The organism is Bacillus sp. FJAT-27225, assembly GCF_001685025.1.
In the GTDB taxonomy this organism is placed as follows: domain Bacteria; phylum Bacillota; class Bacilli; order Bacillales; family Cytobacillaceae; genus Bacillus_D.
In genome coordinates, this window is sequence record NZ_MAYU01000025.1 from 229,458 (window position 1) to 317,480 (window position 88,023).

An 88,023-nucleotide genomic window follows, 5' to 3' on the forward strand; every position below is an offset into this window, starting at 1 on the left:
GGAGATTGACCCTTCCAATTGCTGATTGTAATCTTCCCACCGAACCGTTGAAGCGTCCTTGTTATTGACTGGGTCAAACTTGAAAGAGACAAGGGCATTGTTGATAACCGTTGTAATCGGTGCGTGGAAATGCTCCTTTGCTTTCTTAAATAAGGCAGAAACTTGCTGGGCATTCCTGACATCAGCCTGGATGGCAATTGCTCCGTCTCCAAGCTCTGTTTCAAGGGCAACAGCCTGTTCCCCGCTTCTGAAATAATTGATGATAACCTTGGCTCCTTCGCGTGCGAAAGATCTGGCAATCTCCTTTCCAAGACCTCGGCTGGCGCCTGTTACTAGGACAATTTGATTTTTGATTTGCATCGAGATTCCCCCTTAGTAGTGTGTGATTGCAAATACGAAGCTTTCGGGCCGGAGTAAAGGGAATACAAAAAGGCCAGGTTCAAAAACGAACCTGGCCAAATAGCTAAAGTTAGCGGAAAATGTTTATCCTCTACTTTCCTACGCTGGTATTGTCCAGATCAGGTCCGAAGGGTTAAAAAACTTAGCGTTTTTCTCTCAGCCCGAAACAGGGCACCCCTAGTAGTCTTCAAATATGCAATTATTATAATAGTAAAACTATTTTTGAAATAAGTAAAGCATTTCGGGTCAGCATTGGAAAAGGAGCTGGGAGGGGGAATGTGTTGTTTCTGCAACAATGATGGGTTCAAGTAGCTTTATTTTTCAAGGAAACCAAGTTGGGAAAATTATTAATGGGAATATATGTCCGTATTTATATGCACGAGGTGGTATAATAGAAGAACAATAGGCATTGGTCCGTCCAAGGGTGGCCCGGTTACTCCGTGTTGAAAGGGGTGATGCCGGTGACAGTATACGAATCGTTAACGCTAATGATTACATTCGCGGGATTCGTTGTCACAATATTGGCTTTTTCACAAAAAAAATAATCCACCTTGAGTTTGCAGCTCAGGTGGATTAACTGCCCCAAAGCCGGCCCCTTGCCGGAACCGCCTATTGGAGACCGAACATGGTACCAGCATGTTCGGTCTTTTTTATTTATGTGTAGACAGGTACTATTATACCATATCTAAGAGAATTTCAAACTTCTACAAATTGTTCAGGCTTCTATATGTACTTATCCTAATTTTAAAAAATAAAACATGAATAACCCACTAATTAATCCAAATGCCAATTTTCGTAGTCCGCATTACTGGTTGGTAGAAGAGGTTTAATTCGGCGGCTTGATTGCATAGGCGCAGTTTAATCCGGATTATGTGGGCTATCCAAGTTTACTGCGCAGTTTCACGGATATATGCGCACATTCAGGTTTTACGCGCAGTTTAAAAATTTTATGAGAACTTTCATAGATTCAAGCTTTGATTAGACGCAAATTTAAAAAGCAATTTCCCAATCTCTAATTTTAAAATAACGCGAATATATGTTCGTGTTTTTGGTAGAGATTTGATATAATAAAAGTACAATAGAATAGGTTTTTCTCAAGGGTGGCCGGTTTACTCCGATCGAAAGGGGGGATGCCGGTGACAGTATACGAATCGTTAACGCTGATGATTACGTTTGCGGGGCTTATAATCGCGATTCTGTCTTCTTCACAAAAAAAATAATCCACCCTTGAGTTAGCGGCTCCAGGTGGATTATCTTCTCAACGCCGGCCCCTAAGGGGGAACCGTCTATTGGAGGCCGGCCCATGTTCCCAGCATGGTCCGGCTTTTTTAGTATATGTTCTATTGGAATTATTATACCATATATCAACAGAAAGGAAACTCAATTTAACCACGGGGCGCTTGATAAGAGCCAGGGCTTCAATTTCGAACGGAAGGTTTCCGTTGAGATAAACCGCAGTTGTCAGACCATGATAAAATCAATTAAAAAACCTAAACCAATAAGTGCGAGTCCTTCTGAAATATGAACGTTCATTTCATTGATTTTGGTTTTCTCAAACAGCATAAAGAGGATTGTGAGTATCCCGATAAAAACCACACTTCTAATAAAGTATGTGGTATTGGCTAAAAGGATGTTCGGGAACATCTGGACGATTCCGGAAAGAGTCCCTAACACGAAGATGAATAACGGAATCCGCATTTTCCAAACCATATCATCACCGCCAGTTATATTTTTCCAATAGGTACTTAAATTATGCCATACAGCCATATAAAAATACTAGTGACTATTTATAAAGAGGGGAGGGATAGTATGGCCCCGGGCATCGTGCTTCTTATTCTTGGTGTGCTCTTTATTTCGAAGCCATCTTGGATTTGGCTTGTTACCGAAAGCTGGAAATCGGAGTATGCGGCGGAACCTTCGGATTTATATTTGCTGTCCATCAGAATCGGAGGGACGATACTTAGCATTATTGGTGCAGTCTCAATTATAGTTTCCTTTTTTTAAAACGATTCGTCTGGTATAGGATTGCTTTATTATTCTATTTCATGGTCCTCATATGAAATCCAGTCGCTGAAGCTTCCGAGATAAAGCTTTACATCATCGAAGCCAGCTTCCTTTAAGGCTAGGAAGTTTGGAGCAGCGGTGACACCTGAACCACAATAGACAACGAGCTGTTTGTAACGGTCGATATCTGAAAAACGCTGACTTTGTTCGTCGGCAGTCTTGTAGCGCCCATCTGCGAGACCTTCCATCCAAGGCTTGTTGACAGCCTTTGGAATATGGCCTTTCTTTTTATCAACGGGCTCCTCAATTCCCAAGTATCGTTTTTGCTCCCGAGAATCGATTAATAGTGCGTTAGTGTTGGCTCCTGAAGCAATTTCCCTCACTTCATTTACATCGGCGAGAAGATGGTGCTGGATTGTTTTGTTAAAAGGAGTCTTTTCAAAGGCGGGTACTTCAGTCGTTGTCGGGTAGTTGGAAGAAGTCCATTCTTTGTATCCGCCATTCAGTACATATACTTTTTCATGGCCTAGATAGGAAAGCATCCACCAAAATCTGGCCGCAAACGCACCTTCACCATTGTCATAGGCTACGATCGTAACTTTCTCATTAATTCCGGCTTTACCGAGTTTGTCAATAAACTCCTCCATATCCGGCAGCGGATGCCTCCCGCCATGTTCGCGAACACAACCGGAAAGATCCTTTTCCAAATCAAAATAAACAGCACCCGGGATGTGGCTCGTATTGTATTCGTGTTGTCCTTTTTCCGGATTTCCGAGTGCAAAGCGGCAGTCGGCAATCCTCACATCGTGTCTGTTCAAAAGTTTAAGAAGCCATTCTTTATCAACCATATAGTTCATCTTTTTTCCTCCTCTACTTCCCTGGATGAAACAAGCAGCAAGTCCTCGCCTTCCTTATGGCAGGGGAAAATCTCTGGATGAAGGATGTGGGCAATTTGAGCCAACCCGTTTAGGAGCAGGGGAGATGGCCGGCAAAATAACGGCTCATCAAGGATGTGGAGCTGGCCATTTTTAATCGCATCCAATTGTTCCCAGCCAGGCCGTTTCAGAATAACAGTAGGGTTTACCTTCCTTTTATGTACTCCCACCCATACTATACAAATCACATCTGGATTCCTCAGTTTCACGTCGTCCCAATCGGTCTGGACGCTCGGCTCCGGCCTATCCCCAAAGACGTTCCAGCCTCCAGCAAGCCTGCTCATTTCCGTCAGCCAGTTGGCGGCGCCTGGTGTAAATACCGGTTTTGCCCACCATTCCCAATAGATCGATTTCGGAGTGGTAACAGTTTTGCTTAATGAGGCGTATTCCTCCAGGATACGAATGTACTTTTCAGCCAATTTTCTCGCTCTGGTTTCGGTATCCGTGACTTTCCCGACAAACAAAAGGCAGTCTGCGACGTCCCGGAGAGTTTTCGGATTGGGCACAATCACATTAGGCAGCCCACGGCGTTCCAGTTCCTGAATATTGCGTTCCAGCCAGGAACCGACAAAGAAGCCAAAACAAGGTCTGGTTTCAAGGCTTCCACTTTCTCCATATCGATATGCAAGTCGGGGCCGAGGCGCGGCAAGCGAAGGATCTCTTCGGGCCAGTCAGAAAAATCATCAACCCCAACCAAAGATTGAGTTAATCCCAAATAGTTCACGAGTTCGGTGTTGCTCGGGCAAAGTGTTACCAGCTTCAATTAAGTTCCTCCTTAATATTGGGGTATTTCTTATGATGACTTAGGTTGAGGGAAGAAACAAAGGTGTTGTCGATGAGTTCCGTCCCATAAGCAAGTTTTAATGGACGGATCCCATGTACAGACGGTAAGTTCCGTCCTATAATTATGATTTATTGGACGGATTACAGTTGCTGCCGACCAGTTCCGTCTCATAACCAGGTTATAAAGGACGGATTGCATGTACAGACGGTCAATTCCATCCAAAAGAAAGTAAGCCTTTTGCGCGAATCATAGAGTGACCAGCCCCAGTTTCGTGGATATTTCTCATCCGTTCAACACGCTATTAATCTACTAAATACCGTTTCGTGGACATTCCTCATCTGTCTTCTTCCCAATTATTCCATAAAGTACTGTTTCGCAGAAATTTCGTATCCAACCGTCCCAAAATATTGATAGTATCAACCCAATTAGAATTAAAAATCAAGCAGTTACAAATACGAAATCGCAGGGATTTATTTGACTTCTATTGGGCACATCAGAAGGAGAAAAATAGCCCGAGGTGATTACAGTGCGTAAAATGAAAAAGCGGCATTTCCTATTCAATTTAGCTATTATCATTTTCCCATGGTTATCTGTGCTGTTACTAGGCAAGCGAAGCTTCAAAAGGTTCTGGTTCAGCGGCTTGTTTATTGTTGTGTTTGAAATAATCAATCACTTATACGGGCATCGACGAAATTGGTGGAAGTTTTATGATGGCTATAAATCCTTTTTCAAAGATGAATTTCCTTTCAGCATTGGTCCGTATATGCCATTATCGATGTGGATATTGAAATTTTCATATGGCAATTTTAGAAGGTTTGTACTCTTAAATGCGGTAGCAGACGGACTGTTCGCCTTTGTCTTAATCAATGTCCTGAAAAAGCTGAAAATCATTGGCCTGAATGGATTAACACACCTTCAGTTTTTTGTATACTTAAATTATAAAGCATACCTTTTATACGGAGTCCAATATTTATATGAAAAAATGACTGGGCATAGCAGCCAATCATACCAATAAAAGCCCCACTAATTCAGTGGGACCAGTGAGCATAAATTAATTAACAAATCGTCCTGTTTTTCCGGATTGTTCCCAGTATTGATTTCGCAGATGGACCTTTTGGATTTTTCCTGAAGCTGTTTTCGGAAGTTCCTCGACAAATGTAACCCCCGTTATGGCTTTAAAATGGGCGAGTTTTTCGCGTGAAAACGAGATGATTTCTGCATCTGTGACGAGTTGCCCTTCCCGGACAACTACAAAAGCATGTGGCGTTTCACCCCATTTTTCATGGGGAACGGCAACCACTGCGGCTTCAAGAACAGCTGGATGCTCATAAAGGGCGCCTTCTACTTCGATTGATGAAATATTCTCCCCGCCACTAATAATAATGTCCTTTTTTCGATCGACAATATCAATATAGCCATTTGCATCGACAGTACCCATATCCCCGGTGTGAAGCCAGCCATTGCGGATCGTCTCCATAGTGGCCTCCTCATTTTTCCAATAACCAAGCATCACGCCATGGCTTCTAGTAACAACTTCACCGATTTCCTTCCCGTTATGGGCAACCTCATCGCCATGTTCATTTACAACTCGAACATCACAGCCAATCATTGGATAGCCGGCCTTGGCCTTAATTCTGGTTTTATCCTCGAGTGAAAGGCGGCCATGCTGGGGACGGATTGTTGAAATTAAGCTTAGCGGAGTTGATTCCGTCATGCCATACACCTGGATAAACTCCCAGCCAAGTTCGTTTTCGACGCGGGATACAAACGCCGGGGGAGGGGCAGAGCCAGCGATTACAACCCGGACAGCCTGTTCAATTTTTGGCTTATGGCTCTCATGATATTGAAGCAAGGAATTAAGTACGGTAGGGGCCATGTGCAGGACCGTAACATTATGGTCCTGGATTGCTTTAAAAATTGACTCAGGAGTTGCTTTTTTTAAACAAACATGGGTAGCACCATTGGCAGTGTAGTAAAATGGAGAACCCCAGCCATTCACATGGAACATCGGAAGAACATGAAGATAAACATCCTCGTCCCGGACGCGCAAATGGTGCATCGTGCTTAAAGCATGGAGGTAATTGTTACGGTGGGTAAGCATGACGCCTTTCGGATTGCCGGTCGTGCCGCTTGTATAGAGCAAACTGCACACATCATTTTCATCCAGCTCCTCACGATGAAAAGCGGTAGCAGGGAAGCTTTCGAGCCAGTTATCGTAATCAATCTCATCTGTTTCCGGGGATTTGTAGTGGACAATTATATGCTCGACCGTTGCCAATCGCTGCTTAATCGGCTGGATAAGGTGATACAAGTCTTCATCGACAAGCAGCACCTTCGATTCGCTATGGTTTAAGATGAATAAATAATCTTCCGGCTTTAACCGAGTGTTCAGCGGCACCATAATCGCACCTAGCTGAAACACTCCATAAAAACCTTCCAGCATTTCTACCGTATTGGGAGCAAGAAACGCAACACGGTCTCCTTTCGAAACACCAAGATCCCTCAATCCATGTGACAGCTGATTGACACGACCCTGCAGATCCTCGTATGTAAAACTCCGTCCTTCACAAACGACTCCTTGTTTGTCCCCGTATAAGTTCGCCGCACGGTCCAGGAACTCGTTCAATACTAATGGTACATTCATTGCTTTACCCCCTCCAAGTTTGAATTTTCAGACAAGAATATCTTACCATAACAAGCAAAACGGTGGAAAATGAAAGGAGTTCTTTCATTACTTATGGACAGAAAATATTGTCCTATATCTAATATTCTTGCCAGGCCAGCAGAGATGTCTATACATATTCAAATAGCGAGGATTGCACCGAGGGAATCTCAGTCTCAGTGTTGGTGGGTGAATCAATGTGGATACGGGGTACCCGCTTGCCAATCATACAAACAACTTCATAATTGATCGTTCCTATCAGATGCGCGATACTGTCAATCTCCTGAAAAGAATCGCCGCTTTGGCCAAACAGGATCGCTTCGTCCCCTAATTGGCAAGAGGGGATAGTTGATACATCAATCATTGTCTGATCCATGCACACACGGCCGACAATCGGTGCCTTTAGTCCGTTGACAAAGAACTGGCCGCGGTTTGAAAGCATCCGAGAAAGACCGTCAGCATACCCGATAGGCAAGGTGGCAACGACGCTTTCCTTTGAGGGCAAATAGGTACCCCCATAGCTTATTGGCCGGCCGGCGGGGACAATTTTGAGAGAAGCGATTTTCGTTTTAAGGGTCATCGCTTGTTTTAGAGTAAGAGAATGGTTTTTCAATAAAGAATCTGGATACAACCCATACAATCCGATGCCGACACGGACCATATTAAGGTGCATGTTGGGAAAATTCATCGTTGCTGCAGTATTGCAGCAATGCTTTAAAGGGACGTGAATCTTGTTCTCTTCTAAATGTGAAATAACCGTCTGAAACAGTGAAAACTGTTTAAAGGTATAGGCAGGGTTTTCGCTATCCGCGCTCGCGAAATGGGTGAAGATGCCTTTTAGGAAGACATTTTCTGCGGATGAGGCCATTTTTGCCAACGAGAGGGCATCCTCTTTTGTTTGGACTCCAATTCTGGTCATCCCTGTATCAATTTTTAAATGAATCGAAGCCGTTCTTTTCATATCGCTCGTTTTATTTATTAGTTCCAGGAGAGTTTCCTCTGAAAAAACCGTTAGTTCAATGTTGGCCGAGATGGCTTTTTCTATAGAGCGGGGTGGTGTATACCCAAGTACAAGGATGGGCTTGTTTATGCCAGCCTGTCTAAGTGCTAGCGCCTCATCAAGAAGGGCGACTGCCAAATAGTCCGCACCCGCCTGGAGGGCTGCCGTAGCGGTCCGGACTGCACCGTGACCGTAACCATCTGCTTTTACAACTGCCATTAATTTTACGTTTTCTCCAATGTGAGTTTTAAATTGTTCTGTATTCTGCCGAATGGCAATCATTGAAATTTCGGCCCAAGTATCCCGATAGCTATGCTGAATCACATCGATCACCCCAACATCTTTTAGATGGAAAATCCCTCAAGAGAAAAACCTTGAGGGATGTATTCACTATTATTTTGATAGTGTCACTTTACCGAATGCTTCATCAACCGGTACGTAGTCATATTGCAGATCGCGGGCAACAGCCTCGTACGTGATTTCACCGTTTGCCACATTGACTCCCAATTTGAGCCCAGAGTTTTCAGAGATTGCTTTTTCAACACCTTTGTTGGCAATTTGGAGCGCATAAGGGACGGTTACATTTGTAAGAGCCATTGTGGATGTTCTAGGAACAGCACCTGGCATATTCGCAACAGAGTAGTGGACAACTCCATGCTTGATGTAAGTAGGGTTATCATGGGTTGTAACATGGTCAATCGTCTCTACGCTTCCACCCTGGTCAATCGCGACATCGACAATGACAGAGCCTGGCTTCATGGACTTAACCATTTCTTCTGTGACCAATTTAGGAGCTTTTGCACCTGGTATCAGGACTGCACCGATAACAAGGTCGGCATCCTTGACAGCATCGGCAATATTGTATGGGTTGGACATTAACGTCTTGACGTTTGTACCAAAAATGTCATCCAAGTAGCGGAGACGTTCAGCGTTCAGATCGATAATCGTCACATCCGCGCCTAGTCCAATCGCCATTTTTGCTGCATTTGTACCGACGATTCCGCCGCCGACAATTGTCACTTTACCTCTGCTTACACCCGGAACTCCTGAAAGAAGGATACCTTGCCCGCCATTCACTTTTTGCAAATATTGAGCACCAATTTGCGCGGACATCCGTCCAGCTACCTCACTCATTGGCTGAAGGAGGGGAAGTGTGCGGTTTACGGAAACTGTTTCGTATGCTATTGCGGTCACGCCATACTCTTTTAATGCCTTGGCTAGGAATGGCTCAGCCGCAAGGTGAAGGTAAGTAAACAGGATCAAACCCTTACGGAAGTACTTGTATTCACTTTCAAGAGGTTCCTTAACCTTCATGACCATTTCGGCCTGCCATACTGTTTCAGCAGTTTCGATGATTTCTGCACCGGCTTGGATATAATCTTCATTCGAAAAGCCGCTGCCTACACCAGCTTCTTTTTCAATTCGTACCTTGTGGCCAGCCTGGACAAGAGTGAGGACCCCTGCTGGAGTGAGCGCTACACGGTTTTCGTTGTTTTTAATCTCTTTCGGTACACCAATTATCATACGAAAAGCCTCCTAGTAAAAAATGGGTTTGTCTTTCTTTGTTTTAAGCATAATCCATGGAAAAGGGAATTTAAATTGTTCAAAGAAGAGAAAGTAAGCGCTTTCTTTTGTGTATCTCTCACAAATCGTTCATGTGTTCACAATAATGAAACCGTCGCTATTGGAATTTTTCCAGTTTAATGTCAACAAATAAACTCACCTTCTGATTCGGGTCTTTCAGATTAATGTCTCCTATTTCGGAAAGTCGCTTTAAGCGGTAATTCAACGTGTTGATATGGACATTGAGGGCTTTGGCTGTATCCTGTATATTGCAATCTTTATTCAAATACATCTCCAAAGTTTGAGCCAGGTCGGTATGATTCTTTCTGTCATATTCATGAAGCTTTTTAAGAGCAGGATTTCCAAGCTCGCTCTTTGTTGTTTTTTCCAAAAGAAAGTCTAGGTATTTATAAATCCCCAAGTTTTGGTAGCAATGTATTTCTTCCGTTTCAGCAGGGAATTTGTGCTTGATGGCCAATACCTTGCTTGCCTCACGAAACGCCTTTTCGATTTGTAAATAATCACTGTATATTCCGCTAAATCCTTGAACAAGGTGGGGAATATCATACCTGTCCATCATTTTGTAGATAAACTGCTCACTGAAAACATTCAATGTATCAATAGGGTTCTTATCTCCTTCAAGAGAAATGAACATCACTAACTGCTGCTGATCAAAGGTATGAACGAGAACGGCTGGTTTTTGAATTGTACGTAATTGATAGGCAACCTGTCTTTCGTTTTCCCTGGTGATGTCATTTGAAAACATGAACACCATTACCGCATAAGACGATGGAGGTGTCATTTTCAGCGACTGAAAATGTTTGCGTACTTCTTCGTTTGAATGGTAATGTCCTGTCAACAGCTTCCAAAAAAATTCGTGAGATTGTTCGTCCCGTTTGTGTTTGCGGGCTTGAACTTGAACCAATTTATTTTTTGTCGCTTCTGCAGCCCGCTTAAGCAAGTTCATTCCTTCCTCACCAAGCGTCTCCCCAATTTCAAGAGCCCAAATAAACCCGAGCAGCTCATCATTTTTCCAAACTGAAATGGCAACGCGGTCACCAAGGCCAATTTCACCAACCGTTTTAATCCTTACAGGATCCCGGCTATTCAAAAGCTGTGGAATCACACCATTTTTCCATAAAGAATTAATGACCTTTTCGGGAACGCGGCGGCCCATTATGGTGGCAACCCGTGCTGGGTCTGTTCTGTCATCATGTGTACTATAGGCAAGCAGCCTGTGGTTAACGTCTTCGATTGTAATCGGGCAATGTAAAACCTCACTAATCCTATCCGCTATTTCATCAAGACTATCAAAATTTTCACTAAAAGGATCTAGTTTACTCGCAGCCATGCCTTACACCCTTTTTAAATAATATGATTTTTGTATAACATTTGTTATAATTACACAATACATTAATAATAGATTTGTGTGAATACCACAAGTGATATTTTCTTCGAAAAAATGAGAATTGTCAATGATTTGACACTTTTTAGAATAAAGTGGTAATGTAAGCGCTATCAATACCATGTATAATAAACTTCAATTGGGAGGTTTACTAGAATAATGGTTTGGGTTAATGTAGGGTATCTAGAAGAAATTGGGGCCACGGGAAATTAAAACTTGGGGGTAGAATGTATGGAGCAAGCCAAACAGCCAAATCAGCTTCAGAGGGGACTTGAAGAACGGCACATTACACTTATGTCATTGGGGGCAGCAATAGGGGTCGGCCTGTTCCTTGGTTCGGCTTCGGCCATTAAGCTTGCAGGGCCGGGTATCATTGTAGCTTATGCGTTTGCCGGCATGATTATTTTCTTCATCATGCGGGCGCTAGGGGAGATGGCGATTCAAAAACCGGTGGCCGGATCTTTCGGCCAGTATGCGCGGGATTATTTAGGTCCCCTGCCAGGATTTCTGACAGGCTGGAATTATTGGTTATTATGGGTTGTCACGTGTATGGCTGAGATAACCGCTGCAGGAATTTATATGGAGTACTGGTTCCCAGACATACCGCGGTGGATATGGGCGCTTCTCGCATTGGGAATCATGGTGGCTGTAAACTTTTTGGCAGTCAAAGCGTTTGGTGAACTCGAATTTTGGTTTGCACTCATTAAGATCCTGACAATAATTTTTATGATTGTCAGCGGACTTGGCATCATCATTTTCGGAATTGGAAACGGCGGCATTGCAACCGGTATCAGTAACCTGTGGGAAAATGGCGGATTATTTCCAAACGGCTTAACAGGGGTTCTTCTTTCCCTGCAAATGGTTATGTTTGCGTTTCTCGGGGTTGAAATGATTGGGATTACCGCAGGGGAAGTAAAAAATCCGAAGAAAACACTAAGAAGGGCGATCGACACTGTCTTTTGGCGAATTCTCCTGTTTTATGTTGGTACCATGTTTGTCATGATGTCGATTTACCCATGGCAGGAAATTGGTGTAAAAGGCAGCCCGTTCGTATTGGTGTTTGACCAGCTCGGCATACCGGCGGCTGCGGGCATTATCAACTTTGTCGTCTTGACTGCGGCACTATCTTCCTGTAACGGAGGGATTTTCAGTACCGCACGGATGCTTTATAACCTCGCTGAAAACGGCGATGCACCAAAGAAACTTGGGATTGTAAATAAAAATGGGGTTCCAAGCAAAGCAGTCGTCCTTACAGGAACCGTGTTATTATTAGGTGTCGTTCTAAATTATATTGTGCCGGAAAAAGTCTTTATTTGGTTAACTGCAGTTTCTACTTTTGGCGCAATCTGGACATGGTCTATGATTCTATTATCTCAAATAAAATACCGTAAAAGTTTGTCAAAGAAGCATGCTTCTTCACTTACTTATAAAATGCCGCTATTCCCGTTAACATCTTACTTTTCGCTCGCTTTCCTGGCGATGGTAGTTGGAATGATGGCATACTCGCCAGATACAAGGATAGCCGTTATTGTAGGACCATTGTTCCTTGTAATTCTGGTAGCCTTCTATTATGGCAAAGGATATCATAGAAAAACTCGAATTGCTGACGAGCAGCCAGTAATCGCACTAGACACGAAATCTATCAATAGAGCATAAATGCGGACAGGTCCTTCCTGAGGGGAGGGCCTGTTTTTTTTTGAGGCATGCCTTGTTATTGCACAACTTACTATTTAAGAAAATTGTAACTTTTAATGTCACTACTAGCGGTTCAATTAAAAAAAGGGGATAAATTTTAAAGTTCAGGTTATTGCAGAACGTTATAAGTGACTTTGTCACAAAATTATTAATGCCAAGGTCATTAAGAAACGTTATAAGTGACTTTGTCACAATATTTTTAACCGTAAAGTCTTTAAGAAACGCAATAAGTGACTCTATCACAAAATTTTTAACGCTAAAGTCATTAACAGGTTATAAGCGACTTTTCCAGAAAAATCGAACGCTAATGTCATCAAGGAAGCCATAAGTGTAAGAAACGGCCAGCACCTGTACTCCCTTTTGTTAAAACCATACGGAATTTATTGGGGATATACACTCATTTTTGTGTAAATCGACCATAGTTATAGAAAAGAAAAACCGATAAATTTAAATCGTAGATTGAACTTTCTGAATTGACATAAGGAAAGCGGGTGAATACATGAATTTCCAATCGATTCGGATGTCACAAATTCCACCTTACCTTTTTGCCGAAATCAATAAGAAGAAAGCAGCCATGGCTGAGACGGGCATTGATATTATCGATTTAGGAATTGGCGACCCAGATTTACCTACACCTCCTCATATTATTGAAAAATTAGTAACGGAATCGAAAGACCCAAAAAATTTGAAATATCCAAGTTTCATAGGGATCGACGAATTCAAACAGGCGGTTGCGGATTTTTATAGCCGCCACTTTGGGGTAACCCTCGATCCAAAAACAGAAGTGCTGGCATTGATTGGCTCAAAAGAAGGGATTGCCCATATCGTGCCAACTCTTGTTGATCCAGGGGAGTATGTCCTTATTCCGGATCCAAGTTATCCGGTTTATCGAATGGCAACCTTGTTGGCAAACGCGAAATGCCACAATATGCCGCTTTTGAAGGAAAACAATTTTGAACCTGTGTTCGACGATATTCCTAAAGAAATTCTTGGCCGTTCCAGGTTAATGTTTCTCAATTATCCCGGCAATCCAACAGCAGCAACCGTCGATATCGATTTTTTTAAAAACGCCGTTGAATTTGGGAAAAAGAACGAAATTGCAATTGCTCACGATTCTGCTTATAACATGGTTACCTTTGACGGGTACAAAGCACCAAGCATCCTCCAGGTTGAAGGAGCAAAGGACATTGCCGTTGAGTTTGGTTCATTGTCAAAAACGTACTGCATGACTGGTTTCCGGATTGGCTATGTTGTCGGAAACAAGAAAATAATCAACGCTTTATCTATTTATAAAGGCAATACGGACACAGGGCAATTCACACCAATCCAAAAGGCAGCGACGTTAGCGCTGAATGGAGATCAAAGCAGTGTTGGCGCATACAATCAAGTTTATGAGAAGCGAATGACAGCCATGCTGGAAGGGCTAAGATCGATTGGAGTCAAGGCTGAACCCTCAAAAGGAAGTTTATTTATTTGGGCACCAGTGCCAAAAGGGTATACCTCCGCAGAATTTGTCACTAATGTACTGGAGCAAACCGGCGTCATCCTCACACCAGGCACCGCGTTCGGCCCAACTGGAGAAGGATATTTCCGGGTTTCACTTTCAGTGCCAACGGATCAATTACTAGAAGCAGTTAATAGAATACAGCAAAAATTAAAATCGGCAAAAGTGGAGGGATAGGACATGAGAAAAATTATTAATTATATTAACGGAGAATGGTGTGAACCATCAACAAGCAAATTTGTACCGGTTACCAATCCGGCAAATGGTGAGGTACTGTCCGAAGTTGCCCAGTCTTCAAAGGAAGATGTTGACCATGCAGTCCGGGCGGCGAAAGCGGCTCAGCGTTTATGGCGCCTCGTTCCCGCACCTGAACGGGCTAACTATTTATATAAAGTTGCATTTCTTTTAAAAGATAGAAAAGAACAGCTCTCCCAAACACTTACCCGCGAAATGGGAAAAGTAATTGAAGAGGCAAGGGGAGAGGTACAGGAAGCAATTGACATGGCTTATTACATGGCCGGCGAGGGTCGCAGGCTGTTTGGTGATACGGTGCCTTCCGAACTGCAGAATAAATTTGCGATGAGTGTTCGTGTTCCCGTTGGGGTAGCGGGCTTGATTACACCTTGGAATTTTCCGATTGCGATCGCTTCTTGGAAGTCACTTCCAGCCCTTGTGTCAGGTAATGCCGTAGTGTGGAAACCAGCAACAGAAACGCCAATGGTCGCCGAAGAGTTTGTTCGCATTTATGAAGAAGCCGGGTTGCCAAAAGGGCTTATTAATCTTGTTAACGGGTCCGGAAGCGAAGTCGGGAATGCAATGGTTGAGCATCCTGGAATTGATTTAATTTCCTTCACAGGCTCAAATGAAGTGGGAAAAGCGATTAATGGCCGCGCCGGGGAATTGCTGAAAAGGACGTCACTCGAAATGGGCGGGAAAAATGCAATTACCGTTTTGGAAGATGCCGATCTTGACCTGGCAATTGAAGGAATCTTATGGGGAGCATTTGGTACGAGCGGACAAAGATGCACTGCTACAAGCCGTGTGCTCGTCCATGAATCAGTAAAAGCCGAAATTGAGAAAAAATTGCTGGCCCGGATTGGTGAATTAAAGATGGGTGATGGACTGGACGAGAAAGTAAAGGTTGGGCCAGTTATTAACCGTTCCTCATTGGAGAGGATTGATGAATACGTTAAAATCGGGCAGCAGGAAGGAGCCAAGCTTTTAGCTGGCGGCAAAATTGCCGATGAAGAGGGTCTGGATAAAGGAAACTTCTACTTGCCTACCATTTTTACCGATGTAACAAAAGATATGAGAATCGCACAGGAGGAAATTTTTGGACCGGTCGTGTCAATTATTCCTGTCAAGAGTCTGGAAGAAGCGATTGAAGTCAACAACAGCGTCGAATTCGGGCTATCGAGTTCAATATATACGGCGAATATTAACAGAGCATTTCAGGCAATGAGAGACCTTGATACCGGAATTGTTTACGTAAATGCAGGCACAACCGGTGCAGAGATTCACCTGCCATTTGGCGGAACGAAAGGAACGGGGAATGGCCACAGGGATTCTGGTGTAGCGGCGCTTGATGTGTATACAGAGTGGAAATCAATCTATGTTGACTACAGCGGCAAACTGCAGCGAGCCCAGATTGATAATAATTGATTTTAGTAGAAGTAAAAGAATCAGCAGTCGGTCTCTGCTGATTCTTTTACTTCATACGGCTATGGTTTATCTGCATCTTGGATGGCTGCAATATGATGGTACCTGACAAATTGTTCAATCTCGATCTGGTTTTTACCGGCTGATAGCAGAGAGATGATTTCCTCATGCTCTTGGATTGCATCCACGGCCCGGGTTGGGAAATACATAGGCTTTAGCCTTCGGATTGTATCAAGTTTTTCCCACATTTGTTGGATTAGAGCCACGAGCGATTGATTAGGGCAGCCGCGAATGGTTTGCAAATGGAATTCTTTATTCCGTTGAATATACCCATTAAAGTCAAAACGCTGAAGCGAATCTTTAATTTGGTTATTTAGTTCTTGGAGTTTCTCCAACTGATCCGTTGTTATTGAAGAAGCACTTAAAGATACAGCATAGCCTTCAAGGACTGCTAAAGTCGACAAAACCTCGTAGTACTCATTTTCATCAATATGCGAGACGATTGCTCCGCTGTAAGCTTTCATTGTAACCAATCCTTCAGCCTCCAAACGCCGGATTGCCTCACGGATCGGTATTGGACTTAACGAGAGCTCCTTTCCTAAAGTATCGATAACTAACCGCTGGCCTGGGACGTATACCCCATTCAAAATCCTTGTACGAATAAATTGATACGCTTGTTCCTGCTTATTATCCTTTTTCATATATAAAATTATATATGATTTAAGCGATGAACTTCAATATATAAAGAGGTTCAATGTAGAGACGAAGTGTTTGAGGATTACTGCTCACTAAAATTGGTTTTTTAATAACCTGGCTTTTCTCACTTGACAGTGGTGACATGTTGCGGGTTGTGTCTGAATTGTGAATAAGGGCGATATATTGTTCGTTCAGGGGGATAAATTAGTGATTAAGGGATAAAAAAAGTTCATTCAGGGCGAAAAAGATGTGAAAGCGGTCGATAAAAGTTTGGTACTAACTTCTTACTGTAAATCCGATTACAAGAACATAGGAGTTTTAGTATGGGAAACAAACAAATATGGCATACAATTCAGAATATAATTGAAATCATATATGATTTGGTATATTATAATCGCAAATGAGCATGAAAGAGAGGGGAATACTTTTGGATACGTTAACAGTTGTCGGTTCCGGAGTGATGGGAAGGGGCATCGCTTATGTTGCTGCCCTCGGCGGGTTCCAGGTTTTTGTCAATGACGTCAGCCAGGCCAATCTCGATAAAGCTAAATCGTATATTGAAGCGGAAATGTCGAAAAGTGCCGACAGGGGTTTTTTAAGGAATGGGGATGTTGATAGAGCTATTAAAAACATAAACTATACAACAAGCCTCGAAGAAGCTGCCGGGAATGCCGATATTGTCATCGAAGCCGTTTTTGAATTAATCGAAGTGAAAGCCGAAATTTTTAAAAAACTGGACACCATATGCCCGGACCACACCATCCTTGCCACAAATACTTCTACGATGAGTCCTACAGAAATCGCCGCACAGACCTCCAGACCAGAAAAATGTATCGCCATGCATTTCTTTAATCCCGTCCACAAAATGAAGTTGATTGAAATCGTCAGAGGGCTGCAAACATCTGATGAAACGATGAATAAAGCAAGAGAAGTAAGCCGGAAATTAGGCAAAGAAACAGTGGAAGTGAATGAATTTCCCGGATTTGTTACCAGCCGCATGAATTGCCTGATTGGAAACGAGGCCATGAACATGCTGATGGAAGGAGTAGCCTCGGCTGAAGATATTGATAAAGCCATGAAACTCGGACTGAATCATCCAATGGGGCCGCTTGAGCTTGCAGACCTGGTTGGATTGGATACAAGGCTCCGCAACATGGAATACCTTTATAAAACGCTCGGTGAAAAGTACCGGCCATGTCCGCTTCTCATTAAATATGTCAAAGCCGGCAGACTTGGACGCAAATCAGGCCAGGGTTTCTATACGTATGAAAAATAATTTCCAGTAATTATCTAAATGCTCATATCGGTGCGGAATAGGCTCATATCTGCAGTAAATTGGCTCATAAGTTTTTCAAATTGGAGGGCAAATGATGAGCAATACGCTTTTTTGTGAAAAATTACGAACTACGGAAGATGCGATTCAATGGATTAAACATGGTGACCGGGTACTGGTCGGCGGCTTTGGTTTATGCGGCACACCCTTTACGCTGATCGATACAATTGCAGAATCTGACCATGCTAGGGAACTGACCATCATTAGCAATAACCTTGGTGAGGCCGGCAAAGGGCTTGGAAAACTATTAATCTCAAAGCATATCAAAAAAGCAGTCGGGTCGTATTTTACTTCAAACCGGGATGCCGTGAAAGCCTGGAAAAGCGGAGATTTGGAGATAGAGTTGATTCCCCAGGGAACGCTGGCCGAGGCGATCAGGGCAGGCGGTGCTGGGATTGCCGGTTTCTATACAAAGACCGCCGTTGGTACAAAGCTTGCTGAAGGGAAGGAAGAAAGAGTTTTTGATGGGGAGCGGTTTATTTTTGTCAGAGGGATAAAAGCAGATGTAGCTTTAATTAAAGCATTTAAAGCTGATACGCTTGGCAACCTGATTTATTCAAAAACAGCCCGGAACTTCAATCCGATGATGGCTACTGCCGCAAACCTGGTCATTGCAGAAGTCGATGAAATTGTAGAGGCGGGTACACTTGAACCCGAACAAATTGTCACTCCTCATGCCTATATTGACTTCATTGTCCTGAATGAACGATACAAAAAAGTGGGAGGGGTGTATGTTGAACGCAACCGATAAAAAGCAGGCTCAAAACCACCGAATTAGAATTGCAAAACGGATCGCCCGGGAACTCAATGAAGGGACAGTAGTGAATCTTGGCGTTGGCATCCCAACGCTTATCCAAAATTATTTAAATCCAGATAGTGGTATTTACCTTCAGTCAGAAAACGGATTATTGGGGATGGGGCCAACCCCGCCAAAAGAAGACACTGACATGGATCTGATTAGTGCAAGCAAGCACCCGATTACAATGGGGCTCGGGGCTTCAATTTTTTCGAGCTCGGATTCATTTGTGATGATCCGCGGCGGCCATGTTGATACAGCTGTTATGGGAGCACTTCAGGTCAGTGAAACCGGTGAGATAGCCAATTGGGCTGTGCCGGGAGAGGATATATTAGGAGTCGGTGGAGCGATGGATCTTGTGGCGAGTACGAAACGGATTATTATTGCGATTACCCATGTTACCAAAGACAATACTCCGAAAATAGTAAAAAAGCTTACGTATCCTACCAGTGGCATCCAAAGCGCCGAGATGATCGTAACAGAAAAAGCCGTGTTCCGCATCGAGTCAGGCAAACTGATTTTAACCGAAATTGCTTCAGATTCAAGCCTCGAAGAAATAAGAGCTTTAACCGAAGCCGAGTTTGCGGTTTCAGAACACCTGCAAACTATGAGTGAGTGACACTTGGAGGTGCAAAACGGTATGGAATTTACGAACATCCTCACCAGGACCGAAGAACACATCGGCTGGATCATCATTAATCGGCCCGAACAAAGAAATGCCTTAAATCTTGATACTCTCCTTGAAATAGAAAGAGCCTTGAATTTGTGGCGCACTAACGACGACATTCGGGTTGTGATCATAACCGGAGCAGGAGAGAAGTCATTTGCCGCAGGGGCGGATATTTCCCAATTAAACAAGCGGACGATGATCGAGGCTCTGCAACCGAATATGACAGCTACTTATCGAAAAATCGAAGACTATGAAAAGCCGACGATAGCAGCGATAAACGGATTTGCCCTCGGCGGAGGGCTGGAGCTCGCGCTTGCCTGTGATATACGGGTGGCTTCATTAAATGCGAAGCTGGGTCTGCCTGAAGTTGGTTTGGGAATCATCCCTGGTGCGGGAGGTACACAGAGACTTACACGAATCATCGGAAAAGGAAAAGCAATGGAGCTGATTTTAACCGGTGACATTATCACAGCAGAAGAAGCAGAGAAACTCGGGATTGTCAGCAAGGCTGTACCAAAGGAAGAGTTGCTTGAAACGGCAACGCTATATGCAAACAAACTAACCAAAAAAGCGCCGCTCGCTTTACGGCTGGCTAAAGCTGCCGTGAACCGCGGTGCGGATATCGAAATGGAAACGGCGCTTTACATTGAAAAGCTGTCACAGACAATTTTAATGGGATCGGACGATAAACGGGAAGGGACCGAGGCGTTCCTTGAGAAAAGGCAGCCAAACTTTAAGGGCAAGTAAGGCGATCCTTTGTCAGGAAAGACTGTCCGCTATACGAAGGCAAAGATAGGGGGAGCAAACATGGATTTTACTTTTTCGGAGGATATTCAGCTTTTAAAAAAGGCTGTCCACGATTTTGTCCAGGGGGAAGTAGAGAAGGTTGCAATGGAGATTGAGGAAAACGATGAAATTCCTGAGTATATTGTTGAGGCATCGAAGGAGATGGGTTTATTTGGGCTAAGCATCCCCGAAGAGTACGGCGGCCTCGGGCTCGATATGGTGGGCAAATGTGCGATATATGAAGAATTGGGAATGACCCATAACGGCTATACCACATTGATTGGAGCCCACACTGGAATTGGTTCAGTAGGGATTGTCGAGCTTGGCACGAAGGAGCAAAAAGAAAAGTACCTGCCGAAAATGGCGACCGGTGATTGGATTGGCGCCTTTGCCCTGACGGAGCCTAGTGCCGGTTCGAATGCAGCCAATTTAAAAACAAGAGCTGTCAGGAGAGGCGATAAATATATCCTGAATGGCTCAAAACACTATATTACCAATGCCGTATGCGGCCATGTGTTCACGGTAATGGCAGTGACAGACCCATCCAAGGGCGCAAAGGGGATTACTTCTTTTATAGTAGAAAAAGATTTTCCTGGTTTCATAGTTGGAAATGTTGAAAAAAAGATGGGGCTGCGCGGCTCTCATTCCGCCGAGCTCTTTTTTGAAGATTGCGAGGTACCCGCAGAAAACGTCCTCGGAGAAGAAGGAAAAGGATATGTGAACGCTTTGAAAATCCTTGCGAACGGGCGGGCCGGCCTTGCGGCGAGAAATCTCGGCTCCTGCGAAAAATTGCTGGAGCTCAGTACCGACTATGCGATGCAGCGGATTCAATTTGACAAACCGATTTTTGAACAGCAAGCAGTCCAGCACATGCTCGCTGACATGGCAATGGAAATTGAGCTGCTCCGTTCCATAACGTACCGGGTCGCCTGGATGGCGGATAAAGGAATGCGGGTAGTAAAAGAGGCGGCAATGGCAAAGCTGTATGGATCTGAAGTCTATAACCGCGTCGCTGACCTTGCAGTCCAGATTCATGGAGGCATTGGCTATATGAGAGATTATCCGATTGAGAGATTTTACCGGGATGCCCGGATTACAAAAATTTATGAAGGAACAAGCCAAATTCAAAGGAACATTATCGCCAACGAACTAAAACGCGAGTTCTTGAGATAAGAAGGGAGCCTATGATGAGAAATGTCGTTATCATTGCTGGTGTACGCACGGCAATTGGCAGAATGGGTGGAACGTTAAAAGATGTCGACGTTGATTTTTTATCAGAAAAAGTCATGCGTGAAGCAATAAGGAGAAGCACTATTGATGGAGGGGCTATCGATGAAGTGGTTTGGGGCCATGCAAAACAAAGCTCGGACGTTCCAAACCTTGCCCGCCTGGCACTGCTCCGGGCAGGACTTCCAATTGATGTTCCCGGCTATACTGTCCACCGCCAGTGCGGGTCAGGCCTTCAGGCAATCAATAATGCCGCACAGCAGATAATGTGCAGTTTATCAGATATAATTTTAGCAGGCGGTGCAGAAAGCATGAGTACCGCACCCTATTATTTAAGGAAAGCCCGTTACGGATATGGGGCGGGCAATGCAGAACTAGTCGACCCTAATACAGAAAGCCAGCCACGGGCACAGCCGATTGAGGTATATGGTAATTTGACGATGGGGCTGACTGCCGAGAATCTTGCCGAGAAATATGGAATCAGCCGCGAGGAGCAGGATGAATTTGCATTTTCAAGCCAGCAAAAGGCAGCTGAGGCCATCACTAAAGGCAAGTTTAAAGACGAGATTGTCCCGTATGAACTCAAACAAAGAAAAGAAACGATTGTTTTTGACACGGACGAACACCCAAGGATGACAAGCCTGGAAAAATTAGCTTCCTTAAAGCCTGTATTTAAACAGGGTGGCACCGTTACTGCCGGAAATGCTAGCGGTCGCAATGATGGTGCGGCAGCCCTTATTGTCATGGCTGAGGAAGAGGCTGAGAAACGCGGACTAAAAGCCCGTCTCCGGATTGTCTCACAAGCGGCGGTGGGTGTTGCTCCGGAAATAATGGGAATTGGGCCGGCACCTGCAACACTTAAAGCTCTTAAACTTGCAGGCTTATCGCTAAAAGATATTGATTTAATAGAGCTTAACGAGGCGTTTGCAGCACAGGCACTTGCATGTGTAAAAGAGCTTGGAATTGATCAAAAGAAATTGAATGTCAATGGCGGGGCGATTGCGCTCGGCCACCCGATTGGCGGTACAGGCGCAATCCTGACGGTCAAAATCATGAATGAGCTGGAACGGCGTGGTGCGAGGTACGGGTTAATCACTGCTTGTATAGGGGGCGGCCAGGGAATCGCCACGATTGTAGAAAATCTTCGTGTTTAAGGATCGGGAGGAAATAGGATGAGTAAGCCTAGAGTATTACAAATTTTGTCCATGTATCACCCTGACGGGGAGAGAGTGCTGAAAGCGGGTGCTGAGGTCATCCGCACTGACCAGTACGACATTCCCCATCTTTGCAATGCAGTAAAAAATGTTGACGCCATTGTCCTTAGGGCGCCGGCTAAAATAACACCGGATGTTATTGATGCTGCTGGCCCCGGCTTGAAAGTTATCTCCGGGGCAGGTGTCGGCCTTGACAATATCGACGTCGCATACGCAACTGAGAAAGGAATACCTGTACTTCATGCGCCATCCGTGAATAAGGTTTCAACTGCGGAACATGCAGTCATGCTGATTATGGCGCTCGCAAAATCCGTGATTCCGTTCCATGAACAAATGAAAATCGGCAACTATGGATCGAGGATGGAAATTCCTTCGTTTGAACTGAAAGGGAAAAAGGCAGGACTAATCGGGTTTGGCAACATTGCGCAGCAAGTGGCCAAACGCCTGAAACTGGGCTTTGATATGGACGTAACCGCCTGGGTGCGGGAATATAAACCGGAAAAACACAGATATGCAGATGAAATAGGCATTAAAATTTCTACAGATATGGAAGATGTTTTTCGGGAGTCCGATTTTGTTTCACTGCATATTCCATTAAATCAGTATACAAAGCATTCAATTGACAGCAAGCTGTTCTCGATAATGAAGCCGACAGCCTATTTAATTAATACAGCCCGCGGTGCGGTTGTAAATCAAACCGATTTGTATGATGCGTTGAAGGACGGAAAGTTGGCTGGAGCCGGATTGGATGTGTTCGATCCAGAGCCACCGCCAAAAAATCTGCCATTATTATCGCTTGCCAATGTAGTTGTCACTCCGCATGTCGGGGGAACGACTGTGGAAGCAAATCAAATCATGGCGACAACCGTAGCCGAGAATGTCATCAATGTCCTTCATGGAAAAAAGCCGGCGCATATTGGCAATCCCGAAGTACTAGCTACAAAACTATTCGACTAGGAGAAATGATATGGAACATTACTCTATAGCCCTGCTTCCAGGTGATGGAATCGGGGTGGATGTTGTCAGGGAAGGAAAGAAAGTATTGGATACTGTCTCGGCGCTCCACGGCGGCCTATCATTCAACTATCAGGAGTTTGACTGGAGCTGTGAGTATTATGCCAGGCATGGAAAAATGATGCCACACGATGGGTTGGACATCTTAAAAGCATTCGACACGATTTTCCTTGGTGCTGTTGGTTACCCAGGTGTACCGGACCATGTCTCCCTATGGGGGCTGCTATTGCCAATCAGGCGCCAGTTTGAACAATATATAAATATACGCCCGATTAAACTGCTAAAAGGAATCCAGTCTCCACTGGCCGGGAAAACCAGTGAGGATCTCGATTTTATTGTAATCCGCGAAAACAATGAAGGGGAATATTCCAGCATTGGCGGGCGGATGTATCAGGGAACAGACATGGATATGGCCATCCAGAACAGTGTTTTTACCAAAAAAGGGGTAGAAAGGGTTTTACGATACGCCTTTGACGTTTCACAAAAGCGAAATGGAAAAAAACATATTACGGCTGCCACGAAATCGAACGGAATCAATCACACGATGCCGTTCTGGGATGAGTATGTCGAGAAAATTGGCCGGGAGTTTCCTGACATTGGAAGGAGTACTGTGCATATCGATGCCCTTGCTGCGTTTTTTGTCAGCAAGCCGGAAACATTTGATGTTGTCGTCGCTTCCAACCTCTTCGGCGATATTCTGACCGATTTAGGGGCAGCCATCGTTGGCGGGCTCGGAATTGCACCGTCGGCGAATATTAACCCAGAAAAGAAATACCCTTCGATGTTTGAGCCTGTCCACGGTTCCGCACCCGATATCGCGGGGAAAGGAATCGCCAATCCGATTGCTTCTATTTGGTGCACGAGTATGATGCTCGACCATTTTGGCCAAACCGAAGCAGCAAGTGCAATCATTAACGCAATGGAGGATGTCCTTCAGGAAAAGCACATGCTTACTCCTGACCTGGGAGGGAAAGCTACCACAGAACAGGTTGGAGATTATATATGCGAAAAACTTACAGCCCGTTTAGGGTGAGTATTTTTATTAAAAAGAGGCAGCATGTAATGGATTTCGTTTCCAATCGAAAACATTAAAAATGTAACTTACAATGAGTCAAAGCGTTATTCCACATGGAGTAACGCTTTTGACTACTTTACGATTCAGTATTAATAATTAAATAGACAAACTTGCATCTTCCAAATGCTCTTCTGGTGATATACTGCTGTGGTTGCTTGGAATGATGGAAGCTCTGTGTATCATTGTTAACTTATCATTACTTTTAATAGTGGAAACGGTGCGTTGATTGTTTCAGAATAGGATTAACTGTCATTTTGCTTGGATGCCTAATTATGTATAGTGAGGTTATTGCACTGGAAATTAAGGGGAATTTACATAACTATTATTCAAGGTTATGCTTATAATGGTTAAAAGTATATGTGATTGTTGAGAGGGATGTTTTCAATGACAGTTCATTATTTTATCGCTACATTAAAACCTATTCCTCAATATCACTCAAGTGAAAATAATGCTCCATTTCTAAATGGTGAAGCATATAAGGAAAGTTTGCCGTTTACCCTTCCTTATGTTTATGAACTAGGAGGAGAAGACATTGAATTTATTACATTTGTGGATGCATTTATGGATTTAGGGGACGTACTAGAATTATATATATTTGAGGAAGGGCGACAAGGTTATCCCTTATCGCATAATTATCCAGAAGAGGCTAGAACAATTAATCTCTTTAAAAAAACATACAAGGATCAATATGGTGAATATCAATTAGACTCAAAGAAATGGAAAGAAGAGCTTTCCAGACGGACTATTGCATCAAAACGAAGTGTGACTACATTCGTTAAATACTAGTAACCTGCTGCTTTCAAACAAGCGGGTGTTTTAATTTAGGAGTGGCGATGTTTTGAAAAGATTATATACCGTTTTTTATATTGCTAAGAAACCTCGTCAAATTTTAGGTGGATTCGAGGTATTATCATTTGTGGGAACAAAAGAAGAATTTCTGAAAGTAATAACCTCGATTATCCTTTCTAAATATGGATGTTATAAAGTAAAAGTTCTCCAAGAAACACCTATAAATATGTATATTGTCGGGATAAAGAGGAGAGGGAGAATGAAAGAATTTAGAGTTTTTATAAAAGATGTCCCTAACACACATCTCAACATTCCTCAACTATCATTCCGTCGGTTTTGCGATTCATGAATGGACAGGTGATGGGGATAGAAATAAATGCTTGGAGAAATTTTTAATGTCAATCCGCCCATTGAGATAAGGATAAAGAATACGAAAGTGGCTGTTACGTTTCCGTTTCACAGCGAAAAAAATTAGCGGAAGAATTCCGCTAAAATTGGGAAATACCGATATTTCTTTAAAAATAAGAGGAGTTACTCCGTTTATTTTATCCAAATCTTTGGATTTTGCTTTATTTAGAGTAGTTATCCGGAATATCTCCGCTTATGAATTCTCTTATCTCCACAAATCTCAATACTGAGAAAGCGCAAACAGTTCTACATGTGATACTGCAATTATAGTTTGCATTTTCCTGCATAAATTCTCCTTTTGAAATAGGAAACAGAACCTGTCAGCACCCCCGTTTTACAATAGGCTTTGTTTTTCAATAGGTAAGGTAAATTTGTTTCTCTGCTCCTCATAACAGTGAATGGCGGAATAAAGCAGCATGCACTGTTCAAAATTGTTTGTTTGCAGGGACGTAATTTCACTTATTCTTTCCAATCTGTAGATAATCGTATTTCGGTGTATGTACATATTTCTGGAAGCTTCACTAAGATTCATATTGTATTTGCAAAAACCGAGGAAGGTGGAGGCTAAAATTTCATAATTGTCTTGCCTGATCAGTGGGCTAATAAAATTCAAAAGTTTCGTTTGGTAGTCTTGGCTCAACTCTTTAGGAAGCATTCGGATCAAGGTTTCCCGCTCATTGAATAAATGGACAGCTGATTCACGATTCAACTGAGTCCCGATGCTCATCGCATGAATTGCATTTTGGTAGGATTGGGCGACCCCACCCAGGCCGGTATGGACATCTCCTATAGAGATACAGGCCGCAGCCTTATATTTCGATTCAAGGAACCGGCTGATTTTTACAAGTTTTTCATCAAGGCTCTCCAACAGGGCAGAATATGAACCAGGAAAGGGCAGGGATTTAATGACGATAATACGTTCCAGGCTCAAAAATGAAATCATATCATCCTTTTGTTCATGGAAAATGATTCGCAAGAAGCTCAAAACCTCTTGTTGGAAAAATTGGAGGGGGAAGCTGCCATAATACTCGTCCGACGTCTTCCTAAGCGAAATTTCTTCCGATAAGTTCTTAATATCAATAAGCAGGCAAATCCGGCTTTTTTCCATATTGAACTCTAGCAATTTAGCGGACTGGAGCAGTTGTTCAGAAACCTCACTTTCTTCCTCTCTATAATGGATGAGCTGATGGACGAACATCTCAATCATTTTCCCTTTAAGTTCGATCATCTCTTTTCGAAACGCTTCCTGGCACATCATTTCTACCTGGTTTTTTACAAGCTGGACGTATTTTTCAACTTCGCGCGGTTCGCCCACGATTCCAAGAACTCCAATAATTTTATGGTTAAACTTTAACGGAGCTGAAACGCCAGGGAGGATTTGCTTTTCTATTTCATTTTTACACTCTATCATTTCATTCTTTTTGATAACTTCGAGAGAGGGCTGATGAAAGATGCCGATCCGGCTTTTATCGGTGGAACCAATGATGATGCCCTGATTATCCGTAATACTAATCGGAAACTCCAAAATCGCACTCGTTCTCTCAACGATATCTTGGGCAATATACTCCAGTATTTTCATGCGGTCTCTCCTTTCTTTTATAAAATGGCTTACAAATGGAAAATAGATGAATAGAGGAGGCAAGTCTATCATTTTAGTAAAAAGAAACAAAAATGATAAGCTGCCATTTTTGTTTTTTGGTTGAATTATACATACTATTCAGAATATTTATACCATATAATAATCTCATTATCAACAAGTTGAAAAAAGGAGGGAAAATCATGGATGGAAAGGATTTCAGAGTAAGTGAAAAACTGAGTGAAGCCCATACACTGCCTTCGTGGCTGTATACAAATCCGGAAGTTCTGAAAGTGGAAAAGGAAGCAATTTTTGGCAGGACATGGCAGTATGTAGCACACTTAAGCCAGTTGGATAAACCCGGGGATTTTATAACAGCGGAAATAGCAGGAAAACCAATTATTGTAAATCGGGGTTCGGATGGGGTTATCCGGGCATTTTATAATGTTTGCTCACATCGGGCCGCAAAACTCGTGGAAGGGGAAGGTAATAAAGCTGTATTTACATGTCCATATCATGCCTGGTCCTACCGCAATGACGGTTCTCTTCTTAGGGCACCAAATATGGGTGGCTGCGAGAACTTCCACCATGAAGATTTTTGTTTAAAAACAATTAAAACAGAAATCGTCCACTCATTCGTCTTTATAAATCTAGATCCAAACGCCCCATCTATGAAAAGCCAATTCCCAAACCTATTCAAGCATACTGAGAAATTCGGCCTTGGCAACTTAAAGCGCACCCGTGTGAAGGAAACAATATGTCGGTCCAACTGGAAAGTAGGCATTGATAACTATCTGGAATGCGACCATTGCTCACTTGTCCATAAGACACTCGTTTCCAAACTTGATATGAAACAATACGAAATGGAGATGTACGACTATTATTCCTATCAAGGCACACCGCTAAAAGGGAAGGGGTCAGACTTTGGAATGGGAGAAGGGGGCAGGTATTATTGGCTTTATCCGAATACATGGTTTTCGTTTGATCCTGGCCCGGCCAATTTATCCATTCATCAATCGATTCCAATTGACCATAAAACAACCAAGTATGTCTATACAACTTTTTTCATGCAGGATGAAATGACAGAGGAAGAAGAAGAGCTGCTTAAAATGGATGACCTTGTGAGAAAAGAGGACCTGGATATTTGCGAGGTGGTTCAAAAGGGCTTGGAAACGGGCGCCTATACGCAGGGAAGATTCTCTTTAACTGAAAATCTCGTTCATCACTTCCATTTAATCTTGCAAAAAGACCTTGAAACCATCCTTCCGCTGGCAAAAGACCCATCAGCTGCGATTTAATCCAAAAGAGAATATCACTTTTTTAAACAATATGTAAGCGATTCCAAAACAAAACCATTTATTTAAAGAGGAAGCTAGGTGATAGGATGTCAACGAATCAACCAAGCCAGCCATCATTAAAGCGGGCAATGAAAAGCAGACACCTCTTTATGATGTCACTGGGTGGAATTATCGGTACAGGACTGTTTCTCGGCTCAGGCTATGCGATTGGCGAGGCAGGGCCGCTTGGTGCGATCCTTGCTTATTTGGTTGGCGGGCTGCTGATGTATTTGGCGATGGTCTGTCTTGGAGAACTTTCTGTATTCATGCCGGTTTCAGGATCGTTCCAGGCTCACGCAACAAAATTTATTGGCCCGGCAACAGGCTTTGTGATCGGCTGGGTGTATTGGCTTAGCTGGGCGATGTATGTCGGGCTTGAGTTTGTTGCCGCAGCAGTTTTGATGAAACGATGGTTTCCAGACGTTTCAACATGGATTTGGAGCGCAATTTTTGTTGTTTTATTGTTCGGAATTAATGCTCTGGCTACAAAAGCGTTTGCCGAGACGGAATACTGGTTTGCCGGCATCAAAGTTTTTGCAGTCATTTTATTCATTATTATTGGTTTGTCTGCAGTATTCGGATTGATTAGTCTCGACAGCGAACCTACTCCATACTTGAGTAACTTTGTTGGTGATGGATTGCTCCCTGCCGGTATGATAGGGGTATTTATCTCGATGATGTCAGTCATTTATGCGTTTCAGGGTGCCGAAATTATGGGTGTTGCTGCAGGAGAAACGGAAGAGCCCGAAAAAAATATCCCCCGAGCCATCCGGACAATTGTAATCAGGATTCTTTTATTCTATATTCTGGCGATATTTGTCCTGTCCGCCCTGGTTCCGTATAAAGAAGCAGGGGTTCTCGAAAGCCCATTTGTAACTGTATTTGATATGGTGGGGATTCCTTATGCCGCTGATATCATGAATTTTGTAATTTTGACAGCGATTCTTTCAGTTGGGAATACCGGATTATTTGCTTGCACAAGGATTTTGTATTCCTTGTCTGAAACTGGAATGGCACCAAAGCTTTTTGGCAAATTGGATAAACGAGGAGTTCCTTTATATTCCTTGGCAGTTACCCTTGGCTTTGCCCTGCTTTCTTTGCTCACAAGCGTGGTTGCGGCGGATACACTGTTTGTAATTCTACTGGCTGTTAGCGGGATAGGCGGGACACTGACTTGGCTGGTAATTGCTGTGGCTCAAATTGGTTTTCGCAGGCAGTTCATTAAAAATGGCGGCAAACTGGAAGATTTGAAATTTAGGGTTCGGCTCTACCCATTTGTTCCGATCCTTTGTATTGTTATTTGCCTGTTCATTTTCGGCTTTATGGCGTTTGATGCAACACAGCGAACTTCGCTTTATTGGGGATTTGGCTTTATTGCTGCATGTTATGGCTATTATTATCTTAAATTTAAACGAAAACAGGTTACACTTCCGATGGATACTGCAAAAGTAGAGACGGAAGAAATTTAACTCATATACAGGAGGCTATCGATGAATCATTCCGGTCATTACGATGTCATTATAATCGGCGGCGGCTTTTCAGGAGTTACCGCTGCCAGAGAACTGAAATCACTGGGATACTCGGTCCTGATCCTCGAAGCCCGGGACCGTCTTGGAGGGAGGACATGGGTTGATTATCGCCTCGGTACGGAACTGGAGATGGGTGGAACCTATGTGCATTGGCATCAGCCATTTGTTTGGTCGGAAATCACCCGTTACGGTTTGGAACTCGTAACAGGCCCAACACCTGAAAAAATGTACTATATTACCAATGGTAAAGTAAACTCAGCCTTACATGGCGAATTTAAAGCAAAACTTAGAAACACGGTTGAACGGTTAATGAGCGAGAGTAATAAGCATATGCCTCTGCCATTTCAGCCATTAGCATTGGATAGTTTTAAAGAGTTGGATAAAGTTACTGCAGCCCAGTTTATGAAGGATTTCGGCCTAAGCAAGGAGGAATACGAGATTTTGCATGGCTGGATTGCCTCGGATTATTGTGGCGCTCCTGAAGAAGGGGCAATCACACAAATTTTCCGCTGGTGGGCTTTCTCTCAAGGGAAGTGGGATACACATAGTGCGATGGTTTCAAGTTACAGGCTAAAGCGTGGAACAAAAGAGCTGATTGAAGCAATCGCCGGGGATGCAAATGCAGATATCCAACTCTCAGCGGCCGTAGAAAAGGTTGAACAGGATGCTGGCCAAGTAACGGTTTATACCGCGGAGGGTTCCAGCTATCACGGAAATGCTCTCATTGCAACTGTCCCATTATCGACATTGAAGGATATCGAATTTATGCCGGCCCTTTCTCCTGAAAAACTGGCCTCCTCAAGGGAAGGCCAGACTTCTAAAGGCGTGAAGGTTTGGGCACGGATCAAGGGAGTACTTGAGCCATTTGATGCACTGGCACCGGGATGGTACCCGTTAAATTCTGTTCATTTGGACCGGTATGTGGACGATGACAGCATTGTAGTTGGATTCGGTCCAGATGCGTCAATCCTGAAACCTGAAGACAGGGCGTCAGTTGAAAAAGCCTTGCAGCTTTGGCTGCCCGACATAGAGGTTGTTGAAAGCACAGGACATGACTGGGTGAATGATCAATTTTCGAAGGAAACATGGCCAATGCTAAAGCTAAATCAATTAACTGCGTACCATCAGGAATGGAATACCCCTGAAAATGCAGTGTTTTTGGCAGGATCAACATACGCAACCGGGTGGGCAGGCTTTATTGATGGTGCAATCGAATCGGGTATTACGACTGGCAGGAAGGTTCATAAGTATTTGTGCAGTCGTCAATCTGCTAAAATGGATCTTTCCGTTGAATCGGTTTTATAATTGGATTCGAACAAAAAAACACCTTCCCTGTTTTTGGAACGGGTTCGGTTTTCGTACAAAAACGTAATTCGCATACAAATTAGCAGTCTGACAATAACCTTGGAGAAGAATTGGACATTTATGGGCAGAAATTCACCAAGGGGGAACTATTATTTTTTTTAATACAACATCAAATTCATCATAGAGGACAAATGACTATTCTTATGCGTCAAGCTGGTTTATCAGTTCCAGGTCTTTATGGTCCATCAAAAGAGGAATGGGCTGAGATGGGTATGGAAGCTCCTAAAATTTGATTGTAATTATTGTATATTGGTAATAAGAACAGGGCTATTATACATTCCTGTTCTTATTTAATTTAAATGGGGTCGCGTATATAAAAATAAGATTGTGAAGAATTACACTTAAATAAACGGGTGCGTTATCCCAGCAGGATTAACCGCCTTTTTGTTAATTTTCTGGTTGAACAAACGATGGCAGGATAGTTTAATAAGGATTTTGGGAAAAAACGAATTAAACGTGATGAAGGACTTGTCAAGGGGGGAGAAATATTTGTATTCAAAAGATAAATAGTTCTTATATCGCGTTGGCTGTCATTTCAATGATCTTAGGACCGCTTACTGTCGGTACTTCCTTTGTTAGGCGAATTAGACCCATTTTGGGCAAAAATTTAAAGGAGCAATCAACATGAAAGTCGGAAGAAGAAAAATGGGTTTGACAGAAGATGATAAATAAAATATTATTTATATATTAAATATCGTTAAATCTCGATATAACGAATCGATTGAAAGGAGGATTAAGTATTGATAAATGGAGAAATCCATCAATTTCTTAGAGCACTTGCAAGTGAAAAGCGACAGGAAATTATGTTTCTGTTTCTGGATAGAAATGAAGTAACAGTAAATGAAGTTGCAGATTTAGTTGGTATAGGTCAATCCACTGCCTCCGAACAATTAGCGATATTAAAAAAAGCAGGTTTACTTTTTTCGCGTAAGCAAGGAAAGGTTGTATATTATTCAACCGATAAAAACAAAATTATGCAGTTATTGCGAGACTTTAATCAATTACTGACTAACTGCTGTAAATAGAACATATAGGAATATCTATATGTTCATCTTTTGATAAAACGTATCGTTGAATTGCGATATATAAAGGGGCAAAATAATTGATGAAATCATATGATTCAATTGTAGTAGGAGCAGGTCAGGCGGGTTTAGCAGCGGCGTATTACTTACACAAAAAGGGTTTAAAGTATCTTGTTCTTGAAGATAGTAATCAAACTGCTGGTTCTTGGACTAAATATTACAATAGTCTAAGATTATTTTCACCTGCACGATACTCATCACTTCCAGGACTCAAATTTCCTGGGAATCCAAATCGATACCCCACTAGAGATGAAGTTATTTCTTATCTTAATCAATATGCTAATCATTACAACTTAAATATTCGAACTGGGGAAAAAGTTATAGAAGTGGGAAAAGAGGGCTCCTCTTTTGTAATATCATCAGAAAATGAAAATGTATATTATTCAAAAACTGTCATCTCAGCTACTGGTGCTTTCTCTTGTCCAAATATACCAAAAATTGATGGAAGTGAAATATACAAAGGGCAAATAATTCACTCTAGCCAATACAAAAACGTAGAGGGGTATAAAAATCAAAATATAATTGTAGTTGGTGGCGGTAACTCAGCTATTCAAATTGCCTATGAATTATCAAAAGTCTCAAACGTATCTATCGCCACTCGAAATCCTATTTCATTTAAACCCCAAAGAATTCTTGGGAAGGACATTCACTTTTGGTTGAAAGTAACAGGGGTAGATATTCTTCCTTATGGTCGAAAATTCTCTACGAATACTTCAATTATGGATACGGGGATTTATAAACAAGCCATTTCAAAGGGCAATCCAGAGGGGAAAATTATGTTTAAAAAGTTTACAGAAGATGGGGTGATATGGGGTGATGGAAGGGAAGAAAAAGTGGATTCAATCATTTATGCAACTGGTTTTCGTCCTAATGTGAACTATCTATCATCTCTAATAAATGCAATTGATCCATTTGGAAAACCATTACACAGTAAAGGTGTAAGTACCACAATCTATGGTCTATATTATATAGGTCTTCCAGGACAACGGTCATTTTCTTCTGCAACCATACGTGGAGTTGGGTTAGATGCAAACTATATAGTTAAGAAAATAACAAAGTTAACGGGGTAGCATTCTTGTAATCATAAATTTGTGAAAAAATGTACTTAAAGGGTGCTTAACAGCTCAGAACAAATTGGCTCTGAGCTATTTCGCGTGCTAATTTTACTCCTAAAGTGTCTGCTAATTCGAATTTTGAACTTCAAAACCAAACCCGTTATGTTTGTTGGCAAGGTGTTTTTTTGTCTATTATAAAGGTTTCGTAGATTAATCCCCTTTGCTCGCCGGTTAATCTCCAAGTAAGTTCGCAGATTCCCTACAACTCCACCTTCCTCGGTAAAAATAACGTCCGTGCCCCTATCCGTTTGCACACTGTAAAGTAATGCAGGAGCGCCTGCAATACTGCCCCGAAGTTGAGCCCGATGATCACACCATCCATACTTAAGGAAGGCATTGAACCAAGCACGAACAATCCGGCAAATGCAAATACATGTGCCCAAATTGTATGGAAAAACGCATCCTTTACGAGTCCTACTCCGATCAGGAAAGCCTGTAGCGGAGTGATGAAAAAGTGGAACAGGAAGTAAGGCCAAAGCAGTTTCAGGTAAAAGGGTGCGGCCGAGTTCGCAAAAAACAGCCTGGTCAACTCGTCAGCAAACATATGCATGAAAAAAACCGATACTGCGCCGTAGAGCATGGTCAGCCACATCGATTGGTACAGGAGAGTATGCAGCCTTGGCTGGTCCATGCGCGAATGGGCATCGGAGACGTTGGGGATTAACGTCACCATCAATGAGTGGGCAATGAAAGCAGGGAAAAAGCCTATGCTCATCGAGACACCCATCAGTACACCGAAATGCTCAGTTGCCGAAACTTCCGTAAAACCTGAACGAATGAGTGCCAACTGAATCAAGAATGGCTGGACAGCATTGGTCAAAGCATGGAAAATCCTAAGCCCCATTGTCGGCACCGACACTGATAACAATTTTTGCCGGGCCTGTGTTCCCGAAAGTTTGGATAGGGAAACAGTTCTCAGCCCCCGAATATGAATCAGAAATAAACTGAACAAATAAAGAAGCACGATAAATTCGCTGCCAATCATAGTTCCAATTGCCAGGAGCAAGGAGGTTTCCTGGTCATAGTCAAAGAGCTGGAAAACGATTAATAACAATAGTAACTGAGCTGTTTTTCTTAAAAAATTGGAAACGGCAATTTTGCCCATTTCCTGAATGCCCATAAAGTAGCCTCGTGCGATTGAAGAAAAAGCTGCAATTGGGATCAGCGCGAACAAAAGCCATTGAATATGGTCGGGAAATCTACTGAAGGCAGCAGGAAACGCAGTTGCCACCGCTGTCAGGACAATTAGGACAATGGTTGTCAGCACCCCAAGCCTCAGGGCATGCCTCAGCAGGCTTAAATGAGTATCTTGTTTATTTTCCGCAATATATTTTGAAATTGAAACCGGCATTTCGAGCGTCGCCAAAATCATTAGGAAAAAGATAATCGGCATTAAGGACATGAAAATTCCCATGCCTTCTTCCTTCAGCTCCCGAGCCAGCTGCATATTAACAAAAAACTCTACGCACTCACCTAAAAAGGCAGCACAAATCAGGATTATGGTTCCCCTTAAGAATGAATTCAAGCCGCTCACCCCCATACAATCAAACATATGAGACAAGCATGCGATATAGTAGTAGTCTATGAAAATCCTACATTATTTTTCAGAAGGGAAGGTAACGGTGAACGTAGTCCCTTTGCCAAGCTTACTAGAAATATCAATATCACCATTCATTTCACGGATAATGCTAAAAGAGACCATCAGGCCGAGGCCAGTCCCTTTCTGTCCTTTCGTAGAGTAGTAGGGTTCACCAAGACGATTTACTTGTTCAGGAGACATGCCAATTCCTGTGTCCGAAATTTTAATGGCAACTTGGCCATGACCGCAATCTGTATGTATGCTTAAAATCCCTCCGAGTGGCATAGCTTCAATGGAATTCTTCATTATATTGAGGAAGCTCTGCCGGAATTTGCTGCGGTCTCCATAAATAAAAGACTCTTCATGGAAAACGGTATTGACTTCAACCGAATTCATATTAGCAAGCGGCTGAAGAGAAGTGATTGAATGGCTGAGTTCGGTGCTCACCCGGAATTTATCGTTTTTATCCAAAGAAGGCTGAGCGAAGGTTAAATAGTTCTTAATAACCCTTTCAGCGGTTTCCAGCTCGCTTAGCGCTATTTTTATGTAGCCTCTGGTAGCATTTTTCATGTCCGAATCCTCGGCTGCAAGCTGCAAAAATCCTCGTACTGCGGTCAGAGGATTACGCACTTCATGTGAAATGGCCGCGCTCATGTGGCTTGCAAGCTCGATCTTTTGAGCCTTTGCCATTTCTTCACGGTAAAAATCATTTTTTCTCAACTCTTCGATAAGAAAAGCAAGCATCCCTATCCCGGCTAATTGGGTCAAAGAAAATTCTATTAAAACCTTCATTTCGGAATAGCTAAAGTTGTCCACTGACAACAAAGCCGCGAGTAAAAACAAGAGGTTCATTGCTAAGGATGTGCCTAACACGGTCATAAGCCGCTTCTTATATGGCTGCCTTTTAAACCAAGAGTAACTATAATGTAAAAAAATACCCGCTATGCTATACAAGGGGATAATCGTCCATAAGCCTTGGTTAACTCCATAAAATAAGGCCCTGAATAGGAGGGAAAGGAGGGATAGGAGCAGGCCATATCCATAATAAAAGCCGCCAATAATGATTGGGATTTGACGTAAATCAATTAAAAAATCATACTGGCGGGTTGAAAATGAGAGGCAGACGAGCAGGGAAATGAATAACCCCAAAAATCCTAGAATTTGAGAGTTTACCCGGGTACGAAGCCGTTCAGCCCAAATGTTAAACACGAACATGATTAGCATGATAAGTGTAAGGTTGAAAAAGAGGTTTTTAACGAATACCACGGGCCCACACCATCCAATTATGTATTTACAAATAGTTTATAATTTTAACGGTTTTCCGACAATAACCTAAGAGGACAAATTATAACAAATTTTTATAAAAACTGGCATTTTACAGCCTTATCGGCAAATAGTGTAGTTTTTCAACTATGTATGAATAGAAATATTCTTCCTTATTAGCTAATGAAACGTTTCTTTTTAGCAGGAAAAAGAAACGTTAAAAAATATTTATGTAAACAAACAATTAAAAATGGAGACACTAGTAGGAAAAACCCCCTAAAAGGAGGATGCAGTATGGGAAATGCTTTACATATTGGAGACCTAGCCCCTGATTTTTCACTATCATCAACAATGAAAGAAACGATATCACTAGGGGATTATCGAGGGAAAAAGAACCTCGTTGTCGCGTTTTATGGAATGGATTTTACTCCTGGCTGACTGAAAGAGTTAACCTCTTGGAAAGAGGAATACAAACGCTTTGAAGACCTAGATGCCGAGGTACTGGCAATCAGTGTTGACCATATCCATTCACACCGGGTTTTTGCGGCTAGCTTGGGAACCCTGCCGTTTCCGCTATTGTCAGACTGGTTTAAAAAAACCACAAAGGAGTACAATGTTTTCAATGAAAAAGGAGAGGTAGCTAAGCGTTCTGTGTTCGTAATCACCAAACAAGGTGTAATCACCTACAAGAACACAGAATTTAAGGCCGGCAAAAAAGAAGACTACGAAGCCGTATTCATTGAGCTCGCTAAATTATAATCACCAACGTGGGCAATTCTAGCCGAAAGGTTCCAAATAGCCTTTACTAAAGAAGTTCGCACAGATAAAATACTCCCGTTAATCCAAGCTATTCATATGTAAGGGCGACAAGGGATGGATGCGGGGTAAGCGAATAACAGCCAAGTTCAGTGATAATATCCCCATGATAATCGGTTGGTTTTAATCAAAAAAGCCTATCTGCAAGTAGGAGATAGGCTTCTCGTTTTTTAGTAAGACATAAAGGAAGCTCCGATAATGATCAAAAGAATGAACAAAACAACTAACAGTGCAAAGCTACCACTGCCGTAACCGCCGCCATAACTCATATTTTTTCACCTCCTATAAATGGAGTAATTTTCACCGCTTAATACCAACATATGGCTCTGTTGCAAAAAAGCTTGGACAAAAGTCTATAAAGATGAAAATTATCGAAAAATTAGGTTAGCCCGACTTGGGAAATTCCCTTATAAGAGTTAAAGAGAGGTAGCCTTTTAAAAAAATGGCGCCGGTGTAAGAATATGGGTTTGGGGTAGGATGTAAGCGGGTATTTTTAAAAATGACTAACATGGGTTCTACAGCGAGGCGAAACTTAATGAAAAGACACGAACACTTTTTAATAAAAAGGGAACTTCACAGGCTTTTAAATGACTATAATAGGTGTCTAGACCCTTTTTATAAAGAACAAATCGTAGAGGAAATTGATTTTTTAAATATGGTTCTGAATGACCATGGAGAAATCCCCTTTTAAGCTGGGGATTTTTTTATAAAAACTATAGTGAATGGTATATCTGTAACACCATTGTCATTTTGCTTTCGATAGTTTGGACCACGTTCATAATAAAGGGATGTAGTTCGAAGTGACTTCCCATTAAAACAAAGACTGCAAAAAAGCAAATCCTGCTCCTAAGGGAGGTTTTGCTTTTGCAGTCTTTTTCCAATAATCCAAAGTATTTAGATATGCTTAGCCTCCTGTATAAACACTTTCACAGGTACCTGCGATTGGTTCATAATAACAATGGTTCTTATATTGGCCAGCAAAAGGCTGATCGTACCAGGTTGGAGGGCAGGGGCCGAATGGATTGAAATACCAAAGGGAGTATTTCGCAGGGTGTTCTCTCCAGTAATCCAAGACTTGTTTTGCTAATCTTCTTTCAACAGGCCGGGCTCTTTGATAAAACATATTCCCCTTCTGGACAGCTTCAAAGGAATAATTCCCACCTTGAATATGAAAAATAACCTGGCGAACGGTTCTTACATCCTTGAAATCTAGACAATCTGCTTTAACACGGTTCACGATGACGTTCCCCACATATAACATTCCCTGTTTTCCTTCGCCTTCAGCTTCCGCTCTCATCATCCTAGCCACCAAATTAACATCCGCATCCTTATAAGCTACTCTTGCCATTTTTTCACCCCCAACATACAGTATGAAAAAAAGCCTAAATTGGTGTGGAATTAATTTTTCGCTCAGCCAACAACGTATCACTAAACTATGGAATTAGCCGCAAGCAGTTGCCTGATTCCACGAGTACAGTTGCCAAGGATCGGCACCGGCCAACAAGTTTTTATATATGGTATTACTGGGAAAAGTGGGAATACTACGTGATACTATCACCTTTAAGGAGCAAACAGATGCCGAAAAAGAGCGACCAAAAAACAGAATCGGTGGATAAGGATAAAATCGTTCAGTTGCCCGAAAAGGGAAACAAGAACGATCAAGGGGAAGAGCTCTCCCGGATGTTGGCTGCAGTATTGGAATACCTGTCAGATGAGACGGTTGAAGTCATTGATATCAACTATTTATTTGATAACACCGAGGGCCTTGAAGCTTGGTGGAATGACTATCAGGAAAACAACCGTAAAAAGATTGAGGCAGAAATAAGAGAATCCCTTAGTAAACTATCCCTGGAGGACCTTCAAAAAATTAGGGGACAAATAAAAGAAAACCAAACTAAAGGCTGATTATAAGTTGAACATAAAAGGGGTCCTAATCCTGCTAATTGTTTCTCAGTTTAAAATTGTCCCACCCAAATTTCCTCCTGCCCCCTTTAACGTAATTGTAAATGGTGAACCTGAGTACAGCATCCTTCCAATCGTACAAATCATCGATAGGTCACCATATGTGAACAATCATTCTATAAGCAAGCAGATTGAAACTTGACGTCGAATATTTGGAGGGACACTTTCTGCGGAATGTCCCTTCATTTTATTTACTTATTCCCGTTCAATATCCATAGAAATAGATACTATTTGTTTAAATTGCAAACCTTTGTCAATTCAAGTATAGTTAACAAATTGACTTAAATACTGAGTTGTTTTTAAGGCATCGATTTGGGCTATACAGTTTTTATATGGACAAGGAAGTTATAAATAAAAAAGAGTATGATTGGGAGACTGTTAAGGAGAATGCAAACATGAAAAACAATAAAATTGCCCTGGGATTGTTACTATTGAATTTATTCATAGCATTTTTGGGGAATGGGCTTATTATTCCTGTTTTACCCACTATAATGAACGAGCTGGGCATTTCGGGGACAACGATAGGTTATTTAACTGCAGCCTTTGCGATTGCCCAGTTAATTGTTTCTCCGTATGCAGGGAAAGCTGTGGATAAAGTCGGCAGGAAAATCATGATCGTAATTGGCCTATTCATTTTCGGTATCTCAGAATTTCTATTCGGGCTCGGTAAAGAAATTGAAGTGCTGTTTGTTTCCCGCATATTGGGAGGAATAAGCGCAGCTTTTATTATGCCGGCGGCTACAGCCTTCATAGCTGATATTACAACACTGGATACTCGCCCGAAAGCATTGGGATATATGTCAGCCGCGATAAGCACCGGCTTTATTATTGGTCCGGGGATAGGAGGATTTTTAGCGGAAATCGGGACACGTGTTCCGTTCTTCTTTGCAGGCGGCCTTGGTACTCTTGCTGCCTTTTTTTCTATTCTATTTTTATCCGAACCCGACCGTAAAAAAGAACGTTTTGGCCATACTGCTAAGCCAAATTCCGGCTTCAAGCTTATTTTTTCACAAAAATATTTTTTTGCATTTATCTTAATTTTTATTACTTCATTTGGACTGGCAGCATTTGACTCGTTTTTCAGCCTGTTTGTCGATCATAAATTTCAATTTACCCCATTTGATATTGCAATTGCGATTACCGGTGGCGCCATTTTCGGCGCTGTGTCACAAGTGATTCTGTTTGATAAGCTGACTCGCCTTTGGGGTGAAATCAAGCTAATTCGATACTGCTTAATCCTTTCAGCGATTCTTGTTTATTTAATGACGGTTGTTCAATCGTATTTTTCAATTTTAGTTGTGACATTCATTGTTTTTGTTGGATTCGATTTGTTCCGGCCTGCGATAACCTCGTATCTCTCAAATCATGCCGGGGATGAGCAAGGATTTGTCGGTGGAATGAACTCGATGTTCACTAGTCTAGCAAATATCAGCGGGCCAATTCTAGGCGGAATATTATTTGATATTGATATTCATTTCCCTTACTATTTTGCCGCTATCGTACTGGCATTAGGGATTGTTGTAACGTGGTTTTGGAAGAAGCCTAAAACGGATTCTGCAAATGTAGTACGCAATGTTTCAGGAAATTAAAATAGGCATTTAAAGCGTTGACCTATATCGGGTTAACGCTTTTTCTTTGTATAGAGGCTGGATGGAAAAACGTGAATAAAAGGGAGGTTTTTCGAACTTAGAAATTGAATAGTACTAATTGACTGATTGGAATGGGGAGAACTAAATGAAAATCATTTATGGTTTTGAGGATTTTAAACATGTTATTCATAACATGAAGCAAAAAGAGGAAAAAGATGCATCATGGCTGGAGTATTATAAAAATTACAAGCATGTATTCGATGCCATTTTTGAAAATCTGTATATGACGGATGCAGAAACCATAAGAAAGACGATTATTCCAAACGTAAATTTTTATGGCTTGGCTAATACTGCTGAAGAAAGTGTTAAAGCTCACGATGAAGCCAAAATAACGAAAATAGTAGAAGCATGTAAGAGATATTTTCATTTCAATACAGAGTTTAATGTGTATGCATTGGTTGGATTTGGCCATATAGACGGGACTGCCATTTCCTCTTCCAACGCGCCCTTTATGTATTTGGGTTTAGAAAGGTTAGTAAATATCGATGTGGAGCAGTTGATTCAACACGAATTTAATCATCTCGTTCGGTTTAGCACGTTAAACGAATTGAATGATGGCCGTTCAATGACGGTAGGGCAACTTGTGATTGCAGAAGGCCTAGCTACTCTTACTCCGTTGGTTATGAATCAGATGGATGTTTCTGAAACCGCTCTTCAAAAAATGCTCTTCCTGGATCCATACCAGTATAGTCACTTGAAAGATAATTTTGATTTGATTGAGCAAGAAATTAAACATGATTTTTATAATGTGTTAACTCCTGAACGAATGGCGAAATATTTTATGATGAACGAGGATAGCAAATACGGAAAAGCCGGTTACTTTTTCGGGATGCATATCATCCTTACTTTATTAAACAGAGGATGGGACTTAAGGGATTTGACCTATTTGGACTCAGAACTAATTTGTGATGAGTTTAATAAATAGGTTTATGTAAATAGCTAGCAAGAAGGATTTTCTTGATCAATATCGAATCTTTTGGTAAGCCGAAATGAAGGAGCTGGTTTATAGATGTGTGGGATTTGTAAGTAGACATGAAGAAAGAGATGTATTATTGCCAAAGCATCGGGAAATTCTTTTGAAAAATGCGCTCGACGATTTAGTCAATGACCCAAATGTTTTGGCAATCTATCAGGGAGGATCGTTGGCAAAAGGGAACTACGACAATTATTCGGATATTGACTTGCATATCATTGTGAAGCCCTCCAAAAAAGAGGAGTTCATCAGACAGAAAAGGGATCGCGCAAGAAACTGGGGTACCGTCTTATTTTTTGAAGACTTTCATCCAAGCTCTCCTGTAGTCGTAACCCATTATGAGTGCTTTGTAAAAATCGATAGCTGGTACCATATACCTAAAGAAGTTGTACCCTCAATATGGTTAAAAGGATATGAAATACTGCATGATCCAAATAATTTAATAAGTGAAGTAATCAATCTGTCCTCACATGAACTGTACGAACCTTCTTCGCAGGAAGTTGAGTTTTGGAGGGGAAAAGTTCTTGCCTTTGTTCATGAAACCTACAGAGCGGCGATGAGGGAAGAACATTATTATGCTCTTTCAAATTTGGATCGAATTCGGTGGCTTATTGTTTCAGGCTGGTATATGGAAATGAACATCCATCTTGATAGCCCTTACGGTGTCTGGTCGAAAATTGAGGGAAACAGAAGCCAATTAAACGATTGGCAGTTATCTTTACTGATAAGTTGGAATTGCGGCCGGACTACCAATGAGATAATGAAGACTATGGTAAGTATGATGCCTGAATTTCTAAGGTTAAATAAATTCCTCAGTAAAAAAGTGAACATACCAGACCAAAGTGAAGAAGTACAAAAAATAATTGAAATGGCTTATTAGAATCTGAAAGAGTGCGTTAATTCAAAAGGATTAGCGCATTTTTACATTTGTGGAAACTTTGGAAAAAAGAATTGGTTAAGCAGTGAGAAGAGTATTTTAGCTCTTTGTTCGTGGTATGGATAACCGATTTGAATATCTTTATCCTTAGAGGGTAAACGCTTTTTTTATGGAATTAATTATTATTAAGGGCTATATAAGTTAAACAAAAGAATTGCGCAATGTAAAAAATTTATTGATTGAAGCGGATGGCGCGAAACTCGTTCGAAAATGCAAAAAACGCATTTTCTCCTGCGATGCTAACTCTGGGAAGATTATTCAACGTCCTACGGGAGAAAAGGTCAGTGGGAGACCCCGCAGGCGCTTGCGCCGAGGAGGCTTCCAGGCCGCCCGTGGAAAGCGAAGCGCCAGTAGCGGAAATCAAAGAAAAACTTAAGTTTAATTTTTATAGTTAAAATTAATTATTGGAGGAGAGATAGGTTTTTGCTATCAAATCTATATTTTGTCCGTCACGCACATTCACTCTATACACCAGATGAAATGGGAAGGCCTTTATCCAAACAAGGTCTCGAAGATGCGGAAAAAGTGACCCAATTCCTTAAAGAAGAAAAAATCGATTTGGTTCTATCAAGCCCCTATCAAAGGGCACATCAAACAGTCTGGGGTATTGCTGAAACATTAGGAAAAGAAGTTATCATAGAGAATGGCTTTAAAGAGCGGCTTTTGTCGATTACCCCAGTCTATGATTTTGAGATAGCAATCCAAAAAGTCTGGGAGGATCCCACATTTTCATGGGAAGGCGGGGAATCGAACGCAACCGCCCAAAAGCGTGGGATCCAGGCAACGTTAAAAGTATTAGAAACGTATCAAGGCAAGAACATTGTCATAGGCACACACGGTAATTTACTCGTTCTTATTATGAATTACTTCAATCAATCCTATGGATATAATTTTTGGATGGAACTTGATATGCCAGATATTTATAAACTAACTTTTGATAATAATGAACTGAAGAAAATAAAAAGAATTTGGTCCAGAACAAAAAGGTAAATAGATTGCTTTTAGCAAGAAAAATCAACTCCATAATCTTTCTAAATCAAGCGGGGAAATGACCTGTCCGTTAATTTTTTTATGGATAATCGGCCTTTTAAAAGGATCATGTTCCGAAACATCCTCAACGAAGCACCGTGATCGAACCCGTATGTCAACACCGAGTATACTTTCAATTTTGTTTTGATAAGTCATAAATGGTTATCTCCTTCAGCATTTGACTATGTGTACTATTATCTATCAAGAGTATGATAAAAATACAAATTTATTAACGGCATAATTTCTCCTCCTTTCGCAAAAAATACTGTATGACTGTAGTTGTGGAGGGGAAAAGGTTGAAGGTTCTATTCAAGAGCATTATGTTGCTTACGGTCTTTTTTTTCTTTCAAAATACATCCATATATGGAAAAAGCCAAAACGACATATACATAAAAATTAGCCTTTGGTCGAATAAGCTTATCGTTATGGAGGGGAATAAAGAAATCAAGCAATACCCCATTGCTTCTGGAAACGACAAAACCCCAACACCAATCGGGACATTTAAAGTTGTTGAAAAATCAAAGGACTGGGGTGGAGGTTTTGGTACAAGGTGGCTAGGCTTAAATGTTCCATGGGGTGATTATGGAATTCACGGGACAAATAAACCTACACTAATAGGAAAAAATGTGAGCAGCGGCTGCATTCGTATGCACAATAACCATGTTGAAGACTTGTATAACTTCATAGCTGTTGGAACGAAGGTTGTAATAGAAGGTTCACTTACCGGTTCAGGTGAAAGAGAGTATAGCAGCATTGCATTTGGTTCTAAAGGAAATTTAGTGCAGCTGGTTCAGAACAGGCTGAAGGCCATGGAGCTTTATCATGGACCGATTGATGGTATATTTGACCACGGCACAGAGCGGGCGGTTAAAAAATTTCAAAAAATCAATGGGCTGCCAGTAACAGGCGGAGTATCTAAGCGAGAGTACCGGCTAATGGGGTTAATGGAATAAGTGAGAAGAATGTGATGCGTTGATCATGGATTAACGCCTTTTTTATTGGAACCTATTAAAGAGGCTCTTCATAAATGTTTATAGAATGAGAAATAAGCCCTGTCCAATAACTCCCTTCTCCATATTATAGAATTAAATCACTTATTAGGAGGGAATAATTACGTGCAAAAAAGGGATAACGTCCATAACCAATTATGCGAAGAGTTTGCTAGAATTTTAAATTCAACTCCATCAATCATTAATGGAGTTTGCACTGCGACTAGATCTAGGACAAACATCCATCCGGTCGTTCTCGGACGGAGAGCCGAGTCATTTATGTTTGTACCCCAGGCCTTTTCATTTGAGAATATGGACAATCAAGGGAGGGCTTTATGTCTTGGGGAAACTGTCATTCTCCAGGAAGAAGTTAATCCATTTATGACCCGTTTACGGGAAAATGGAATTATTGTAACCGCGTTGCATAATCACTTTTTATTTGAAGAACCGCGACTCATGTTTATGCATTTTGAATCGATTGAGGAACCGTTGACATTTGCTCGGAAAGTCAGGTTTGCAATGGAAGTTTTAACTGAAAGAAACGTTGGGGTTCGCCAACTTTTTGGAAGAATGCGGGAACATCATTGCCCAGAAGAGCTTTGTGATGAATTTGGCAGGATACTAGGCGGAATGACTACGTTTACAAACGGTGCTTGTACAGTTATGAAATCACGAACCAATATTCATCCAACTGTATTAGGCAGGAGAGGAAGGTCGTTCCTGCTAATCCCGCAGATGTTCACATTTGAATCCTTAACACCAGATGGAACGGCGCTCTGCAGCGGTGAAACTGTCATTCTTCAGGAGGAACTCAACCGGTTTATAAGCAGGCTGCGAGAGCGCAATATTATTGTTACTGCATTTCATAATCACTGGCTATTTGAAGATCCTCGCTTAATGTACATCCATTGGGAAAAAATAGACGATCCGATTTGTTTTGCAGAAGATACCAGGTACGCGTTACAGGTGCTGACAAATAAAGAAATCAATGTTTCACGAAAATAGAAATTTGCAACTGCACTTCAAATTGTTCATGCAACTGTACTTGCCTATGCTTATTTAAGCAATTGTGCGTTGATCCAAACTGGATTAACGCTTTTTTTAGTTTTTTGAAAAAACGCGCTAGATGACAAATCGACAATGGGAAGCAGGTATGCCTTGCCTTTTTGTCGAATACGTTCCCTTATCAGAAAATGGGGTGAGCAGGGTATGGAATTTGTTATTCAAAATGAAAGTTTTAATCGAGCGATTGCGGATGTGACAAGAGCGGTATCTTCAAGAACACCTTTTCCAATTTTAACGGGTATAAAGCTAGTTGCTACGTCAGATGGACTCATACTGATAGGAAGTAATTCTGATATGATTATTGAAAAAATTGTCCCAGTACATATTGATGGTGAAAATGCAGTAAAGATAGTTGAACCAGGCAGTGTTGTTGTATCTGCCAAATATTTAAATGAAATTATTAAAAAAATGCCGGGTGATGTACACGTAAGGGTTAACGAAAAACAAGTAGTGACCATTAAGTCCGGAGACATTGTTACTCGTCTTAATGGATTCCATTCCGAGGAATATCCAAATCTTCCGCACATCGTTGAGGCAATGAATATGGAAGTTCCCTGTTATGACCTTATCGAAATGATTAAACAAACAGCATTTGCTGCCTCCAAAACGGAGACCAGGCCAATCCTTACTGCAGTAAATATGTCTTTTGCAGAAAATCGCCTGTCCTGTGCAGCCACAAATTCACATCGGCTGGCGATTCGAAGTCTTTCACTAAAGTCGGATGTACGAGGTTCTTTTAATGTTCCCAGTTCAAGCCTAACAGAGTTGATCAAGTTATTTAATAATGAGAGAAATCAAATCACTATCTTTTTAACAGACAATTACATCGTGTTTAAAACAAAAACTGTTTCCCTTTATTCAAGGCTGATTGAAGGGAAGTATCCTGAGGTTTCTGCATTGTTGCCAAAAGAGTGTAAAACAGAAATAATACTGGGAACATCCGATTTTTTGAAGGGAATTGATCGAGCCTGTCTTTTTGCAAGTGAATGGAAAAATAACAATGTTAACTTAGAAATTACCGATGATAGGAAATTAAGAATATCGTCTAACTCAAGTGAAATAGGAAAAATAGAAGAAACACAACGAATTAACGTTCTTCAAGGTGAACCAAATTTAAGCATCTCGCTCGACGGCAGTTTTCTTATGGATGCCCTGAAAGTAATAAAAGAAGATGAAATTAAGGTAAGTTTTAGCGGAACGATGAGACCGGTAGTAATCGAACCTGTGGGAAATCCTGATTACCTCCATCTAATTTCACCGGTAAGATCATATTAATAAATAGATGTAAGGGGGGAAGGAATTGAATGACCAGTGGACTTCCTATTCACCAGAGATAAAAGAATTTGTTTTTCATCTTCTAGGAGAAGTCAAAAAAATTATTAAAAGTAATTTCATTGGCTTTTATATACATGGATCGCTGGCAATGGGGTGCTTCAATCCTAAAAACAGTGATATTGATATTTTGGTTCTGACAGATAGTAGTATTGGAATCGAAGATAAAGGGCTATTAGCGCGCCTATTTTTGGCCATTTCAACAAATCCCTTTCCTGTCGAAGTAAGCTTTTTAAACCAAGGACAGTTGCAGCCATTTGAACACCCTTGCCCGTTTGACTTTCATTACAGCGAGTTTTGGAGAGAACGGTATGAAAAGGATTTAGCTTTGGGGTCTTGTGAATTCATTAACGATGAAATCCTTAAGGATCCTGATTTAGCAGCACATTTAACGATTACGATTCACCGAGGTATTTGCATAGAAGGAACACCGATTAAAGAGATATTTCCTTCAATCCCTCGCGACTATTACATTTCTTCCATCATGGGTGACTTTAAAGAGTGTATAGATAAAGTGCTCGAGAACCCTGTATATTGCACGTTAAATTTAATGAGAGTGTATTGGTATCTAAAAGACGGAATGATTTCATCCAAGCAGGAGGCTGGGAACTGGGCGCTTTCATCCTTACCAAAAGAGATGCATCAAACAGTTAAGAAACTGCTCTATAACTATTCCAACGAGAAAGACTATTATAGCTTTGAAAGCAGTGAACTCTTGTTAATTAGGGATTATATTAATGGAAATGTAGGGCAGCTGCTCAAAAAGCAAAGGAATCAGGAGGCAAAAAAAGAAGGTTGAGATCCGAAAAGCAACCCTTAGTGATTTTGAAAGGCTCTTCTCTCAAAGATTGTTGTTTTTTATAATAATCAAATATAACAATTTTCTGATAGAATTTGAAAGGGAGGCATTGTAAAATATGAGTGTTTATATTGCATTTTCAGTTTTAATAGTTATTTTTACTTTTGTATCCGTGTTGCTTTATAGATTTAGCAAAAATAAATCCAATAAACTTATGAAATATATACCTTCTATTGTTACTGCATTAAGTATTGCTTTGGTTTATGTAAAAATGTTATTTCTTTCACAAGGATATGAACCAATTACTGATATTGTAGTTATCATTATTCTGTCATTTGTATTGGGATTTTCCTTATTAGCAGCAGTTTTTATAGATATTATGAATAGAAGAAAAAGAATTTCAAAATAAAACGCTAAAATCGACCTCTATTTGGGGTCTTTTTTATACACTACGGAACATCTCCACAGTTGTGTAATTAGATTTTTAACACGCTGAAATAAACATTTGTTCGAGACGTATATCAAATGCTAAATCCTTTCCTAATTCGAGCAAACCGAACCAATAGAGATAGTTGTCCAAATAATGAGTTCCCACAATTTGAAAACAGGTTCCAACCATCCTTTTTAGCTATTGGTGAAAGTTATTAACGTGTTGTATATGGAGCATCCCTTTCTTAACACGTTGCTTTTGGCGTTCATTAACTGTTTCGTTCAAGATTCCTTTGAGTTTGGGAAACTTTTATAGTTGCTGTATCAGTGTCACTATTATCTAGTATTATGTATTTCCATACTCGAGTGACATGGAGTTTCCATACACTCGAATTTAGTCATTCTATCAAGGGCATAATCAGAAAGAGTGCAAGTGGTTACTTTAAATCCTATAATAGGGAAAGCGGACATGGCTTAAGCCTGTTTTATTTTCTATAGGCACTGCCGGAGTTTCTGAGTACTTTAATATAAAGAAACAATATCCAAACCTAAGAATGTTGGCAAAATTCGAGGATTAACGGCTTTTGCGCGATAAACAAAGAGTAAGGAGATGGTTAGACTGAGTAAATTTAGAGGTTTTATAGGGACGTATACAAATGGGGATAGTAAAGGGATCTATTCTTTTGTGCTTGATACAGAAGCTGAAGAAATAACAGATGTGAAAGTTGCAGCTGAATTAGGAAATCCAACATATTTAAACATTAGCGAGGATCGCCAATATCTTTATTCCGTCATAAAAGAAGCGGAGAACGGTGGTGTGGCAGCGTTCTCGATAAAATCAGGAGAACTTCAATTGATTAATTCGGAAGTTTCGCCTGGATCTCCGCCTTGTCACGTAAGCATCGATTCTAAGCAGCGTTTCGTTTTCAGTACAAATTATCATAAGGGGACTGTTGATTCATACTTAATTCAGGATGGCGCTATATCATCTCCTGTTTCAGTCATCCAGCATGAAGGATCAGGCCCGGATCCAAGACAAGAAAAAGCCCATACACATTATGCCGGAATGACACCGGATGGGGAATATTTAGCCGTTGTCGAATTAGGCTGTGACCTGTTATTAACATACCGTGTGAATGAAGATGGGACTTTAACGGAAGTGAATCGATTGAAACTACGTCCGGGAAGCGGTCCAAGACATCTTGAGTTTCATCCCTTAAATCCATCTATTGCTTACCTGATGACTGAATTCAGTTCCGAAGTGATTGTATTAACTTATGAAAATGGAACCTTTGATCAGATACAATCCATTTCAACGATCCCATCAGATTTTGTTGAAAATAACCAGGGAAGTGCGATCCACGTCTCATCAGACGGCAAATTCGTGTATGCTGCCAATCGCGGGCACAATAGCATCGCCGTTTTTGCTGTGAATCAGGAAAATGGCCAAATAAAGCTAGTTGAAATCGTATCAACCGAGGGCGACTGGCCAAGGGACTTTGTCCTTGACCCGACAAATCAATTTTTACTTGCCTCAAACCAAAATTCAAGCAATCTTGTTTTGTATAAGAGAGATGCTGAAACAGGGAAGCTAACACCCTTGCAAAAGGATATTTCTGTTCCAAATCCTGTATGTCTAAAGTTTTAAAACACCAATCCTATTCATGAGTATTCGTGAATAGGATTTTTTTAGGTCTCCGAGGCATGAAGGGCAGTTTCTTTTTTCTTTTCAGATCGATTCTGGCGTTTATTATGATGTTAATTTTCATTCTAAACACTCAAGGTAGAATCATCTATGAAAGTCTGGTGGTATTACACTTGGAGAGGATTAAATGTTTAACCAAATAACAGGGTTCATCCTTTTTCCAAAAAGGGTAAATCAAGAATGTGAAGAATTACATTTCAAAGGAAGGAGAACAAACATGAATAACAAACAATATGAACGTATTCAAACAGGAAAAGGTTTTATAGCCGCTTTAGACCAAAGCGGCGGCAGTACCCCAAAGGCATTGTCGATATATGGAATTGCTGAAAGCAGCTATACTACAGAAGAAGAGATGTATAACCTGGTGCACGAGATGAGAACGCGCATTATTAAGAGTCCAGCGTTTGACTCTCAGCATATTTTGGGTGCAATTTTATTTGAAAACACGATGGACCGTATGATTGACGGGCAATACACTGCTGATTTTCTATGGGAGAAGAAAGGCATTGTGCCTTTCCTGAAAGTCGATAAAGGGCTAGCGGACCTTGAGGAAGGAGTACAGCTCATGAAGACAATTGCCGGTTTGGACGATCTTCTGAAAAGAGCAAATGAACGGAACATCTTCGGGACAAAAATGCGTTCAGTTATTAAGGAAGCCAATCCTTCTGGAATAGAGAAAGTTGTTAAGCAACAGTTTGAAATAGCGAACCAGATTGCAGAGGCAGGGCTGGTACCAATTATCGAGCCGGAAGTGGATATCCATAGTACGGATAAGGAAGAGTCGGAGAGACTATTAAAAGAGGCATTAATGGATCATTTATCTACTCTTGGCAAAGGCATTAAAGTTATGTTTAAACTTACCTTGCCTGCAAAAGATAATTTTTATCAAAATTTAACTGAAGACCCGTATGTTGTACGGATGGTGGCGCTCTCGGGAGGTTACACTCAAGCGGAAGCCAATGAAAAGCTATCACGGAATCACGGAATGATTGCGAGTTTCTCACGTGCTCTAACAGAGGGAATTACCGTTGACCAAACTGACGAAGAATTCAACACAATGTTGTCTAAATCCATACAAATTATTTATGAAGCATCAATCAAATAAGGTTGTTTTAGGAAAAAATCGAGTTCATACCTACGTTAAATCTCTACTAATATAGTAATTCAGAAGCTGTTCCCAAACGCCGGTAATTGCGGTCATTTGGGAACAGCTTTTTCGTATAATCTAAAAAAATATTATTAGTTGTACAGTATAATAACTGCATGATAACTCCCCTTGTAACCGTGAGTAGAAATGAACACGTTCTTACTACAAAATGATGAATAAGCCTTAACACTGTTTTCCAGTAGAGACGTGCACTTTATATGTAGAGGGGGCATGATAGACTGGTTCTGCTGAGCCAGATTCATGAATATAGCTGGCTTTGTGGTTCAAGATCCTACCCGCAGAGGCTCCGTTTAAAGTGACTATGTGCATGTTCTAATTTCCAGTAAAGTGTTCACTTGACTTTAGCAAAAAGTGTTCAAAGTCATCTGATGGTTACACCCCTATGATTGAACGGAAAACGCTCAGTTTTTAAATGATAAAAAAATATGTTATTGTAAACTATTAGTCAGAAAAAATTAGTTTAAGAAAGGAAGATAGTATGAAAAAAACAGCATTTATTCTAGCTTTTTTGCTAATAGTGATGCCAACTCTAGCAAGTGCACATACACAACTGGAATCCTCCACGCCCGAATCGGGACAAGTTGTTAAGGAAGAACTGAGCGAATTGGTGCTCAATTTTGGCGGTGAAATAGAATCACTTAGTACATTGACACTTGTGAAAGATGGCAAGGAGGTTCCGTTAAAAAGTGTTGAACCAAACGGAACGCAATTGATTGGCACAATCGAATCTCCGCTGGACAATGGTACCTATACCATTCAATGGAAAATTGTTGGGGAAGACGGGCATGTTATTACTGGCGACATTCCATTCTCCGTTCAAATGGAACAGGCTGTTGAGGAACTAGAGACAGAAGAACCTTCAACAGAGGAACCAACCAAAACCGAAGACACGAATCCAGAAGGAGAAGACGAAGTCAAACGGGAAGATACAGCAGACCAGAACCTATCAAACAATCAAAAATCCGGACCCAGCTTTATAAGTATTGTAATCCCTGCCATAGTCATATTGCTGTTGGGTATCGGCATGTTTATGCTTTTCGGAAGGAAGAAATAGAATGGAGTTTCTAATTAGTATTAGTGAATTTGGGGCATATTTGTGTTTTGCAATTCTTGCAGGCCATGTAGCATTGCAGTATGTCGGAGAAAGTTACAAGCCGCAAATAACGATTTCTAAAAAAGCGATACTTTTATCTACCCTTGGGATTTATATTTTTTCATTCGGTCCAGCCGCTCTCACCATTTATTATTTCAAAGATGCAGTTGGACTTACAATGGCTGCTATTTCAGTTATTACTGATTTTCAGGTAGGCAGGGCATGGCTTGTTATCGCATTTATGTCGATCCTCCTTTGGATTACTATTCTGTTAAATGGTTCTAAACATGTCCAAGCTCTCCTTTTGTTTATAATGGTACTTGCTATTGGTTACTCTAGCCATGTCGCTTCCTTATCATTTTGGCCAGGGCTGTTTGCTCATTCTGCCCATTTCCTAATGGTAATCCTCTGGAGCGGTATATTATTTCATGTTACCTGGTTCTCAAAGGACGATTCAAAATGGGATAAATTTTTGCGATGGTTTACTCCGGTTGCGATTGGGTCCATTATCATTATTTTCATAAGCGGCCTGGTTCTTATGTTTTATGTAGTTGAACCTACGGAGTATGTTAGTTCCTGGGTATTGCCTTACGGACAAATGCTCCTGTTAAAGCACATTGGTATTATTCCAATTTTGGCATTTGCTTTTATTAATGGGGTAATGGCCAAGAAAACGAAAAGCTATCCTTCATTTAAACCCCGTCCATGGATAAAAGCGGAAAGCATTGTCATCTTCCTGGTGTTTTACTTTACAAGTGTCTTAGGGACACTTTCACCTCCCCATGAAGTTGAATTTACAGTTAAATCTGAAGGTGCATCTTGGTGGGTGGAATGGTTGCTGGGGAAGGAGATCCTGTCTGCGGCTAACGTAGCGTTGACTGTAAATGCAACATCGACGTTATTATTCCTATCAACTCTGCTATTTTTGATACTGATTTTTGTGAGCTTCAAAAAAGTTAAGCCCGCGGTTGGCGTATTCTTTGCTATCAGTTTTATTTTTTCAATGTATTTTGGATTCATGGTTTCACTAACTTTATAAGTCGAAGAGAAAAGGACCAAGTATAAATGGGTACTTTTCGTGTTTAGTCAGGCCGCTACTTATAAGGATATAGAGATAATTTGATTAGATCATTCTCTATTGAATTATGAGTTAACTTTTCTTGTTGGATAAAATCTTACACAATAGAAAAAAATAGTGTTATGAAAGGAGGGATTGCGAATGTTTGTTAAAAAAGTGCTAACTGGATTTTTTGCTTTGCTTATGGTGATGGTTGCCGCAACTGCTTTAGGTTCGCTCAATGTAGCTGCTGAATCCACTGTTGGAACACAACCTACTGAGCGTGAAAAAGCACTTGAGGTTGAGTTAAACGATGATTACTTTAATCCGAACGCCATCACCATCCCGTTTGGGAAAACGACAACAATTTTATTGAAAAACAGGGGCAGGAAAGAGCACACCTTTACAGTCGAAAAGCTTGGAATTGATGCAGAAGTTCAGCCAGGGAAAGAAAGAACCATTGCCATACAACCGTCTGCGGCTGGTACATATGATGTAATCTGCCGTTACCATTATCAGCAGGGAATGGTTGGAAAGCTAATAGTTAAATAACCAGCAGTAAAACTTAGGGCTACATAATGTAGCTCTTTTTATTTTTAAGCGAGTATTTTGTATGGTACAACTTTTCGGAGGAACACGGCTCTGCAATAAAAAGGATCAATGAAAAATCTGCCATCTGCCATTGTATTTAACATTATAATTATGATATCGAAAAAGATAATCTTCATTTTTACCAGAATTATTCATTTTTATGTTCATCAACATTAAAGTCACGTAATTGGAACATGAGCTTTCACAATGTAATGTTCGTCAAAATTTAAAAAGAGGTGCTGTTTATGAAAAAACAACTGATACTTGGCTTTGTCTTACTTATTTCATTGAGCATTGCTTTTCTTGCTGGGTGTTCTAACAGAAACGATGTTTCTTTGGTACAAATCAACGAAATATCTGCAAGTGATAGAGAGTGGATGGAATCACTAGAAAAAGGATTATACTTTAAAAAGGAAAATGATAATGAAGGGTTACTATATGTTAATTTGAAAGATAAAACAATAAGATATACGACCGTTGTGGCGGAGGTAATAAAAGACAACAATGGTTCGTATAAGATTAATATAAATGAAAAGGATGTTTTCCAAGATTCCGAGGTAACGAACGATTACTTCGGCAATTTAAGGAGCAATATTCCATTGGATACTATAAAGTTTTATCGTAATGACAAGAAGATTGATTTAGTCATAATGGAATAAAGAGGAAATTAACGGATATTAGCTCTTGAATGGTTAAAGAATCAGGGGCGAAAAAAGGATACTCATATTGACGTATCCTTGTTTACTCTATTCAGCTTCTACTTCACTCATAAACGCGTGTGTATTGCCTTCGGTATCTTTGAAAAAAACCATCCACGTTTCGGTTGAGCCGATTTTTGCGATAAGGTGAGGCTCATCGATGAATTCAACACCTTGATTTTTAAACTTTTCGTACGTTTCGTTTATGCTCTCTACTTGAAAATATAAGACAGAACTATTAGACGTGAACTCTTCCTTTTCAGGCAGGCTTAGGAGCAGGCGTGTTCCATGGCAATCGAAAAAAGCCAGTGTGCCGGCGGTAAAAAGATGGGGGAGACCCAGACTTTTATAGAAATGTATGGCACGATCCAAGTCTTTAACAGGTACTCCGATTTGGCCGAGTTTTTGAATGGAAGTGGTTGTTGTATTCAATACACAAATCTCCTTTTGGTGGGATTTAAGCTAGATTCCTACAACAACTATACTATATGTCCAATAATGACGTACATAAAATTCGAAAAATTAGGATTATTTTATGCTATCATAATGCCCCTTAAACACTTTAAATAGCCGTTCATCTCCACCGCGGTCGGGATGGAGGGCTTTTAGCAGTTTCTTAAACTCCTTTTTAAGAACATGATTGTCTGAATCATGTTCCAATCCCAACAATTCAGAATGAAAACCACTCGGTCCATCAGCTTCAATTTGATCATTAAGTAATCTTTTTAAGGTCCGTACCTTTGCCTGTTCAATATGTACACGGGCTTTTAAAAGCTCTATTTGGTCAGTAAGGATCTCATTTTTCCTTTGAGATTCTTCCAATTTAGCTTCGAGGTATGCTGCCCGCTCTTCTTTTATCAATTCATTTAGATCTTCAGCATTGATTCTGTATGTTATGTTCCTTCTCCTGATCATTTCGGCTTTTAGTTTGCCTTGCTTAATCCAGGTGATGACGTCCTTGTCACCCACTTCTATCCCGGCGTTGGACAACTGGGTAACGGCTTCTTTTATATTCAGCAAAGTATTCACTCTCTTTTTTATAATCTAATAACAGGTTTAAGGCAGACAAACCTATCATACCAATGATTGATTTCAGAAAAAGAACAGAAGTGTAACATTGTGTTAAAGTCACTTTACAAGTTTGACAAATCATTAACCGCTCAGCTTCGTTGAACTGTTCTTTTGTGTCCAAATTGTGTAATTCTCGAATATATGGCGGGAAATCTCGGATATATGAAAATTTTCTCGGATAAGTAGTTAAAATCCTCGGAAAAAATATGAAAATCATCGGATATCTATTCCAACACGTACCTGGTCCATGGTTCACCGCGCCGGTCCAAACAAAAAAGTCCTCAAGAATGGATGTGCTGAGGAAAAAACGCATCCTTCATTAACATGAACAGTATATAAATTCTCCTTGCTAATATGATGTAAGGAAGGGGTGAGAGAATGACTGTTCAAGTTGTTACTTCGGGGGACTATCTGTGGGCAATTGCCAATCGATATAATACTACTGTATCAAATATTATAAATGTTAATGGATTGGAATCAGCTAACCTAGTTCCTGGGCTGGCTCTATATATACCTGGCAAAGGACTGGCCAATCGGTCTTATCGGATAAAGAAAGGTGATGTTCTTTCGAGAATCGCCAAACGATTCAATACAACCGTTGCAGTAATTAATGAAGCTAATCCTGATATAGATAAAAACAAACTTCAAATCGGCCAAACTATTCAAATTCCCTCCCCGATAAAAATGTCTACTCAAATTCTAGGCTTCCTCGTTCCTTCGGGGACGGCAGCTGACCTTCCTGTAATCACTTCCTTAGCAAACCAATTAACCTATATAGCGGTTGTGAATTACACATTCACTCCCGGGGGATGGGCATATGTTGTTAAAGATGATCGTGCAATTATAAACCGGGCCAAACAACTAAATGTTACGCCATTAATGATGGTCCGTAATTTTACTAACAGTGGGTTTAGTCCTGAGCTGGCCGGTGGTGTTCTTGGAAATGCAACATATCGTCAGAATTTGGTTGCAAGCTTGGTGAATCTTGCGAGAACCAGAGGGTATGGAGGGATCAGCCTTGATATAGAGTTTATTCCTCCAGAAAGGCGTAATGAGTTTAACTCATTTTTACAAGCATTAAAACAACAAATGGGGAACCTAATTCTGAATGTAAATGTTCATGCGAAAACAGAAGATATGCCAACGAATCGGATAGTCGGAGCTTACGATTATGCGACAATCGGCCGAATTTCAGATAGCATATCGGTCATGACACTTGATTATGGGTATCCTGGAGGGCCGCCTGCTCCTGTTTCACCGATTAACTGGGTGGAGCAGGTTGTAATGTATGCGACTGGTTTAGTTCCACCGCAAAAATTGTTTATCGCTATACCCTTGTATGGATATGATAAGGTGGCTGCAACCAACAAGACAACGGGACTTTCTGTACTTGCTGCACAAAACAAAGCCATTACTTCAGGTGCAATGGTTCAATTTGATCCCACCGCCCAATCTCCAAAGTACAACTATTGGGCAGGCAGCGAGGAACATCTTGTCTGGTTTGAGGATATTAGAAGCTATATTTCAAAATATAATCTGATTGATAGCTACCAACTGGCGGGCAGCACATTATGGCAAATCGGGTTACCAGCACCCCAAAACTGGGCTTATTTAAGGAACGAAGTAACTGTTAGTAAGAATAGAAGATGATGTTCAGTTGTCTTAATGTAGGAACCGCTTTGTTAGTTTGAGAACTGTCCTTGAAGTTTTTCAAGGGCACTTTACTTTTCAAAGGCATTTTTTTAGTTTTTTGCAGGAATCAGTGTCCTTATGTGGAAATTTTTAGTAGTACCATATTTTAAAAATAGTTCCAAAAAGGGGAAGTCTCAATGAAATGGTGGACAGCAATCTGCTGCGTTGCAGTTCTATTCCTGGCAAGCTGTTCAGCAGAACTTAAGGAAAGCCACTCAACCTATGTCGAGGAGTATGGATGGACTATAAAGCGGGCATTGGAAAAAGAGGCTTTATCACTTCCGGATAATGAAGAACAGCAAATGTTTATGGAAGAACGAGGTCTAAATGTTGCAGAATTAAAAACGTCAAAAACACTATTTACACAGGAAATCCTTCTAAAGGAAATTTGTCGTGAAAAATTATCCGCTATTCTCTACAGTGATGATAAAGGGAAAATACTAGGAGCCCAAATACGAGTCGAAAATGCGAGTCCGGGAGTTTCAAAGCTAGTGGACAAAGAATCTTACCTGAAAAATTGTGGCAGGTGACTTCATGAAAAAGGAAAATGCCCTTCCCATTTTTTTGACTTTGCTTTACTACTTAGTATTTCTATTTTTATATCTCCAAGGTGAAATCGATGAATTTGCCTATGTATTTATCTTAGTATGTAGTACTTTAATTTTGTTGATTAGCTTAATCTTTTTTCGAAAAAAGCCAGCAGTCAAGAAAAAAATAAGTATTGCGGCCTTCATTTTGTTCCTCGCGTTTTGCTATGAGTTTATTCTTGTGGGTTACGATGCGCCTACCCATGTGGCATATGCCTATATTAAACCGGAAGAAGCAGTGGAGGGTTCAGGAATATTCATTGTGGGAGTCTCTGAGATACAGGTGGGAAATACCCGGAGTAAACAAGAGGTTATTAATTTATTGACCAGAAAAAATGAACAGGTATTTTCCGTAGTTGATGTGAATCATTACACTGTATATGGAGTTAAAAACCGCCAGCTATTAAAGTGGATCCTTTTTCGCAAAGATCCGCTTGAAGAAATGAAAACAAATGTTATCGACTATTTAGGGAAGGAAGAGGAGTGGCTCACGCGTTTTGTCAATAAAAATGATATTCAAGGAAGTAGTGCCGGTTTAAGTCTTGCATTAACAGGCCGTCTAGAGAAAGGGGATTATAAAAATGATTTAGGTTTTGCTGTGACAGAGGCAATAACAAAAACTGGGAAAGTTAAAAGCATTAGTGGTATAAAGGAAAAAATCCAGATTGCTGAAAAGACTGGCTTCCCTTTCATGATTATCCCTTCTGAAAATGCAAAGGAAGCAGCAAAGGTACAAAAGGAATTAAACTCTACTATAAAGATATATACTGTATCAACAGTCGATGAAGCAATTGAGGTCATCGTGGACCTAAACAAAAGAATAATTAAATAAGGTTTTATAGAAATGATTCAGCCTTACCCGCTATAATAGCTTAGAAGTTAAGAATAGAGACAGGGGATAAAGGGGAGTTATGGCAGATTTCTTTTGGACTATTTATTTAGGAGTGCTGGGTACAGCATCCATTGCATTTTTAATAAAAGGTCAATACAAAACTAAGCTTAGCAAATTAGACTTCGTTATTTCGATCATTACGTGGATTGGCTTATTCGGTTTTGTAACTGAAACAGATATTTTTAACCAAACGGCTTGGAAAATTATAACCGTGGCAGCTTTCATTTGGGATTTTTTGTTCGCAATGTTCCTGAAGGGGTTTGATGGGGAGGAAATTCTTGAAGAACTTTCTCCTGTCAAAAGGAAGATCTGGATGCTTGCCACTTTCATCATCATGCTCGGCCCATTGTATTATGGATTGTTCAATTATGCATTTTTATAATTGGGAAGTGTGAGTAAGGAATGGAGGAACTTAACATGAGATGCGGGTCAAAATGTTTTCTTGTAGAGGTCGAACAAAACGGAGAAAAACAGATTAAGCCTGTTATCACCAGAACTCCTGCAGAGGCAAGGAAAACGATTCGAATCCAATACGGAGGAGACGCAACGATATTATCAGTTCGGGAAGAGAAGAAGAAATAGATCTCACAGCTAGAAAAGACAGAGGCAATTCTGTCTTTTTTGTTTTAGAAGGCGTCTTTATAGAAAAGGAATTGAAAGGAATTTGTCGAATATATGTGGAATACGAACGTAGGTGTCAATTGAGTAAGTAAGTGGTAATCCTAGCTGCAGAGATTGGTTGGATTATTCATAAGATGATGGAGAGGTAACTTTCTGTATTAAGGGGTCCGTCTTTGAAGATATGAAGAAAAGGAGTAAATCATGGCAGTAAAAACTACTTTCACGAATCAGGAGCTTGAAACCATTTTTGCAGATTATCATCTAGGTAATATAACAAATACCGAACCTATTGAAAAGGGGACTGTTCAAACAAATTATACAGTCGAAACAACAATGGGAAAGTTCATTTTTAGATATTATGAAAACCGGACCGAGGATTCAGTTCTATTTGAAACTGATTTGCTGCAGTATTTAAAGGAACACCATTTTCCGTGTGCTGGCCCCCACGCCGACGTATATGGCAACTTCGTTGGAATTTATAACGCAAAACCATTTGCCATATTTGACTTTATGGAAGGAAATCATCCTGTCGATCCAAATGAAAAACAGAAAAGGGAATTAATCGCAACCGCAGCCTTGTTGCATCAACTCACTTCCCATTTTTCTCCGATGAATAAGGAATCCCGATGGAATTACGATGTTGATTTTTGTCTGGAGCAAGCCCAACAAGCGGCGCAAAGAATAGACTCAGTTGAATCCAGGAGGAAACTAAAGTGGATAGAAAGAGGGCTTCAAACTCTTATCCTGCCTAAATCGTTACCACTTGGCATTTGCCACGCTGATTTCGATCCTTCCAATATTCTGTTTAAAAATGACAAACTCGTTGCGTTGCTCGATTTTGATGACGCAAATTATACATACCTTTTATTCGATGTGGTCGGTTTAATTGAAGCGTGGGCCTGGACGCATGATAAATTTGAAGTGATTCATTTCCCTGAAGCTAAAAATATAATTCATGAATACATGAAGCATAGACAACTAACCATTCAGGAGAAAAATCATTTATTCGATGTTTATAAGTTAAGCATTTTTATTGATAGTGTCTGGTTTTTCGACAGAGGGAATGCCGATGACTTTTATGAAAAAAAGAAGATTGACTTTCTTGATGGCTTGGGAAGAGAGAAGTTTTATAATCTGCTGTTTAATTAAATATGGTTTTTTTAAAAAAACCGCATGAAGATAGCTAATTTTCCGGGCGGGCTTGCCTGTGAAAAATAATCAAGAGCCTAAAAATAAGACTGCTGATTCCATCCAAGACGCTTTTGTTGGTGACCTGAGTGTATTAGTGAATTATTTTATTAGTTTTGATACTATTTGGAAACATCATTCGACAAAATGTTTTTCGATTTCCTAGAAGGCATGATTCTTTTTTGCAGGTCTAACCAAAAATCAGGAGGTATAAAATGGAACCACTTTTTCTTTTGGTGCTCATTATTATAGCATTCGTGGTACTTGCCTACGTTATTGCAACAGGAATAGATAATTCAAATACAGCCAAGTTATTAAAAAACGACCTTGAAGATATAAAAAGGCATCTTAAGGATATAAGTGAAAAGTTGTAAAATGAAGCTTATTTTAACTGTACCAACGATTTTGGGGAAAACAGCAAATTCGTTTATTTCCGTCCGACTATTTATAATAAAAACAAACACTACCTGACGCAAGGTATGTAATTTATGTGACGATTGAAAGTCAACGACACTAGTCTTGGAATGGAGCAATAGATAAAATGATTGTTTTAAGAAATGTTCAAAAAACAGATTTGCCACAGCTTTTAATTATAGAAAATGAAGGATTCTCAAGCGAAGAAGCTGCTACAAAGGAAGCGTTTGTGGAGCGGATTCAGTTGATACCTGATACGTTTATTGTCGCTGTAAACGATGGGGAACTACTTGGTTTTATCAATGGGCCGATTATCAATCAGCCTTATATAACTGACGATTTGTTTAAGGAAAGCGAGGAAAATCCAAAAAGAGGAGGATACCAGAGTATTTTAGGATTAGCTGTATCCAAACAGTTTAGAAACCAAGGAATCGCAAAGACTTTAATTAAAAAAATGGAAGAGCTTGTAGAAGAAAATGACCGGGAAGGAATGACTTTAACCTGTAAAGAGGAATTAATTCCTTTTTATGAAAAAGCCGGATTTAAAAACCATGGCATCTCTGACTCTAAGCATGGCGGAGTAACCTGGTATAACATGGTCAAAACCAGGGAAGCCATTGACAAGTCCAAAACCAAAACCCAGGTCTAAACCTTGTGTTGTTTATCCCAAACTGAATCTCCCATAAACCTTAGAGATGAGAGATCCTAAAATGAAAACTCAAACGACATCTACATAGACAAGTCCTTTCCGTCGTTTCACTTCGTAATAACACGCAAACTATTATCGAAACTTCTAACTTCAAATTGTTTGATAAACGTATCATCCCCTATGTATCAGAGACCTTTTTAGTCTCTCTCAAGCATTTTGGTCGTTGATAACTATGTATCGACGACCTTTTTGGTCTATCTCAAGCATTTTGGTCGTTGATAATTATGTATCGACGACCTTTTTGGTCTCTCTCAAGCATTTTGGTCGTTGATAACTATGTATCGACGACCTTTTTGGTCTATCTCGAGCATTTTGGTCGTTGATAACTATGTATCAACGACCTTTTTGGTCTACCTCGAGTATTTTGGGCGTTGATAACAATGTATCGACGACCTTTTTGGTCTATCTCAGGCTTTTCGGTCGTTGATAACTATGTATCAACGACCTTTTTGGTCTCTCTCAAGCATTTTGGTCGTTGATAACTATGTATCGACGACCTTTTTAGTCTCTCTAAACATTTTAAGTCGTTTATATAACCATAATTCCTTTGCTATTCCCACCTTAAAAAGATTGAAATTACCCGTTTTATTTTGTTTTGGAAAAATAATTCAGCGATTTTTAACCATAATTCAGCGCCTTTGTGATTAATTCAGCGATTTAATCAAAAGCGAACTTGAAATAAAATTTTTCAATTCCTGTTGACGGCTATAGTGTACTACGTGTATAGTACACATATAAGGTGTATGAACCACTTAGTACATACACCCCTCGCAACGGAAGGAAGATGAGGAGATGTCTGTATGAATATAAGCTTTAATAATCGTGACCCAGTGTATTTGCAGGTTGTCCGGTATTTTAAGGAACAAATAGCCAATGGGGCACTCGAAGCCGGCCAGGATATTCCGTCGAGAAGGGAATTGGCTGCCATGTTAAAAATCAACCCAAATACAGCTCAAAAAGCTTATAAGGAAATGGAGGACCAGAATTTGATCCATACTGAACGGAATTTTCCAAGCAGGATTACGACTGATACAAACATTTTAAATTCGGTAAGGGAGGAGCTTTTGACGGAAGCGGTTGATTCTTTCTTAACTTCTGTGAAGCACATTAACGTACCTTTGGATGAGCTATTGAACCTGATTAAAAATAAATACCACTCAAGTTAACTGGAAAAGGGGGACTGGAAACATGATTTCTGTACAAGATGTTGTAAAAAAATACAAGCGAAAAACTGTATTGGATGGAGTGTCTTTTACGGCGGATAAAGGGGAAATCACTTGCCTGATTGGGGTAAATGGGGTTGGCAAGACAACCATTTTGAAAGCGATCATGGGCCTGACACCAATCAACAGCGGCCAAATCCTGCTGGATGATAAAAAACTCAGCAAAGATAGTTATGAGAATATTACTTTTATCCCTGATGCTATCACAATTCCACCGCAAATGACCATTCGGGATGCAATGGTTTTCATGGAAGACTTCTACAGAAGCTGGAACAATGAGCGTGCTGCCGACCTACTCCGTTTCTTCAGGCTGAAACCGGAGATGCGGATTGGAGATTTGTCGAAGGGGAACACAGCAAAGGTAAATCTGCTTCTTGGACTTGCTCTAGATGTCGATTATGTATTGATGGACGAACCGTTTTCGGGGATTGATATTTTTAGCAGGGAACAGATTGCAGAAGTGTTTACCACCCATTTAATTGAAGGCCGCGGGGTCATCATCACAACCCACGAAATTAATGACATTGAACATTTGATAGATAAAGCAGTCTTACTGGATGATGGCAAGGTACATAAGGAGTTTGGTACAGAAGAGATTCGCCTGAGGGAAGGAAAGTCTGTAATCGATGTGATGAGAGAGGTGTATCGAGCATGAATCGTTATTTAAAATTAGTCAATTTCGAAATCGGCCGGTTTTTTAAAGTATATGTTTCGCTGCTGCTAATTTTAGTCGTAACAGAATTTGCTGGTGTTTATTTCATCTCCAAATGGTATATGAATCAAGCCAATAAATTAATGGTTACGAACTCATTATCCCAATCTGAATATGTACATCAATACGGCCAAACTTCATTTGTATCGATTATCGATAGTTTATGGTTCATCGGCCCAATCGGATTATCGGCAGCTGCTCTAATCTTTTATGTATTTCTGATCTGGTATAGGGAGTGGAACGGGAAAAATACGTTTGCTTATCGATTGCTGATGCTTCCTATCCCGAGATTAACACTATTTTTTGCAAAGGCAACAGCGATATTCCTTATGGTACTTGGGTTTGTTGCTGTACAAATACTACTATTTTTCCTACAAATAGTCTTTTTTGAAACGCTCATACCTGGTGAATTCAGAAGCATGATGGGCTTGAATGAAATCTTACAATCAAGCAACTATGCTTCGATTATCCTGCCTTCGTCATTCTCTGAATTTATCCTATTTTATGGGGTGGGTTTTACCGCTTTACTGGTTATCTTTACAGCAATCCTTTTTGAAAGATGCTATCAATTAATGGGAATTTTTATAGGAATCCTGTATTGCGTCATTGCAGGTACCCTGTTTGTTTCACCTTTCCTAGTCATGGAATTGTTGAATTACCAGTTCTTTTATCCAAAAGAAATCCTGCTAATCGAGATTGGGCTGATTTTATTCATAGCAGCAGCATCCATATTGACGAGCAGATTATTACTTAATAAAAAAATCACTGTGTAGGGGGATAGATACAATATGAAACGGTATATCGTATCAATTTTACTTTTATCCATTATCGTTCTTAGTATTGGAGCTTTTTATATCCAGTCAGCAGCTTCCGGAAGCCCCCAATTCTCTTTGAAAAAACAAACTGGCAACCAGAAAGAGGCAGAGCAGGTTAACATTCATGGCTCTTATCACAATGACTACTTCATTGACGTCGTTACGATCACTGAAAACGGCTCCGTTTATTATAAAGAAATGGGCCTTATTGATAAAACTGAAAAACTGTTTTCTGACAACGACGGCCATAAAGATCTTGATAAGAAATACCGTTCATTCATGAGAGGGAAAACGGGTTCAAATTCATTTTACGAGGATGGGGATTACCTTATATATGGGGATGTAGATTACCATTTTGGTCAAATGGCCAACGATTTTACATTTACTCTATCGATGCTGGAAAAAGATTCAGAAACAGAAAAAAGCTTTAAGGTGGAAATTCCCAATAAAGAAAAGTATTCATTTATTAGTATTGAAGATATACAGCTGATTGACAACAAACTAAAAATATTGACCAGGAACGAGGATTATGATTCTGATAATACAGAAGTCCATCTTTACACAATTAACGTTGCTGCCAAGGAGATTGACCAAGACAAAATTGTATTATCAACAAGGAGTGAAGGGAAAAATCTTTCTACCTATTTGCAGCAGCTAAATCAAACTAATACGAGACAGCCAAGCAAGTTTACTTTCTATTTTAAAGATATCTCTAAAGATATTGAAAAGGAGGAAGGCACGTATTCTGAACGTATTAACACCGAACTGGTGATGATTGATTTAGACAAAGGAAAAGGTATCAAAGTTGAATCTCCCAAGGAATATCAATACAACGCAAATATGCTGCCGTATTATGATGGCGAAATGATATACTTTGCTCAGCCAGGCGAGAATGGTTTGCAACTCGTTACCTACAGCCATAAAGATGGAAGAATCGTAAATTCGATTGAGACTGGGCTGGCACATTCAGAAGCCGGATTTCAATTTGCCGTTAAAAACGGTAAGGCTTATATCCTGACAACACCCGATAGAATCGGACAAAACCCCTCCAGTGTTCCTTCACTTAAAATTTTTGAAATCAAGAGCGGGAAAGAATTATATCAGGGCGTTGTTGAGTTGAAGAACCAAAATAAAACGGAAGGTTATTTAATGATTGACTGGCTAACCTTAGAATAAATAGCAAACATGAAAAAACGTGCACCTGCCGATAAAACAGGTGCACGTTTTCATTATTTAACAGGCGAGAGTGTAATATGATCGATCTGAACAGATCCTCTGCCGTTACCTAAAGTAATTTGGTTGACACCGTCCTTTAGCTTAACTTGGATGGAAGCATATTCCCACAAACCTTGCTCTGTAGGGTGATAATCAACTGTACCTGCTAATCCAGTTCCGGCAAAAACCTTATGGGAACCCGTCTCGTTCGAGCTATATCGTATTTTCAGCTCATAGGTGCCTGGTTCCTCAATCTCAATCGGGAAGGTAACTTTACTCTTATCATCACCTTCTACTTTTTGATAATTGGTCGCCAGGGAGTCGTTTGCAACGACGGCCTTTTTGATGTCTGCAAGCTCTGCTTCATATCGTGCAACCTTCGAATCCTTAGGAATCAGCTCAATTGAATCGATTTCAGAAAATAGATGGCCCTTCGAAATTTTGATTGTATTCTTGTCCTTGTTAAGTGTTACATCCATCTCGGCATTTTTCCATGTATCCCAGCCATGGCTTACGTAATGGAGTTCACGCGGAGCCCCGCCATTAACAGACACAAGGTGGCTTGCTGTATCTCCCATCCCATTGGAATATCTGACTTTTAAGAGATACTCACCTCTAGGAACCTCGACATCAAACTCTACATAGCTATCCTCAAAGTCGATGTGGCCGACTTTTGCTCCGCCTGAAGCACTAGTGTTATGGACAATCCGTGCATTGTGAACCGTCGCAGCTTCAGCTTCAAATTGATAGACTTCACCAGGAAGGGGAGGAACCAGCTTCCCTTTGGATTCGCCTGAAGGGACTGGCTGCAGTGTATCGATTGCTACCGGCTCTCCGAAGTTTGGCGTTCCGTCCTTATTCCAGTCGAACTTTTGCATGCGCACATTCCGGTTCCAGCCCGCTCCACTGAACTTGGCGGCATGGTAGACAATCCAATCTTCCTTGCCGTCCGGGGATTTGACAAAGCTATTATGGCCAGGGCCAAATACACCAAGAGCAGGTTTTTTCTTGAAAACAGGCTCTGGATTCTTTGTCCATGAAGCTTTAGATAAAGGATCATCTCCAGTAAAGGTTAACATACCCAGATTGTAATCATCAGTCCAGCTGCCACTTGCCGAATAAACGATGAATGTATCATCTTGTTTGTTTTTTAGCACCTGTGGCCCTTCATTAATTAGAGGGAAGCCGATTTTCTCCCACGGCAGTTCCGGTCTGGAGATTTCGACCCGTTCACCACTGATAGTCCAAGGGTTGCTCATTGGCGCGATATAAAGATGCTGGCTGACATTGGTATCGCCTTCCCAGCCAGACCAAACGAAATAAAGCTTGTTCTTCAACTCAAGAACCGTACCGTCAATTGCCCATTTATCAGAAGGATCAGTGATTTTTCCAAAATGCGTTCCTTCAGGGTGATGATAAGGGCCAAATGGATCCGAACCCTCCGATTCCAGTACATACATTCTTTGCTTTTCGGTTGTAGACTCAGACGGAGAAGCGGCATAGTATATGTACCATTTCCCATTAATAAAATGAAACTCGGGTGCCCACATATGATAGCGGTTAGGGGCTCCAGCCTCTGGTTCCCAAACCACTTTTCGTTCGCCATTGGCTATGTCGGATAGAGTTGAGGATTTCCAAATGGTGATGTTGCCTCCAGTAGTTTGAGTGTAATAGTAGTAGCCATCGGTATGTTTGACAACCCAAGGGTCGGCACCGTCACCAACAATCGGATTTTGAAAGAGTTCAAGTGGCTGTTTAACTGGACTAGTGGTTTCCTTGGCTGGAGTTGAAGTGGATGCAGTCGAGTCAGCTGGCTGCATGGCAAAAACCAACGGGGTTAGCAGGGTAGCGATTTTGAGCCTACGAAACTTTTTCATATCGAACCTCCAATTGGATAGTATGGGTTTTCACTATAATGATAGCGCTTTCCCCTATAAGATTCGAATAGTTTGCCTCTTTTATGAGAGTGAAAAAAGTAGAGAAAGCAACCTCACAAGGAGAAGTGACTTTTCATCGACATGGTCAGGTTTAGAAAACTATAACAACTTAGTAAAATAAAATCTGGTAAAATAAGGTTGAATCGGAATCTGCAAAATTTTAATTTATTCTTCATTCAACTTTGCAAAAATATTTATGATGTATGGAAAAACAGTAAATTGAAGCAATAGGCAGGAATGTGAGGATACAATATGAAAACATTTTTTTCTATAACAGAAAAAATCTATGTATTGTTTTTTATTCTTACGATCGGGATGGTTGGTCTAGTTTTAGTAACATCCGAATGGGAAAGATTCAACCCTTTTGGACGTTTCTTTAGTTATATTTATTTGGCTGTGCTTTTCCTAACATAAGTGACAATCATAATAAATAGTATCCATATACTTGTATCTTTCATTAGGTTCTTTTAGGAGGGTTTTTTTAAAAGAGGGATGATTAACTTTCATTACTCCTTAGCCTTTCTGACAGGAGTTTCTTCATATCATTGCAAAAGGAAAGTATTACTCAAACGGAATACATCATATGTTAATACGACAGGAAGTGTATGGAAGGGAGTTATTCCTTAATGCAGTGGATAAAAGTTATGTTTAAACAATTCTTAAATGAGCCTTTGTGGTTTAAAATACTCATTTCTTCAACATTATTAAGTTCAATTATTTTAAGCAGCTCATTTTTTTCAGATAAAGCATATTTTCAAAGCAGCTCCAAATTAGCTGCCGCAATCTTTTTTTGTGCATATGCCTTTAAATTCAGGAGAAATCTTCGAACTTCAGTTATCTTATGTATTTCAGCGGGAATATGTATTTTTCTATCCATTCTGGCACTGTATAAGTGATAAACGTGTCCGATAAATAAAAATTTTACATTGGTTGAAAGAGCGGGTTGAAAATTAATTATCATATAATTGCTGGAGTAATAATAGGAATTGGAGTCGTTTTTGCTATAAATAATACCTGAAGAATCAATGAACGCTCAGAGAGGCTCTGAGCGTTTTTGTATATTGAACTTAAACAACACTGTTTTTATTGGCGTTGCTGTCAACTGCATCCTGATCAAAAACGGTTGCGGTCGGAACAGCAGAAGGGGAGAAATCACCGTTTTGCTCGCCAAAAGCCTGGTTCCGTTTATATGTTACCAGCTGATCGATTAATTGAAGCGAACCCATATTCGTCACGGCTCCATTGTCTACTGTATTGATTTTAAAACCAAGAACGTTTATGACCATCGGTGAGATAAATACCATGAAAACACTCCTAACCTGAAATGATAGTATTCCATTAGTCCAGGCGTTTTAAATAACGCTATTTTTTACCGAGGGGCTATCGACCAAATCCATATCTAATACAATCGAATTTGTCAGGAACATTGGCGATAGATCGCCGTTTTGCTCACCAATTCCCTGGTTCCGCTTATAAGAAACAAACACGTCCAGATGCTGGCTTGGGCCGAGGTTCACAACTGCGCCGTTATCAATGGCATTAATCTTGAAGACTAACAGGTTAAGGGTAACTGGGGCAAACATGATTATCACTCCTTAGAGGGCAGGAAGATTGGCAGATTCAAAGGTGGTATTGGAATCAAGCTGGTCGCGGTCATCCACAAAGCTTCTCGTACCAAAAAAGTTGCTTCCGTCTCCCATGTTCTGGCCGAGTCCCATATTTTTTTTGTCGGAGTTGTGCCACTCCGCCAGCAGGTTTTGACCGACATTGATGGCTGAAGCATTTTCAAATGAATTCACTTTAATAATATTAATATTTATATTGATGAAAGGTACCGGACCGGCCATCATAATCCCCCTTATTTAGTTGCTTTTCCTGAAAAACTATCGAACGGTTCGTTATCATTGATTGATGTGGATACAAAAATCCTCAGGCAACCATCAGCATGCTGCTGGCCAAATCCCTGGTTTTTCTTTGCGCTCACATTCCGATTGTGCTTTATTGTTGAATTAAAAGAAACAGTACTTAGGTGGTCGGTATTGTTTAATTTAATGCCTTTAATAGTGATATTGGTCGGGAGAAACAACGTGCCACCCTCCTTCTTTTATTTAGTTTTTTATAGACTATGCGCCTGAAGGGAGAATTATGATGCCTGTGACAGTGTCTGGAAAGCCAGCATGAAAGCCTGATAGCAACGCATGAATTAAGACAAACCAACATACTTATCTATAAGGGGCAGGCTTATGTAAAGCAAGGAGGATCCATCATGGATATGAATAAGATAATGCAATGGATGGATATGGCGAAAAAATATCAATCTTCTAATTTTTGGAGCGATATATTTGAACAGTCCTCCTTTGAAGAATTTATGAAAAGCAATCTCGATATGGGATGGGCGGGCCAATCTCGAGCTGACACAACACAAGCGAAAGGATTCCCTCCCACAGATATATACAAGACGGATGATGAAATTTTTGTAATCTCTGATTTGGCTGGTTATATGAAAGAGGAAATCAGACTGTCTGTTTCGGGTACAAAATTATTGATAAAAGGGAACAGGAACGAGATAGCTGCAGGAGAACCAGTCCAACAGGAGAGATATCAAGGGGAGTTTAACCGAATCATCCAGCTGCCTGAGCCGACTTTCCCAGACCAAATTCGGGCAAAGTTTACGAATGGACTGCTTATTATCAGATATCATCGGCAATTCAAATCAGATGAGCAAGTGCCAATAGAATAACACCCACTTCGCAGAAGAAACTATTTGCCTAAATTTTAATATCAAAAAAGACAAAGTGGGGTTCTGCTATGTCAATAAAAGAGATATTCAATCCAAAAAGCAAAAAGGATGAACATAAAACCAGTGCTGAAGAAATAGAAAAGCTAACCTTAAGAATGAACACATTTGAAGTCAATATGAAGAGCCTGCTTACATTTGAAAAGCAGGTAAGGTCATCGATGCTTAAAAAAGAAAAGCCGGAAATAAACAGAAAACCACATTCTGACACCGAAAAAAGGAAGGTGAAGGATGAGGGGGAAATCGGCTTTGAGAAGCGGATTACAGACATTATAGAGGGGATACTTTCAGAAAAAACAGCCTCATATCGCGAAAAGGAACAAAGACTGCAGGAAAAAGTCCAGTCTATGGAAAAACTGCTTTCCGCTCTTTTACAACGGGAGAATCGCACGGAAATGGAAAGTAGTATCCGGCATAGAATCCGGTTCGAACAAATACGAGAAGAGAGTAGTGAATCGGAAGGTAGAATAAATGAAGCGTTTTTGACGCTTAACGGAAAAATCACTGCCATTGAAAACAATTTACTGCTGGTCAATGAAGTACAGGCCGGGCTTTTAAGAAAGATGGACGAGCTTTCGGCCCAGTACCAATATTTAATTAACAATACTTCAGAAACTCCCGAAAGTCCTGAAACAACCGAACAGAGGCTACTCTATAAGACATTATATATAGATAAAGTATACTTGGACAAATACGAGCAAAATAATACCTTTGGCCAGCTTGGTATCAATCAGTTGAGCGGTGCATTGAATATAGGAGCAACATACGGAAAAGATGCGATTCCTAATGAAGTAACAGAAAAATTGAAAGAAGACATACAAAATATGAAAGCAGAAAAAGAGGAAATGGCAAAAAACGAGGAAGACGATTTGAAAACAATTGACGACGGTAATGCTGATGAGACTGTTCAGGATGATTCATTTAATAGCGAAGAAGAGGCCAGTTATTGTGATATAGAGATAGAAGAAGATCCACCATGGTGAGACAATAAGGGAAAGGGAAAAAGAACCAAAATCAAAGGAGGATTATCAAATAGAAACAGACATTAAGAAAACCAAACCAAAAAGGCGCCATAACCTCGAAGGTATGGCGCCTTTTCCGTATCTATTTAGTTGGGCGATTGTCATCTTTTGTAATTTCTTTTTTTATCTCTTCTGTAAGTCCTTCCGAGGCACGTTTAAATTCACGTATCGACCTACCTACAGCCCGGCCTATCTCTGGCAATTTATTAGGACCGAATACAATCAGCGCCACAATAAGGATCAAAATCATTCCCGGTACACCGATATTAGCCATTATTTCATCTCCTAGTGGGAATTCATCTTGTCACACAAGTACAGTATACCTTTTTTAAAAAAAGAGGACTAGTAATATGGGTGTTTCCTTTTATGCCAAACAAAAATCTGCAATTCAAGGCGGCTATTAAAATACTCACGAATAGTACTTGAATTAATAATGAAGTTCACCTGGCATTTGACAACATTCGAAAAAGGAATTTCCGTTTTTTGGGAGAATTTATAAAGTAAACGATTAAAGGAGGAGGTTCTTGGAATACTTAGTGGTTTTTAGCTTCCATTTCTTCATTATGGGTTCATTCGTTATGTTCTTAAGTGGACTATTAGGTTTCCTTTTTCCCAGGGTCATATCTTTTTTTGTGGTCATTATACTAAGTATGTTGATAGGCTATATCTATTCCGTAATTTATGAGGTCCCTGGTTTAGCTTTCTTCTCTGCTTTATTTAATGGAACTCTTTCCCTCCTTGCTCTTGGATTTGTTAAGGCATACTATTATTCAAAGCAAAAGGCTCAAGAAATCAGCGATATCGATTTATGATACAGTTCATTGTGAATGCCTATATCGCAGTTTTTATTTAAAAAAGCAAGTCAGCTGAATGTGAAAAAGGATTACCTTAACGAATATATAATTTAGTAGTTTAGATGAAAGGAGATTTCTGTTGAAGTTACAACTAAATAAACCAAATCCAAGTACCTCCATTTTTAATATCACGGGAAAAATCATACTTTTTGTATTAATTGTTTTTATTGGATATTTCCTCCGGGGTATTAAATTACCCGAGCAATTTATAATCATAACCGATACGTTGCCAGAGGGTACTTTTAATTCCCAACTGCAAAATAGAATAATATTAATACTGTTTTTAGTCATTGCGTTTTTTTTATCAGGCAGGAAGTACCAGCATCTTTTTAGTGTATCACCCCTAAAAAAGAAAGAAACCTACTTTTGGATATTCGGGGCGATGGCATTAGTTGTTTTACTGCTGCACCAGCCCTTTTCTTTTTATTTGCTGCCTTTCCGGTTTGAGGAATATATCCAATATGTTATCATTACCTGCATCATTGTCCCCATTGATGAAGAATTCTTTTATAGAGGGTTACTTCTTTTAATCCCTTTTAGAACATTACGTTATGCAATGTTATTCATTTCTTCCTTTCTCTTTGCTTTTATCCATTCCGCTGTTTTTAGTTCGCTGCTGTTAGGCCTTGCCCTTGGTATTCTTGCCCTTCGGTTTAGCAACTTATTGGTGCCAATCCTGGCACATTCTCTATGGAATGTGTTCTCCATTTTTTTCTGATTGAATTTTAGTAAAGCTAAGTAATGAGAAAAATAACCCAATATATAAGGAGAGTTGAATCAATCAACATGCATTTATAGGTACGTGTTGAATGTCTTTTTAATTCTTCCAACAGTCTGTTTCTTATAGTTTTGGTTTTCTGGAAATTTTATTCGGAGGAAAGGAATGAGGTGGATCATGTCATTTGATTGGATGAGTAAAATCAGGCAGGCCAAAAACCAATTATATGAGCCTAATCACCTCACTTATGAGCCTCATATGAGCCTTTTTTGCATCGATATGAGCATTTATTGGAAAGTACTTTAATGAGCAAACCTGAAATGGGGCTGTACCAAATGTCAATGGTGACACTGGTACAACCCCAGTTTGTTATAGTTAATCCCCTTCGAATGCTAATTTGATTCGTTCAGGTTGTTTTTTCTTATTCGCTTCGGTTGGTGCCTTTTTTCTGCTGCCAATGAGATACAATAACAGAATAACGACCATAAACGCTGCAGAGGAACTGAACGTCATGCCGTATCCAACATTTTTTGCTAAAAACCCGAGACCTACAGATCCAACCGCTAAGCCAAAATCAATAAATATAAGAAGCATCGAATTGGCGGTTGCTTTTTTGTCCGGCGGAACAAGTGTTAATGCCCAAGCCTGGATAGTTGGATGGATGACTCCGTAAGCGATTCCGAATAATATTCCTGAAACCCAAACCATCATCATACCAGTAGAAAAGCCCAATAAGACCAACCCAGCAGCACCTGAGATAGCGGCCGGAATAATGAGGATCCGATGGCCCCATCTATCAAAAATTTTTCCAGAGAAAAATCGAACTAAAACCATTGCAATTGCTTGTGCAATAAAAAACTGTGAAATCTTTCCCCCGACATTGATTTCTTTTCCAAACGCTCCTATAAAATTGACCGTTCCTGCGATTGCCATATAATTGAGCGCCACCAAAATACTTGGAAGAAGAACTCGCTTATCGAACATGTACTTATAAAAAGGTTCTTTATTTGTCTCCTTTTGCGGTTCTTCTTCTTGTTTAATCGTATTATTTTTTGTAAAGAAACTGCAGACTAATGAAAAAGCCATAAGCCCCAGAGTTAATATCATCATGGAACGGAATGAGTAATTTGCCAGATATGAAATCGCAATTAATGGCCCCATTGTCGTTCCAACGCTAGTCGACATTGCGAAAAAAACAATGCCCTCACCCAGCCGGGATTTGGGAACAATGTTACTTGATATCGTAAAAACTAAAATCGTTAGCATACTAAATCCAATACCTTGCAGCGCTCGAATGAAAATTAAAAAACCAATCGATTGATTTACTAAAGTAAGACCGATTGTTCCCGAAAAATATACAAGTGAGATAATGAGGAGCAATTTCATATTCACTTTTTGGATAATTACACTGGCAAAGAAGCGTGTAACCAATGATGCTAACATCAAGGTCGTGGTCATGATTCCTGCAATTGCAGGATTATTACTAATAGATGATACGAAAATTGGGAAACCCGCTGTGATCATATAAAAAGAAGCGAACATGACCGATGACAATAAAATAATAATGACATATTGGTTTGTCCATAATTTAGCTTTTAGTTTACCCATATTGTAAATGAACCGCCTTTCAGGGCTTTTTGTTGAATCATGAAATTTATTCTTTCCTAATTTTTATAAAATATTTGACGAAAATTTAGAACCTGGATTAAGATATCGACAGGAAATTCGGCAATAGCTGTATCTGTTTGTATTGTAAGTTTAAATTTTGTTCGAATACTATAATTCAGTGGTAAGAAAGCCTCCTGATTGAATTGCCTCGTATCCTTTTATAAAAACAAGAGCAAACGTTACATTCATAAAAATAATGTGTAATAAGTACAAGCATGAAAATAGCCATCCAAACAATCAGAGATGCCTTAATCCAAGTGGATTAAGGCATCTTTTTATTGAGTTCATTGTTATTGGAAAGGTGAAGTTCCTATTTGTCTATTTTTTGAGGACTACTTTTGATTCTAACAGAATAATGTTTTGGGCGAATATCCGTTGACTTAACGCTTCATATGTTATATGGTTAATTACATAAGTAATTAACCAATGTGGTGGTGTGTATTATGGTGTTTACAATGGACGACAGCCGTCCGATTTTTGTGCAAATAGCCGAGCTGATCGAAGACGATATTATTGAAGGCAGGTTACCGGAGGAATCGCAAGTGCCGTCAACGACTCAATTTGCATCGTTTTTTCAAATCAATCCGGCAACGGCAGCCAAAGGCGTTAATTTGCTAGTGGATGATAATATTTTGTACAAAAAGCGGGGGATAGGCATGTTTGTGGCGACAGGTGCAAAAGCAAGGCTGATGGAGAAGCGGAAGGAGAGTTTTTACGAACAATATGTTGTTGCGATGATTCGCGAGGCAGAAAAACTTGGTATTTCCAAAGACCAATTGTCAGATATGATTCGGAGAGGGGAAGCGACAAAATGAAGAATATTGTTGAAGTCCAAGGACTGACCAAAAGATATGGCGGCATCAATGCAGTCGACGATGTCAGCTTTACAATGGAAGCTGGAAAAATTTACGGATTGCTAGGCCGAAACGGCGCGGGCAAAACAACGATCATGCACATGCTGACGGCCCAGTTATTTCCGACAAGCGGGAAGGTACGCGTGTTCGGAGAGGCTCCATATGAGAACAATCGTGTATTGAGCCAAGTTTGTTTTATTAAAGAAAGTCAGAAGTATCCAGACCATTTTCGAGTCATCGACGTACTGGAGTTGTGTTCGATTATTTTCCCCAATTGGGATAAGCAATTTGCTGATCAATTGGTTAATGAGTTCCGTATCCCTCTGAAACGGGCGATAAAGAAGTTGTCACGAGGTATGCTTTCGTCCGTCGGCGTCATCATCGGTTTGGCGAGCCGCGCCCCTCTGACCATGTTCGACGAGCCTTACCTAGGGCTGGACGCTGTATCACGGGAGTTGTTCTATGATCGGCTGATTGAGGATTACGCGGAGCACCCTAGAACAATCGTTTTGTCAACGCATTTAATCGACGAGGTGAGCCGGATTTTAGAGCATATAATTGTCATCGATAGCGGTGAGCTTATCCTAAATGAGGATGCGGATGCCATACGCGGGAAAGCTTATAGCGCCATAGGTCTGGCGGATAAAGTAGAATCTTTCCTTTCCGGGCAGGAGATGATTGATCGAAAACCACTCGGCGGCCTTTTGTCGGCAACCGTAATTGGCAGTCTGGATACTGAAAAGCGGAAACAGGCCGAATTACTAGGGCTGGAGCTTACCCCGGTATCACTTCAACAATTGATCGTTCATTTGACCAAACAAAATTCTGATCACAGGGCGGTGGATATCCGATGAATCAAATTACGACTGTAATGAAAATTCATGCCAAGGATAAATTTACTTGGTTGATCGTTCCATGGTTTTTTGTATTGCTTCCTTCTTTTTTAGTAAACCTTATGGTCGGATGGATAGTCCATCCGGAAAAAGGATTTTATACAGGAGGTTTGGCTTCCATCTTTATTTGTATGTTGGTTGTAGGGATTCTTATGCTGGCGAAAAGCTTTCCGTTTGCACTAGGACTGAGCATCAGTAGAACGGACTTTTTTCTTGGGACTCTCATGATGGTAACCGTTATTTGCTTGGGTAGTTCTGCTGTGCTTATGGGGCTTTCGTTCGTGGAGGGTGATTGGGCCTGGGGAGTCGGACTGCATTTTTTCAACCTTCCTTATTTGAGTGAAGGTCCCCTGGTGGAACGGTGGTGGACCATATTCGCGATAACGTTTCATATGACCTACCTTGGATTCGCCATTGTCGCCGTATACAGGCGATTTGGGAGAATCGGTCTGTTCATTTTGTTTCCAGTTGTTTTTGTTGCCGGGTCGGTGCTTGGCTTCTTGTGCACGTATTACGGCTGGTGGATGGACATCTTCAATTGGCTAAGCGGATATTCTGCCGCTCAATTAGCTTCTTGGTTGTTTGTTGGCGCGGTTATCTATGTTCTGCTTTCGTTTTTCATGGTCCGTAAAGCCACCGTTTAGCCATTGACAGGATGTATGGGTGTCTCTCAACCTGGGGGGTATAAGGGATTAATCTTACAGCTAAGTATCAAAAAGTCTATTGTTTAAAAGCGACTTATTCTGAGTAATCGTTAAACAAGAATCTTCAACAATAAGGCGCTTTCCTGAAATAAGGAAAGCGCCATTTTTTTAGAAAACTAACGCGCTTGGAATATATATCGACACATTTTTATAGACTATGCGTGGGTTCAGGGAGGATTCAAGCACCTTTTGGCGAATCCTTTATTTAAGGAAAATAATTGGAAATCAATAAGAGCAAAAAACAAGAGGGGGAGCAAATGTCAGATTCAAGAATAATGCCAGATCCTCATAGATATGCTGTATGTGCCAAGGAAGATATACCAATTAAGGAGTTCTATCAAGGCGTCTTTGAGGAGGTCTTTATTTTATATCACCCGTTTATAAAGCCTAAAACAATGGAATGGAACGATGAAGAGTATTTCGGGAAAAATGTTATCTCCACACATTGTGAACCAATTTCCTGGACAGACTTCCTGGCCTTGTCTTCAATTGAAAGCCACAAAAAGTTGGATATCGGACTCAGGTCATATATAGGCGGATTAAACCAGCAATTTGCCGGTAAGGAAGCAGCTCACGTGATCCAGGAGGTTTGTGAAAAAAACAAATTGATCGTACCATCTGAAGGATATTTTTCAGAACTTCTGTTTAATAAAATGTTGGAGGCCATTAAACAGGAAGGGCACGAGTGGATATGGTGCGGAGATGAATTTGGGACGGAACGGAAACTGCACTATATTGAGGATGTAATCGAAGACAATAATCCTTTTGGAAATCAGAGAGTCAATCTTTTTACTCATGATGCGAGTATTTTGCTGACGACACATTGGGACAGCCATTTTTCTCTTTTGTGCTCAGACAAGGAAACAGTACATAGAATAGTGAGTTTATGCAATCTGGAAGGCTTTTATTGCACGGATAAGACCCAACTATATTGGAGTATTTTTGACTAAAATGGGCGTATTTCTGGAGGAGTTAAATGAAAAATAGAAGGTATTTGCTTATCGGACTTGCAGGAATCATCATTTTTTTCTCTATTAAAATGTACAATGATTATAAAGAAAAAGGCTTAAACGATCTAATTGGCTCTGATTTATCGGAATTCGACTATTTAGTTTTTAATGAAGGTGTAGAGCAGTACCAAGCGAGGACCGATCAAGCAGACCATGCAAAAAAGTTAAATGACTTTTTTAGTCAATACCGAGTTAAAAGAATGAAGGACGATGAGTGGAATCCCGATGTGTCAAACGAAAGAGGATTCAACCTTACAATCTACGAAAACGGTAAACCTATAATCGCTCACATTTATGAGAATCGGCTTCTTTTTCTTAACGACGGGAATTATTATACAGTTGTAAATGGACCGATTGATATGGATTGGATTAAAAGGTACACAAATCAATTTCGGCAATAACCGATTGCTGCTATAATTCTTTACATAAAGGAAGAAATGAATAGTGAGCGTAAAAACGAACGGATTTTTTAAAGATAAAGGTTTCGGTTTTTGGCTGCTTATTGATACATGACAGTTGAAAAGACGTGTGGATTTGCACACGTCATTTTCTTATTTATTGTTTTTCATAAAAAAATGGGGTGTTAAATATATATAGACATCTATTTCTAATTCTCTTAATAATCTCATCTTTCTTAACTGGTTGTGTTAAAGATAGGGCTTCGACAACAATAACACCACCAAAAAAGGAAATATCCACTTCAAGGAATGTTGATAACACCGAAGGGTATACAATTAAAAATGCTTTTCCAACACAGTTTAATATTGGAGAACAAGAGTTTGAAATTGTACCGGTTTTTAATCCTTTACTTGACTACATTGGAAAGGTAAAAGAGGATTCAAATGCTAATCATAAAGATTTGTACATATCAACAGTTGTAGAACCCTTCCGTAAAGAGGCGTTTGGTGAAAATGGAGGACTTGGACTGAAGGATAAGTATAATTTCGCAGCTCCTCTCAATGTAAACCGACTGAATGAATCTATACGGTTATTGGATGAGGAGTACGAAAACTTTATTCGGTTAATAACGGAAGGGTTAGAGAAATCATCTTTGCTTCTAAAGGGAGAGAAGACAACCATTTATTTGTTTCCGGCTAATCCGGACCAATATGCCATCATTAGCCAAATGAGCGGAGTTTTAGCATTTGCAACGACTAATCAAGTAATTGTCTTACATATAGCACCGCAAAATTTTGAAGAAGACATCCTCAAATATACGTTGGCACATGAATACCATCATACTGTTTACTTAACCAAAAAGAAACAGCAGGAAAGAGATTTGTTTGATTATGTTATAACAGAGGGCAAAGCGGATTCTTTTGCAAATTTGGTCTTTCCTGAAATTAACGCTCCTTGGACAGATGAATTATCTCCTGAAGAAAAGCAGGCTATTTGGAATTGGGCAAAAGAGAGACGATATTCTTTTAACACTAACGACTTGGCTGAGATGAATAGAGGAAACCGGATCATCCCAAAATGGTCTGATTACAGAATTGGGTACGGAATGATGCAAGATTTTTTGAAACAAAATCCTGCTTATCCTATAAGCGAATGGACATTTATGAACGCTGATGAAATTTTGGAGAAAGGCCATTTTGCCAAAAAATTTGAATAATGGTTTAATGAAATCCATTTTTGTCAGGAAGGGTAAGTTACTGAGCTACTAATTGATTCAACAAAAGGATGCTTATTAAACTATCGGGTACTGGGTAACTCGAAGAAAAACCGGAATATATAACAAAAAAACTCACCAATTTTTTTAAGGTGAGTTTTGCTTTTTTGTATGCTATTTACCATGTCAAAAGAACAGTCATATCGGTTAAATTTTTGGTAAAGCACCGCAAAATCAAACCTTATTATTATAATTTGTCGTTTTTAAAAATTCTGAAGGAATGTTGACTACAAAGGATTATGTTTAAGATTTCCACACTTAGTTTGTATTTAAACGAAAAAACGAACGATTAATTAAGTTGACAATATAATGTTCGCATATTAGACTGTTAATTGTGATTGAGGATGGAAAACTTATTTAAATTACTCTGATGAAGTACAACAATGAAGATTTAAAGGGGAGTTTAGACGTGGATACAGTATTTGATTATGAAGATATTCAGCTTATTCCAGCAAAGTCGATCGTAAAAAGCCGCTCTGAATGCGATACATCTGTCGAGTTTGGAGGCCGGAGGTTCAGGTTGCCAGTCGTTCCAGCAAATATGCAAACCATTATTGATGAGAGCCTTGCTGTTAAATTTGCAGAGAATAATTATTTCTATATTATGCATCGATTTCAGCCGGAGAAACGTGTTGATTTTATAAAAGACATGAATGCTCGCGGACTATATGCTTCCATTAGTGTTGGGGTTAAAGATGAGGAATATCGTTTTGTTACTCAATTAGCTGAGGAGGGACTAACTCCTGAGTACATTACAATCGATATTGCGCACGGCCATTCCAATGCGGTCATCGAGATGATTCATCATATCAAAAAGCATCTTCCAGAAAGCTTTGTCATTGCAGGGAACGTCGGAACTCCCGAGGCGGTAAGGGAGCTTGAAAATGCTGGTGCCGATGCTACTAAAGTAGGGATTGGACCGGGTAAAGTTTGTATAACAAAAATCAAAACCGGTTTCGGAACTGGCGGCTGGCAGCTGGCAGCACTAAGATGGTGTGCCAAAGCAGCAAGCAAACCTATTATTGCTGATGGCGGAATCCGTACGCATGGTGATATTGCAAAATCCGTCCGTTTTGGGGCATCAATGGTGATGATTGGTTCCATGTTTGCCGGCCACGAGGAATCCCCAGGTGAAACCATTGAAATTGGCGGCAAGCTGTATAAAGAATATTTTGGATCAGCTTCCGAGTTTCAAAAAGGCGAAAAAAGAAACGTCGAAGGCAAAAAGATGCATGTTGAGTATAGAGGCCCTATAAAGGACACTCTTATTGAAATGGAACAGGATCTTCAATCGTCGATTTCGTATGCAGGAGGAAACAAGCTTTCGGCTATTCGAAATGTTGACTATGTGGTTGTGAAAAACTCGATTTTCAACGGTGACAGAATTTATTAAATACAGAACAAGCAGTGGATTTCATGGCTAAAATGAAATCCACTGCTTTTTAGTTTCTAAACCTTCTGTTTTATGATAGTTGTTAAGGGTACAGTTTTTCATAGGTGCCTATAACATAGAAGAAACGAAAGAGGAATCGCAAATGAATGCATCAATAGAAAAGGCTATCGAACTTGAGCATGTCCATTATTCAGTTGGATCGGTAAATATTATAAAAGATATAACAGGATCCATTTCAAAAGGAAGTATCACGACACTTGTTGGCCCTTCTGGCGCGGGTAAAACATCATTATTCCGGCTGATTAATGGACTGGTATCACCAACTAAAGGAGACATCCGGATATCAGGGAAAAATATTGAAGAGTACGAGCCGACCGAACTTAGGAGAAATGTAGGCCTTGCCCTACAAAGCGCAACAATGCTTAGCGGCAGTATATATAAAAACCTGGCACTGCCACGAACACTAAAAAAGGGAACATTGCCAGAGGAAGAAGCAGCTGAACTTCTCACATCGGTGGGTTTGGAAAAGGATCTATTGAAGAGAGACGTAAAAGACCTTTCCGGCGGCCAAAGACAAAAGGTTTCCATAGCGAGAACCCTCGTCAACCGGCCAAAGATTTTATTGCTCGATGAAATTACATCCTCCCTCGATCGGGTATCGAAGCAAGATATCGAGGAGCTAATCGTTCGAATTAACAAAGAGTTTCACGTAACGATGATGTGGATAACTCATAATCTGGAGCAGGCTATACAGATCGGGGATGAAACATGGGTGATTATGAACGGGGAGCTGTTGGAGTCCGGAGAGAGCAGTCTTCTTCTTCAGCCACAAAATGAGCTTGTAAAACAGTTTGTCAAGGGGGATATCCAATGAGCTACCTGGCATTATCCTTTAGCCTTGTCTTCGTTCTCATCCCACTTTTATTATCAAAGACGTTAAAGCTTGAACTTGAAAAAGATATACTGATCGCTACCATCCGTTCAATTGTTCAACTGTTTATCGTAGGATATATCCTGACCTTCGTATTCGAGTCAGAACATATTATCTATACTATCCTCATGGTGGCATTAATGATTGGTGCCGCAACTCAAAATGCAAGAAAAAATGGGGCTGGCATTCAAGGAATCACCTGGAAGCTCATCCTCACTTTTGTTTTTATCGAGCTGCTCACGCAAGGTATCCTGCTAGGCTTTAACATTACTCCCGCAGAGCCGCAATATATTATTCCGATAAGCGGGATGGTCGTTGGGAACTCAATGGTTCTCGCGATTCTGTTCTTAAACCGTTTTACGGCAGAAATAGAGGCAAGACATGATGAAACAGAGTTGATTTTAACCCTCGGCGGTACACCAAAGCAAGCCATTCATATCTCTTTAATTACTTCCATTAAGGCAAGTTTGATTCCTACGATTGAGAGCCAGAAAACAATCGGGCTCGTTCAGCTCCCAGGAATGATGAGCGGCCAAATTATTGCCGGAGCTGACCCCGTCCAAGCAGTACAATTCCAGTTGTTAATTCTGTTCCTTCTGCTTTGCACGGCAGCCGTAACCAGTATCCTGCTCGGTTTTCTGTCCTATCCGACATTATTTAATAAACGGATGCAAATACTCCGATAGTCAAGACGATTCTTTCCCAGCCTAATGTAACAGGCTGGGAATTTATTTACCTCTTTAGAATACACGCTCAAGTAAAGGAGCTTACATGAATAAGTGTCGCAGGTACATATGAGTCGTATGGAGAATCTTTTATTGAAAGTGGTGCAAAATTAGGATAACCAATACACAAGTAGTAAAATATCTTTGTATTCAGACACAAGAATTCCCTTTATGAATTATTATGCTAAACTAATTTTAGTAAAACGAAAGGGGGAAATGATTATGTATCCAAAAGTCCTTAGACATCCTGGACCTACTCCAATTCCTAAAAAAGTAGAGTTGGCAATGGCCCAGGATATGATTAGCCATCGAACCGAGGAATTTGTCAAGCTATATCAAGAAACAACCCACCGTGTGAAACCTATCTTCGGAACTAAGCAAGATATTTTGCTTCTTCCATCAGGTGGAACGGCTGCATTAGAGGCAGCTGTAGTGAATACGGTTTCTCCTGGAGAAGAAGTTGTTGTCATTACAGTTGGAGCCTTTGGGGATTATTTCGTTTCAATATGCGAGAAAAATGGTTTGAAGGTACATAAACTAGCAAAAAATTGGGGCGAAGCTTGCACAACAGAAGACCTGATTGATTTTTTGAAACAGCTACCTAACGTTAAGGCTGTTTTTGCAACTTATAATGAAACGTCTACAGGAATCATAAACCCTATTAAAGAATTGGCAGAAGTCGTACGTAACCATTCCGATGCCTTAATTATCGTCGATGGAGTAAGCTGTATAGGGGGAGCCCCTGCCGAAATGGACGAATGGGGTATCGATATTTTGGTAACAGGTTCACAAAAAGCAATGATGCTGCCTCCTGGCCTAGCCCTTTTAGCTGTAAGTGAGAGGGCCTGGAAAGTGATTAAGAACAATCGTACTTCTGCATATTATTTGAATTTATTAAGCTATCGTGAATGGGCCGAAAAAGGAATGACACCTAATACTCCAGCAATTTCACTCATAAGAGGCCTTTCTGCAGTGTGTGATTTAATTGAGGAGGAAGGGGGATTTTCGAAAACAATTGAGCGGCATGAAGTCATGAAAAACATGGTTCGGGAGGCTATGAAGGCTCTGTCGATTGAATTGTTGGCAAGTGATGAATTTGCCTCACCAACCATTACAGCGATCCACAGCCCGGAGGGAGTCGACCTGGCAGCCTTTTTAGGACATCTGAAAAATAAGTATCACCTCGATTTTGCCGGTGGTCTTGGTCACCTTCAGGGGAAAATTTTCAGATTTGGACATATGGGCTATTGTTTCCCTAGTGATATCCTGCAAGCAGTTTCACTAATAGAAGCTGGTTTGAAGGATTTCTCCTATCAGTTTGAGCATGGCGCAGGAGTGAAAGCTGCACAAAATGTATTCTTATCTTCATTAAAATAGAAAAATTTTAGAGAAGACTGGCTCTAGTGGAAGCTGAACACCAATTTGAACGGGCATCTATTTTAAATGGTGCTAGAATCTAATTACTATCAGGGGAGCATGGAGTGAATTTCTTGACCCAGCATAAACTCACTTTTTTAATAAGTTAGGCATATTCTTAAAAGCGACGCAAACTTAGATGCGTCGCTTTTTTATTGGCGCAGATTTACTTTTAGTACTAAACCTTCAAAGTGGCACTACAATAAAGTAACTAGTTTAGCCCGGGAAGACTAGTGAAAAGCTGCTAGTTTTTTTCGAAAGATGGTAATAAAGTGTGGTGAAGTGGACTAGTCCACCTTCAAGCCCTACTACTTGTATTGACGGAGTAACTAGTTAAATTCTGTAGTGGTATTAGTGAAAAGTTGCCATTTTACTTGGAGAATAGGAATAAAGTGTTATCTAAGAGACTAGTCCACCTTCAAGCCCTACTACTTGGATTAGCGGAGTAACTAGTGAAATTCTGTAGTGGTACTAGTAAAAAGTTGCTAATTTACTTGGAGAGTAGGATAAAGTATTATCTAGGAAACTAGTCCACCTTCAAGCCCTACTACTTGGATTGGTGGAGTAACTAGTTAAATTCTGTAGTGGTACTAGTGAAAAGTTGCCAGTTACTTGGAGAATGGGAATAAAGTGTTATCTAGGAGACTAGTCCACCTTCGAGCCCTACTACTTGATTCGAAGGGGTAACTAGTTAACCCCTGAAGAATGACAAACTGCTATTGTTTTTTAAGAATAGAAAAAATATGGTACAGGCAGACTACTTGAAACAAAGTTTAGTATTTTTTATGGTAAAATTTATAAGCTAGAGAAGATTTAAAGAGGGGAGATTTAAGTCGGCATGTCTAGAAAAAAGCAGCGGAATTTGCAAAGCCCGGAACAAGTGAAACGAGATCTTGCAAATAATAAGAGATTAAGAATTATATATGTTTTTTTAATTATTATGGGTATTTTTACTTTGTCAGGTGGAGCTATTATTGGCTATAGAAAATGGTTTATTGCAGATCTTTATCATGCATTTCTCTACGATTCCATTGGAACTGCCTTTTTATATTTGGCTGGGATAACGCTCTTACTCTTTTTTATATATGCCAGCCTCGTGATCACATTGAAAAATCCACAAAGTATAAAGAAAACTCAAGTTGCCGCCTGGGGAGGAACGGGAATAATTTGTCTGGCCTTGACTGTATTTATTTTTCAAGAATTGAGTTCTTTAACAATGAATAGTATACGAGATATACAAGATTATAAAAATGGGGTCGTGAAGGTAGAAAATCTTACAGTTGTGGATGTATATACCGGAGGCGGGCGCTACTCAAATAATGATATAGCATTAATAGAGACGGAAAAACATGACCTAACGCTGCTACTTGACCTATTTCGGCTAGAAGAAGGTAAAACATATCGGTTTACATTTATGGAACGGACCGGCACTATTTTAAATATTGAGAAGATTGATTTATAAAAAATACATACAAAGAAAAAAGACCGCCCTGTTTATAAGGAAGTCCTAAAAGAGTGGTGGAAACATTCTTTATAAGGGGGCTAATAAGTCCTGAAATGATTCTTTTACCGATGTTGATCTACTAGAATTTGATTGCCATCTGGATCTTCAATGAAAAAATGAGCGGGTCCAGTTGTTGTTTCATCTGCTTCAGAACGAATGTTTATTCCTTCAGCCTTAAGTTGTTTTTGGATTTCCCGGATATCTGTGAACGATTCAAGATTTCTGGCATTTTGATCCCAGCCGGGGTTGAAGGTTAAGATGTTCTTTTCAAACATCCCTTGAAACAGCCCGATTATACAATTTTCATTCTTCATAATTAACCAATTCTGAGTGATGTCACCACCAAAAGATTCAAATCCTAGTTTTTCGTAGAAAGCTTTTGAAGCCTGAATGTCTTTCACGTTTAAACTTACTGAAAATGCACCTAGTTTCATTTGTTGGTCTCCTTTTTGATTGAGAATTCAAATAAGTATTATTTGTTTTACTATAAATTATGGCTCGAAAACAATCAACATTTACCCCGGGTTTTATATACCTCCTTTTTTGATTCGTGTTTATCTAGAAGGATAACGACTATCTTTGTTGAATTCCTTATAAAACACACAGGGAAGACTGATATGGGGGAAAGTGAATAATGAGCGTTAATATTAGAAAAGCAGTATTGTCTGATGCAAAAGGAATAGCTAAAGTACACGTCGACTCCTGGAAAACAACTTATATGAATATCGTTCCAGACGAATACTTGAACAAGTTAACATATGAAAGCCGGGAACAGTTATGGAATAGGAACATTCCAGAGGGCGGTGTATATGTAGCAGAAAGTAGTGAGGGGCAAATTGTTGGTTTTTCATCAGGCGGGAAAGAGAGAACTGGAAAATACAAGGGATTTGATGGGGAACTATATGCAATTTATCTTTTAAAAGAATTTCAGGGACAAGGGATTGGAAAGGCACTTGTCGAACCAATCAAAAATTACATTAACAAGCTAGGATTAAATTCAATGCTTGTTCTGGTTTTAGAGGACAATTGTTCTCGCCTATTCTATGAAGCACTGGGTGGAAAGAAAATAGATGCCCTTGAAGTAGAAATCGCAGGGAAGAAACTATCCGAACTCGTCTATGGTTGGGAAGATATTCGGAATCTACACTAAAACTCTGTCGTCTTACGAACAGGTTTTATCTTTAAAAGCGAGCCTGCTATAGAAATTCAGTTTGTCCAAAGATTAAAGGTTGGTGGAGAAAAAAATCTTTAAGGTATTCTCCTGGTGAATTTCTATTAGTATGACCATTTTTTAAATAGCCTGGTGATTAATCCTATGGGGAGAAGCGAAAAACCACATTAAATCGGTTAATTCTTCATAATCGGGGGATACAAATGACAACAACATATCGTTCAAATTCATATATTCCAGAATTAGTTCTGGCCAGCAAGGTATTAGCCAGAAGAAATAATTTCGAACATTCCTGTTCAGATGAAGCCGGAAGACTATTATCTGTACTGGTTGGACAAATAACACAAGGGAAAATCCTGGAGATTGGAACTGGCTTTGGGGTAGGGAGTTCTTGGATTCTTTCATCTATTGCTCCAACAGTAAAATTTTTAACCGTAGATCATGTAAAAGAAAAAATTGATGCAACTTCCAATCATATAAAACATAACCAAGCCGAATTTATCAGTGGAGATTGGAAAGAAGTTATTCCAAAAGGTCCTTTTCAATTCATTTTTGCGGATGCAGCTGCAGCAAAAACGATTGAAGGGGAGCTTTTATTCCAAACATTAAATGTCGGAGGGATGTTGTTTATGGACGATTTTACCCCCGAAGAGCACTTTCCAGAAGAATGGAAAGGGAAACCCGATACAGTCAGGGAATATTGGTTAAATCATAGTGGATTGCTGGCAACAGAAATTTACTTAACACCAACTTCCTCTGCCATATTAGCAACAAGGATTAATTGAACTACCCACCACTTAGCACTCATACGAGTTGCTTGAAGTGGGGGATTCCTAAGTACAGAAGCCTATTGGCTTCT

General features: G+C 40.3%; 94 protein-coding genes, 2 pseudogenes and 1 riboswitch (1 of these 97 cut by a window edge). Of the genes and pseudogenes, 69 read left to right on the plus strand and 27 right to left on the minus strand.

Annotated features, from left to right (window positions below):
* A protein-coding gene (locus tag A8F94_RS23650) for a 3-oxoacyl-ACP reductase (protein WP_066206688.1) crosses the window boundary here: on the minus strand, positions 1-360 show its start. The gene continues 402 nt to the left of window position 1, outside the view; the window shows 360 of its 762 coding nt (coding positions 1-360); the start codon lies at positions 358-360; its stop codon lies off the left edge, out of view.
* A gap of 118 nt (positions 361-478) precedes the next feature.
* Positions 479-588, minus strand: a riboswitch (TPP riboswitch).
* Between the two features lie 266 nt (positions 589-854).
* On the opposite strand from A8F94_RS23650, the gene A8F94_RS26610 reads away from it, so the two are divergent.
* Together A8F94_RS26610 and A8F94_RS26430 are read left to right on the plus strand one after the other, a co-directional pair.
* The gene (locus A8F94_RS26610) at positions 855-944 is read left to right on the plus strand and encodes a putative holin-like toxin (protein WP_368072812.1); all 90 of its coding nucleotides are present in this window, start codon (positions 855-857) and stop codon (positions 942-944) included.
* 585 nt (positions 945-1,529) lie between these two features.
* Positions 1,530-1,619, plus strand: coding sequence for a putative holin-like toxin (locus A8F94_RS26430; RefSeq protein WP_302621328.1), 90 nt, complete (start codon positions 1,530-1,532; stop codon positions 1,617-1,619).
* A 241-nt stretch (positions 1,620-1,860) separates the two neighbouring features.
* Here A8F94_RS26430 and A8F94_RS23655 read toward each other — a convergent pair whose 3' ends face one another.
* A complete protein-coding gene (locus tag A8F94_RS23655; RefSeq protein ID WP_077247889.1) occupies positions 1,861-2,109 on the minus strand; it encodes a hypothetical protein in 249 nt (82 codons plus the stop codon).
* Between the two features lie 99 nt (positions 2,110-2,208).
* Between A8F94_RS23655 and A8F94_RS23660 the strand changes: the two genes are divergently transcribed.
* Positions 2,209-2,403: a DUF6199 family natural product biosynthesis protein gene (locus tag A8F94_RS23660; protein ID WP_066206694.1), complete on the plus strand. Its 195-nt coding sequence runs from the start codon at positions 2,209-2,211 to the stop codon at positions 2,401-2,403.
* A gap of 29 nt (positions 2,404-2,432) precedes the next feature.
* On the opposite strand, the gene A8F94_RS23665 is transcribed toward A8F94_RS23660, so the two are convergent.
* Genes A8F94_RS23665 through A8F94_RS26615 form a run of 3 tightly spaced genes read right to left on the minus strand, consistent with a single transcriptional unit; the run spans position 2,433 to position 4,101 of the window.
* Positions 2,433-3,260, minus strand: coding sequence for a sulfurtransferase (locus tag A8F94_RS23665; protein WP_066206696.1), 828 nt, complete (start codon positions 3,258-3,260; stop codon positions 2,433-2,435).
* Positions 3,257-3,850, minus strand: coding sequence for an ABC transporter substrate-binding protein (locus A8F94_RS23670; protein ID WP_368072809.1), 594 nt, complete (start codon positions 3,848-3,850; stop codon positions 3,257-3,259). The genes A8F94_RS23665 and A8F94_RS23670 overlap by 4 nt, the downstream gene beginning before the upstream one ends.
* Positions 3,847-4,101, minus strand: coding sequence for an ABC transporter substrate-binding protein (locus tag A8F94_RS26615; RefSeq protein ID WP_368072810.1), 255 nt, complete (start codon positions 4,099-4,101; stop codon positions 3,847-3,849). The genes A8F94_RS23670 and A8F94_RS26615 overlap by 4 nt, the downstream gene beginning before the upstream one ends.
* Before the next feature lie 556 nt (positions 4,102-4,657).
* Between A8F94_RS26615 and A8F94_RS23675 the strand changes: the two genes are divergently transcribed.
* Entirely contained in the window at positions 4,658-5,137 is a 480-nt protein-coding gene (locus A8F94_RS23675) for a hypothetical protein (RefSeq protein ID WP_066206698.1), read from the plus strand.
* Between the two features lie 36 nt (positions 5,138-5,173).
* Here A8F94_RS23675 and A8F94_RS23680 read toward each other — a convergent pair whose 3' ends face one another.
* The 4 genes from A8F94_RS23680 to A8F94_RS23695 all read right to left on the minus strand — a co-directional run bounded on the left by A8F94_RS23680 (position 5,174) and on the right by A8F94_RS23695 (position 10,698).
* Entirely contained in the window at positions 5,174-6,766 is a 1,593-nt protein-coding gene (locus A8F94_RS23680) for a long-chain-fatty-acid--CoA ligase (protein ID WP_066206703.1), read from the minus strand.
* A 148-nt stretch (positions 6,767-6,914) separates the two neighbouring features.
* A complete protein-coding gene (gene alr, locus A8F94_RS23685; protein WP_077247890.1) occupies positions 6,915-8,108 on the minus strand; it encodes an alanine racemase in 1,194 nt (397 codons plus the stop codon).
* A gap of 69 nt (positions 8,109-8,177) precedes the next feature.
* Entirely contained in the window at positions 8,178-9,308 is a 1,131-nt protein-coding gene (gene ald, locus A8F94_RS23690; RefSeq protein WP_066206706.1) for an alanine dehydrogenase, read from the minus strand.
* A 157-nt stretch (positions 9,309-9,465) separates the two neighbouring features.
* Positions 9,466-10,698 (minus strand): PucR family transcriptional regulator, encoded by a 1,233-nt coding sequence (locus tag A8F94_RS23695; RefSeq protein WP_066206708.1) that lies wholly within the window; start codon positions 10,696-10,698, stop codon positions 9,466-9,468.
* Positions 10,699-10,983: 285 nt separating this feature from the next.
* Here A8F94_RS23695 and A8F94_RS23700 point away from each other — a divergent pair, with 285 nt between their 5' ends.
* From A8F94_RS23700 to A8F94_RS23710, 3 genes are all read left to right on the plus strand, one after another.
* A complete protein-coding gene (locus A8F94_RS23700) occupies positions 10,984-12,408 on the plus strand; it encodes an amino acid permease (protein ID WP_066206713.1) in 1,425 nt (474 codons plus the stop codon).
* A gap of 538 nt (positions 12,409-12,946) precedes the next feature.
* On the plus strand, positions 12,947-14,128 hold the full coding sequence (locus A8F94_RS23705; protein ID WP_066206717.1) for an LL-diaminopimelate aminotransferase: 1,182 nt from the start codon (positions 12,947-12,949) through the stop codon (positions 14,126-14,128).
* A gap of 3 nt (positions 14,129-14,131) precedes the next feature.
* Positions 14,132-15,613 carry an aldehyde dehydrogenase family protein gene (locus A8F94_RS23710; RefSeq protein WP_066206720.1) on the plus strand — a complete coding sequence of 494 codons (1,482 nt, stop codon included), beginning with the start codon at positions 14,132-14,134 and terminating at the stop codon, positions 15,611-15,613.
* A 59-nt stretch (positions 15,614-15,672) separates the two neighbouring features.
* On the opposite strand, the gene A8F94_RS23715 is transcribed toward A8F94_RS23710, so the two are convergent.
* Positions 15,673-16,311 (minus strand): GntR family transcriptional regulator, encoded by a 639-nt coding sequence (locus tag A8F94_RS23715; protein WP_066206724.1) that lies wholly within the window; start codon positions 16,309-16,311, stop codon positions 15,673-15,675.
* Between the two features lie 422 nt (positions 16,312-16,733).
* Here A8F94_RS23715 and A8F94_RS23720 point away from each other — a divergent pair, with 422 nt between their 5' ends.
* From A8F94_RS23720 to A8F94_RS23765, 10 genes are all read left to right on the plus strand, one after another.
* A complete protein-coding gene (locus A8F94_RS23720; protein ID WP_175384507.1) occupies positions 16,734-17,582 on the plus strand; it encodes a 3-hydroxyacyl-CoA dehydrogenase in 849 nt (282 codons plus the stop codon).
* A gap of 94 nt (positions 17,583-17,676) precedes the next feature.
* Entirely contained in the window at positions 17,677-18,390 is a 714-nt protein-coding gene (locus tag A8F94_RS23725) for a CoA transferase subunit A (protein WP_066206727.1), read from the plus strand.
* A complete protein-coding gene (locus tag A8F94_RS23730; protein WP_066206729.1) occupies positions 18,371-19,054 on the plus strand; it encodes a 3-oxoacid CoA-transferase subunit B in 684 nt (227 codons plus the stop codon). The genes A8F94_RS23725 and A8F94_RS23730 overlap by 20 nt, the downstream gene beginning before the upstream one ends.
* A gap of 21 nt (positions 19,055-19,075) precedes the next feature.
* Complete coding sequence (locus A8F94_RS23735; protein ID WP_066206732.1) at positions 19,076-19,852, plus strand: enoyl-CoA hydratase/isomerase family protein; 777 nt, start codon at positions 19,076-19,078, stop codon at positions 19,850-19,852.
* A 60-nt stretch (positions 19,853-19,912) separates the two neighbouring features.
* Positions 19,913-21,064, plus strand: coding sequence for an acyl-CoA dehydrogenase family protein (locus tag A8F94_RS23740; RefSeq protein WP_066206735.1), 1,152 nt, complete (start codon positions 19,913-19,915; stop codon positions 21,062-21,064).
* A 14-nt stretch (positions 21,065-21,078) separates the two neighbouring features.
* A complete protein-coding gene (locus tag A8F94_RS23745) occupies positions 21,079-22,272 on the plus strand; it encodes a thiolase family protein (RefSeq protein ID WP_066206737.1) in 1,194 nt (397 codons plus the stop codon).
* An 18-nt stretch (positions 22,273-22,290) separates the two neighbouring features.
* The gene (locus A8F94_RS23750) at positions 22,291-23,289 is read left to right on the plus strand and encodes a hydroxyacid dehydrogenase (RefSeq protein WP_066206740.1); all 999 of its coding nucleotides are present in this window, start codon (positions 22,291-22,293) and stop codon (positions 23,287-23,289) included.
* Positions 23,290-23,299: 10 nt separating this feature from the next.
* Positions 23,300-24,379 (plus strand): tartrate dehydrogenase, encoded by a 1,080-nt coding sequence (locus A8F94_RS23755; protein WP_066206743.1) that lies wholly within the window; start codon positions 23,300-23,302, stop codon positions 24,377-24,379.
* Between the two features lie 426 nt (positions 24,380-24,805).
* Positions 24,806-25,207 carry a hypothetical protein gene (locus A8F94_RS23760; protein ID WP_066206746.1) on the plus strand — a complete coding sequence of 134 codons (402 nt, stop codon included), beginning with the start codon at positions 24,806-24,808 and terminating at the stop codon, positions 25,205-25,207.
* A gap of 52 nt (positions 25,208-25,259) precedes the next feature.
* A complete protein-coding gene (locus A8F94_RS23765) occupies positions 25,260-25,559 on the plus strand; it encodes a hypothetical protein (RefSeq protein ID WP_066206749.1) in 300 nt (99 codons plus the stop codon).
* A 393-nt stretch (positions 25,560-25,952) separates the two neighbouring features.
* Here A8F94_RS23765 and A8F94_RS23770 read toward each other — a convergent pair whose 3' ends face one another.
* Positions 25,953-27,197 carry a CdaR family transcriptional regulator gene (locus A8F94_RS23770; RefSeq protein WP_066206752.1) on the minus strand — a complete coding sequence of 415 codons (1,245 nt, stop codon included), beginning with the start codon at positions 27,195-27,197 and terminating at the stop codon, positions 25,953-25,955.
* 200 nt (positions 27,198-27,397) lie between these two features.
* Between A8F94_RS23770 and A8F94_RS23775 the strand changes: the two genes are divergently transcribed.
* The 6 genes and pseudogenes from A8F94_RS23775 to A8F94_RS23800 all read left to right on the plus strand — a co-directional run bounded on the left by A8F94_RS23775 (position 27,398) and on the right by A8F94_RS23800 (position 33,577).
* Positions 27,398-28,492 carry an aromatic ring-hydroxylating oxygenase subunit alpha gene (locus A8F94_RS23775; protein WP_066206757.1) on the plus strand — a complete coding sequence of 365 codons (1,095 nt, stop codon included), beginning with the start codon at positions 27,398-27,400 and terminating at the stop codon, positions 28,490-28,492.
* Positions 28,493-28,578: 86 nt separating this feature from the next.
* On the plus strand, positions 28,579-30,000 hold the full coding sequence (locus A8F94_RS23780) for an amino acid permease (RefSeq protein WP_066206760.1): 1,422 nt from the start codon (positions 28,579-28,581) through the stop codon (positions 29,998-30,000).
* Positions 30,001-30,021: 21 nt separating this feature from the next.
* Positions 30,022-31,365, plus strand: coding sequence for a flavin monoamine oxidase family protein (locus tag A8F94_RS23785; protein ID WP_066206764.1), 1,344 nt, complete (start codon positions 30,022-30,024; stop codon positions 31,363-31,365).
* A gap of 86 nt (positions 31,366-31,451) precedes the next feature.
* Positions 31,452-31,658: pseudogene (locus tag A8F94_RS23790) on the plus strand (DinB family protein); the annotation flags it as partial.
* A gap of 507 nt (positions 31,659-32,165) precedes the next feature.
* Complete coding sequence (locus A8F94_RS23795; RefSeq protein ID WP_066206767.1) at positions 32,166-32,450, plus strand: ArsR/SmtB family transcription factor; 285 nt, start codon at positions 32,166-32,168, stop codon at positions 32,448-32,450.
* Between the two features lie 80 nt (positions 32,451-32,530).
* Positions 32,531-33,577: a flavin-containing monooxygenase gene (locus A8F94_RS23800; RefSeq protein WP_077247892.1), complete on the plus strand. Its 1,047-nt coding sequence runs from the start codon at positions 32,531-32,533 to the stop codon at positions 33,575-33,577.
* A gap of 244 nt (positions 33,578-33,821) precedes the next feature.
* Here A8F94_RS23800 and A8F94_RS23805 read toward each other — a convergent pair whose 3' ends face one another.
* Both A8F94_RS23805 and A8F94_RS23810 read right to left on the minus strand, forming a co-directional pair.
* Positions 33,822-35,147, minus strand: a complete 1,326-nt coding sequence (locus A8F94_RS23805; protein WP_066206773.1) for an oligosaccharide flippase family protein — start codon at positions 35,145-35,147, stop codon at positions 33,822-33,824.
* A gap of 72 nt (positions 35,148-35,219) precedes the next feature.
* Entirely contained in the window at positions 35,220-36,467 is a 1,248-nt protein-coding gene (locus A8F94_RS23810; protein WP_077247893.1) for a sensor histidine kinase, read from the minus strand.
* Between the two features lie 291 nt (positions 36,468-36,758).
* Here A8F94_RS23810 and A8F94_RS25270 point away from each other — a divergent pair, with 291 nt between their 5' ends.
* Positions 36,759-37,223 (plus strand): redoxin domain-containing protein, encoded by a 465-nt coding sequence (locus A8F94_RS25270; RefSeq protein WP_302621329.1) that lies wholly within the window; start codon positions 36,759-36,761, stop codon positions 37,221-37,223.
* A gap of 227 nt (positions 37,224-37,450) precedes the next feature.
* On the opposite strand, the gene A8F94_RS25275 is transcribed toward A8F94_RS25270, so the two are convergent.
* Together A8F94_RS25275 and A8F94_RS23820 are read right to left on the minus strand one after the other, a co-directional pair.
* Positions 37,451-37,549 carry a YjcZ family sporulation protein gene (locus A8F94_RS25275; RefSeq protein WP_077247896.1) on the minus strand — a complete coding sequence of 33 codons (99 nt, stop codon included), beginning with the start codon at positions 37,547-37,549 and terminating at the stop codon, positions 37,451-37,453.
* A 635-nt stretch (positions 37,550-38,184) separates the two neighbouring features.
* The gene (locus A8F94_RS23820) at positions 38,185-38,628 is read right to left on the minus strand and encodes a cell wall hydrolase (protein ID WP_066206779.1); all 444 of its coding nucleotides are present in this window, start codon (positions 38,626-38,628) and stop codon (positions 38,185-38,187) included.
* A 227-nt stretch (positions 38,629-38,855) separates the two neighbouring features.
* On the opposite strand from A8F94_RS23820, the gene A8F94_RS23825 reads away from it, so the two are divergent.
* The 5 genes from A8F94_RS23825 to A8F94_RS23845 all read left to right on the plus strand — a co-directional run bounded on the left by A8F94_RS23825 (position 38,856) and on the right by A8F94_RS23845 (position 43,791).
* On the plus strand, positions 38,856-39,185 hold the full coding sequence (locus tag A8F94_RS23825; RefSeq protein WP_066206782.1) for a hypothetical protein: 330 nt from the start codon (positions 38,856-38,858) through the stop codon (positions 39,183-39,185).
* 452 nt (positions 39,186-39,637) lie between these two features.
* Positions 39,638-40,831 (plus strand): MFS transporter, encoded by a 1,194-nt coding sequence (locus A8F94_RS23830; RefSeq protein WP_066206784.1) that lies wholly within the window; start codon positions 39,638-39,640, stop codon positions 40,829-40,831.
* Between the two features lie 145 nt (positions 40,832-40,976).
* Positions 40,977-41,816, plus strand: coding sequence for a DUF2268 domain-containing putative Zn-dependent protease (locus tag A8F94_RS23835; RefSeq protein ID WP_066206786.1), 840 nt, complete (start codon positions 40,977-40,979; stop codon positions 41,814-41,816).
* Between the two features lie 127 nt (positions 41,817-41,943).
* Positions 41,944-42,744, plus strand: a complete 801-nt coding sequence (locus A8F94_RS23840; protein WP_254660936.1) for a nucleotidyltransferase domain-containing protein — start codon at positions 41,944-41,946, stop codon at positions 42,742-42,744.
* 480 nt (positions 42,745-43,224) lie between these two features.
* Entirely contained in the window at positions 43,225-43,791 is a 567-nt protein-coding gene (locus A8F94_RS23845; RefSeq protein WP_066206794.1) for a histidine phosphatase family protein, read from the plus strand.
* 24 nt (positions 43,792-43,815) lie between these two features.
* Here the strand turns inward: A8F94_RS23845 and A8F94_RS26005 are convergent, their stop codons facing one another.
* Complete coding sequence (locus tag A8F94_RS26005; RefSeq protein ID WP_175384509.1) at positions 43,816-43,986, minus strand: hypothetical protein; 171 nt, start codon at positions 43,984-43,986, stop codon at positions 43,816-43,818.
* Between the two features lie 140 nt (positions 43,987-44,126).
* Between A8F94_RS26005 and A8F94_RS23850 the strand changes: the two genes are divergently transcribed.
* The 5 genes from A8F94_RS23850 to A8F94_RS23870 all read left to right on the plus strand — a co-directional run bounded on the left by A8F94_RS23850 (position 44,127) and on the right by A8F94_RS23870 (position 48,424).
* On the plus strand, positions 44,127-44,783 hold the full coding sequence (locus A8F94_RS23850) for a L,D-transpeptidase family protein (RefSeq protein ID WP_175384510.1): 657 nt from the start codon (positions 44,127-44,129) through the stop codon (positions 44,781-44,783).
* Between the two features lie 162 nt (positions 44,784-44,945).
* Positions 44,946-45,824, plus strand: a complete 879-nt coding sequence (locus A8F94_RS23855; protein ID WP_066206799.1) for a DUF1259 domain-containing protein — start codon at positions 44,946-44,948, stop codon at positions 45,822-45,824.
* A gap of 204 nt (positions 45,825-46,028) precedes the next feature.
* Positions 46,029-47,159, plus strand: coding sequence for a DNA polymerase III subunit beta (gene dnaN / locus A8F94_RS23860; RefSeq protein WP_066206802.1), 1,131 nt, complete (start codon positions 46,029-46,031; stop codon positions 47,157-47,159).
* Positions 47,160-47,184: 25 nt separating this feature from the next.
* On the plus strand, positions 47,185-48,015 hold the full coding sequence (locus tag A8F94_RS23865; protein ID WP_077247897.1) for an aminoglycoside adenylyltransferase domain-containing protein: 831 nt from the start codon (positions 47,185-47,187) through the stop codon (positions 48,013-48,015).
* Positions 48,016-48,133: 118 nt separating this feature from the next.
* Positions 48,134-48,424: a hypothetical protein gene (locus A8F94_RS23870; RefSeq protein WP_066206806.1), complete on the plus strand. Its 291-nt coding sequence runs from the start codon at positions 48,134-48,136 to the stop codon at positions 48,422-48,424.
* 75 nt (positions 48,425-48,499) lie between these two features.
* Here A8F94_RS23870 and A8F94_RS26290 read toward each other — a convergent pair.
* Positions 48,500-48,754, minus strand: a pseudogene (locus A8F94_RS26290) (IS1595 family transposase); the annotation flags it as partial.
* Positions 48,755-49,054: 300 nt separating this feature from the next.
* Here A8F94_RS26290 and A8F94_RS23875 point away from each other — a divergent pair.
* The 6 genes from A8F94_RS23875 to A8F94_RS23900 all read left to right on the plus strand — a co-directional run bounded on the left by A8F94_RS23875 (position 49,055) and on the right by A8F94_RS23900 (position 54,717).
* Positions 49,055-50,092 (plus strand): lactonase family protein, encoded by a 1,038-nt coding sequence (locus tag A8F94_RS23875; protein ID WP_302621330.1) that lies wholly within the window; start codon positions 49,055-49,057, stop codon positions 50,090-50,092.
* Positions 50,093-50,366: 274 nt separating this feature from the next.
* Positions 50,367-51,254: a fructose bisphosphate aldolase gene (locus A8F94_RS23880; protein WP_066207006.1), complete on the plus strand. Its 888-nt coding sequence runs from the start codon at positions 50,367-50,369 to the stop codon at positions 51,252-51,254.
* A gap of 541 nt (positions 51,255-51,795) precedes the next feature.
* A complete protein-coding gene (locus tag A8F94_RS23885) occupies positions 51,796-52,371 on the plus strand; it encodes a copper resistance CopC family protein (protein ID WP_066206809.1) in 576 nt (191 codons plus the stop codon).
* A gap of 1 nt (position 52,372) precedes the next feature.
* Positions 52,373-53,449, plus strand: coding sequence for a copper resistance D family protein (locus tag A8F94_RS23890; RefSeq protein ID WP_066206812.1), 1,077 nt, complete (start codon positions 52,373-52,375; stop codon positions 53,447-53,449).
* 180 nt (positions 53,450-53,629) lie between these two features.
* On the plus strand, positions 53,630-54,019 hold the full coding sequence (locus A8F94_RS23895) for a cupredoxin domain-containing protein (RefSeq protein WP_066206815.1): 390 nt from the start codon (positions 53,630-53,632) through the stop codon (positions 54,017-54,019).
* Positions 54,020-54,303: 284 nt separating this feature from the next.
* Complete coding sequence (locus A8F94_RS23900) at positions 54,304-54,717, plus strand: hypothetical protein (protein WP_066206818.1); 414 nt, start codon at positions 54,304-54,306, stop codon at positions 54,715-54,717.
* An 87-nt stretch (positions 54,718-54,804) separates the two neighbouring features.
* On the opposite strand, the gene A8F94_RS23905 is transcribed toward A8F94_RS23900, so the two are convergent.
* Positions 54,805-55,188, minus strand: coding sequence for a VOC family protein (locus A8F94_RS23905; RefSeq protein WP_077247898.1), 384 nt, complete (start codon positions 55,186-55,188; stop codon positions 54,805-54,807).
* Positions 55,189-55,284: 96 nt separating this feature from the next.
* Positions 55,285-55,776: a hypothetical protein gene (locus A8F94_RS23910; RefSeq protein WP_077247899.1), complete on the minus strand. Its 492-nt coding sequence runs from the start codon at positions 55,774-55,776 to the stop codon at positions 55,285-55,287.
* Positions 55,777-56,205: 429 nt separating this feature from the next.
* Here A8F94_RS23910 and A8F94_RS23915 point away from each other — a divergent pair, with 429 nt between their 5' ends.
* The 12 genes from A8F94_RS23915 to A8F94_RS23960 all read left to right on the plus strand — a co-directional run bounded on the left by A8F94_RS23915 (position 56,206) and on the right by A8F94_RS23960 (position 65,856).
* Positions 56,206-57,477 carry a LysM peptidoglycan-binding domain-containing protein gene (locus A8F94_RS23915; protein WP_066206820.1) on the plus strand — a complete coding sequence of 424 codons (1,272 nt, stop codon included), beginning with the start codon at positions 56,206-56,208 and terminating at the stop codon, positions 57,475-57,477.
* Positions 57,478-57,656: 179 nt separating this feature from the next.
* Positions 57,657-58,049 (plus strand): hypothetical protein, encoded by a 393-nt coding sequence (locus A8F94_RS23920; RefSeq protein WP_066206825.1) that lies wholly within the window; start codon positions 57,657-57,659, stop codon positions 58,047-58,049.
* Positions 58,050-58,053: 4 nt separating this feature from the next.
* Complete coding sequence (locus tag A8F94_RS23925; protein ID WP_066206828.1) at positions 58,054-58,938, plus strand: S16 family serine protease; 885 nt, start codon at positions 58,054-58,056, stop codon at positions 58,936-58,938.
* A 79-nt stretch (positions 58,939-59,017) separates the two neighbouring features.
* Positions 59,018-59,380 (plus strand): hypothetical protein, encoded by a 363-nt coding sequence (locus A8F94_RS23930; protein WP_066206831.1) that lies wholly within the window; start codon positions 59,018-59,020, stop codon positions 59,378-59,380.
* 35 nt (positions 59,381-59,415) lie between these two features.
* Positions 59,416-59,580, plus strand: a complete 165-nt coding sequence (locus A8F94_RS26010; protein ID WP_175384511.1) for a hypothetical protein — start codon at positions 59,416-59,418, stop codon at positions 59,578-59,580.
* A 240-nt stretch (positions 59,581-59,820) separates the two neighbouring features.
* Positions 59,821-60,768 carry a homoserine kinase gene (locus tag A8F94_RS23935; protein WP_066206834.1) on the plus strand — a complete coding sequence of 316 codons (948 nt, stop codon included), beginning with the start codon at positions 59,821-59,823 and terminating at the stop codon, positions 60,766-60,768.
* 254 nt (positions 60,769-61,022) lie between these two features.
* Complete coding sequence (locus A8F94_RS26015; RefSeq protein ID WP_175384512.1) at positions 61,023-61,181, plus strand: hypothetical protein; 159 nt, start codon at positions 61,023-61,025, stop codon at positions 61,179-61,181.
* 167 nt (positions 61,182-61,348) lie between these two features.
* Positions 61,349-61,870 carry a GNAT family N-acetyltransferase gene (locus A8F94_RS23940; protein ID WP_066206837.1) on the plus strand — a complete coding sequence of 174 codons (522 nt, stop codon included), beginning with the start codon at positions 61,349-61,351 and terminating at the stop codon, positions 61,868-61,870.
* A gap of 860 nt (positions 61,871-62,730) precedes the next feature.
* Positions 62,731-63,096, plus strand: a complete 366-nt coding sequence (locus A8F94_RS23945; RefSeq protein ID WP_066206841.1) for a GntR family transcriptional regulator — start codon at positions 62,731-62,733, stop codon at positions 63,094-63,096.
* A gap of 22 nt (positions 63,097-63,118) precedes the next feature.
* Positions 63,119-63,808, plus strand: coding sequence for an ATP-binding cassette domain-containing protein (locus A8F94_RS23950; RefSeq protein ID WP_066206844.1), 690 nt, complete (start codon positions 63,119-63,121; stop codon positions 63,806-63,808).
* Positions 63,805-64,638 carry a hypothetical protein gene (locus A8F94_RS23955; protein WP_066206848.1) on the plus strand — a complete coding sequence of 278 codons (834 nt, stop codon included), beginning with the start codon at positions 63,805-63,807 and terminating at the stop codon, positions 64,636-64,638. The genes A8F94_RS23950 and A8F94_RS23955 overlap by 4 nt, the downstream gene beginning before the upstream one ends.
* Positions 64,639-64,653: 15 nt before the next feature.
* A complete protein-coding gene (locus tag A8F94_RS23960; protein ID WP_066206851.1) occupies positions 64,654-65,856 on the plus strand; it encodes a hypothetical protein in 1,203 nt (400 codons plus the stop codon).
* Between the two features lie 53 nt (positions 65,857-65,909).
* Here A8F94_RS23960 and A8F94_RS23965 read toward each other — a convergent pair whose 3' ends face one another.
* From A8F94_RS23965 to A8F94_RS23985, 5 genes are all read right to left on the minus strand, one after another.
* Positions 65,910-67,772, minus strand: a complete 1,863-nt coding sequence (locus A8F94_RS23965) for a family 43 glycosylhydrolase (protein WP_066206858.1) — start codon at positions 67,770-67,772, stop codon at positions 65,910-65,912.
* 1,127 nt (positions 67,773-68,899) lie between these two features.
* A complete protein-coding gene (locus tag A8F94_RS23970) occupies positions 68,900-69,136 on the minus strand; it encodes a spore germination protein (protein ID WP_066206861.1) in 237 nt (78 codons plus the stop codon).
* A 48-nt stretch (positions 69,137-69,184) separates the two neighbouring features.
* A complete protein-coding gene (locus A8F94_RS23975) occupies positions 69,185-69,418 on the minus strand; it encodes a hypothetical protein (RefSeq protein WP_066207014.1) in 234 nt (77 codons plus the stop codon).
* A gap of 9 nt (positions 69,419-69,427) precedes the next feature.
* Positions 69,428-69,679: a hypothetical protein gene (locus tag A8F94_RS23980; RefSeq protein ID WP_066206863.1), complete on the minus strand. Its 252-nt coding sequence runs from the start codon at positions 69,677-69,679 to the stop codon at positions 69,428-69,430.
* Positions 69,680-69,690: 11 nt separating this feature from the next.
* Positions 69,691-69,918 (minus strand): hypothetical protein, encoded by a 228-nt coding sequence (locus A8F94_RS23985; RefSeq protein WP_066206868.1) that lies wholly within the window; start codon positions 69,916-69,918, stop codon positions 69,691-69,693.
* A gap of 180 nt (positions 69,919-70,098) precedes the next feature.
* Here A8F94_RS23985 and A8F94_RS23990 point away from each other — a divergent pair, with 180 nt between their 5' ends.
* Together A8F94_RS23990 and A8F94_RS23995 are read left to right on the plus strand one after the other, a co-directional pair.
* Positions 70,099-70,572, plus strand: a complete 474-nt coding sequence (locus A8F94_RS23990) for an Hsp20/alpha crystallin family protein (RefSeq protein ID WP_066206870.1) — start codon at positions 70,099-70,101, stop codon at positions 70,570-70,572.
* Between the two features lie 68 nt (positions 70,573-70,640).
* Positions 70,641-71,612, plus strand: coding sequence for a hypothetical protein (locus A8F94_RS23995; RefSeq protein WP_066206873.1), 972 nt, complete (start codon positions 70,641-70,643; stop codon positions 71,610-71,612).
* Between the two features lie 121 nt (positions 71,613-71,733).
* Here A8F94_RS23995 and A8F94_RS24000 read toward each other — a convergent pair whose 3' ends face one another.
* A complete protein-coding gene (locus tag A8F94_RS24000) occupies positions 71,734-71,928 on the minus strand; it encodes a twin-arginine translocase TatA/TatE family subunit (RefSeq protein ID WP_066206876.1) in 195 nt (64 codons plus the stop codon).
* A gap of 247 nt (positions 71,929-72,175) precedes the next feature.
* Here A8F94_RS24000 and A8F94_RS24005 point away from each other — a divergent pair, with 247 nt between their 5' ends.
* Both A8F94_RS24005 and A8F94_RS24010 read left to right on the plus strand, forming a co-directional pair.
* Positions 72,176-72,463 carry a hypothetical protein gene (locus A8F94_RS24005; RefSeq protein WP_066206881.1) on the plus strand — a complete coding sequence of 96 codons (288 nt, stop codon included), beginning with the start codon at positions 72,176-72,178 and terminating at the stop codon, positions 72,461-72,463.
* Positions 72,464-72,584: 121 nt separating this feature from the next.
* Positions 72,585-73,223, plus strand: coding sequence for a CPBP family intramembrane glutamic endopeptidase (locus A8F94_RS24010; protein WP_066206886.1), 639 nt, complete (start codon positions 72,585-72,587; stop codon positions 73,221-73,223).
* Positions 73,224-73,598: 375 nt separating this feature from the next.
* On the opposite strand, the gene A8F94_RS24015 is transcribed toward A8F94_RS24010, so the two are convergent.
* Positions 73,599-74,831 (minus strand): MFS transporter, encoded by a 1,233-nt coding sequence (locus A8F94_RS24015; protein WP_077247900.1) that lies wholly within the window; start codon positions 74,829-74,831, stop codon positions 73,599-73,601.
* Between the two features lie 503 nt (positions 74,832-75,334).
* Here A8F94_RS24015 and A8F94_RS24020 point away from each other — a divergent pair.
* The 11 genes from A8F94_RS24020 (at position 75,335) to A8F94_RS24070 (ending at position 85,951) form a co-directional block, all read left to right on the plus strand.
* Positions 75,335-75,706 carry a GntR family transcriptional regulator gene (locus A8F94_RS24020; RefSeq protein ID WP_066206891.1) on the plus strand — a complete coding sequence of 124 codons (372 nt, stop codon included), beginning with the start codon at positions 75,335-75,337 and terminating at the stop codon, positions 75,704-75,706.
* Entirely contained in the window at positions 75,703-76,599 is an 897-nt protein-coding gene (locus A8F94_RS24025; RefSeq protein ID WP_066206894.1) for an ABC transporter ATP-binding protein, read from the plus strand. The genes A8F94_RS24020 and A8F94_RS24025 overlap by 4 nt, the downstream gene beginning before the upstream one ends.
* Entirely contained in the window at positions 76,596-77,282 is a 687-nt protein-coding gene (locus A8F94_RS24030; protein WP_066206897.1) for a hypothetical protein, read from the plus strand. Before A8F94_RS24025 ends, A8F94_RS24030 begins: the two co-directional genes overlap by 4 nt.
* 317 nt (positions 77,283-77,599) lie before the next feature.
* Positions 77,600-78,292 carry a DUF2711 family protein gene (locus tag A8F94_RS24035; protein WP_066206899.1) on the plus strand — a complete coding sequence of 231 codons (693 nt, stop codon included), beginning with the start codon at positions 77,600-77,602 and terminating at the stop codon, positions 78,290-78,292.
* Positions 78,293-78,318: 26 nt separating this feature from the next.
* Positions 78,319-78,753: a hypothetical protein gene (locus A8F94_RS24040; RefSeq protein WP_066206902.1), complete on the plus strand. Its 435-nt coding sequence runs from the start codon at positions 78,319-78,321 to the stop codon at positions 78,751-78,753.
* Positions 78,754-78,932: 179 nt separating this feature from the next.
* Positions 78,933-79,967 carry a DUF2268 domain-containing protein gene (locus tag A8F94_RS24045; protein ID WP_066206906.1) on the plus strand — a complete coding sequence of 345 codons (1,035 nt, stop codon included), beginning with the start codon at positions 78,933-78,935 and terminating at the stop codon, positions 79,965-79,967.
* A 466-nt stretch (positions 79,968-80,433) separates the two neighbouring features.
* Positions 80,434-81,417 (plus strand): GMP reductase, encoded by a 984-nt coding sequence (gene guaC / locus A8F94_RS24050; RefSeq protein WP_066206909.1) that lies wholly within the window; start codon positions 80,434-80,436, stop codon positions 81,415-81,417.
* A gap of 142 nt (positions 81,418-81,559) precedes the next feature.
* Positions 81,560-82,291, plus strand: a complete 732-nt coding sequence (locus A8F94_RS24055; protein WP_066206912.1) for an ABC transporter ATP-binding protein — start codon at positions 81,560-81,562, stop codon at positions 82,289-82,291.
* Positions 82,288-83,034 (plus strand): ABC transporter permease, encoded by a 747-nt coding sequence (locus tag A8F94_RS24060; RefSeq protein WP_066206913.1) that lies wholly within the window; start codon positions 82,288-82,290, stop codon positions 83,032-83,034. The genes A8F94_RS24055 and A8F94_RS24060 overlap by 4 nt, the downstream gene beginning before the upstream one ends.
* Before the next feature lie 261 nt (positions 83,035-83,295).
* Positions 83,296-84,450, plus strand: a complete 1,155-nt coding sequence (locus A8F94_RS24065) for a pyridoxal-phosphate-dependent aminotransferase family protein (protein WP_077247901.1) — start codon at positions 83,296-83,298, stop codon at positions 84,448-84,450.
* 877 nt (positions 84,451-85,327) lie between these two features.
* Positions 85,328-85,951 (plus strand): hypothetical protein, encoded by a 624-nt coding sequence (locus A8F94_RS24070; RefSeq protein WP_066206917.1) that lies wholly within the window; start codon positions 85,328-85,330, stop codon positions 85,949-85,951.
* 104 nt (positions 85,952-86,055) lie between these two features.
* Here the strand turns inward: A8F94_RS24070 and A8F94_RS24075 are convergent, their stop codons facing one another.
* Positions 86,056-86,427: a VOC family protein gene (locus A8F94_RS24075; RefSeq protein ID WP_066206920.1), complete on the minus strand. Its 372-nt coding sequence runs from the start codon at positions 86,425-86,427 to the stop codon at positions 86,056-86,058.
* A 200-nt stretch (positions 86,428-86,627) separates the two neighbouring features.
* Between A8F94_RS24075 and A8F94_RS24080 the strand changes: the two genes are divergently transcribed.
* On the plus strand, positions 86,628-87,143 hold the full coding sequence (locus tag A8F94_RS24080; RefSeq protein ID WP_066206924.1) for a GNAT family N-acetyltransferase: 516 nt from the start codon (positions 86,628-86,630) through the stop codon (positions 87,141-87,143).
* Positions 87,144-87,367: 224 nt separating this feature from the next.
* Positions 87,368-87,949, plus strand: a complete 582-nt coding sequence (locus tag A8F94_RS24085) for an O-methyltransferase (RefSeq protein WP_066206926.1) — start codon at positions 87,368-87,370, stop codon at positions 87,947-87,949.
* Positions 87,950-88,023: the final 74 nt, after the last annotated feature.

Coding starts and splice junctions, on each gene's coding strand:
- A8F94_RS26610 (WP_368072812.1), top strand. CDS start 855: ATGCCGGTGACAGTATACGAATCGTTAACGCTAATGATTACATTCGCG.
- A8F94_RS26430 (WP_302621328.1), top strand. CDS start 1,530: ATGCCGGTGACAGTATACGAATCGTTAACGCTGATGATTACGTTTGCG.
- A8F94_RS23655 (WP_077247889.1), bottom strand. CDS start 2,109: ATGGTTTGGAAAATGCGGATTCCGTTATTCATCTTCGTGTTAGGGACT.
- A8F94_RS23660 (WP_066206694.1), top strand. CDS start 2,209: ATGGCCCCGGGCATCGTGCTTCTTATTCTTGGTGTGCTCTTTATTTCG.
- A8F94_RS23665 (WP_066206696.1), bottom strand. CDS start 3,260: ATGAACTATATGGTTGATAAAGAATGGCTTCTTAAACTTTTGAACAGA.
- A8F94_RS23675 (WP_066206698.1), top strand. CDS start 4,658: ATGAAAAAGCGGCATTTCCTATTCAATTTAGCTATTATCATTTTCCCA.
- A8F94_RS23680 (WP_066206703.1), bottom strand. CDS start 6,766: ATGAATGTACCATTAGTATTGAACGAGTTCCTGGACCGTGCGGCGAAC.
- ald (WP_066206706.1), bottom strand. CDS start 9,308: ATGATAATTGGTGTACCGAAAGAGATTAAAAACAACGAAAACCGTGTA.
- A8F94_RS23695 (WP_066206708.1), bottom strand. CDS start 10,698: ATGGCTGCGAGTAAACTAGATCCTTTTAGTGAAAATTTTGATAGTCTT.
- A8F94_RS23700 (WP_066206713.1), top strand. CDS start 10,984: ATGGAGCAAGCCAAACAGCCAAATCAGCTTCAGAGGGGACTTGAAGAA.
- A8F94_RS23705 (WP_066206717.1), top strand. CDS start 12,947: ATGAATTTCCAATCGATTCGGATGTCACAAATTCCACCTTACCTTTTT.
- A8F94_RS23710 (WP_066206720.1), top strand. CDS start 14,132: ATGAGAAAAATTATTAATTATATTAACGGAGAATGGTGTGAACCATCA.
- A8F94_RS23715 (WP_066206724.1), bottom strand. CDS start 16,311: ATGAAAAAGGATAATAAGCAGGAACAAGCGTATCAATTTATTCGTACA.
- A8F94_RS23725 (WP_066206727.1), top strand. CDS start 17,677: ATGAGCAATACGCTTTTTTGTGAAAAATTACGAACTACGGAAGATGCG.
- A8F94_RS23730 (WP_066206729.1), top strand. CDS start 18,371: ATGTTGAACGCAACCGATAAAAAGCAGGCTCAAAACCACCGAATTAGA.
- A8F94_RS23735 (WP_066206732.1), top strand. CDS start 19,076: ATGGAATTTACGAACATCCTCACCAGGACCGAAGAACACATCGGCTGG.
- A8F94_RS23740 (WP_066206735.1), top strand. CDS start 19,913: ATGGATTTTACTTTTTCGGAGGATATTCAGCTTTTAAAAAAGGCTGTC.
- A8F94_RS23745 (WP_066206737.1), top strand. CDS start 21,079: ATGAGAAATGTCGTTATCATTGCTGGTGTACGCACGGCAATTGGCAGA.
- A8F94_RS23750 (WP_066206740.1), top strand. CDS start 22,291: ATGAGTAAGCCTAGAGTATTACAAATTTTGTCCATGTATCACCCTGAC.
- A8F94_RS23755 (WP_066206743.1), top strand. CDS start 23,300: ATGGAACATTACTCTATAGCCCTGCTTCCAGGTGATGGAATCGGGGTG.
- A8F94_RS23760 (WP_066206746.1), top strand. CDS start 24,806: ATGACAGTTCATTATTTTATCGCTACATTAAAACCTATTCCTCAATAT.
- A8F94_RS23770 (WP_066206752.1), bottom strand. CDS start 27,197: ATGAAAATACTGGAGTATATTGCCCAAGATATCGTTGAGAGAACGAGT.
- A8F94_RS23775 (WP_066206757.1), top strand. CDS start 27,398: ATGGATGGAAAGGATTTCAGAGTAAGTGAAAAACTGAGTGAAGCCCAT.
- A8F94_RS23780 (WP_066206760.1), top strand. CDS start 28,579: ATGTCAACGAATCAACCAAGCCAGCCATCATTAAAGCGGGCAATGAAA.
- A8F94_RS23785 (WP_066206764.1), top strand. CDS start 30,022: ATGAATCATTCCGGTCATTACGATGTCATTATAATCGGCGGCGGCTTT.
- A8F94_RS23800 (WP_077247892.1), top strand. CDS start 32,531: ATGAAATCATATGATTCAATTGTAGTAGGAGCAGGTCAGGCGGGTTTA.
- A8F94_RS25275 (WP_077247896.1), bottom strand. CDS start 37,549: ATGAGTTATGGCGGCGGTTACGGCAGTGGTAGCTTTGCACTGTTAGTT.
- A8F94_RS23820 (WP_066206779.1), bottom strand. CDS start 38,628: ATGGCAAGAGTAGCTTATAAGGATGCGGATGTTAATTTGGTGGCTAGG.
- A8F94_RS23825 (WP_066206782.1), top strand. CDS start 38,856: ATGCCGAAAAAGAGCGACCAAAAAACAGAATCGGTGGATAAGGATAAA.
- A8F94_RS23830 (WP_066206784.1), top strand. CDS start 39,638: ATGAAAAACAATAAAATTGCCCTGGGATTGTTACTATTGAATTTATTC.
- A8F94_RS23835 (WP_066206786.1), top strand. CDS start 40,977: ATGAAAATCATTTATGGTTTTGAGGATTTTAAACATGTTATTCATAAC.
- A8F94_RS26005 (WP_175384509.1), bottom strand. CDS start 43,986: ATGACTTATCAAAACAAAATTGAAAGTATACTCGGTGTTGACATACGG.
- dnaN (WP_066206802.1), top strand. CDS start 46,029: ATGGAATTTGTTATTCAAAATGAAAGTTTTAATCGAGCGATTGCGGAT.
- A8F94_RS23870 (WP_066206806.1), top strand. CDS start 48,134: ATGAGTGTTTATATTGCATTTTCAGTTTTAATAGTTATTTTTACTTTT.
- A8F94_RS23875 (WP_302621330.1), top strand. CDS start 49,055: ATGGTTAGACTGAGTAAATTTAGAGGTTTTATAGGGACGTATACAAAT.
- A8F94_RS23880 (WP_066207006.1), top strand. CDS start 50,367: ATGAATAACAAACAATATGAACGTATTCAAACAGGAAAAGGTTTTATA.
- A8F94_RS23885 (WP_066206809.1), top strand. CDS start 51,796: ATGAAAAAAACAGCATTTATTCTAGCTTTTTTGCTAATAGTGATGCCA.
- A8F94_RS23890 (WP_066206812.1), top strand. CDS start 52,373: ATGGAGTTTCTAATTAGTATTAGTGAATTTGGGGCATATTTGTGTTTT.
- A8F94_RS23895 (WP_066206815.1), top strand. CDS start 53,630: ATGTTTGTTAAAAAAGTGCTAACTGGATTTTTTGCTTTGCTTATGGTG.
- A8F94_RS23900 (WP_066206818.1), top strand. CDS start 54,304: ATGAAAAAACAACTGATACTTGGCTTTGTCTTACTTATTTCATTGAGC.
- A8F94_RS23915 (WP_066206820.1), top strand. CDS start 56,206: ATGACTGTTCAAGTTGTTACTTCGGGGGACTATCTGTGGGCAATTGCC.
- A8F94_RS23920 (WP_066206825.1), top strand. CDS start 57,657: ATGAAATGGTGGACAGCAATCTGCTGCGTTGCAGTTCTATTCCTGGCA.
- A8F94_RS23925 (WP_066206828.1), top strand. CDS start 58,054: ATGAAAAAGGAAAATGCCCTTCCCATTTTTTTGACTTTGCTTTACTAC.
- A8F94_RS23930 (WP_066206831.1), top strand. CDS start 59,018: ATGGCAGATTTCTTTTGGACTATTTATTTAGGAGTGCTGGGTACAGCA.
- A8F94_RS26010 (WP_175384511.1), top strand. CDS start 59,416: ATGAGATGCGGGTCAAAATGTTTTCTTGTAGAGGTCGAACAAAACGGA.
- A8F94_RS23935 (WP_066206834.1), top strand. CDS start 59,821: ATGGCAGTAAAAACTACTTTCACGAATCAGGAGCTTGAAACCATTTTT.
- A8F94_RS26015 (WP_175384512.1), top strand. CDS start 61,023: ATGGAACCACTTTTTCTTTTGGTGCTCATTATTATAGCATTCGTGGTA.
- A8F94_RS23940 (WP_066206837.1), top strand. CDS start 61,349: ATGATTGTTTTAAGAAATGTTCAAAAAACAGATTTGCCACAGCTTTTA.
- A8F94_RS23945 (WP_066206841.1), top strand. CDS start 62,731: ATGAATATAAGCTTTAATAATCGTGACCCAGTGTATTTGCAGGTTGTC.
- A8F94_RS23950 (WP_066206844.1), top strand. CDS start 63,119: ATGATTTCTGTACAAGATGTTGTAAAAAAATACAAGCGAAAAACTGTA.
- A8F94_RS23955 (WP_066206848.1), top strand. CDS start 63,805: ATGAATCGTTATTTAAAATTAGTCAATTTCGAAATCGGCCGGTTTTTT.
- A8F94_RS23960 (WP_066206851.1), top strand. CDS start 64,654: ATGAAACGGTATATCGTATCAATTTTACTTTTATCCATTATCGTTCTT.
- A8F94_RS23965 (WP_066206858.1), bottom strand. CDS start 67,772: ATGAAAAAGTTTCGTAGGCTCAAAATCGCTACCCTGCTAACCCCGTTG.
- A8F94_RS23970 (WP_066206861.1), bottom strand. CDS start 69,136: ATGGTATTTATCTCACCGATGGTCATAAACGTTCTTGGTTTTAAAATC.
- A8F94_RS23980 (WP_066206863.1), bottom strand. CDS start 69,679: ATGGCCGGTCCGGTACCTTTCATCAATATAAATATTAATATTATTAAA.
- A8F94_RS23990 (WP_066206870.1), top strand. CDS start 70,099: ATGGATATGAATAAGATAATGCAATGGATGGATATGGCGAAAAAATAT.
- A8F94_RS23995 (WP_066206873.1), top strand. CDS start 70,641: ATGTCAATAAAAGAGATATTCAATCCAAAAAGCAAAAAGGATGAACAT.
- A8F94_RS24015 (WP_077247900.1), bottom strand. CDS start 74,831: ATGGGTAAACTAAAAGCTAAATTATGGACAAACCAATATGTCATTATT.
- A8F94_RS24020 (WP_066206891.1), top strand. CDS start 75,335: ATGGTGTTTACAATGGACGACAGCCGTCCGATTTTTGTGCAAATAGCC.
- A8F94_RS24025 (WP_066206894.1), top strand. CDS start 75,703: ATGAAGAATATTGTTGAAGTCCAAGGACTGACCAAAAGATATGGCGGC.
- A8F94_RS24030 (WP_066206897.1), top strand. CDS start 76,596: ATGAATCAAATTACGACTGTAATGAAAATTCATGCCAAGGATAAATTT.
- A8F94_RS24035 (WP_066206899.1), top strand. CDS start 77,600: ATGTCAGATTCAAGAATAATGCCAGATCCTCATAGATATGCTGTATGT.
- A8F94_RS24040 (WP_066206902.1), top strand. CDS start 78,319: ATGAAAAATAGAAGGTATTTGCTTATCGGACTTGCAGGAATCATCATT.
- A8F94_RS24055 (WP_066206912.1), top strand. CDS start 81,560: ATGAATGCATCAATAGAAAAGGCTATCGAACTTGAGCATGTCCATTAT.
- A8F94_RS24060 (WP_066206913.1), top strand. CDS start 82,288: ATGAGCTACCTGGCATTATCCTTTAGCCTTGTCTTCGTTCTCATCCCA.
- A8F94_RS24065 (WP_077247901.1), top strand. CDS start 83,296: ATGTATCCAAAAGTCCTTAGACATCCTGGACCTACTCCAATTCCTAAA.
- A8F94_RS24070 (WP_066206917.1), top strand. CDS start 85,328: ATGTCTAGAAAAAAGCAGCGGAATTTGCAAAGCCCGGAACAAGTGAAA.
- A8F94_RS24075 (WP_066206920.1), bottom strand. CDS start 86,427: ATGAAACTAGGTGCATTTTCAGTAAGTTTAAACGTGAAAGACATTCAG.
- A8F94_RS24080 (WP_066206924.1), top strand. CDS start 86,628: ATGAGCGTTAATATTAGAAAAGCAGTATTGTCTGATGCAAAAGGAATA.
- A8F94_RS24085 (WP_066206926.1), top strand. CDS start 87,368: ATGACAACAACATATCGTTCAAATTCATATATTCCAGAATTAGTTCTG.